General features: G+C 67.5%; 115 protein-coding genes and 2 tRNA genes (1 of these 117 only partly in view). 54 read left to right on the forward strand and 63 right to left on the reverse strand.

Annotated elements, in window-relative coordinates; genetic code table 11:
- Positions 1–99: 99 nt before the first annotated feature.
- Both AC1RAD_RS26810 and AC1RAD_RS26815 read right to left on the reverse strand, forming a co-directional pair.
- On the reverse strand, positions 100–849 hold the full coding sequence (locus tag AC1RAD_RS26810; RefSeq protein ID WP_492738110.1) for a sulfite exporter TauE/SafE family protein: 750 nt from the start codon (positions 847–849) through the stop codon (positions 100–102).
- A 40-nt stretch (positions 850–889) separates the two neighbouring features.
- On the reverse strand, positions 890–2,140 hold the full coding sequence (locus AC1RAD_RS26815) for an MFS transporter (protein ID WP_492738112.1): 1,251 nt from the start codon (positions 2,138–2,140) through the stop codon (positions 890–892).
- 89 nt (positions 2,141–2,229) lie between these two features.
- On the opposite strand from AC1RAD_RS26815, the gene AC1RAD_RS26820 reads away from it, so the two are divergent.
- From AC1RAD_RS26820 to AC1RAD_RS26850, 7 genes are all read left to right on the forward strand, one after another.
- On the forward strand, positions 2,230–3,123 hold the full coding sequence (locus AC1RAD_RS26820; RefSeq protein WP_235926665.1) for an AraC family transcriptional regulator: 894 nt from the start codon (positions 2,230–2,232) through the stop codon (positions 3,121–3,123).
- Positions 3,124–3,188: 65 nt separating this feature from the next.
- A complete protein-coding gene (locus tag AC1RAD_RS26825; RefSeq protein WP_095950754.1) occupies positions 3,189–3,875 on the forward strand; it encodes a phosphatase PAP2 family protein in 687 nt (228 codons plus the stop codon).
- Positions 3,876–4,043: 168 nt separating this feature from the next.
- A complete protein-coding gene (locus AC1RAD_RS26830; protein WP_062472943.1) occupies positions 4,044–4,286 on the forward strand; it encodes an acyl carrier protein in 243 nt (80 codons plus the stop codon).
- On the forward strand, positions 4,283–5,500 hold the full coding sequence (locus AC1RAD_RS26835) for a beta-ketoacyl-[acyl-carrier-protein] synthase family protein (protein WP_492738114.1): 1,218 nt from the start codon (positions 4,283–4,285) through the stop codon (positions 5,498–5,500). Before AC1RAD_RS26830 ends, AC1RAD_RS26835 begins: the two co-directional genes overlap by 4 nt.
- 122 nt (positions 5,501–5,622) lie before the next feature.
- On the forward strand, positions 5,623–6,075 hold the full coding sequence (locus tag AC1RAD_RS26840) for a DUF2501 domain-containing protein (protein ID WP_159277523.1): 453 nt from the start codon (positions 5,623–5,625) through the stop codon (positions 6,073–6,075).
- Between the two features lie 59 nt (positions 6,076–6,134).
- A complete protein-coding gene (locus tag AC1RAD_RS26845) occupies positions 6,135–7,865 on the forward strand; it encodes a SulP family inorganic anion transporter (protein ID WP_492738116.1) in 1,731 nt (576 codons plus the stop codon).
- Between the two features lie 31 nt (positions 7,866–7,896).
- Positions 7,897–8,781 (forward strand): LysR substrate-binding domain-containing protein, encoded by an 885-nt coding sequence (locus AC1RAD_RS26850; RefSeq protein WP_390345074.1) that lies wholly within the window; start codon positions 7,897–7,899, stop codon positions 8,779–8,781.
- Between the two features lie 2 nt (positions 8,782–8,783).
- On the opposite strand, the gene AC1RAD_RS26855 is transcribed toward AC1RAD_RS26850, so the two are convergent.
- The gene (locus tag AC1RAD_RS26855; protein ID WP_307586142.1) at positions 8,784–9,197 is read right to left on the reverse strand and encodes a GFA family protein; all 414 of its coding nucleotides are present in this window, start codon (positions 9,195–9,197) and stop codon (positions 8,784–8,786) included.
- 134 nt (positions 9,198–9,331) lie between these two features.
- Between AC1RAD_RS26855 and AC1RAD_RS26860 the strand changes: the two genes are divergently transcribed.
- Complete coding sequence (locus AC1RAD_RS26860) at positions 9,332–9,838, forward strand: GNAT family N-acetyltransferase (RefSeq protein ID WP_492738118.1); 507 nt, start codon at positions 9,332–9,334, stop codon at positions 9,836–9,838.
- Here AC1RAD_RS26860 and AC1RAD_RS26865 read toward each other — a convergent pair.
- On the reverse strand, positions 9,822–10,403 hold the full coding sequence (locus AC1RAD_RS26865) for a DUF3299 domain-containing protein (RefSeq protein WP_492738120.1): 582 nt from the start codon (positions 10,401–10,403) through the stop codon (positions 9,822–9,824). The two genes, AC1RAD_RS26860 and AC1RAD_RS26865, sit on opposite strands and share 17 nt — an antisense overlap.
- 136 nt (positions 10,404–10,539) lie before the next feature.
- On the opposite strand from AC1RAD_RS26865, the gene AC1RAD_RS26870 reads away from it, so the two are divergent.
- Entirely contained in the window at positions 10,540–11,067 is a 528-nt protein-coding gene (locus tag AC1RAD_RS26870) for a DUF2306 domain-containing protein (RefSeq protein ID WP_492738121.1), read from the forward strand.
- Here AC1RAD_RS26870 and arfB read toward each other — a convergent pair.
- Genes arfB through AC1RAD_RS26890 form a run of 4 tightly spaced genes read right to left on the reverse strand, consistent with a single transcriptional unit; the run spans position 11,036 to position 14,144 of the window.
- Positions 11,036–11,443 carry an alternative ribosome rescue aminoacyl-tRNA hydrolase ArfB gene (arfB, locus tag AC1RAD_RS26875; protein ID WP_492738123.1) on the reverse strand — a complete coding sequence of 136 codons (408 nt, stop codon included), beginning with the start codon at positions 11,441–11,443 and terminating at the stop codon, positions 11,036–11,038. The two genes, AC1RAD_RS26870 and arfB, sit on opposite strands and share 32 nt — an antisense overlap.
- Before the next feature lie 16 nt (positions 11,444–11,459).
- Complete coding sequence (locus tag AC1RAD_RS26880) at positions 11,460–12,644, reverse strand: acetyl-CoA C-acyltransferase family protein (RefSeq protein WP_492738125.1); 1,185 nt, start codon at positions 12,642–12,644, stop codon at positions 11,460–11,462.
- Between the two features lie 43 nt (positions 12,645–12,687).
- Positions 12,688–13,485, reverse strand: a complete 798-nt coding sequence (locus tag AC1RAD_RS26885) for an enoyl-CoA hydratase/isomerase family protein (protein WP_492738126.1) — start codon at positions 13,483–13,485, stop codon at positions 12,688–12,690.
- On the reverse strand, positions 13,482–14,144 hold the full coding sequence (locus AC1RAD_RS26890) for a TetR/AcrR family transcriptional regulator (protein ID WP_489057392.1): 663 nt from the start codon (positions 14,142–14,144) through the stop codon (positions 13,482–13,484). The genes AC1RAD_RS26885 and AC1RAD_RS26890 overlap by 4 nt, the downstream gene beginning before the upstream one ends.
- A 168-nt stretch (positions 14,145–14,312) precedes the next feature.
- On the opposite strand from AC1RAD_RS26890, the gene AC1RAD_RS26895 reads away from it, so the two are divergent.
- From AC1RAD_RS26895 to AC1RAD_RS26920, 6 genes are read left to right on the forward strand one after another with little or no spacing between them, the layout of a single operon-like run.
- Positions 14,313–15,152, forward strand: a complete 840-nt coding sequence (locus AC1RAD_RS26895) for an ABC transporter ATP-binding protein (RefSeq protein ID WP_487849221.1) — start codon at positions 14,313–14,315, stop codon at positions 15,150–15,152.
- On the forward strand, positions 15,152–16,030 hold the full coding sequence (locus AC1RAD_RS26900) for a branched-chain amino acid ABC transporter permease (RefSeq protein WP_062472963.1): 879 nt from the start codon (positions 15,152–15,154) through the stop codon (positions 16,028–16,030). The genes AC1RAD_RS26895 and AC1RAD_RS26900 overlap by 1 nt, the downstream gene beginning before the upstream one ends.
- 2 nt (positions 16,031–16,032) lie before the next feature.
- Positions 16,033–17,070 (forward strand): branched-chain amino acid ABC transporter permease, encoded by a 1,038-nt coding sequence (locus AC1RAD_RS26905; protein ID WP_492738129.1) that lies wholly within the window; start codon positions 16,033–16,035, stop codon positions 17,068–17,070.
- A 23-nt stretch (positions 17,071–17,093) separates the two neighbouring features.
- The gene (locus AC1RAD_RS26910; RefSeq protein WP_492738131.1) at positions 17,094–18,281 is read left to right on the forward strand and encodes an ABC transporter substrate-binding protein; all 1,188 of its coding nucleotides are present in this window, start codon (positions 17,094–17,096) and stop codon (positions 18,279–18,281) included.
- Positions 18,282–18,289: 8 nt separating this feature from the next.
- Entirely contained in the window at positions 18,290–19,123 is an 834-nt protein-coding gene (locus AC1RAD_RS26915; RefSeq protein ID WP_095744716.1) for an ABC transporter ATP-binding protein, read from the forward strand.
- The gene (locus tag AC1RAD_RS26920) at positions 19,120–20,943 is read left to right on the forward strand and encodes an AMP-dependent synthetase/ligase (protein WP_492738132.1); all 1,824 of its coding nucleotides are present in this window, start codon (positions 19,120–19,122) and stop codon (positions 20,941–20,943) included. The genes AC1RAD_RS26915 and AC1RAD_RS26920 overlap by 4 nt, the downstream gene beginning before the upstream one ends.
- A gap of 16 nt (positions 20,944–20,959) precedes the next feature.
- Here the strand turns inward: AC1RAD_RS26920 and AC1RAD_RS26925 are convergent, their stop codons facing one another.
- Positions 20,960–21,289, reverse strand: a complete 330-nt coding sequence (locus AC1RAD_RS26925) for a hypothetical protein (protein WP_223301262.1) — start codon at positions 21,287–21,289, stop codon at positions 20,960–20,962.
- 9 nt (positions 21,290–21,298) lie between these two features.
- Positions 21,299–23,920, reverse strand: a complete 2,622-nt coding sequence (gene clpB / locus AC1RAD_RS26930) for an ATP-dependent chaperone ClpB (RefSeq protein ID WP_492738134.1) — start codon at positions 23,918–23,920, stop codon at positions 21,299–21,301.
- Positions 23,921–24,076: 156 nt separating this feature from the next.
- Between clpB and AC1RAD_RS26935 the strand changes: the two genes are divergently transcribed.
- Together AC1RAD_RS26935 and AC1RAD_RS26940 are read left to right on the forward strand one after the other, a co-directional pair.
- Positions 24,077–25,057, forward strand: a complete 981-nt coding sequence (locus AC1RAD_RS26935) for a Bug family tripartite tricarboxylate transporter substrate binding protein (protein ID WP_159272524.1) — start codon at positions 24,077–24,079, stop codon at positions 25,055–25,057.
- Between the two features lie 106 nt (positions 25,058–25,163).
- Positions 25,164–26,000: an acid phosphatase gene (locus AC1RAD_RS26940; protein WP_492738135.1), complete on the forward strand. Its 837-nt coding sequence runs from the start codon at positions 25,164–25,166 to the stop codon at positions 25,998–26,000.
- A 16-nt stretch (positions 26,001–26,016) separates the two neighbouring features.
- Here AC1RAD_RS26940 and AC1RAD_RS26945 read toward each other — a convergent pair whose 3' ends face one another.
- Positions 26,017–26,502: a molybdenum cofactor biosynthesis protein MoaE gene (locus AC1RAD_RS26945; RefSeq protein WP_447743081.1), complete on the reverse strand. Its 486-nt coding sequence runs from the start codon at positions 26,500–26,502 to the stop codon at positions 26,017–26,019.
- Between the two features lie 36 nt (positions 26,503–26,538).
- Here AC1RAD_RS26945 and AC1RAD_RS26950 point away from each other — a divergent pair, with 36 nt between their 5' ends.
- Together AC1RAD_RS26950 and dapA are read left to right on the forward strand one after the other, a co-directional pair.
- On the forward strand, positions 26,539–27,564 hold the full coding sequence (locus AC1RAD_RS26950; protein ID WP_492738137.1) for a hypothetical protein: 1,026 nt from the start codon (positions 26,539–26,541) through the stop codon (positions 27,562–27,564).
- A gap of 238 nt (positions 27,565–27,802) precedes the next feature.
- Positions 27,803–28,702: a 4-hydroxy-tetrahydrodipicolinate synthase gene (gene dapA, locus AC1RAD_RS26955; protein WP_492738138.1), complete on the forward strand. Its 900-nt coding sequence runs from the start codon at positions 27,803–27,805 to the stop codon at positions 28,700–28,702.
- Here the strand turns inward: dapA and AC1RAD_RS26960 are convergent.
- From AC1RAD_RS26960 to AC1RAD_RS26990, 7 genes are read right to left on the reverse strand one after another with little or no spacing between them, the layout of a single operon-like run.
- Positions 28,689–28,940 (reverse strand): MoaD/ThiS family protein, encoded by a 252-nt coding sequence (locus AC1RAD_RS26960; RefSeq protein WP_492738139.1) that lies wholly within the window; start codon positions 28,938–28,940, stop codon positions 28,689–28,691. The two genes, dapA and AC1RAD_RS26960, sit on opposite strands and share 14 nt — an antisense overlap.
- An 8-nt stretch (positions 28,941–28,948) precedes the next feature.
- Positions 28,949–30,238 carry a molybdopterin molybdotransferase MoeA gene (locus AC1RAD_RS26965; RefSeq protein WP_492738140.1) on the reverse strand — a complete coding sequence of 430 codons (1,290 nt, stop codon included), beginning with the start codon at positions 30,236–30,238 and terminating at the stop codon, positions 28,949–28,951.
- Positions 30,231–30,776, reverse strand: coding sequence for a molybdopterin-guanine dinucleotide biosynthesis protein B (gene mobB, locus AC1RAD_RS26970; RefSeq protein ID WP_095744706.1), 546 nt, complete (start codon positions 30,774–30,776; stop codon positions 30,231–30,233). Before mobB ends, AC1RAD_RS26965 begins: the two co-directional genes overlap by 8 nt.
- A gap of 16 nt (positions 30,777–30,792) precedes the next feature.
- Entirely contained in the window at positions 30,793–32,208 is a 1,416-nt protein-coding gene (thrC, locus tag AC1RAD_RS26975) for a threonine synthase (RefSeq protein ID WP_492695250.1), read from the reverse strand.
- On the reverse strand, positions 32,205–33,527 hold the full coding sequence (locus AC1RAD_RS26980) for a homoserine dehydrogenase (RefSeq protein WP_062472989.1): 1,323 nt from the start codon (positions 33,525–33,527) through the stop codon (positions 32,205–32,207). Before AC1RAD_RS26980 ends, thrC begins: the two co-directional genes overlap by 4 nt.
- A gap of 14 nt (positions 33,528–33,541) precedes the next feature.
- A complete protein-coding gene (locus AC1RAD_RS26985; protein WP_492738142.1) occupies positions 33,542–34,579 on the reverse strand; it encodes a DUF1176 domain-containing protein in 1,038 nt (345 codons plus the stop codon).
- Positions 34,576–35,808 carry a pyridoxal phosphate-dependent aminotransferase gene (locus AC1RAD_RS26990; RefSeq protein WP_095950778.1) on the reverse strand — a complete coding sequence of 411 codons (1,233 nt, stop codon included), beginning with the start codon at positions 35,806–35,808 and terminating at the stop codon, positions 34,576–34,578. The genes AC1RAD_RS26985 and AC1RAD_RS26990 overlap by 4 nt, the downstream gene beginning before the upstream one ends.
- 100 nt (positions 35,809–35,908) lie before the next feature.
- On the opposite strand from AC1RAD_RS26990, the gene AC1RAD_RS26995 reads away from it, so the two are divergent.
- The 8 genes from AC1RAD_RS26995 (at position 35,909) to AC1RAD_RS27030 (ending at position 41,653) form a co-directional block, all read left to right on the forward strand.
- Positions 35,909–36,292, forward strand: coding sequence for an Mth938-like domain-containing protein (locus AC1RAD_RS26995; protein ID WP_062472996.1), 384 nt, complete (start codon positions 35,909–35,911; stop codon positions 36,290–36,292).
- A 144-nt stretch (positions 36,293–36,436) separates the two neighbouring features.
- On the forward strand, positions 36,437–36,913 hold the full coding sequence (locus AC1RAD_RS27000; protein ID WP_062472998.1) for a peroxiredoxin: 477 nt from the start codon (positions 36,437–36,439) through the stop codon (positions 36,911–36,913).
- Between the two features lie 217 nt (positions 36,914–37,130).
- The gene (locus tag AC1RAD_RS27005) at positions 37,131–38,945 is read left to right on the forward strand and encodes a PhoH family protein (RefSeq protein WP_492695245.1); all 1,815 of its coding nucleotides are present in this window, start codon (positions 37,131–37,133) and stop codon (positions 38,943–38,945) included.
- Between the two features lie 159 nt (positions 38,946–39,104).
- Positions 39,105–39,479 carry a VOC family protein gene (locus tag AC1RAD_RS27010; protein WP_062473002.1) on the forward strand — a complete coding sequence of 125 codons (375 nt, stop codon included), beginning with the start codon at positions 39,105–39,107 and terminating at the stop codon, positions 39,477–39,479.
- Between the two features lie 6 nt (positions 39,480–39,485).
- The gene (locus tag AC1RAD_RS27015; protein ID WP_062473004.1) at positions 39,486–39,935 is read left to right on the forward strand and encodes an EVE domain-containing protein; all 450 of its coding nucleotides are present in this window, start codon (positions 39,486–39,488) and stop codon (positions 39,933–39,935) included.
- Positions 39,936–39,978: 43 nt separating this feature from the next.
- On the forward strand, positions 39,979–40,428 hold the full coding sequence (locus AC1RAD_RS27020; protein ID WP_492738144.1) for a GyrI-like domain-containing protein: 450 nt from the start codon (positions 39,979–39,981) through the stop codon (positions 40,426–40,428).
- The gene (locus tag AC1RAD_RS27025) at positions 40,425–40,904 is read left to right on the forward strand and encodes an MGMT family protein (RefSeq protein ID WP_492738146.1); all 480 of its coding nucleotides are present in this window, start codon (positions 40,425–40,427) and stop codon (positions 40,902–40,904) included. The genes AC1RAD_RS27020 and AC1RAD_RS27025 overlap by 4 nt, the downstream gene beginning before the upstream one ends.
- Positions 40,904–41,653 (forward strand): helix-turn-helix transcriptional regulator, encoded by a 750-nt coding sequence (locus tag AC1RAD_RS27030; protein ID WP_492738148.1) that lies wholly within the window; start codon positions 40,904–40,906, stop codon positions 41,651–41,653. Before AC1RAD_RS27025 ends, AC1RAD_RS27030 begins: the two co-directional genes overlap by 1 nt.
- A 15-nt stretch (positions 41,654–41,668) precedes the next feature.
- Here the strand turns inward: AC1RAD_RS27030 and dnaB are convergent, their stop codons facing one another.
- The 7 genes from dnaB to ppsA all read right to left on the reverse strand — a co-directional run bounded on the left by dnaB (position 41,669) and on the right by ppsA (position 47,897).
- Positions 41,669–43,075, reverse strand: a complete 1,407-nt coding sequence (gene dnaB / locus AC1RAD_RS27035; protein WP_062473012.1) for a replicative DNA helicase — start codon at positions 43,073–43,075, stop codon at positions 41,669–41,671.
- A gap of 172 nt (positions 43,076–43,247) precedes the next feature.
- Positions 43,248–43,700, reverse strand: a complete 453-nt coding sequence (gene rplI / locus AC1RAD_RS27040; protein WP_056583114.1) for a 50S ribosomal protein L9 — start codon at positions 43,698–43,700, stop codon at positions 43,248–43,250.
- A 15-nt stretch (positions 43,701–43,715) separates the two neighbouring features.
- Positions 43,716–43,997, reverse strand: a complete 282-nt coding sequence (rpsR, locus tag AC1RAD_RS27045; protein ID WP_007830781.1) for a 30S ribosomal protein S18 — start codon at positions 43,995–43,997, stop codon at positions 43,716–43,718.
- A 21-nt stretch (positions 43,998–44,018) separates the two neighbouring features.
- Entirely contained in the window at positions 44,019–44,333 is a 315-nt protein-coding gene (gene priB, locus AC1RAD_RS27050) for a primosomal replication protein N (RefSeq protein ID WP_062473014.1), read from the reverse strand.
- Positions 44,334–44,337: 4 nt separating this feature from the next.
- Positions 44,338–44,712, reverse strand: coding sequence for a 30S ribosomal protein S6 (gene rpsF, locus AC1RAD_RS27055; protein WP_062473016.1), 375 nt, complete (start codon positions 44,710–44,712; stop codon positions 44,338–44,340).
- 116 nt (positions 44,713–44,828) lie between these two features.
- Positions 44,829–45,287, reverse strand: coding sequence for a hypothetical protein (locus AC1RAD_RS27060; RefSeq protein ID WP_492738150.1), 459 nt, complete (start codon positions 45,285–45,287; stop codon positions 44,829–44,831).
- Positions 45,288–45,500: 213 nt separating this feature from the next.
- Entirely contained in the window at positions 45,501–47,897 is a 2,397-nt protein-coding gene (gene ppsA / locus AC1RAD_RS27065; RefSeq protein ID WP_062473021.1) for a phosphoenolpyruvate synthase, read from the reverse strand.
- Positions 47,898–48,090: 193 nt separating this feature from the next.
- Here ppsA and ppsR point away from each other — a divergent pair, with 193 nt between their 5' ends.
- A complete protein-coding gene (ppsR, locus tag AC1RAD_RS27070) occupies positions 48,091–48,912 on the forward strand; it encodes a posphoenolpyruvate synthetase regulatory kinase/phosphorylase PpsR (protein WP_062473023.1) in 822 nt (273 codons plus the stop codon).
- A gap of 41 nt (positions 48,913–48,953) precedes the next feature.
- Here the strand turns inward: ppsR and AC1RAD_RS27075 are convergent, their stop codons facing one another.
- The 8 genes from AC1RAD_RS27075 to ahpC form a co-directional block, all read right to left on the reverse strand.
- Positions 48,954–49,751, reverse strand: a complete 798-nt coding sequence (locus AC1RAD_RS27075; RefSeq protein ID WP_492738152.1) for a heme ABC transporter ATP-binding protein — start codon at positions 49,749–49,751, stop codon at positions 48,954–48,956.
- The gene (locus AC1RAD_RS27080) at positions 49,748–50,785 is read right to left on the reverse strand and encodes a FecCD family ABC transporter permease (protein ID WP_492738154.1); all 1,038 of its coding nucleotides are present in this window, start codon (positions 50,783–50,785) and stop codon (positions 49,748–49,750) included. Before AC1RAD_RS27080 ends, AC1RAD_RS27075 begins: the two co-directional genes overlap by 4 nt.
- A complete protein-coding gene (locus tag AC1RAD_RS27085) occupies positions 50,782–51,690 on the reverse strand; it encodes a heme/hemin ABC transporter substrate-binding protein (RefSeq protein WP_492738156.1) in 909 nt (302 codons plus the stop codon). The genes AC1RAD_RS27080 and AC1RAD_RS27085 overlap by 4 nt, the downstream gene beginning before the upstream one ends.
- Positions 51,691–51,723: 33 nt before the next feature.
- Entirely contained in the window at positions 51,724–52,110 is a 387-nt protein-coding gene (locus AC1RAD_RS27090; protein WP_492738158.1) for a VOC family protein, read from the reverse strand.
- Positions 52,107–53,192: a hemin-degrading factor gene (locus tag AC1RAD_RS27095; protein WP_492738160.1), complete on the reverse strand. Its 1,086-nt coding sequence runs from the start codon at positions 53,190–53,192 to the stop codon at positions 52,107–52,109. The genes AC1RAD_RS27090 and AC1RAD_RS27095 overlap by 4 nt, the downstream gene beginning before the upstream one ends.
- A 37-nt stretch (positions 53,193–53,229) precedes the next feature.
- Positions 53,230–55,446, reverse strand: coding sequence for a TonB-dependent hemoglobin/transferrin/lactoferrin family receptor (locus AC1RAD_RS27100; protein ID WP_492738162.1), 2,217 nt, complete (start codon positions 55,444–55,446; stop codon positions 53,230–53,232).
- Positions 55,447–55,622: 176 nt separating this feature from the next.
- Positions 55,623–57,179, reverse strand: coding sequence for an alkyl hydroperoxide reductase subunit F (gene ahpF, locus AC1RAD_RS27105; RefSeq protein WP_095950792.1), 1,557 nt, complete (start codon positions 57,177–57,179; stop codon positions 55,623–55,625).
- An 88-nt stretch (positions 57,180–57,267) separates the two neighbouring features.
- Entirely contained in the window at positions 57,268–57,831 is a 564-nt protein-coding gene (gene ahpC, locus AC1RAD_RS27110) for an alkyl hydroperoxide reductase subunit C (RefSeq protein WP_062473036.1), read from the reverse strand.
- Positions 57,832–58,090: 259 nt separating this feature from the next.
- On the opposite strand from ahpC, the gene bfr reads away from it, so the two are divergent.
- From bfr to AC1RAD_RS27140, 6 genes are all read left to right on the forward strand, one after another.
- Positions 58,091–58,567 (forward strand): bacterioferritin, encoded by a 477-nt coding sequence (bfr, locus tag AC1RAD_RS27115; RefSeq protein ID WP_062473038.1) that lies wholly within the window; start codon positions 58,091–58,093, stop codon positions 58,565–58,567.
- Positions 58,568–58,698: 131 nt separating this feature from the next.
- A complete protein-coding gene (locus tag AC1RAD_RS27120) occupies positions 58,699–59,346 on the forward strand; it encodes a PepSY-associated TM helix domain-containing protein (protein WP_487849245.1) in 648 nt (215 codons plus the stop codon).
- A 65-nt stretch (positions 59,347–59,411) separates the two neighbouring features.
- On the forward strand, positions 59,412–59,945 hold the full coding sequence (locus tag AC1RAD_RS27125; RefSeq protein WP_139706084.1) for a DUF2271 domain-containing protein: 534 nt from the start codon (positions 59,412–59,414) through the stop codon (positions 59,943–59,945).
- Positions 59,946–59,986: 41 nt separating this feature from the next.
- Positions 59,987–60,796, forward strand: a complete 810-nt coding sequence (locus AC1RAD_RS27130; protein ID WP_492738164.1) for a DUF4198 domain-containing protein — start codon at positions 59,987–59,989, stop codon at positions 60,794–60,796.
- 14 nt (positions 60,797–60,810) lie between these two features.
- A complete protein-coding gene (locus AC1RAD_RS27135; RefSeq protein ID WP_492738166.1) occupies positions 60,811–61,821 on the forward strand; it encodes an FAD:protein FMN transferase in 1,011 nt (336 codons plus the stop codon).
- Entirely contained in the window at positions 61,818–63,182 is a 1,365-nt protein-coding gene (locus tag AC1RAD_RS27140; RefSeq protein WP_492738168.1) for a sulfite reductase subunit alpha, read from the forward strand. Before AC1RAD_RS27135 ends, AC1RAD_RS27140 begins: the two co-directional genes overlap by 4 nt.
- Before the next feature lie 18 nt (positions 63,183–63,200).
- On the opposite strand, the gene AC1RAD_RS27145 is transcribed toward AC1RAD_RS27140, so the two are convergent.
- Positions 63,201–63,422: a hypothetical protein gene (locus AC1RAD_RS27145; protein ID WP_139140281.1), complete on the reverse strand. Its 222-nt coding sequence runs from the start codon at positions 63,420–63,422 to the stop codon at positions 63,201–63,203.
- On the opposite strand from AC1RAD_RS27145, the gene AC1RAD_RS27150 reads away from it, so the two are divergent.
- From AC1RAD_RS27150 to hemP, 7 genes are all read left to right on the forward strand, one after another.
- Positions 63,421–65,802: a catecholate siderophore receptor Fiu gene (locus AC1RAD_RS27150; protein ID WP_492738169.1), complete on the forward strand. Its 2,382-nt coding sequence runs from the start codon at positions 63,421–63,423 to the stop codon at positions 65,800–65,802. The genes AC1RAD_RS27145 and AC1RAD_RS27150 overlap by 2 nt on opposite strands.
- A gap of 103 nt (positions 65,803–65,905) precedes the next feature.
- The gene (locus AC1RAD_RS27155) at positions 65,906–66,586 is read left to right on the forward strand and encodes a Fe2+-dependent dioxygenase (RefSeq protein WP_492738171.1); all 681 of its coding nucleotides are present in this window, start codon (positions 65,906–65,908) and stop codon (positions 66,584–66,586) included.
- A gap of 111 nt (positions 66,587–66,697) precedes the next feature.
- Positions 66,698–66,970 (forward strand): (2Fe-2S)-binding protein, encoded by a 273-nt coding sequence (locus AC1RAD_RS27160; protein WP_062473051.1) that lies wholly within the window; start codon positions 66,698–66,700, stop codon positions 66,968–66,970.
- A 104-nt stretch (positions 66,971–67,074) separates the two neighbouring features.
- Entirely contained in the window at positions 67,075–67,764 is a 690-nt protein-coding gene (locus tag AC1RAD_RS27165) for an energy transducer TonB (RefSeq protein WP_070059744.1), read from the forward strand.
- Positions 67,765–67,786: 22 nt separating this feature from the next.
- Positions 67,787–68,503, forward strand: a complete 717-nt coding sequence (locus AC1RAD_RS27170) for a MotA/TolQ/ExbB proton channel family protein (RefSeq protein WP_062479023.1) — start codon at positions 67,787–67,789, stop codon at positions 68,501–68,503.
- Between the two features lie 8 nt (positions 68,504–68,511).
- Complete coding sequence (locus AC1RAD_RS27175) at positions 68,512–68,925, forward strand: ExbD/TolR family protein (protein WP_062479026.1); 414 nt, start codon at positions 68,512–68,514, stop codon at positions 68,923–68,925.
- A 104-nt stretch (positions 68,926–69,029) separates the two neighbouring features.
- Positions 69,030–69,242: a hemin uptake protein HemP gene (gene hemP, locus AC1RAD_RS27180; protein WP_062479029.1), complete on the forward strand. Its 213-nt coding sequence runs from the start codon at positions 69,030–69,032 to the stop codon at positions 69,240–69,242.
- Positions 69,243–69,425: 183 nt separating this feature from the next.
- Here the strand turns inward: hemP and AC1RAD_RS27185 are convergent, their stop codons facing one another.
- Positions 69,426–69,833, reverse strand: a complete 408-nt coding sequence (locus tag AC1RAD_RS27185) for a GlcG/HbpS family heme-binding protein (protein ID WP_056583078.1) — start codon at positions 69,831–69,833, stop codon at positions 69,426–69,428.
- Between the two features lie 171 nt (positions 69,834–70,004).
- Between AC1RAD_RS27185 and AC1RAD_RS27190 the strand changes: the two genes are divergently transcribed.
- Positions 70,005–70,706 (forward strand): Bax inhibitor-1/YccA family protein, encoded by a 702-nt coding sequence (locus AC1RAD_RS27190; protein ID WP_062479032.1) that lies wholly within the window; start codon positions 70,005–70,007, stop codon positions 70,704–70,706.
- A gap of 46 nt (positions 70,707–70,752) precedes the next feature.
- Here the strand turns inward: AC1RAD_RS27190 and rlmD are convergent, their stop codons facing one another.
- The 5 genes from rlmD to surE form a co-directional block, all read right to left on the reverse strand.
- Positions 70,753–72,189 (reverse strand): 23S rRNA (uracil(1939)-C(5))-methyltransferase RlmD, encoded by a 1,437-nt coding sequence (rlmD, locus tag AC1RAD_RS27195; protein WP_492738173.1) that lies wholly within the window; start codon positions 72,187–72,189, stop codon positions 70,753–70,755.
- A 67-nt stretch (positions 72,190–72,256) separates the two neighbouring features.
- Positions 72,257–73,330 carry a sigma-70 family RNA polymerase sigma factor gene (locus tag AC1RAD_RS27200; protein ID WP_070059618.1) on the reverse strand — a complete coding sequence of 358 codons (1,074 nt, stop codon included), beginning with the start codon at positions 73,328–73,330 and terminating at the stop codon, positions 72,257–72,259.
- 4 nt (positions 73,331–73,334) lie between these two features.
- Positions 73,335–74,246: a peptidoglycan DD-metalloendopeptidase family protein gene (locus AC1RAD_RS27205; protein WP_492738175.1), complete on the reverse strand. Its 912-nt coding sequence runs from the start codon at positions 74,244–74,246 to the stop codon at positions 73,335–73,337.
- 11 nt (positions 74,247–74,257) lie between these two features.
- Positions 74,258–75,034 carry a protein-L-isoaspartate(D-aspartate) O-methyltransferase gene (locus tag AC1RAD_RS27210; protein ID WP_062479039.1) on the reverse strand — a complete coding sequence of 259 codons (777 nt, stop codon included), beginning with the start codon at positions 75,032–75,034 and terminating at the stop codon, positions 74,258–74,260.
- Positions 75,035–75,038: 4 nt separating this feature from the next.
- Complete coding sequence (surE, locus tag AC1RAD_RS27215) at positions 75,039–75,797, reverse strand: 5'/3'-nucleotidase SurE (protein WP_492695210.1); 759 nt, start codon at positions 75,795–75,797, stop codon at positions 75,039–75,041.
- A 128-nt stretch (positions 75,798–75,925) separates the two neighbouring features.
- Between surE and AC1RAD_RS27220 the strand changes: the two genes are divergently transcribed.
- Complete coding sequence (locus AC1RAD_RS27220) at positions 75,926–76,912, forward strand: NADPH:quinone oxidoreductase family protein (protein ID WP_095744683.1); 987 nt, start codon at positions 75,926–75,928, stop codon at positions 76,910–76,912.
- 97 nt (positions 76,913–77,009) lie between these two features.
- Here AC1RAD_RS27220 and AC1RAD_RS27225 read toward each other — a convergent pair whose 3' ends face one another.
- Positions 77,010–77,357, reverse strand: a complete 348-nt coding sequence (locus AC1RAD_RS27225) for an H-NS histone family protein (RefSeq protein WP_492738177.1) — start codon at positions 77,355–77,357, stop codon at positions 77,010–77,012.
- Between the two features lie 286 nt (positions 77,358–77,643).
- A tRNA-His gene (locus AC1RAD_RS27230) sits at positions 77,644–77,719 on the reverse strand.
- Between the two features lie 277 nt (positions 77,720–77,996).
- Here AC1RAD_RS27230 and AC1RAD_RS27235 point away from each other — a divergent pair.
- Both AC1RAD_RS27235 and AC1RAD_RS27240 read left to right on the forward strand, forming a co-directional pair.
- The gene (locus AC1RAD_RS27235) at positions 77,997–78,245 is read left to right on the forward strand and encodes a GlsB/YeaQ/YmgE family stress response membrane protein (protein ID WP_062479046.1); all 249 of its coding nucleotides are present in this window, start codon (positions 77,997–77,999) and stop codon (positions 78,243–78,245) included.
- A 95-nt stretch (positions 78,246–78,340) separates the two neighbouring features.
- A complete protein-coding gene (locus AC1RAD_RS27240) occupies positions 78,341–78,673 on the forward strand; it encodes a hypothetical protein (RefSeq protein WP_095744681.1) in 333 nt (110 codons plus the stop codon).
- Between the two features lie 6 nt (positions 78,674–78,679).
- Here AC1RAD_RS27240 and AC1RAD_RS27245 read toward each other — a convergent pair whose 3' ends face one another.
- From AC1RAD_RS27245 to AC1RAD_RS27270, 6 genes are all read right to left on the reverse strand, one after another.
- Positions 78,680–79,354 (reverse strand): histidine phosphatase family protein, encoded by a 675-nt coding sequence (locus tag AC1RAD_RS27245; RefSeq protein ID WP_095744680.1) that lies wholly within the window; start codon positions 79,352–79,354, stop codon positions 78,680–78,682.
- A gap of 111 nt (positions 79,355–79,465) precedes the next feature.
- A complete protein-coding gene (locus AC1RAD_RS27250; protein WP_492738180.1) occupies positions 79,466–81,385 on the reverse strand; it encodes a SurA N-terminal domain-containing protein in 1,920 nt (639 codons plus the stop codon).
- Positions 81,386–81,461: 76 nt separating this feature from the next.
- Positions 81,462–81,537 (reverse strand) — tRNA-Val (locus AC1RAD_RS27255).
- 29 nt (positions 81,538–81,566) lie between these two features.
- On the reverse strand, positions 81,567–81,839 hold the full coding sequence (locus AC1RAD_RS27260) for an HU family DNA-binding protein (protein WP_007830705.1): 273 nt from the start codon (positions 81,837–81,839) through the stop codon (positions 81,567–81,569).
- A 209-nt stretch (positions 81,840–82,048) separates the two neighbouring features.
- Entirely contained in the window at positions 82,049–83,134 is a 1,086-nt protein-coding gene (locus tag AC1RAD_RS27265) for a tartrate dehydrogenase (protein ID WP_062479058.1), read from the reverse strand.
- A complete protein-coding gene (locus AC1RAD_RS27270) occupies positions 83,131–84,042 on the reverse strand; it encodes an alpha/beta fold hydrolase (RefSeq protein ID WP_492738182.1) in 912 nt (303 codons plus the stop codon). Before AC1RAD_RS27270 ends, AC1RAD_RS27265 begins: the two co-directional genes overlap by 4 nt.
- A gap of 70 nt (positions 84,043–84,112) precedes the next feature.
- Here AC1RAD_RS27270 and AC1RAD_RS27275 point away from each other — a divergent pair, with 70 nt between their 5' ends.
- Positions 84,113–85,075: a LysR family transcriptional regulator gene (locus AC1RAD_RS27275; RefSeq protein WP_492738184.1), complete on the forward strand. Its 963-nt coding sequence runs from the start codon at positions 84,113–84,115 to the stop codon at positions 85,073–85,075.
- Positions 85,076–85,087: 12 nt separating this feature from the next.
- Here the strand turns inward: AC1RAD_RS27275 and AC1RAD_RS27280 are convergent, their stop codons facing one another.
- The 3 genes from AC1RAD_RS27280 to uvrC are packed head-to-tail and all read right to left on the reverse strand — an operon-like array spanning position 85,088 to position 88,569.
- A complete protein-coding gene (locus tag AC1RAD_RS27280) occupies positions 85,088–85,975 on the reverse strand; it encodes a DMT family transporter (protein ID WP_062479066.1) in 888 nt (295 codons plus the stop codon).
- Positions 85,972–86,538 (reverse strand): CDP-diacylglycerol--glycerol-3-phosphate 3-phosphatidyltransferase, encoded by a 567-nt coding sequence (gene pgsA / locus AC1RAD_RS27285; protein ID WP_062479069.1) that lies wholly within the window; start codon positions 86,536–86,538, stop codon positions 85,972–85,974. Before pgsA ends, AC1RAD_RS27280 begins: the two co-directional genes overlap by 4 nt.
- A gap of 57 nt (positions 86,539–86,595) precedes the next feature.
- A complete protein-coding gene (gene uvrC / locus AC1RAD_RS27290; protein WP_487849257.1) occupies positions 86,596–88,569 on the reverse strand; it encodes an excinuclease ABC subunit UvrC in 1,974 nt (657 codons plus the stop codon).
- Positions 88,570–88,715: 146 nt separating this feature from the next.
- On the opposite strand from uvrC, the gene AC1RAD_RS27295 reads away from it, so the two are divergent.
- On the forward strand, positions 88,716–90,803 hold the full coding sequence (locus AC1RAD_RS27295; RefSeq protein WP_492738186.1) for a gamma-glutamyltransferase family protein: 2,088 nt from the start codon (positions 88,716–88,718) through the stop codon (positions 90,801–90,803).
- 61 nt (positions 90,804–90,864) lie between these two features.
- On the opposite strand, the gene AC1RAD_RS27300 is transcribed toward AC1RAD_RS27295, so the two are convergent.
- Positions 90,865–92,313, reverse strand: a complete 1,449-nt coding sequence (locus AC1RAD_RS27300) for a M20/M25/M40 family metallo-hydrolase (protein WP_095744620.1) — start codon at positions 92,311–92,313, stop codon at positions 90,865–90,867.
- Positions 92,314–92,417: 104 nt separating this feature from the next.
- On the opposite strand from AC1RAD_RS27300, the gene earP reads away from it, so the two are divergent.
- The 3 genes from earP to AC1RAD_RS27315 all read left to right on the forward strand — a co-directional run bounded on the left by earP (position 92,418) and on the right by AC1RAD_RS27315 (position 95,197).
- Positions 92,418–93,503: an elongation factor P maturation arginine rhamnosyltransferase EarP gene (earP, locus tag AC1RAD_RS27305; protein WP_492738188.1), complete on the forward strand. Its 1,086-nt coding sequence runs from the start codon at positions 92,418–92,420 to the stop codon at positions 93,501–93,503.
- 153 nt (positions 93,504–93,656) lie between these two features.
- Positions 93,657–94,211, forward strand: coding sequence for an elongation factor P (efp, locus tag AC1RAD_RS27310; protein WP_062479082.1), 555 nt, complete (start codon positions 93,657–93,659; stop codon positions 94,209–94,211).
- Positions 94,212–94,333: 122 nt separating this feature from the next.
- Positions 94,334–95,197: an LOG family protein gene (locus AC1RAD_RS27315; RefSeq protein WP_070059745.1), complete on the forward strand. Its 864-nt coding sequence runs from the start codon at positions 94,334–94,336 to the stop codon at positions 95,195–95,197.
- 9 nt (positions 95,198–95,206) lie between these two features.
- Here the strand turns inward: AC1RAD_RS27315 and AC1RAD_RS27320 are convergent, their stop codons facing one another.
- The 8 genes from AC1RAD_RS27320 to pncB all read right to left on the reverse strand — a co-directional run bounded on the left by AC1RAD_RS27320 (position 95,207) and on the right by pncB (position 104,303).
- Entirely contained in the window at positions 95,207–95,857 is a 651-nt protein-coding gene (locus tag AC1RAD_RS27320; protein ID WP_095744618.1) for a TetR/AcrR family transcriptional regulator, read from the reverse strand.
- A 2-nt stretch (positions 95,858–95,859) separates the two neighbouring features.
- Complete coding sequence (locus AC1RAD_RS27325; protein ID WP_492738191.1) at positions 95,860–96,306, reverse strand: hypothetical protein; 447 nt, start codon at positions 96,304–96,306, stop codon at positions 95,860–95,862.
- Positions 96,307–96,388: 82 nt separating this feature from the next.
- Complete coding sequence (locus AC1RAD_RS27330; protein WP_492738193.1) at positions 96,389–97,927, reverse strand: MFS transporter; 1,539 nt, start codon at positions 97,925–97,927, stop codon at positions 96,389–96,391.
- Positions 97,928–98,036: 109 nt separating this feature from the next.
- On the reverse strand, positions 98,037–99,200 hold the full coding sequence (locus AC1RAD_RS27335; RefSeq protein WP_492738195.1) for an MFS transporter: 1,164 nt from the start codon (positions 99,198–99,200) through the stop codon (positions 98,037–98,039).
- Positions 99,197–100,567, reverse strand: coding sequence for a DNA recombination protein RmuC (locus AC1RAD_RS27340; RefSeq protein ID WP_307586156.1), 1,371 nt, complete (start codon positions 100,565–100,567; stop codon positions 99,197–99,199). The genes AC1RAD_RS27335 and AC1RAD_RS27340 overlap by 4 nt, the downstream gene beginning before the upstream one ends.
- A gap of 42 nt (positions 100,568–100,609) precedes the next feature.
- On the reverse strand, positions 100,610–101,599 hold the full coding sequence (locus AC1RAD_RS27345) for a 2-hydroxyacid dehydrogenase (protein WP_492738197.1): 990 nt from the start codon (positions 101,597–101,599) through the stop codon (positions 100,610–100,612).
- Between the two features lie 34 nt (positions 101,600–101,633).
- Positions 101,634–103,046, reverse strand: a complete 1,413-nt coding sequence (locus AC1RAD_RS27350; RefSeq protein WP_492738198.1) for a sodium:proton antiporter — start codon at positions 103,044–103,046, stop codon at positions 101,634–101,636.
- Between the two features lie 36 nt (positions 103,047–103,082).
- The gene (pncB, locus tag AC1RAD_RS27355; protein ID WP_070059637.1) at positions 103,083–104,303 is read right to left on the reverse strand and encodes a nicotinate phosphoribosyltransferase; all 1,221 of its coding nucleotides are present in this window, start codon (positions 104,301–104,303) and stop codon (positions 103,083–103,085) included.
- A gap of 185 nt (positions 104,304–104,488) precedes the next feature.
- Between pncB and AC1RAD_RS27360 the strand changes: the two genes are divergently transcribed.
- Positions 104,489–104,722: a CsbD family protein gene (locus AC1RAD_RS27360; protein ID WP_095950977.1), complete on the forward strand. Its 234-nt coding sequence runs from the start codon at positions 104,489–104,491 to the stop codon at positions 104,720–104,722.
- 50 nt (positions 104,723–104,772) lie between these two features.
- Entirely contained in the window at positions 104,773–105,183 is a 411-nt protein-coding gene (locus tag AC1RAD_RS27365; protein WP_159277576.1) for a hypothetical protein, read from the forward strand.
- Positions 105,184–105,242: 59 nt separating this feature from the next.
- Here AC1RAD_RS27365 and AC1RAD_RS27370 read toward each other — a convergent pair whose 3' ends face one another.
- Together AC1RAD_RS27370 and AC1RAD_RS27375 are read right to left on the reverse strand one after the other, a co-directional pair.
- On the reverse strand, positions 105,243–105,704 hold the full coding sequence (locus tag AC1RAD_RS27370) for an acyl-CoA thioesterase (RefSeq protein WP_492738200.1): 462 nt from the start codon (positions 105,702–105,704) through the stop codon (positions 105,243–105,245).
- The gene (locus AC1RAD_RS27375; RefSeq protein ID WP_492738202.1) at positions 105,701–106,627 is read right to left on the reverse strand and encodes a histone deacetylase family protein; all 927 of its coding nucleotides are present in this window, start codon (positions 106,625–106,627) and stop codon (positions 105,701–105,703) included. Before AC1RAD_RS27375 ends, AC1RAD_RS27370 begins: the two co-directional genes overlap by 4 nt.
- Before the next feature lie 184 nt (positions 106,628–106,811).
- On the opposite strand from AC1RAD_RS27375, the gene AC1RAD_RS27380 reads away from it, so the two are divergent.
- Positions 106,812–107,363 (forward strand): phasin family protein, encoded by a 552-nt coding sequence (locus tag AC1RAD_RS27380; protein ID WP_062470565.1) that lies wholly within the window; start codon positions 106,812–106,814, stop codon positions 107,361–107,363.
- 130 nt (positions 107,364–107,493) lie between these two features.
- Complete coding sequence (locus AC1RAD_RS27385) at positions 107,494–108,252, forward strand: 3-hydroxyacyl-CoA dehydrogenase (protein WP_095950672.1); 759 nt, start codon at positions 107,494–107,496, stop codon at positions 108,250–108,252.
- On the opposite strand, the gene AC1RAD_RS27390 is transcribed toward AC1RAD_RS27385, so the two are convergent.
- Positions 108,200–109,101: the 3' portion of a YihY/virulence factor BrkB family protein gene (locus AC1RAD_RS27390; RefSeq protein WP_095744610.1), read on the reverse strand. 46 nt of this gene lie beyond the right edge of the window; 902 of the gene's 948 nt are visible here — the last part of the coding sequence; the start codon falls outside the window, past its right edge — the gene reads right to left on this strand; its stop codon occupies positions 108,200–108,202. The genes AC1RAD_RS27385 and AC1RAD_RS27390 overlap by 53 nt on opposite strands.

A 109,101-nucleotide genomic window follows, 5' to 3' on the forward strand; every position in this document is an offset into this window, starting at 1 on the left:
CGCCTTTTCTTTGCTTACTTTCTTTTGGCGAAGCAAAAGAAAGTGAGTCCGCCGCCGGGCGGAACTCCCGGCCCCGGAAAGCAAACCCACGCGCCAAGTTCAACGAGCCAGCAAGGCAGGCAAAGCCGAAGCCAACATAGCAACCCCAGACAACGTCAACAAGCTCAACACGATCTTGCGAAACGCCGCTTCACTGATCCCGATATACAACCGAGCCCCCAACAACACCGGCACCGCAACAGCCGCAGCAACGAGCACCAGCAACGGCACAACTGAACGCCCAATGCTCCCGCTAGCCACATGCACCGCAAATGCCACAGCCAACATCGAGAGATTGAAGTTCTGGATCACAGCACGTTGCGTGTCGCGCTGAAAGCCGCGCAGCGTGCACCACAACGTGGGCACGACACCCGAGAAGCCCCCGATGCCCGCCATCACACCGCCGATGGCACCCGCCACGCCGTCCGCTGCGCGACCGCCAAAAGTGATCTTCGGCAAGTGCTGCGACATCAGCATGGCCGGGCACCACAGCACCAGCAGCGTGCCCAGGCACACCTTGAACAGCACGATGTCCAGGTGCGGCAACAGCCACACACCGAAGGGCACGCCGACCAGGCCGCCGAGCACGAAGGGCCAGAGGATGCGTTTTTCGAAAGACCGCCGCACCGTGAGCGCCGCAATCACCTGCCCCGTGAGGGCGCCGAACAGCGCGAGCACGGCGGCCAGTTGCGGCTCCAGCGTCCAGGCCCACACGGACATCGCGACCATGCCGAAGGCAAAGCCCGACAGGCCCTGCACGAACCCCGCCAGCACAGCGCCGACGATCACATAGACATACAAGGCTTGCATGCGGCCGATGATAGGGGGCCGCCCCCCGCGCCCAAGTGGCTTACGCCGACGCAGGCACCAGCGCCGTGCGCCGCACGCGCCGCACATTGAAGGCGCTGGCGATCAGCACGCCCTGCACCAGCGCCAGCCCGACGATCACGCTCGTGTACTGGCCGTGGTCCATCAGCCGGCCGAACACCAGCGGCGCCACGGCCTGGCCGATGTCCAGGCCCGCGTACACCACGCCGTAGACGCGCCCCGTGGCATTGGGCGGCGTCGACTTCTTCACCAGCAGGTCGCGCGACGGTCCGGCGATGCCCGAGACGAAGCCCATCGCGCCGAACAGCACGGGCACCATCACGGGCGGGAACTGCGCAAAGGCCAGCACCAGCGCCAGCGCCGCCGCCACGCCGAAGCCCGCGCCCACGATGCGCTCGCAGCGCGAGGGGTCGGAGGCCAGGAAGCCGCCCACCACCATGCCGGCCGCGCTCGCCACCATGTAGACCGTGAGGCACACCGCCACCAGCGCCACCGGCACGGCGTGCAGGTGGCCAGCTGCCACGGGCGCGAAGGTCTGCACCACGCTGATCACGGCGGCGTAGAAAAAGAAGAAGCCGAAGCACATCCACACGGCCGGGATACGCAGGAAGTCGAACTCGCCGCCCACCGGCGCGGGCTCGCCGTGCCCCGTGGCCTTGTGCACGGCCGCAGCATCGAGCGCCAGCACGCCGCGGTAGATCCACAGGATCAGCAACACCACGATGGCCACCACGCCGGCCGAGGCCAGCGCCACGCGCCACGAGAAGGCGATGGCGATCGGCACCACGAAGGCCGGCGCCAGCGCCCAGCCCAGGCTGCCGGTGATGCCGTGCACGCTGTAGGCATGGCCCAGGCGCGTGGGCGCGACCTTGCGGTTGAACAGCGTGTAGTCCACCGGGTGGAACACGCCGTTGCCGATGCCGCCGACCACGGCGCACGCCAGCAGCATCCAGTAGCTCTGCGCCATGGCATAGCCGAAGGCCGCGAGCCCCAGCGCGCCCAGCCCGACGAACAGCACCGGGCGCGGGCCCAGCTTGTCGACGATGAAGCCCGAGGCCGCCTGCACGATGCACGAGACCACGAAGAACACCGTGAGCACCGCGCCCAGCTCGGTGTAGCTCACGTTGAACGCGTCCTTCAGCCAGGGAAACAGCGGCGCCAGGATGAGCTGGCTGAAATGGCTCACCGCATGCGCCAGGCCGACCAGCCCGATCAGTTGGGCGTCGGTGCGCAAAGTGGTGGCGGGAACGGCTGTCGAGGAAGTGGATGACATGGATTGCTACAAAAAACCGGTGCGGGCACCGATGCTATGCGGCACCGACGCGGCAGAATGGCGATACAGCGACAACATTTGTCGAAACCATGCCAAGCGCCGTTCCCCCTCACGCTCCGCCCGCTCCCGAGCCAGCCACTCCCGCCAAGGCGCGCGGCACGCCCACCGCGCCGACCAACAGCGTGGGCCCGCTCACGCCGCACCTGTACGCCCCCGACGCGGTGCGCCCGCTGCGCGCCAAGGAACACTTCCTGAGCGCCGACACGCTGGTCGAGCTGCACGAGCACCCGTGGCCGCAGCTCACGTTCTCGACGCGCGGCGTGATCCGCCTGAGCACGCAGGACGGCAGCTACATCGTGCCGCCCTCGCGCGCGCTATGGGTGCCGGCCAACATGCCGCACAGCATCACGCTGATCGAAGACGCCGAACTGCGCACCGTCTACCTGCACGCCTGGATCGCGCCCACCTGGGAGAAGTGCGAGGTGCTCGAGATCAGCCCGCTGCTGCGCGCGCTGATGCTCGCGCTCGACACCACGCCCGACGGCCTGCCGCCGGCCGACCCGCACGCGCCGCAGCGCGAACGCATGATCGCGCCGCTCCTGGTCGACGAGGTCGAGCGCGCCACGCAGATCCGCATCGACGTGCCGCTGCCCTCCGACAAGCGCCTGCGCCAGCTGTGCGAGACGCTGCTGCGCAACCCGGCCGACCGCGCCACGCTGGCCGAACGCGCCGCCGCCATCGGCGCCAGCGAGCGCACGGTGGCGCGGCTGTTTCGCGACCAGCTCGGCATGAGCTGGCAGCAATGGCGCCAGCAGGCCGTGATGGCGCACGCGCTGCCGCTGCTGGCGCGCGGCATGGCCGTGAGCCAGGTGGCGTCGGCCAGCGGCTACGCCACCGACAGCGCCTTCTGCGCCATGTTCAAGGCGGCCACCGGGCGCTCGCCCACTTCGTTCCAGCACCGCAAGCGACCGGCCACCCTTTGATGCCGCAGGGCATGGACGGGGCACGCCATGGTGCTCTGGCAAGATCGGCGACCGACACCGACACCATGCACTCACCGATCCCCCTGCACATCGCGGCCGAGGCCAGGCCTGCAACGTGGACCGCCGACATCTGGCTGCGCATCCGCCGCCATTTCCTGCTGAAGGCGGTCGGCACCACGGCCTTCACCTGGCTGTTCTTCATCGGCTACTTCCACCTGCTGCGCAACCCGGCCTTTCCGGTCACGGTGATGCCGCTGACGCCGCTGGACCACCTGATTCCGTTCCAGCCCTACACGCTCGGCGCCTACCTGTCGCTGTGGGTGTACGTGGGCTTTGCGCCGGGGCTGCAGCTCACCTTTCGCGAGCTGGTGGTCTACGGGCTGTGGATCGGCGCGCTGTGCCTGAGCGGCCTGGGCCTCTTCTACTTCTGGCCGACGCAGATCCCGCCGCTGGACATCGACGTCTCGGGCTACCCCGGCTTCGCGATGCTGCAGGGCGTGGACGCGGCGGGCAACGCCTGCCCCTCGATGCACGTGGCGGTCGCCATCTTCACCGCCGTGCGCCTGGCCGACGTGCTGCGCGCGGCGCGCACGCCGTGGCTGTTGCAGGCGATCAACTGGGCCTGGTTTGCCGCCATTGCCTATTCCACGCTGGCGGTCAAGCAGCATGTGGTGCTCGACGCGGTGGCCGGCGCGCTGCTCGGGCTGGCCTTTGCGCTGCCCTCGTTGCGCTGGCGCCCCGGCCCCCGTTGATCCGGGGCCGCCCCGAGGATTTCCCTAAGGTCGAAGCGGATATCATCAATCACCATTGATCACATTCAACACAGGCCGAACGAGGAAGGGATCGACCCCGTGGCCCGCCACCCGCAAGGGACAGGCAGCCCATCGATCAACGGCGGCACAAGACGACAGGCATCGCAGATGAGTTCGCTGAAGGAATTGCAGGACCTGATCCACGAGAAGTACGGCATCGAACCGTCCAAGCTCGACCCCCACGCCTCGATGCGTGAAACCGGCGGACTCGATTCGCTGGCCCTGGCCGAATTCCTGTTCGCCATCGAAGACCATTTCGGCATCACCATGCCCGACGACGACGCGAGCATCGACACCCTGGCCGAGCTCGCGCAGCTGGTCGACAAGGTCCGGGCCGCCAAGACAGCGTGAGCACGCACGAAGTCGCCGTCACCGGACTGGGCGTCATGGCGCCGCATGGCGACGCGCCCGACGCGCTGTTCGATGCGCTCTTGCAGGGCCGCTCGGCCATCGCCCCGGTCTTTCCTGAACTCCCCAAACCCGCCGCCGCCGCCACGGTCGCCTTCGACGAGACGCGCTGGTTCACCAAGCTGCAGCTCGCCGGCGTCGACCGCGTGAGCCAGCTGGCCGTGGCTGCCGCCGACCTCGCCCTGCGCGACGCCGGCCTGGCGCTGGGCGATGCCGGCGTCGATGCCGAACGCGTCGGTGTCTATGCCGGTTGCGGCATGGGCGGCGCCGCCGCGCTCGAAGCCGCCTACCGCGGCAACGGGCGCGTCTCGCCGCTCACCATTCCCGCCTTCATGCCCAACGCGCCGGCCGCCCACGTGGCGATGCGCAACGGCGTGCTGGGCCCGGTGCTCACGTACTCGGTCGCCTGCGCCTCGTCGTCGGTGGCCATCGCCGAGGCCGCCAAGGCGGTGCAGCGCGGCGAGGTCGACATCGCCATCGCGGGCGGCAGCGAAGCGCTGATCGTCCCGGGCGTGGTGCTGGCCTGGCAGGCCATGCAGACGCTGGCCGGGTTCCAGCCCGGCGAAGCGGCCGGCGCGGTGCGCCCCTTTGCCACCGACCGCAGCGGCTTTGCACTGGGCGAAGGCTCGGCCTTCCTCATTCTCGAATCGGCCGAGCGCGCCCGCGCGCGCGGCGCCCGCCGCTATGCCATGCTGGCCGGCTGGGGCCTGAGCAGCGACGCCACCCATCTCACCAAGCCCGATGCACCGGGCCAGGCCCGCGCCCTGCGCGCCGCGCTGCGCCAGGCCGGCCTGCAGCCGCGCGACGTGGGCTACTGCAACGCCCACGGTACGGCCACGCGCATCGGCGACGTGGTCGAGCGCAACGCGCTGGCCGAGGTCTGGGGCAGCGACTTCGACGCCCTGCGCGTCAGCTCGACCAAGGCGCTGCACGGCCACATGCTGGGCGCGGCCGGGGCCATCGAGGCGCTGATCACGGTGCTGGCGCTGCACCGGCGCGAGCTGCCGCCCAATGCGAACTGCGCCGAGGTCGACCCCGACTGCCGGATGAACCTCGTCGCCCCCGGCGACAGCGCCGCCCCCGGGCTCGAGGCCGCCATCAGCAACTCTTTCGCCTTCGGCGGCACGAACTCCGTGCTGCTGTTCCGCCGAGGCTGAACTGCGTGCTTTTGCGGGCCGTGCGCACCCCGTGGCGCTGTGCCCCGCGCGATAGAGACATTCCGGGCTCTCCGGTATGCTGGTGGGCGCTTCTCCCCCCATGTCCGTCCAAGGAGGCCACCATGCACGTTCGCTCCACATTCGTCGCCCTTGCCCTGCTCGCCGCAGGCGCCTCGGTGCAGGCCAACAACCTGCTCGACCAGCTGAAAGAACAGGCCGGCGCAGCGGTCAACTCGCAGGGCAGCAACAGCAGCGGTGGCGGCTCGGCGCTCAGCAACCTCAGCCTCGGCGGCTTCAAGATGCCCGCCATCGGCTCCAGCACCATCGGCAGCGCGGCCGGCGTGCTCGAGTACTGCGTCAAGAACAACTACCTCGGCGGCGATGCCGCCTCCGTCAAGGACAAGCTGCTGGCCAAGATCACCGGCCAGAAGAAACAGGAAAACGACTTCGCGAGCGGCGCCAAGGGCCTGCTCAAGGGCGGCGACGGCAAGTCGCTCAACCTCAAGGGGCTGTCGTCGAAGGTCAAGGAAAAGGCCTGCGACTACGTCCTGAAAAACGCGACCTCACTGATCTAGGCTCTTTCTCTCTCCCGCTCTCCGCGCGCGGCGTGCCCGCCGTGCGCGCGCTCCGCTTCATGAATCCGGCTTCCCCCTCCTCTTCCCCCGCACCGTCTCTTCGCCAGCGCCTCGCGCGCTGGGTTCCCTGCCTTGGCTGGCCCCGACCGTCCGCCGCGCTGCTGCGCAACGAGGCCATGGCCGGCATCACCGTCGCGCTGATGGTGCTGCCGCAGGGCGTGGCCTATGCGGCGCTGGCCGGCATGCCGCTGGTCACGGGCGTGTATGCGGCGCTGTTCCCGGCGCTCATCGCCGTGATGTTCAGCTCATCGCAGCGGCTGTCGGTGGGGCCGACCGCGCTCACCAGCCTGCTGGTGGGCGCGTCGCTCGCGCCGCTGGCGGTGGCGGGCAGCGACGAATGGGTGGCGATGGCGGTGTGGCTCACGCTGATGTCGGGCGCGATCCAGATCGTGCTCGGCGCGGGGCGCTTCGGCTGGCTGCTGCGGCTGGTCAACTCGCCGGTGCTGATCGGCTTCACGCAGGGTGCGGCGGTGCTGATCGCGATCTCGCAACTGCCCGCGCTGCTGGGCTTCACGGGCCGCACCATTCCGCAGGTGCTGCAGGGCGGTCCGCTGCCCGACCTCACGGCCATCGCCTTCGGCCTGGGCAGCATCGCCGTGCTGTGGCTGGGCAAGCGCTGGGTGCCGCGCTTCCCGACCACGATGGCGCTGGTGGCCGGTGCGGCCGCCATCAGCTGGAGCATCAACTACGCGCTGCGCGGCGGCGCCGTGGTGGGCGCCCTGCCCTCGGGCCTGCCTTCGTTCTACTGGCCCGGCCTGCTGCCGGCGCACACCTTCAGCGCGCTGGTGCTGCCCGCGCTGATGATCACGCTGGTGAGTTTTCTCGAAACCGCCTCGAGCGCCAAGGTCGACAACGGCCGCGCCGGCACGCTGTGGAACGAAAACCAGGACCTGATCGGCCAGGGCCTGGCCAAGCTGGCCTCGGGCTTCACGGGGTCGTTCCCCACCAGCTCGTCGTTCTCGCGTTCGGCCATCACGCTCTACGCGGGCGCACAGACCGGCTGGGCGACGCTGTTCAGCGTGGCGGTGGTGGCCGGCGCGCTGCTGTGGCTCATGCCGCTGCTGTACCACGTGCCCCAGGCCGTGCTGGCGGCGGTGGTGGTCACGGCCATCCTCGGGCTGGTGAAGCCGTCGAGCTTCACGGCGCTGTGGCGCATCTCGAAGCTGGAGGCCGGCATCGCCTTCGGCACCTTCGTGCTCACCATCGCCACCGCGCCGAGCATCTACTGGGGCGTGCTGGGCGGCCTGCTCGCCAGCCTGGCGCACTACATGTATCGCCACCTGCACCCGCGCATCATCGAAGTGGGCCTGCACCCCGACGGCAGCCTGCGCGACCGCCACCTCTGGAAGCTGCCGCCGCTCGCGCCGCAGCTGTATGCGGTGCGCATGGACGCCGAACTCGACTTCGCCTCCGCCTCCACGCTGGAGCGCGCGCTCACGGTCGCGCTGGCCGAGCGCCCCGACCTGACCGACGTGTGCCTGTTCGCGCAGCCGATCAACCGCATCGACATCACCGGTGCCGAGGTGTTCGGCTCGATCCGCCGGATGATGGAATCCAAGGGCGTGCGCCTGCACCTGAGCGGCATGAAGCTGCCGGCCATGCAGGTGCTGGAACGCGCCGGCCTGCTCGCGCCGGGGCCGATGCTCTTCAGCTACCGCACCGACGCCGAAGCGCTGGCCGCGCTGATGCCGCGCATCAACATGCCCGAAGAGGCCGAAGCCGCGGCCTGACCGCGCGCGCCTCTTCCCCCACACGGGCGCCATGAAAACCACCATCGAAGAACTGGTCGCCTTCCGCGCCGTGGTGGACACCGGCTCGATCACCGCCGCGGCCGACCAGCTGGGCCAGACCGTGTCGGGCATCAGCCGCGCGCTGAGCCGGCTCGAACAGAAGCTCGGCACCACGCTGATGCGCCGCACCACGCGGCGGCTCGAACTCACCGAGGAAGGCGCCGCCTTTTTGCAGCGCACGCGCGCCATCCTCGATGCGATCGACGATGCCGAGGAGCACATGGCCGCGCGCCGCCAGCAGCCCGCCGGCCGGCTGCGCGTGAACGCGGCCTCGCCTTTCATGCTGCACGCCATCGTGCCGCTGGTGCCGGAGTTCCGCCGGCTCTATCCGCAGATCAGCCTGGAGCTCGACACCGACGACCTGCCCATCGACCTGCTGGAGCGGCGCACCGACGTGGCGATCCGCATCGGCCCGCTGCGCGATTCCACGCTGCACGCGCGCCCGCTCGGCACGCACCGGCTGCGCGTGCTCGCGAGCCCCGCGTACCTCGACGCCCACGGCAAGCCGCGTAAGGTGGACGAGCTGGCCGGGCACGCGCTGCTGGGCTTCACCCAGCCCGAGTCGCTCAACCGCTGGCCGCTGCGCGGCGTGCACGGCGACGAATGGACCATCGCGCCCACCGTGGTCGCGTCCAGCGGCGAGACGCTGCGCCAGCTCGCGCTGGCCGGCGTGGGCATCGTCTGCCTGTCGGACTTCATGACCGCCACCGACCGCGCCAGCGGCGCGCTGGTGCAGGTGCTGCCCAAGGACACGGTCGACGTGCGCCAGCCGGTCAACGCGGTGTACTACCGCAACACGCAACTGTCGGCACGGATCACCTCGTTCCTCGACTTCCTGTCGCAGCGCATGGGCTGAGTTCAGCCCGGCGGCATCCGCTCGAACTTCGGCAGCGCCGGGTCGAGGAAGTCCCAGGCGTGCCCACGCACCGCGTACGTGACCGCCTGCGGCCGGTAGCGCCCCGGGTCGTCCAGGCTGGCGGCATGCACGGTGAAGACGCCGGGCATCGCCGCGAAGGTCATGTACACGGGCGAGCCGCAGGTCGGGCAGAACGCGCGCGTCTTCATGTTGCCGCTGTCGCCCTTGAGGCTCCACAGCGTGGCCTCGCCGGTCTGCTTCACCTCTGCGCCCGCGAAGCTGAGGTACGAGCCGTGGCCCGTGCCGCTCTTGTGCTGGCAGTCGAGGCATTGGCAGTCGTTCTGGAACACGGGTTCCCCTGAAATCTCGTAGCGGATGGCGCCGCATGCGCAACCGCCGGTGTAGGCCGGGTTCATGGCTCTTGTCCTTTTCGAAGTGGTGAGGGGCAATCTAGCCGCGCGAGGACTGGAGCGGGGAGTAACAAGATCGTCGTGAATCCGGGGCGGGCCAGAATCCAGCAGTCACGAAGACGCATCCCCAAGGAAATGCCATGCACGTCGATCTGGTGTCCGAAGCCCAACACGATTCGCTCATCGAGCTGCTGGCCGAACTGCACGCCTTCTACAACGAAGGCGCGCGCGTGCCGCGCGAGCTGGTGCGCGAACACCTGCTGGGCAATCTCCTGGCGCCCGGCTCGCCGCACCAGCTCGTGGTGGCGTCGGCAGACGCGCGCACCGTGGTCGGGCTGGCCGCGATCACCTGGGTCTTCTCGCTGGTCGACTTCGCACCGGAACAACGCAGGCACTGCCAGCTCAAGGAGCTCTATGTGAAGTCGGGCCACCGCAGCGCCGGGGCGGGCCGCGCCCTCATGGCGTGGGTCGCGGCGCGCGCCGTCGCCCAGGGGTGCCACCGCATCGATTGGCCCGTGAAGGCGACGAATGCGCGGGGCATCGCGTTCTATGAAGAGCTCGGCGCGTTCCAGGTGGCCGAGCGGCTGAGCTACCGGCTGCTGCAGCCGGCCCTGGGCGAACTGGCGGCCTTCACGGCCCCTGCGTGACCGCCACCCGCTCCACCGCCGCCGACGCGATCTCGTAGCCGCTCACGCCCATGTCGGCCGACGCGTAGCGCGCCGCCTTCAGCGTGCCGCTCACGCGCACCGTGTCCATCGCGTGCAGCCCCTTCACGGGCGCGGGCGCGATCACGTGGACGATCTGGTTGGCGGGCGGCGGCGGGGTGTGGATGCAGGCGCCGAAGTACGGCACCAGCAAAAACTCGCGGATGCCGTCTTGCGTGGCATCGAGCGGCACGACGAAGCCCGACAGCTTCGCAGGCTTGCCGTCGAGCGCGACGTTGACCGGCGCGTTGTCCCAGACGGCGCGCATCTCATCGAGCATCTGGATCGCGCGCGGGTCGTTGTCGCGCAGCGCTTCGAGGCTGATGTTGCGGTAGCGCTGGGTCGGGTCCCACTCCTTGGGCACCAGCGCGTCCCAGGCCATCTCCTGCGCGGCCGGCGCGCCGGCCGTGCCCTGCCCCTGGGCCGCGTCCGGGCTGCAGGCGGACAGCAGGCTGCCCGCGACCGCCATCAGCAGCACCATTCCCGTGCGACGAACAAGAACACTCATGGCCCCGATTGTGCTTGCCGAAGGTGACACAGCGCTCGGGGCGGGCCGGAAGACCCGTCCTGAAACGAATGGGCACACATGGCAAAAAGGCGGGCGCCGCGCCAGAATGCCGCACCACGACCACGAGGAGATCCGCATGGCACCCACAGGATGGCTTGGATTGACGTCACTCGGCACGGTTCACACCGCGATCAGCCTGATCGCCGTGTTCGCAGGCATCTGGGCCCTGCTCCGCTACAAGGAAATCACGCTGCGCACCGGCCTGGGCCAGGTCTTCGTCTGGACCACGGTGCTGACCTGCCTCACGGGCTTCGGCATCTTCCAGCACGGCGGTTTCGGCAAGCCCCATGCGCTGGGCATCATCACTTTGGTGGCGCTGGCCGTCGGCGCGCTGGCGGGGTATGGGCGGCTCGGGCCGAAATCGCGCTACATCGAGGCGGTCGCTTATTCGGCGAGCTTTCTCTTCCACTGGATTCCGGCCTTCACCGAGACGCTGACGCGGCTGCCGCTGGGCGCGCCGCTGCTGCCGAACGCCGAGGCGCCCGAGCTGAAGGCGATCACCGCGGTGCTCGGCGCGCTGTACGTGGTCGGCGTGACGCTGCAGATCAAGCGGCTGCGCGGCGACAAGCCGGTCAGTCCTGCACCCGCCCGCGCAGGCTCTTGATCTGCGAGCGCTGGCTCTTGCCTTCGAGCCGGCGCTGCTTCGAACCGTAGGTGGGCTTGGTGGCGCGCCGCACGCGCGGCGGCGTGGCCACTCTGTCGATCACCGCCTGCAGCCGCGCGAGCGCGTCGGCGCGGTTCATCTCCTGCGTGCGGTGCTGCTGCGCCTTGAGCACGAACACGCCTTCCTGCGTGATGCGGCTGTCGCGCAGGGCGAGCAGCCGTTCCTTCACATCGGCGGGCAGCGAGCTGGCGTGGATGTCGTAGCGCAGGTGCACCGCGCTCGACACCTTGTTGACGTTCTGCCCGCCCGCCCCCTGCGCGCGGATGGCGCTGATCTCGACCTCGTCGGGGTCGATCAGGAGTGGGGGGCGGAGCATGCCCGCGAGTGTGCCCTCAAACGCGTTCAAAGACGGCGGCAATGCCTTGCCCGCCGCCGATGCACATCGTGACGAGTGCATAGCGGCCGCCGGTGCGGTGCAGCTCGGCGATGGCCTTCGTCGTGATGATCGCGCCGGTCGCGCCCACCGGGTGGCCCAGCGAAATGCCCGAGCCGTTCGGGTTCACCTTGGCCGGATCGAAGCCCAGCTCCTTGATGACGGCGCAGGCCTGCGCGGCGAAGGCTTCGTTCGACTCGATCACGTCGAAGTCGCTGACCTTCAGGCCCGTGCGCTCCAGCACCTTGCGCGTGGCCGGCACCGGGCCGATGCCCATGTACGCCGGCTCGACGCCCGCGTGCGCGTAGCCCACGAGGCGCGCCAGCGGCTTCAGGCCCAGTGCCTTCACGCGCCCGCCCTCGGCCAGCACCACGGCGGCGGCGCCGTCGTTGATGCCCGAGGCATTGCCGGCGGTGACGAGGCCGTCCTTCTTGAACGCGGGCTTCATCTTCGCGAGCGTGTCGACGGTGGTCTCGGCGCGCACGTGCTCGTCGGTGTCGAACAGCACGACGCCCTTGCGCGTCTTCACCTCGACCGGAACGATCTGCTCCTTGAAGCGGCCCGCGGCAATGGCGGCGGCGGCGCGCTGCTGGCTGGTCACGGCCAGTTCGTCCATCTGCTCGCGCGTGATGCCGTAGCGCGCAGCCACGTTCTCGGCGGTGATGCCCATGTGGATCTTCTCCCACGGGTCGTGCAGGATGCCCAGCATGTAATCGACCAGCACCGCGTCGCCCATGCGTGCGCCGTAGCGGGCCGAGGTGTCGAAGTACGGGCCGCGGCTCATCGATTCGGAGCCGCCGCCGATGGCGATGTCGCAGTCGCCCAGCGCAATGGCCTGCGCCGCCGACACGATGGCCTGCAGGCCCGAGCCGCACAGGCGGTTCACGTTGAAGGCCGGCGTCTCGATCGGGCAGCCCGCGTCGATGGCGGCCACGCGGCTCAGGTAGGCGTCCTTCACGTCGGTGGGGATCACGTTGCCCATGACCACATGGCCGATGGCGTCGGCGGCCACGCCGCTGCGCTCGATGGCGGCCTTGACGGCGGTGGTGGCCAGTTGCGTGTTGGGCACGTCCTTGAGCGCACCGCCGAAGGTGCCGATGGCGGTGCGGGCGGTGCCGACCACGAAGATGTCGCGTTGGGTCATGGGATGGGTCTCCTGGATTGAAAAAACGAAAACAGCGAATTCTTCAGCGGCCCGTGAAGGCCGCGGGCTTCTTGCCGAAAAAGGCATCGAGGCCGATGCGGAAATCGGCAGTGGCGGCGCACGACTGGAACGCGGCCGACTCGGCATCGAGCTGGCTCGCGAGGTCGCGGTCGAGCGAGCCGCGCATCAGCCGGCGCAGGTGGCCCAGCGCCACGGTCGGGCCCTTGGCCAGCCACTGCGCGAGTGCCATGGCCTCGGCTTCGAGCTCGGCAGCGGGCACCACGCGGTTGATGAGGCCCATGCGCTCGGCGGCGGCGGTGTCGTAGGTGTCGCCGAGCATCGCGATCTCCAGCGCGCGGCGCATGCCGACCAGGCGCGGCAGCGCCCACGAGGCGCCGACGTCGCAGCTGGTGCCGACGTTCACGTAGGCCAGGTTGAAGCGCGTGCCTTCGGCCGCGAGCACGAAGTCGGCCTGCAGCATCAGGCTCAGCCCCGCACCGGCCGCCACGCCGTGCACCTGCGCGACCAGCGGCGCGTCCATGGCGTCGAGCACGGTCAGCGCCTCGTGCAGCGGACCGATGAGGTCGGCCGCGCCCTGCTTCGGATCGGCGCTGAGCACGCCGAGGTCGCCGCCGGCCATGAAGCCCTTGCCCGCGCCGCTCAGCAGCACGGCGCGCACGCTCCTGTCGGCAGCCAGGGTGCGCGCGGCGGCGAGGAAGGCGGTGGCCATCGGCACGTCGATGGCGTTGAGCGCGGCCGGCCGGTTGAAGCGCAGCGTGGCCACCGCGCCTTCGCGGCCCACCAGCAGGGGTGCGGAAGAAGAAGTCTCTGGGGTCGTCATGGGTTCACTTGGGTAGGGGCGCGCTGCAGCACGCCGTTGAGCAGCAGCTCGATGCCCTGGTCGGCGATCTGGTCGGGCGTGAGGTCGCCGTCGGGGCGGTACCAGCGGCCGATCCAGCTCAGCGCGCCGGCCAGCATGAAGGCCGCCATCTTCGGGTCGCAGGGCGCCAGCGCGCCTTCGGCCACGCCCTCTTCGATGAGGCGGCGGAAATGCCCGTCGATGCCGGCCTTGAGGCGGCGCAGCTCTTTCTTGAGCGGATCGGGCAGCGGGTCTTCGCCGATGCGGATCACGCACATGCCGAAGTCCTGCGTGACCACGCCCGAGTAGATGCGCATGCAGGCCTTGAGCTGGTCGATGGCGCTGCCGCCCGCGGCGCGCACCTCGCCGATGCCGGTCTGCATGAGGTCCAGCGCCATCTTCACGCACTCCAGCAGGATCTGGTCCTTGTTCTCGATGTAGTAGTACAGCGTGGGCTTGCTCACGTTGAGCCGCTCGGCAATGTCGTCGAGCGAGGTCGCGTGGAAGCCGCGCTCGTTGAAGAGCTGGGCGGCCGTGCGCAACACGGCCATGCGCTTGACCTCGCGCTGCTGCGCACGGCGGTCGGCAGGCGCCCACGGAGAGGTTGGCGCTGAAGCAGGAACGGCGGTGGAACGGGGCATGGGGTTTGTGCGGGCGGGGAAAGTCCCGATGCCGCGAACTGCGGCGAACACGGACATTACCGGCCAGTAGGAATTTTACGGGCCAGTAGCATTTCGCTGCTGGACACAAACCCTGACCTTGCGGCGCGCCCCTTAGCCATGCCTGACGAGACTCGACGGGAACCCTCCATGTCCGCACCTTCCGCCACGGCCCCGGTGCTGCAGGCCGAGGCGTTGACGCTGGCATTCGGCGGCGTGAAGGCGCTCACCAACGTCGGCTTCAGCGTCGCGCCCGGCTCCATCACCGCGGTGATCGGGCCCAACGGCGCGGGCAAGACATCGCTGTTCAACACCATCTCGGGCTTCTACAAGCCTTCGCAGGGCCGCGTGCTGTTCGAGGGCGCGGACATCACCCGCCTGCCCGCCCCGAAGCGCGCGGCGCTCGGCCTGGCGCGCAGCTTCCAGAACATCGCGCTGTTCCGCGGCATGACCGTGCTCGACAACATCAAGCTCGGCCGCCATACCCACCTGAAGACCAACGTGTTCGACGCCCTCTTCTACCTGGGCCGCGCACGCCGCGAAGAGGCCGAGCTGCGCCGCGACGTCGAAGAACGCATCATCGATTTCCTCGAGATCGACCACATCCGCCACGCCTCGGTGGCCGCCCTGCCCTACGGCCTGCAAAAGCGCGTCGAAATGGCGCGCGCGCTCGCAATGCAGCCCAAGGTGCTGATGCTCGACGAGCCCGTGGCCGGCATGAACCGCGAAGAGACCGAGGACATGGCGCGCTTCATCCTCGACGTGCGGCGCGAGTGGGGCATCACGGTGCTGATGGTCGAGCACGACATGGGCATGGTGATGGACCTGTCGGACCACGTGGTGGTGCTCAACTTCGGCCAGGTCATCGCGCAAGGCACGCCCGCGCAGGTGCAGGCCGACCCGGAAGTGATCCGCGCCTACCTCGGCGCGGGCGACGTGGGCGAGTTGCGTCGCCGGCTGCGTGGCGAAGCTGCCGTGGGAGCCGTCTGATGGATTGGGCCTACCTCTTCGAGATCGCACTCACCGGCATCGCCGGCGGCGGCCTGTACGCGCTGGCGGCGCTGGCCTTCGTGCTGGTCTACAAGGCGACGCGCGTGGTCAACATCGCCATCGGCGAGATGCTGATGGTCGGCGCCTACCTGTTCTTCACCTTCGCCGCGAGCTTCTCGCTGCCGATCTGGATGGCGGTGCTGGGCTCGGTGATCGGCACCGGCCTGCTGGGCGCGGTGATCGAGCGCACCATGATCCGCCCGCTGCTGGGCGAGCCGCCGATCTCGGTGTTCATGGTGACGGTGGGGCTGGCGTCGATCCTCGTCGGGTTGGTCGAGATCATCTGGACCGCCGACCAGCGCCGCCTGCCCGAGTTCCTGCCCAACACGCCCGTGATGATCGGCGAGGCCTTCCTGGCGCCCAAGATCGCCTACGGCGCGCTGATCGCCGTGGTGCTGATCGGGCTGGTGCTGCTGCTGTTCCGCTTCTGGCGCGGCGGCGTGGCGCTGCGGGCCACGGCCTCCGACCAGGCGGCTGCGTACTCGATGGGCATCCACGTGCCGCGCGTGTTCTCGTTGGCCTGGGTGGCCTCGGCCATGATCGCGGCGGTGGCCGGCATCATCGTCGGCGCCATCGGCGGCATCTCGTCGTCGATGGGCGTGTTCGGGTTGTCGGTGCTGGTGGTGGTGATCGTCGGCGGGCTCGACAGCGTGCTCGGCGCGCTGGTGGGCGGCGTGCTCATCGGGCTGATCGAAGCACTGGCCGGCTCTTACCTGGGCGGCGAGTACAAGCTGCTCGCCACCTTCATCGTGCTGGTGTTCGTGCTGATGGTGCGGCCTTACGGGCTGTTCGGCACGCACGAGATCGAGAGACTCTAGCCATGCGCATCGGCACCCTCAAGCAAAGCTACACCGCCGACGCGGCGCTGTTCGATTCGCGCGCGCAGAAGGTGTGGCTCGCGATCGGCGCGGCGCTGCTCGTGCTGTTCCCCTTCATGGCCAGCGACTACTGGCTGTACCTCGCATGCCTTGTCGCCATCAACGTGGCGAGCGCCACGGGGCTGAACATCCTCACGGGCTACACGGGCCTCGTGAGCCTGGGGCAGGCCGCGTTCATGGGGCTGGGTGCGTACACCGTCGCGATCATGCAGACGCGGCTGGGCACGCCCTTCCTGCTGAACATCCTCGCGGGCGGCGTGGTCGCGATGCTCGGCGGGCTGGTCGTCGGCATCCCGTCGCTGCGCGTGAAGGGCCTGTACCTGGCCATCGCGACCATCGCCGCGTCGTTCATCACGCACTTCCTGTTCGCCAACCTCAAGCTCACGGGCGGCACCACCGGCATCTCGCTGCCGCCCGCGCAGCTCTTCGGCCTGCCGCTGGACACCTCGTTTCGCCTGTACTGGGTGATCGTGCCGGTGATGGTGCTCATGGTGCTCGGCGCGGCCAACCTGTTCCGCACGCGCGTGGGGCGTGCCTTCATCGCCATCCGCGACCGCGACATCTCGGCCGAGGTGCTGGGCATTCCGCTGCTGCGCTACAAGCTGCTGTCGTTCGGGCTCTCGTCGTTCTACGCGGGCGTGGCGGGCGGGCTGTGGGCCTACTTCTTCCGCGTGGTCACGCCCGAGAGCTTTCCGCTCTTGATGTCGATCTTCTTCCTGGCCGCCATCATCGTCGGCGGCATGGGCACCATCCTGGGCGGCATCTTCGGCGCCGTGTTCATGACCATGGTGCCCGAGCTGCTCAAGCTGGTGGTCGACCTGCTGCCGGGCGGCGTCGAGATGACCGTGTTCCTCTCGCCGGTGCGCACCGTCGTCTTCGGCCTGCTGATCGTCGGATTTCTGGTGTTCGAGCCGCACGGGCTCGCAGAAGTGTGGCGGCGCATACGCCGCTTTTTCCATCTATGGCCGTTCCGCAACTGAGCCCATTCCAACAGGAGACAAGCATGCCCAACACACCGAAGAAGCTTTCCCAACACCGTCGTGCCTTGCTGATCGCCGCGGGCCTGGCCGCCGCCGTGCCGTTCGCGGCGAACGCGCAAGGCAACGAGGACATCGTCATCGGCGGCTCGATCCCGATGACCGGCGTGTTCGCCTTCGCGGGCGTGGGCATCAACGCCGGCATTGCCGACTACGTGAAGATGGTCAACGACGCGGGCGGCATCAAGGGCCGCAAGCTGCGCTACGTGCCGGAAGACACGGGCTACAAGGTCGACGTGTCGGTGGCGGCCTTCAAGAAGATCACGAGCCAGAACAAGGTCAACCTCTACTACGGCGACTCCACCGGCTTCTCCAAGACCATCAACCCCGAGCTGGACCGCGGCGGCCAGATCCTGATGGCGGGCGCCTCGTTCGCCACCGAGCTCAACGACCCGGCCAAGTACCCGAACCAGTTCCTCGTGGGCCCCGACTACACCGAGCAGATCGGCATCCTGCTGCGCCACATCGCCAAGGAAAAGCCGGGCGCCAAGGTGGCCTTCGTGTACTCCGACTCCGAGTTCGGCCGCGACCCCATCGAGGCCAGCGAAGCTGCTGCCAAGAAGCTGGGCCTGAGCGTGCCGGTGAAGCTTATGACGCCCGCGGGCAGCGTCGACGTGTCGACCGAGGTCATCAAGCTGCGCCGCGCCGCGCCCGACTACACGATCTTCCACGGCTACATCCTGGCGCCCATTCCCGAGTTCGTGCAGCAGGGCAAGCAGATGGGCATGACCAGCAAGTGGATGGGCACCTTCTGGACCATGGACAGCTCCACCGTCATGAAGATGGGCGAAGGCGGCGACGGCTTCATGGGCGTCATGCCCTACCGCTACTACTACGACACCTCGGCCAAGGCGCCGATGCTCGACAAGATCCGCGCGCTGCGCCCCGAATACCAGAGCACGGCCTACACGCAGGGCTTCCTCACGGCGATGCTGTTCACCGAGGCCGCCAAGCGCACGCTCGACGCCGGCAAGCCGCTGGACGGCAAGAACCTGAAGGCCGCGCTCAACACCATCAAGGACTTCGACACCGGCGGGATCATCGGCACGCCGATCACCATCAAGGGCAATTCGATTCCCGTGGGCCGCGTCTACAAGGCCGACATGAAGGCACAGAAGATGGTGCCGGCGTCGGACTGGATCGCACTGAACTGATCGACACGATGGACGCGCGCGCGGCACCGCCCGACCTCGTGCTCGAGGTCAACAACATCGAGGTGGTCTACAACAAGGTCGTGCAGGTGCTGCGCGGCCTGTCGCTGGCCGTGCCGCGCGGGCAGATCGTGGCGCTGCTGGGCAGCAACGGCGCGGGCAAGTCGACCACGCTGAAGGCGGTGTCGGGCCTGCTCGCGCTGGAAGACGGCGAGGTCGAGGCCGGACGCATCGTGTTCGATGGCGCACCGACCGAGCGGCTCGCGCCGCAGCAGCTGGTGCGGCGCGGCCTGAGCCATGTGATGGAAGGCCGGCGCGTGTTCGAAGACCTCACGGTCGAAGAGAACCTGGTCGCCGCGACCTACGCGCTGACCGGGCGTACGGGCGTCGCGCCCGCGTCGCGCAACTTCGACGACGTCTACGCCTACTTCCCTCGCCTGCACGAGCGCCGCAAGGGCCTCGCGGGCTATCTCTCGGGCGGCGAGCAGCAGATGCTCGCCATCGGGCGTGCGCTGGTGGCGCAGCCTCAATTGATCTTGCTCGACGAGCCCTCGCTGGGCCTCTCGCCCAAGCTGGTCGAGGACATCTTCACGATCATCGCGCGCATCAACGCCGAGCGCGGCACCTCGATGCTGCTGGTGGAACAGAACGCCAGCGTGGCACTGGCCATCGCCCACACGGGCTACATCATGGAAAGCGGCAAGGTCGTGATCGACGGCAGCGCCGAACGGCTCGCGGCCGACCCCGACGTGCGCGAGTTCTATCTCGGCGTGGGCGGCAGCGGCGAATCGCGCAGCTTCCGCGAGCTGAAGCACTACAAGCGCCGCAAGCGCTGGCTGTCATGACGACGAACCTGCTCCCTTCGCTCACCCTGCCGCAGATGCTGCGCGAGCAGGCACGCCTGCAGCCGCAGCGCATCGCGATCCGGCAGAAAGACTTCGGCATCTGGCATCCGCTGGACTGGGCCGGCTACCTGCAGCGCGCCAGCCGCTTCGGCCTGGGCCTGCACGCGATGGGCCTCGCGCCCGGCGGGCACCTGGGCGTGATCTCCGAGAACCGCGTCGAGTGGCTGCTCGCGCAGATGGGCGCGGGGCTCATCGGCGCCGTGACCGTGGGCGTGTACCCCACGAGCCCGAGCAACGAGGTGGCCTACGTGGTCGGCCATGCGGACATCGAAGTGATCGTCTGCGAGGACCAGGAGCAGACCGACAAGGTGCTCGACGCCCTCGACCAGCTGCCGCGCCTGCGCAAGATCGTCGTGATCGAGACCAAGGGCCTCGCGAGCTACCCGCCCGAGGTGCGCGAGCGCATCGCGACCTTTGCGGAGGTCGAGCAGGCCGGCACCGAGGTGCTGGCACGCGATGGCACCGCGCTCATCGACGCCGCGCTGCAGCGCCAGACGCTCGCCGACATCGGTTTGATGATCTACACCTCGGGCTCCACGGGCAAGCCCAAGGGCGCGATGATTTCGTACCGCAACATCCGCGGCGTCGTGCCCGGCATCGTCGATCGGCTCGGGCTCGACGGCAGCACCACGCACCTGTCGTACCTGCCGCTGTGCCACGTGGCCGAGCAGATGCTCACGGCCTTCGTGCCGCTGTACCTGGGCTCGCAGGTCAACTTCGGCGAATCGATCCGCACCGTGCAGGAAGACCTGCGCGAGGTGGCGCCCACCATGTTCCTCGGCGTGCCGCGCATCTGGGAAAAGCTGCACGCGGGCATCAGCATCAAGATGCAGGAAACCGGCAGATTGCAGCGCACGCTGTTCCGCAAGGCCATCGAGGCCTGCGCGCCGCTGGCCGAAAAACCGCGCAGCGCCTGGACGCTGGCCGAGCGCGGCCGCTTCGCCCTCGCCTACTGGACCGTGCTGCGCGCGCTGCAGAACTTCATCGGCCTGCGCCGCGCGCGCATCGCGCTCACGGGCGCGGCGCCGATTCCGGCCGACGTGGTGCGCTTCTTTCGCACGCTGGGCGTGCCGCTGGTCGAGGTGTACGGCCTCACCGAATCGACCGGCATGGTCTCGGGCCACCGCGCCGACGCCGTGACCATCGGCACCGTCGGCCCGCCGACGCAAGGCACCGAGCACCGCGTGGGCGAAGCCGGCGAGCTGCTGGTGCGCGGCGACATGGTGTTCGAGGGCTACTACAAGAACCCCGAGGCCACAGCCTCATCGATCCGCGACGGCTGGCTGCACACGGGCGACGTGGTGCGCGAGGAAGCCGGCGGCCAGCTGCGCATCGTCGACCGGCTGAAGGACATCATGATCACCGCCGGCGGCAAGAACCTCACGCCCTCGGAGATCGAGAACACCATGAAGGGCAGCCCCTTCATCAAGGAATGCATCGTGGTGGCGGACGGCCGCAAGTTCGTCGGCGCGCTGCTGCAGATCGACTACGAGACCGTCGGCAAATGGGCCGAGGCGCAGCGCCTGCCCTTCACGCACTTTCGCTCGCTGGTGGAAGAGCCCAAGGTGCGCGCGCTGATCGAGGCCGAAGTGGCGCGCGGCAATGGGAAGCTGGCGCAGGTGTCGCAGATCAGACGTTTTCATCTGCTCACCAAAGAGTTGGACCATGACGACGGTGAAGTCACCGCCACCATGAAGGTGCGGCGCTCCAGCATCTACAAGGCCTACGCCAACGAGATCGAGGCGCTGTACAGCGCCTGATCGGGAAGAAAGAGGCTCAGTCGCCGCGCACGGGCCGGGCCCGCACGTCGGTCACATCGTCGGCGGGGCCCAGCACGACCGGGCTGCGCACCGATTCGCCGCGCGCACGGGCGCTGACCACGTCGGCGGCCGTGGGCTCGGCCGGCTGCTGTGCCGCATGGCGAAATCGGTCGAAGCCCGAGCGCGGGTTGAAACGCATGACCCAGGGCGTCACGGGCTTGCCCGTGAGGCGCCCCCAGGCGTAGCGCACACCCCACACCGCCGCCAGCAGCAGGGCCGCCACGGCCAGGCTGGCCGCGAAGACCAGCCCCAGGAGCAGAAGAATGACGCGAAGAATGAAGTTCATCATCCGACTTTAGGCCGATGCAGCCGCCGTTGGTTCCCCGCCCTTGCGGAACGAGAACTGGCCCGGCGACTGGATCGGGTCGGTTTCGACCTCGATCGTGTCCTTCGGCCCGAAGCTGCCGTCGAGCAACAGCCGCGAGAGCGGGTTCTCGATGCGCTGCTGGATGGCGCGCTTGAGCGGACGGGCACCGAACACCGGGTCGAAGCCGACCTTGGCGATCTCGGCCAGCGCCGCAGGCGACACCTGCAGGCCCAGGTCCATCTTCGCCAGGCGCGCCTGCAGCACCTTGAGCTGGATCGCAGCGATCGATTCGATGTTCTTCGCGTCGAGCGCGTGGAACACGACCGTTTCGTCGATGCGGTTCAGGAACTCGGGGCGGAAGTAGTTCTTCAACTCGTCCCACACCGCCTCCTTGATCTCCTCGCTCGGCTGGCCCACCATCGACTGGATGATCGGCGAGCCGATGTTGCTGGTCATCACGATCACGGTGTTCTTGAAGTCCACGGTGCGGCCCTGGCCGTCCGTGAGGCGACCGTCGTCGAGCACCTGCAGCAGCACGTTGAACACATCGGGGTGGGCCTTCTCGACCTCGTCGAGCAGCACCACGCTGTAGGGCTTGCGGCGCACGGCTTCCGTGAGGTAGCCGCCCTCTTCATAGCCCACGTAGCCCGGCGGCGCGCCAATGAGGCGGGCGACCGAATGCTTCTCCATGAACTCGCTCATGTCGATGCGGATCAGGTGGTCTTCGCTGTCGAACAGGAAGCCCGCGAGCGCCTTGCACAGCTCGGTCTTGCCCACGCCCGTGGGGCCGAGGAACAGGAACGAACCCGTGGGGCGGTTCGGATCGCTCAGGCCCGAGCGCGAACGGCGGATCGCATTGGCGACCGCACCGATGGCCTCGTCCTGGCCGACCACGCGCTCGTGCAGCTTGTCTTCCATGACGAGCAGCTTGTCGCGCTCGCCTTGCATGAGCTTGGCGACCGGGATGCCGGTGGCGCGCGCCACGACCTCGGCGATTTCTTCCGAACCGACCTGCGTGCGCAGCAGCGTGGGCGCACTCGACTTGCCCTTGCTCGCCTCGCTCTCTTCGGCTTCCTTCAGGCGCTTTTCGAGCGCCGGCAGCTGGCCGTATTGCAGCTCGGCGACCTTGTTGAAGTCGCCCTTGCGCTTCCACTCCTCGATCTGGAACTTGATCTTGTCGATGTCTTCGCGCACGTGCGCGCTGCCCTGGGCCTGGGCCTTCTCGGCCTGCCAGATCTCGTCGTAGTCGGCGATCTCTTTTTGCAGCTTGGTGATCTCGTCCTCGATGAGGCCGAAGCGCTTCTGCGAGGCCTCGTCCTTTTCGCGGCGCACGGCTTCGCGTTCGATCTGCAGCTGGATGAGGCGGCGGTCCAGGCGGTCCATGACCTCGGGCTTGGAGTCCATCTCGATCTTGATCTTGGCCGCGGCCTCGTCGATGAGGTCGATGGCCTTGTCGGGCAGGAAGCGGTCGGTGATGTAGCGATCACTCAATTCGGCCGCGGCCACGATGGCCGGGTCGGTGATCTGCACGCCGTGGTGCACTTCGTACTTCTCCTGCAGGCCGCGCAGGATGGCGATGGTGGCCTCCACGGTGGGCTCGCCCACGATGATCTTCTGGAAGCGGCGCTCCAGCGCGGCGTCCTTCTCGATGTACTTGCGGTATTCGTCGAGCGTGGTGGCGCCCACGCAGTGCAGCTCGCCGCGCGCGAGCGCGGGCTTGAGCATGTTGCCCGCGTCCATCGCACCCTCGGCCTTGCCGGCGCCGACCATGGTGTGCAGCTCGTCGATGAAGACGATGGTCTGGCCTTCGTCCTTCGCGAGTTCGTTGAGCACGGTCTTCAGGCGCTCCTCGAACTCGCCGCGGAACTTGGCACCGGCCAGCAGCGCGGCCATGTCGAGCGACAGCACGCGTTTGCCCTTGAGCGACTCGGGCACTTCGCCCGCGACGATGCGCTGGGCCAGGCCTTCGACGATGGCGGTCTTGCCCACGCCGGGTTCGCCGATGAGCACGGGGTTGTTCTTGGTGCGGCGTTGCAGCACCTGGATGGCGCGACGGATTTCCTCGTCGCGGCCGATGACCGGGTCGAGCTTGCCCAGGCGGGCGCGCTCGGTGAGGTCCAGGCAGTATTTCTTGAGGGCTTCGCGCTGGCCTTCGGCGTCGGCGCTGTTCACGCCCTGCCCGCCGCGCACGGCCTCGATGGCGGCCTCGAGCGACTTGCGGCTCAGGCCGTTGTCCTTGGCGATCTTGCCGATGTCGGCCTTGCTGTCGGCCACGGCGAGCAGAAAGAGTTCGCCCGCAATGAACTGGTCATTGCGCTTGATGGCTTCCTTCTCGGTCGCCTGCAGCAGCTTGCCCAGCTCGGGGCCGACCTGCACGATGTCGTGGCCCTGCACCTGGGGCAGTTTCTTGATGGCGCCTTCGGCGGCCTGCAGCAGCCCGGGCACGTTGACGCCGGCACGCTCCAGCAGGGCGCGCGGGCCGTCGTCCTGGCGCAGCATCGCGACCAGCAGGTGCGCCGGTTCGATGTAGGCGTTGTCGCTGCCAAGGGCGAGCGACTGGGCGTCGCTCAGTGCTTCCTGAAATTTGGTGGTGAGTTTGTCTTGTCGCATGGTGGTATTCCTGCATCCAAAATAGGGCTGTTCGGGCACGATTCAAGGTTGCGAATCGGATTTGCACCCTGGGCACGGGTATTGCACCGGGCCCCGCACCGTCGCGCCGTAGGCATTTCTCTCTTTCTTCGAATGGAGTCGATCATGGTTTTTTCAATGCAGCGCGTCCAACCGATGCGCCGCGCGTTCAGCGTGGGTCTCTTGGCAGCGGCCCTGGGCATGGCCGGCCTGGCACAGGCCCAGAGCGGCACGCCGGTGCGCCTGCTGGTGGGCTTTCCCGCCGGCGCGGGCACCGACGCCATTGCCCGCACCCTGGGCGAAAAGCTCAAGGACGTGCTGGGCGTGCCCGTGGTGGTCGAGAACCGCGCGGGCGCAGGCGGCCAGATCGCGGCGCAGGCGCTGAAGGCCGCGCCGGCCGACGGCCACACGCTGTTCCTGTCGCATGACCACTCCATCTCGATCCTGCCGCAGGTGGTGAAGAACCCGGGCTTCAACCCCGCGACCGACTTCGTGCCCGTGGCTGGCTTTGCCACCTTCGCCAACGTGCTGGCGGTGTCGGGCGGCACGCCGGCCAAGAGCATCGACGAGTACGTGAAATGGATCCGCACGCAAAAGGGCGGCAAGGAGACCATCGGCGTGCCCGCACCGGCGTCGATCCCCGAGTTCCTGGTGAAGATGATCTCGGACAAGTACAAGATCGACGTGCAGCCCGCACCCTACCGCGGCAGCGCGCCCATGACGGCCGACATGCTGGGCAACCAGATCACGGCGGGCATCGCCTCGGTGCCCGACTTCATCGAGAACCACCGCGCGGGCAAGGTGCGCATCGTGGCCTCCATCGGCGCCAAGCGCCAGGCGCTGCTGCCGAACGTGCCGACCTTCACCGAGCTGGGCTTTGCGAACCTGGAAGACCTGCCCTACTACGGCATCTTCGCGCCGGTGGGCACGCCCCAAGCCGTCATCGACAAGTACGGCGACGCGCTGCAGAAGGTGCTGGCCATGCCCGACGTGAAGCAGAAGCTCACCACCATGGGCCTGACGGTCGGCTACGAGCCCCAGGGCCAGTTCGCGGGCCGCGTGCGCACCTACACGCAGACCTGGGAAAAGATCATCCAGGCGAGCGGCTTCAAGCCCTGAGCTGCACGGCCTGGCACGGTCGTCACATGAGTGATCTTCCGGCCCGGCGAGGCCCCTCTACGATGGGCCCTCGCCTTCCAACAACAAAGCCGGAGACACATCCCTCATGCGATTCACGACCCTCGCCGCCTCACTGGCGGCCACGCTGCTGCTCGGCGCCTGCGGCAGCACTGCGCCGATCTCCCCCGCCGAAGTCGGCGAATTGCGCCCGGGCTCGGGCTACCTGAAGGGCTACCTGCCCGCTGCCGAGTTGCCCGACAGCCTCGCCCTGCTGCCGGCGCCCCCGGCCGAGGGCTCGGCCGCGCTGGCGGCCGACGGCGCCACCTTCCGTGCGCTCACGGCCCTGCAGGGCACGCCGCGCGGCGCACTGGCGGTGCAGGACGCCAACCTCAAGTTTCCGAAGGCCGCCGAGGTGTTCTCGTGCGCGCTGGGCATGCCGATCTCCGAGCAGGCCACCCCGAACCTGAACATGCTGCTGCGCCGCACGCTGGCCGACGCCGGCTCGGCCACCTACAAGGCCAAGAACACCTACAACCGCACACGCCCCTTCGTGGCGTTCAAGACCGGCAGCTGCACGCCCGCCGAAGAAGCCTCGCTGGCCAAGGACGGCTCGTACCCTTCGGGCCATTCGGCCGTGGGCTGGGCCTGGGCGCTGGTGCTGACGGAACTCGCCCCCGAGCGCGCCGACGCGCTGCTGCAGCGCGGCCGGGCCTTCTCGCAGAGCCGCGCGATCTGCGGCGTGCACTGGCAGAGCGACATCGAGAACGGCCGGCTGGTCGGCGCGGCGACGGTGGCGAAGCTGCACACGAATCCGGTGTTCCAGGCGCAGATGGCGGGTGCCCGGTCGGAGATTGCGAAGGCACGCGCGGCAGGCGCGGTGCCCGCTCAGGACTGCGGTGCGGAAGCCAAGGCACTGGCGGCCTCGGCGCTGATCGCGCCCTGAGTCTCGACCGCGCCGCTCAGGTGGCGCTGTTCGAGGCCGCGATGCCCCAGCGCGCCAGCGCCTCGTCGTCGGTCACGCGGGCATCGACCCAGCGCGCGCCCTCGGGCGTCTGCTCCTTCTTCCAGAACGGGGCCTGGGTCTTCAGGTAGTCCATCAGGAACTCGCAGGCCTGGAAGCTCTGGCCGCGGTGGGCGGACACCACCGCCACCATCATGATCTGGTCCAGCGGCTGCAGCAGCCCCACGCGGTGGATCACGCGCGCACCCAGGATGTCGAAGCGCTTGTGGGCCTCGTCGATCATGGCCTCGATGGCCTTCTCGGTCATGCCGGGGTAGTGCTCCAGCTCCATCGAGGCGATGGTGCTGCCGTCGTTGCGGTCTCTGACCGTGCCGATGAAGCTGCAGACGGCGCCGACGCGCGCGTCGGCCGCGCGCAGGGCGGCGATCTCGGCACCGGCGTCGAAGTCGGCCGTCTGGATGGAAACGCGAGGGAGCGAGGACATGCCCAAATTGTGGCACTGCCGCCCTACACTGCGCCGATGCCGGCTCCCACGTCGCAGCCCCTGACACCCGACGATGTCGAGATGCTGCGGCGCGTCGACCTTGCCGCGCGCACCCCGGCCGCCGGCCTGGCGGTGCTGGCCGTGCTGCTGGCGGGCTGCGCCCTCGTCTTCGTGGTGATCGGGCGGCTGCCCGGCGCCCCGGCGGGCCTGGCCCTGGCGATGAACGCGGCGGCGCTGGTCACCTTGCTGCTGGGCGTGTGGCTGTTCACCCATCGGACGCGGATCGACCGGCGCCTGGCCCAGGCCACCCGCGAGGCCCTGGCGAAGAACAGCAAGTTCACCGTGGCCGGCACCGTGGACCACGTGGCCGCCCTGCCCGGCGGCGCGCTGCGCTACACGGTCGACGGCCAGTTCCACGTCGACGTCGTGCCGGTGCTGGGCCTGGACGCACCTCGCAGCCACGCCACGGGCCGGCCGCTGACGGCGGTGCGGCACCTGGCGCAGGCGCCCGTCGAGATCGAATGCGTGGCGCGCGACAACGCCGTGCATCTGCTGCTGCGCACGCGTTATCCGATGGCGCGCCAGGCCACGCGCACCGAGCGGCCGGCCACCTCGCGCGACCGTCGGCGCGCCGGGCGCTCGGACCGCCGCTTCATGGGCGTCGTGCTGGCGGGCGGCGCGGTCCTGGCGATCGGGACGGCGTGGGCCGACGGTTTTCGCCCGGGCTTCGGCCTGTTCATGGCGGGGTACGCAGCTGCCATCTGTGCGCTGGTGTTCGCGGTCGGCGTGCTGCCGCAGCTGCTGCGCGCACGCCGGTTCACGCACCTGCACACGGTGAGCGGGCCGGTCACCGAAATCCTCACGGCCCAGGTGCCGCAGGGCAAGCACACGGCCGAGGTGCGCTGGTTCCGGGTCGACGGCCAGCTGTTCGGCGCGCTCGACCTCAAGACCGACGCGCAGCTGGGCAACCAGGTCACCGTCGAGTTCCTGGGCAATGCCCGCGCCGCCGAGGGCGGCCGTGTCGTGAGCCTGCAACGCAGCGCCACCGCACCGCCGGCCTAGGCGCGACAATGCAGCCCATGCCTTCGCGCCGCACGCCCATCCGCCTCTCGCCTTCGTTCGAAGGCAAGGCATGCGCGCGCCAGGGCAACAAAGCCAAAAAACCAAAGCTCGTCTGACCGGAGCCGAGGTTCCGTCGTCGGATGAGCGACGGAACCTGCCAAGGCTTTGGCCCCTCTTGGGTTGCGCGCGCATCGGACGGTGGTTCTTTCCATCGGTCGATTCCTGAAAGGAAGCCTGCGTGCCACATCAACAACCAACCGCCGACACCGCGACCGATTTCTCGGGCCTGTGGGTCGCCCTCGTCACCCCGTTCCGCGACGGCGCGGTCGACCACACCGCCCTGGCGGCGCTCGTCCGAAGGCTTGTCGACGACGGCGTGACCGGCTTCGTGCCCTGCGGCTCGACCGGCGAAGCCGCCGCGCTCGACGAGGCCGAGCAGCTGGCCGTGCTCGACACCGTGCTCACCGCTGCCGGTGGCCTGCCAGTCGTGATGGGTGTGTCGGGCTACCACCTGGGCAAGGCCACGGCGTGGGCGCGCAAGCTCTCGGAACGCCCGCTGGCGGGCCTGCTGGTGTCCGCCCCGCACTACATCCGCCCGTCGCAGGCCGGCGTGATCGAGTGGTTCCACGCCATCGCCGATGCCAGCACGGTGCCCGTGCTGGTCTACGACATTCCCTACCGCACCGGCGTGACCATCGCGCGCGAGACGATGCTGGCGCTGGCCGAGCACCCGCGCATCCGCGGCATCAAGGACTGCGGCGGCGACATGGCCAAGACGCGCGCGGTGATCGCCGACGGCCGGCTGCAGGTGCTCACGGGTGAAGACCACCAGATCTTCGCCACCATGGCCGAAGGCGGCGTGGGCGCCATCGCGGCCAGCGGCCATGTGCAGACGAAGCGCCTCGTACGGCTGGTGCGCCTGCTGGCCGAGAACCGGCTGGCCGAGGCGCGCGCCGAATGGCAGCCGCTGCAGCCGTTGCTGGAGATGCTGTTTGCCGAACCCAACCCGGGCCCGCTGAAGGCGCTGCTGGCGCATGCGGGCGAACTGCGCGACGAACTGCGCTCGCCGATGACGCGCGCGTCGGACGGCCTGCGCGAGCGCCTCGTGGCGCTGGACGCGAAGCTCAGCCGCCCGTGACGGGCGGGAAGAACGCGACTTCGCAGTCGTCGTTCAGCGCGGCGGCCTCGTCGCTCATGGTCTGGTCGAGCGCCATGCGCACGGCCTTGCCGCGTGCGAGCGCAATGGCGTAGGCCCCGCCGCGGGCGATGAGCTCGTCGCGCAGGGACGCGAGCGTGCCGGCCTGCGTGTCGACGGTTTCGCCGCTGTTGGACAGTGCCTCGCGCACTGAGGCGAAATAACGGATGCGGACCTTCATGGGGAGATTCAGCCGAGCAGCGATGCGAGAGGAATGAAGTTCACGGTGTCGCCGGACTGGATGGTCCGGCCCGCCGGGTTGTCGACCAGGCCGTCGCCCCAGACCATCGAGGTGAGCACGCCCGAACTCTGGTTGGCGAACAGGTCGAGCCCGCCCGACGCGTTGCGTCGCACGCGCAGGAACTCACGGCGCTTGTCGGCACGCGGCCAGTCGAAATCGGCGCGCAGCGGCACGGCCGCGGGCGCCACGCGCGTGGCCCCCTGCAGCGCGAGCAGGAAGGGCCGCACCAGCATCAGGAAGGTCAGGAAGCTCGACACCGGATTGCCGGGCAGCCCCGTAACGTGGCAGGCGCCCTGCCCGTTGCTGCGCGCGATCGAACCGTAGGCGAAGGGCTTGCCGGGCTTCATCGACAGCGACCACAGCTGCAGCTCGCCCAGCGATTGCAGCGCGGCGCGGATGTGGTCTTCTTCGCCGACCGAGACGCCGCCGGTGGTGATGATCAGGTCGCTCGCCTCGGCCGCCTCGCGCAGCGCGGCGATGGTGGCTTCACGGTTGTCGGGCACGATGCCCAGGTCGTTCACCTCGCAGCCCAGGCGGTGCAGCAGCGCGCGCATGAAGAAGCGGTTCGAGTTGTAGATCGCGCCGGGCTTCATCGCGTCGGGCGCGACCTCGCCGGGCATCACCAGCTCGTCGCCGGTGGAGAGCATGGCCACGCGCGGCTTGCGCGCGACCTGCAGGCGGTCGAAGCCGACGCTGGCGGCCAGGCCGAGCGCGGCGGGCGTGAGGCGTTCACCGCGCTGGAGGACCACGTCGCCCGAGGCCACGTCTTCGCCTGCGCGGCGCACCCACTGGCCGGCCACGGGCGCGATGGCGATGCGCACCGACCCCAGTCCGCCCTCTTGGGGCGTGGCGGCCGTATCTTCCTGCATGACGACCGCGTCGGCGCCTTCAGGAATCTGCGCGCCCGTGAAGATGCGCGCCGCCGTGCCGGCCGCGAGCGGCGTGCCGACGGTGCCGGCGGGAATGCGCTGCGTCACGGCCAGCTCGGTGCCGGGCGTGGCGCAATCGGCCGCGCGCACGGCGTAGCCGTCCATCGCGCTGTTGTCGCGCGGCGGCACGGTGAGGCCCGAGACGAGGTCCTGCGCCAGCACGCGCCCGTCGGCGTCGAAGGTGTCGACGCTTTCGGCCGGCAGCAGCGGCCGGGCCTTGGCGAGCAGCACCGCGATCGCTTCATCGAGCGGCATCAACGGCGGGCGCGAGGACGAGGCGGCGAAGGGAACAGGAGAGGAATCAGCCATGGTGTCCGGGGTTGTAGTCGAAGCGCTCGCCGCTGTCGATCAACCACGTGGCAATGGCCTCGGCGTCGTTGAGGTCGAGCACCGGGCGCGCCGTGGCCTCGGGCAGGCCGTCCGGCGCATCGGTGGCGATGGCGGTGACAAAGGGGTCGTCGATGTACAGCGCGGGGCGCGGTGCCTCGCCGTCGCCGCTCGGTCGCCAGACCTCGATCTTGAGCACGTCGCTGTGCCGGAAGCCCTCGACCAGTGCCCAGTCGACCGCCGGATGCAGCTCGGCGAGCAGCTGGTGCACCGTGAGCTCGACCGGCACCTCGAACTCGCGCATCAGCGCGAGCCGCTGGTCGGACGCGACGACCACCTCGAAGGCCCCGGCCTGCCGATGGCGCCAGGTGTCCTTGCCGACGTGGTCGATGTCGAAGCGGTGGTGCGCATGCTTGACCACCGACACGCGCAGCCCGCGCTGCTTGAGCACGGGAATCAGGCGTTCCACCAGCGTGGTCTTGCCTGCGCCGGAATACCCGGCGAAGCCGACGACCTTCATGCCGCGGACGCCCCGGTCAGTCGCAGTGCTGGGCGATGTAGGCCTTGACGGCCTCGGCATCGGCCGGCAGCTGGACCACGCGCTTGGGCAAGGCTTCGATGCCTTCGAACTTCTTCGGGCGCGCGGGCTCCTCGCCCAGCGCCTCGACCACCGTGGCCGCGAACTTGATCGGCAGCGCGGTCTCGAGCACCACCATCGGCACGCCGGGCGTGAGCTGCTCTCGCGCGGCCTTGAGGCCGTCGGCGGTGTGCGGATCGATCAGCGTGGCGAAGCGCTTCTCGGTGTCGCGGATCATCGCGAGCCGGTCGGCGTGCGTGCTGCGGCCGCTGCGAAAGCCGAAGCGCTCGGCGGCCTGCTTGAACGCCGGATCGGCGCTCAGGTCGAAACTGCCCGTCAGGCCCAGGTCGTCCACGAACAGCTTGCGCAAGCGGTCTGCATCGCGGCCGACCAGGTCGAACACGAAGCGCTCGAAGTTGCTGGCCTTGCTGATGTCCATCGACGGGCTGGAGGTTTCGTGCGTGTCGACCGCTGCGCGCACGCGATACACGCCGGTGCGGAAGAACTCGTCGAGCACGTCGTTCTCGTTGGTGGCGACCACCAGCGTCTGGATCGGCAGGCCCATCATGCGCGCCACGTGGCCCGCGCAGACGTTGCCGAAGTTGCCCGAGGGCACCGTGAAGCTCACCGGCTTGTCGTTGCTGGCCGTGGCCTGGAAGTAGCCCGCGAAGTAGTAGACGACCTGCGCCAGCAGGCGCGCCCAGTTGATCGAGTTGACCGTGCCGATGCGGTACTTGCGCTTGAAGCCCAGGTCGTTCGATACGGCCTTGACGATGTCCTGGCAGTCGTCGAACACGCCGGTGATGGCGATGTTGTGGATGTTGGCGTCCTGCAGGCTGAACATCTGCGCCTGCTGGAACGGGCTCATGCGCCCGTCGGGCGAGGTCATGAAGACGCGCACGCCCTTCTTGCCGCGCATGGCGTACTCGGCCGCGCTGCCGGTGTCGCCACTGGTGGCGCCCAGGATGTTGAGCTCGGCGCCGCGGCGGGCCAGTTCGTACTCGAACAGGTTGCCCAAGAGCTGCATCGCCATGTCCTTGAAGGCCAGCGTGGGGCCATTGGACAGGGCTTCGAGGTACACGCCATCTTCGAGCTCGCGCAGCGGCACGATCTCGTCGGTGCCGAACACCTCGGCCGTGTAGGTCTTCGCGCAGATCGCCTTCAGGTCGGCCGCGGGAATGTCGTCGATGTACAGCGAGAGGATTTCGAAGGCCAGCTCGGCGTAGGGCAGCGTGCGCCATTTGGCGAGCGTGGCGGTGTCGACCTGCGGGTACGTTTCAGGCAGGTACAGGCCGCCATCGGGCGCCAGGCCTTCGAGGAGGATTTCGCAGAAGCGCTTGCGGTCGGCGTGGCCGCGGGTGCTCAGGTAGTTCACTTCAACTCTTCCTTGCGGATGCGCACGATGGGTTCGAGCACGGTCGGCAGCGCCTGCAGTTCGGCCATGACGTCGTTGACGGTGCCTTCGCGCGCGTCGTGCGTGAGGATGATGAGGTCGGTCTGCGTCGAACCCTCGCCGCCCACTTCGTCGGCTTCGCGCTGCAGCACGGCGTCGATGCTGATGCCGGCGGTGGCCAGCAGGCCCGTCACCTTGGCGAGCACGCCGGCCTGGTCGGCCACGCGCAGGCGCAGGTAGTAGCTGGTGACGACCTCGGCCATCGGCAGCACCTTCAGATCGCTCATGGCGTCGGGATGGAACGCCAGGTGCGGCACGCGGTGTGCGGCGTCGGCGGTGTGCAGGCGGGTGATGTCGACGAGGTCGGCGATCACGGCGCTGGCGGTCGGCTCGCTGCCGGCGCCCTTGCCGTAGTACAGCGTGGTGCCCACGGCGTCGCCGTGCACGACCACGGCGTTCATGGCGCCTTCGACGTTCGCCAGCAGGCGCTTGGACGGCACGAGCGACGGGTGCACGCGCAGCTCGATGCCCTGGGCGGTGCGCTTGGTCACGCCCAGCAGCTTGATGCGGTAGCCGAGCTGCTCGGCGTACTTGATGTCCTGCGCGGCGAGCTTGGTGATGCCTTCGACGTGGGCCTTGTCGAACTGCACGGGAATACCGAAGGCGATGGCGCTCATCAGCGTGACCTTGTGCGCGGCGTCGACGCCTTCGATGTCGAAGGTGGGGTCGGCTTCGGCGTAGCCCAGGCGCTGGGCTTCCTTCAGCACGGTGGCGAAGTCCAGGCCCTTGTCGCGCATCTCGGACAGGATGAAGTTGGTCGTGCCGTTGATGATGCCGGCCAGCCACTGGATGCTGTTGGCCGTGAGGCCTTCGCGCAGCGCCTTGATGATCGGGATGCCGCCAGCCACCGCGGCCTCGAAGGCCACCATCACGCCCTTGGCATGCGCGGCCGCGAAAATTTCGGTGCCGTGCACGGCGAGAAGTGCCTTGTTGGCCGTGACCACGTGCTTGCCGGCCGCGATGGCTTCGAGCACGAGCTGCTTGGCAATGCCGTAGCCGCCGATGAGTTCGATGACGATGTCGATGTCGGGGTTGGCGATGACTTCGCGCGCATCGGCGACCACCTTCACGCCTTCGCCGGCCACTTCGCGGGCGCGGGCGGTGTCGAGGTCGGCCACCATGGTGATCTCGATGCCGCGGCCAGCGCGGCGCTTGATTTCTTCCTGGTTGCGCTGGAGCACCTTGAAGGTGCCGCTGCCGACCGTGCCTGCGCCGAGCAGGCCTACTTGGATGGATTTCATGGGAGGGGTCGCGTTCATGGTTTGGATGAGGTGAGAGACGGTGCTGCGGCGTCCACGAGGCGGCTGACATAGCGCGGCAGGCTCCAGGCGCCGCCCGCGAAACCGCGGCACATGCCGTCGCCGGCCGCGCCGGTGCGCACGAAGGTCGTGCCGTTGAAGTGCCAGGTTTCGCTCGACCAGCAATCGCCGATGCCGCGGCCCTTCATGGAAGAGGTGACGCTGGCGTCTTTCTCGTCGAACTCGCCGCTCGCTTCGAGCGACACGGGCGCATAGGGCGGCTTGTCGTTGGCGGTCCAGAGCAGCGTGGTGTAGTTGTACGCGCCCACGCCGCAGCCCAGCGCCAGGAGCACCTTGCGGTCGCTCAGGCGGTGAACCTCCACCGACTTGGCGTTGACCTGGTCCTGGTTGTTGCACCGCTCGCGCGCGTCTTTCAGGTCGAGCGACGGAAAGATGCGCGCGGCCAGCGCGTCGTCGCCTGGCCGCGCCTTCGGCGGCTTGACCACATGGACGACGGGCATGGGCACCGGTGGCAGCACGGAAGACTCGGGCTTGGCGCCCTTGCGCACCAGCGCACCCGGGGTGCCGACGCGGCCCTGCGCTTCGTCCATTTTCAGCAGCACGGCGTTGAGGCCGGCGAGCGACAGCGTCCACTTCTTGCCGCCGTTGGCAGTGACGGTGGCGTCGTCGCTCTTGAGCAGCTCGGGCAGCACGGCGCGGATCTGGCCCTGGTCGAAGCTGGCGGTTCCCGCGTCGAGGCCGGACAGGGCGGCCTTGCCGACCTTGAAGCGCAGCGGCCCCTTGGCACTGCCGTCATCGCCGATCTGCAGCTGGATATCGAGGGCCGTGTTCGGCCCAGCCGCGCGGGTGATCAGCATCGACACCTGCTGGTGCTCCCCGCCGTCCGCCTGGTAGCCGGCGGCGCGGCAGGTCAGCGTGTTGTCGCAGACCAGTTCCCAGTCGTTGTGCGAGAACGAGACCGGCTCTTTCTTCCCGGCCGCGCCGACAGACAGTGCGCCCAGCAACAGCGCGGCAGCGACGCAGGCGGATTTCATGGTCCCGTCTTGCGACGCAACCGGTACTGCTCCAGGAACTTGGCGATGCGGTTGATGGCCTCGCGCAAGTCGTCTTCATGGGGCAGGAACACGATGCGGAAGTGGTCCGGCGTGGCCCAGTTGAAGCCGGTGCCCTGCACCAGCATCACGCGGGTTTCCTTCAGCAGCTCGAGGAAGAACTGGCGGTCGTCCGCGATCGGATAGACCTCGGGGTCGAGCTTGGGGAACATGTAGAGCGCAGCGCTGGGCTTGACGCAGCTCACGCCGGGGATGGCGGTGATCAGCTCGTAGGCCAGGTCGCGCTGGCGGCGCAGGCGCCCGCCCTCGCACACGAGGTCGTTGATGCTCTGGTAGCCACCGAGCGCCGTCTGGATGGCCCACTGGCCCGGCACGTTGGCGCACAGGCGCATGTTCGAGAGCATGTTCAGGCCCTCGATGTAGTCGCGTGCGCTGCGCTTGTCACCCGACACCACGAGCCAGCCGGCGCGGTAGCCACACGAGCGGTAGCTCTTGGACAGCGAATTGAAGGTCAGCGTGAGCACGTCGGTCGACAGGCTGGCGATGGCCGTGTGCTTGACGCCGTCGTACAGCACCTTGTCGTAGACCTCGTCGGCGAAGATCACGAGGCCGTGCTCGCGGGCGATCTCGACGAGGCTCTTGAGCAGCTCGTCGGAATACAGCGCACCGGTCGGGTTGTTCGGGTTGATGACCACGATGCCCTTGGTGCGGGGCGTGATCTTGGCGCGGATGTCGGCCAGGTTCGGCATCCAGCCGTTGTCCTCGTCGCACAGGTAGTGCACCGGCGTGCCGCCCGACAGGCTCGTGGAAGCGGTCCACAACGGGTAGTCGGGGGCCGGCAGGAGCAGCTCGTCGCCGTCGTTGAGCAGCGCGTTGGTGGACATGGCGATCAGCTCGCTGGCGCCGTTGCCCAGGTAGATGTCGTCGAGCGTGACGCCCGCGATGCCCTGCTTCTGGGTCTCGTGCATCACGGCCTTGCGCGCCGCGAAAACGCCCTTGCTGTCCGAGTAGCCCGCCGACGTCGGCAGGTTGCGGATCATGTCCTGCTGGATCTCCTCAGGCGCATCGAAGCCGAACACGGCCAGGTTGCCGATGTTGAGCTTGATGATCTTCTGGCCTTCTTCCTCCATCTGCTTGGCGGCGTCCATGATGGGACCGCGGATGTCATAGAGGACGTTGGCCAGCTTGGCCGATTTCTTGAGCTGCTTCAAAGGGGCCCTCCCGGGCGGGTTTACTCGAAGGTCAAAGGCCCCTGCGGGCCTCGTGTCACTAGGGAAAACCTATAATTTGACCACAGTTCCCAGTGCCCCGATGAAGCTCCAGCCCGACAAATCCGACGTCCAGACCCTCACCGCACACGGCCCCGGCTGGGTCGCGATCAACAACGAAAAGGTGGAGGGCAGCGTGGTCGTGGGTTCGCGTGGCGAACGCTTTGCCTGGGATTGCACGCGCTTCGACCAGCTGGGGCCCGAACAATTCGCGCAATTGGCCTCGTTGGGCGCCGAATTGGTCATTTTCGGCAGCGGCAACCGCATCCGATTTCCCCAGCCGGCCTGGCTGCAGCCCCTGATGGCGCAACGCACCGGCGTGGAGACCATGGACACCCCGGCGGCCTGCCGCACCTACAACATCCTGGCCGGCGAAGGCCGGCACGTCATCGCCGCCCTGCTCGTCGAGAGCCCGGCGGGTGGCTGAGAGAGGGGTTTTCGAGGTAAAATACCGGGTTGCGAACCGGCCAGCTACCCCAAGTTAGCAACGACCAATCCTCCGTTCATCGAGCAAGCCCGAAAAAGGCTGAGAGGGCTCGGAGAACGGAATCTAACGGAGAAAACAAGTTTCATGGCGATCGTTGTCAACAAACCCATTCCTGAATTCGACGCCAACGCCACGGGCGGCATCAAGGTTTCGAACACCTCGCACCTCGGCCACGTCATGGTCATGTATTTTTACCCGAAAGATAACACTCCGGGTTGCACGACCGAAGCGATGCAGTTCCGCGACCACTACAAAGACTTCGAAAAAGCCGGTGCCACGGTCTTCGGCGTGTCGCGCGACAACATGAAGTCGCACGACGAATTCAAGGCCAAGCTCGAACTCCCCTTCGAACTGATTGCCGACACCGAAGAAAAAATGTGCCACATGTTCGGCGTGGTCAAGAACAAGATCATGTATGGCAAGAAGGTCAAGGGCATCGAGCGCAGCACTTTCCTGATCGGCGCCGACGGCATCCTGAAGGCCGAATGGCGTGGGCTCAAGGTTCCGGGCCATGTCGAAGACGTCCTCAAGGCCGTCAAAGCACTCAAGAAGGCCGCCTGATCGCGCCGCAAGGCACTGGGCGTGCGCTTTTGCATCAAGTCGTGGGAATTGCCCCACGCAGTGTGCAAAGAGCCTCTGGTGCGTCTTTTGCGGTGTGCATAATGGCCTCATGCCGTTGAGCTCCACGACCGCATCCTCCGAACGAAGCCGCCTGGGTCTACAGGCGGCTTTTTCGTTTTCCGGCCCTCCTCTTTCTTCCTTGCGAGCGACCTGACCCATGCCATTGCCTCCCGCCCCCACGAAACGCGCCGCATTGCTCTCGCCGGATGCCATCGACGCACCCGCCCGTCCCTCGCACAGAAACTCGCGCCGTTCCGGCGATTCGCGCGACGACGCCCCCGCCAAGAGCGGACCGCAGCCGCTGGAGCTGTTCGACAACCTCGGCACGGAAGGCGGCGGCGATGCGCCCACTGCACGCCCAGCGCGTCCGGCACGCCGCTCGAAAACCAAGGCGGCACCCGCCCCGGCGCCCACGTCGGCACCGGTGAGCGCACCGCAGCAGCAACAACAACCCGCGATGGTGCAGGTCGAGACGCGCGTGCCCACGCCCGCCCCAGCCGCCGCCACGCCCGTCGCGGCGCCCCAGCAGGCCCCGGCACGCCCCAAGCGCAAGTCCACCGGTCCCGCCAAGCTGTTCGTGCTCGACACGAACGTGCTGCTGCACGACCCGATGTGCCTGTTCCGCTTCGAGGAACACGACATCTTCCTGCCGATGATCGTGCTGGAAGAGCTCGACGGCCACAAGAAGGGCACGACCGAAGTCGCGCGCAACGGCCGCCAGACCAGCCGCACGCTCGACGCGCTGGCCGCCGCGCAGGACGCCGACATCGACAAGGGCCTGAAGCTGGACACCACCGGCCACCGCGAAGCCGGCGGGCGCCTCTTCTTCCAGACCGCCCCGCTCGACTACTCGCTGCCGATCAGCCTGCCCCAGGGCAAGGCCGACAACCAGATCCTGGGCGTGGTGCACGCGCTGCGCGACGAGTACGCCAAGGACCGTCCGGGCAAGCCGAAGCAGGAAGTGGTGCTGGTGTCCAAGGACATCAACATGCGCGTCAAGGCGCGCGCGCTGGGCCTGGCCGCCGACGACTACCAGAACGACAAGACGCTGGAAGACGGCGACCTGCTCTACGCCGGCTCGCTCGCGCTCCCGCCCGACTTCTGGACCCGCCAGAGCAAGACGGTCGAAAGCTGGCAAAGCGGCAGCAACACCTTCTACCGGATCAGCGGTCCGCTGGTGCCCAACCTCTACATCAACCAGTTCGTCTTCTTCGAGGCGCCCGGCGAGCCGAGCATGTATGCACGCGTCACCGAAATCCGCGACAAGACCGCGGTGCTCAAGACGCTCAAGGACTACAGCTCGGGCAAGAACGCGGTGTGGGGCGTGAACACGCGCAACCGCGAGCAGAACTTCGCGATGAACCTGCTGATGGACCCCGAGATCGACTTCGTCACGCTGACCGGCACGGCCGGCACCGGCAAAACGCTCATGGCACTGGCCTCCGGCCTCACGCAGGTGCTCGACGACCGGCGCTACACCGAGATCATCATGACGCGCGCCACCGTGAGCGTCGGTGAAGACATCGGCTTCCTGCCCGGCACCGAGGAAGAAAAGATGGGCCCCTGGATGGGCGCACTCGACGACAACCTCGAATTCCTGGCCAAGGGCGACGGCGGCGGTGCCGGCGAGTGGGGCCGCGCGGCCACCAACGAGCTGATCCGCAGCCGCATCAAGGTCAAGAGCATGAACTTCATGCGCGGCCGGACCTTCCTGAACAAGTACGTGATCATCGACGAGGCGCAGAACCTCACGCCCAAGCAGATGAAGACACTGATCACCCGCGCCGGCCCCGGCACGAAGATCATCTGCATGGGCAACCTCGCGCAGATCGACACGCCCTACCTCACCGAAGGCTCGTCGGGCTTGACCTTCGCGGTCGACAAGTTCAAGGGCTGGCCGCACGGCGGGCACATCACACTGGCGCGCGGCGAACGCTCGCGCCTGGCCGACTTCGCAAGCGACGTGCTCTAAATTCATCGGCTCCGGCCGACACAAGCCCGCGCATGCTCCCAGAGCATCGCGGGCTTTTTTTCGCCCGCCATGACAGGCTACTGACAAGACGTTGTCAGGAGGCGGCTCGCACCATCCAGGCTCCTTCCAACGCAACGAACGAAAGAGAGAGAGCACTTCATGACCACCCATGCCATCACCTGGTTCGAGATTCCGGTCGCCAACCTGGACCGCGCCCAGGCCTTCTACGAAACCGTGCTCGCGCGCAAGCTGCGCCGCGAAGACTTCGGCGGCAACCCCCTGGCCGTGTTTCCCTACGATGACCCCGCCACCGGCGGCGCGCTGAAGCCCGGCGCCAACACCAGTGCGCAGGCGGGCAGCGGCATCCGCGTCTACCTCGACTGCATGCCCAGCATCGATGCCGTGCTCTCGCGCGTCGAAGCGGCCGGCGGGCAGATCGTGGCCCCCAAGTCGGCGTTGCCGCCGGGCATGGGCTTCATCGCCCACCTGCGCGACACCGAAGGCAACGAAGTCGGCCTGCACGCCCCCGCCTGAGACACCATGGCACAACGCAACTGGATTGCGGTCGCCAGTGCCGAGCACGCCCGGCGCGGCCGGGACCACCGGCCGCTCGGGTTCATGCAGGTGGGCCACGGCAAGCTCGCGCCGCTCAAGCGCGTGGCGGCAGGCGACCGCGTGGCCTACTACGCACCGGCCACGGTGTTCGGCGGCACGGACAAGCTGCAGAGCTTCGTGGCGCTGGGCATCGTGCAGTCGGGCGATCCCTACGAGTTCGACATGGGCAACGGCTTCGTCCCGTGGCGTCGCGACGTGGCCTACGTCGCCGCGCACGAGGCGCCCATCGCCCCACTGATCGAACGCCTCGCCTTCATCGAAACCCCGAAGCAATGGGGCTACAAGTTCCGCTTCGGCCTGTTCGACATCACCGACATCGACATGAAACTGATCGCGCAGACGATGAAGGCCGAACCGAAGGCGCTCCTGTTTTGAGCGCTTTCGCCCTCCTCATCCGCCACTTCCGGAGAAACAACGCATGGACCCCATCCGCCAACACCACGACGCCTTCCGCGTCTGCGGCCTCACGGTACGCACCACCAACCGCGAAGAGATCGACCCCGCCACCGCACGCATCGGCGCGCTGTGGAACCGCTTCTTCGGCGAACAGACCTACGAGTCGACGCCGCACCGCACCAGCGACACGCGCATCTTCAGCGTCTACTCCGCCTACGAATCGGACGCGCACGGCGCCTTCGACATGACGGCCGGCGTCGCCGTCTCGGATGGCGCGGACAGCGTCGCCATCGAAGCCGGCGACTACCTCGTGTTCACCGGTCGCGGCGAGATGCCGCAGATGGTGATCGCCACCTGGCAGCGCATCTGGCAGTATTTCGAGGCGCACCCGGAAATCGTGCGCCGCTACCGCAGCGATTTCGAAGCCTACGAGGGGCCGGACGCAGTGGCGATCCACATCGGAGTCTCATGAGCACACGCAAGGGCTGGCGCGACAGGCTGGCCGGCTACCCGAACCTGCCGAACGTGAAGGCCATTCCCCCGGCCATGCGCGCGCGGCATGGCGAGGGCACCATCGCCACGCCCTCGCCGGCCGAAGTCGAGGAGGCCATGCGCGGCGTGCCCGAAGGCCGGCTCGCGACCGTGCTCGGCATCGGCGAAGACATCGCGGCGCGCCACCAGGCCACCATCGGCTGCACCGTGACCACAGCCATCTTCGCCCACATGGTGGCCCACGCCACCGAGGAAGCCATGACGACCGGCGCCGGTCGCACGCCAGGCACACCGTACTGGCGCACGCTCAAGATCGGCGGCGAGCTCAACCCGAAGTACCCGGGCGGCATCGAGGCCCAGATGTCGCGCCTCGAGGCCGAAGGCCACACGGTGGTCCAGCGCGGCAAGCGCTACTTTGTCGAGAACTTCGCCAGGAAGCTCGTCGGAACGCGTTGATGCGCCGCGCCGACCGCCTCTTCCAGCTCGTGCAGCTCATCCGCGGCCGCCGACTCACCACGGCCGCCTTCCTGGCGCAGCGCCTGGAGGTGTCGGAGCGCACGGTGTACCGCGACGTGGCCGACCTGCAGCACCAGGGCGTGCCGATCGAGGGCGAGGCCGGCGTCGGCTACCGGCTCGGCGCGGGCTTCGAGCTGCCGCCGCTGATGTTCACGCAGGACGAAGCGTCGGCGCTCGTGGCCGCCGCACGCATGACCCAGAGCTGGGTCGATCCCGCGATGGCGCGCAACATCGAAACCGGCCTGGGCAAGATCCTGTCGGTGCTGCCACCGGCGGCGCGCGTGTCGGCCGAGGCGCTGGCGTTGTATGCGCCCGCGCTCGGTCTCGACGACGCCCTGCGCACCCGGCTGCAGACGCTGCGCGAGGCCGTACAGGCGCACCAGAAGCTGCGGCTGCGCTACCGCGACGTCTCGGGCGATGCCAGCGAGCGCACGGTGCGTCCGCTGGGCTGCTTCTACTGGGGCAAGGTCTGGACGCTCTCGACGTGGTGCGAGCTGCGCAACGATTTCCGCGGTTTCCGGGTCGACCGCATGGAGGCGGTGGAGGTGCTCACCACGCGCTTCCAGGACGAGCCGGGCAAGACGCTGGCCGACCTGCTGCGGCAAGTGAAGGCCGAGGCGCAGCGCCACAAGGTGTGGGAGCAGAAGCCGCCGGCCTCGACATCCGAACCCGGCAGCGATGCCGGCTGACGAGCTGCCCTGCGGTCAGTACTCGTCGTTGTTGCTGTAGCCGACGAGGTTCTCGAACTTGGTGATCGGCTTCAGGAAGGCCAGCTTCACCGTGCCGGTCGGTCCGTTCCGGTGCTTGCTGATGATCACCTCGGCCACGCCCGGCTCCTTCGACTCCTTGTTGTAGTAGTCGTCGCGGTAGATGAACATGATGATGTCCGCGTCCTGCTCGATGGCGCCGGATTCGCGCAAGTCGCTCATCATGGGGCGCTTGTCGGTCCGCGCTTCCACGCCGCGGCTGAGCTGCGACAGCGCGATCACCGGGCACTTCAGCTCCTTGGCCAGCATCTTCAGGCCACGCGAGATTTCGCCCACGGCCGTGGCGCGGTTCTCGTCGCCCGAGCTGCTGGTGGACATGAGCTGGAGGTAGTCGACCACGATCAGGCCCAGGCGCCCGTACTGGCGCGCCAGCCGGCGCGCATTGGCGCGCAGTTCGCTGGACGAGAGGCCCGGCGTCTCGTCGATGTGCAGCGACACCGTGCGCAGCTTCTCGATGGCCTCGGTCAGGCGCGGCCACTCCTCGTCGCTGAGCTTGCCGGTGCGCAGGTGGCCCTGGTCGATGCGGCCGATGGAACCCACGATACGCACCGCCAGCTGGGCGGCGCCCATTTCCATCGAGAACACCGCCACCGGCAGCCCCTCTTCGAGCGCCACGTGCTCGGCGATGTTGATCGCCAGCGAGGTCTTGCCCATCGACGGACGCGCGGCCAGCACGATCATGTCGCCCGGCTGCAGGCCCGAGGTCATCTTGTCGAAGTCGTTGAAGCCGGTGCGCACGCCCGTGATGTCGTTCGGGTTCTCGGCCATCTCGGTCACGCGGTCGAGCAGTTCGACCACCAGGGAATCCATGCTCTGGAAGCCCTGCTTCATCCGCGTGCCTTCTTCGCCGATGTTGAAGATCTTCTGTTCGGCTTCGTCCAGGATCTTGTCGACCGGCTTGCCCTGCGGATTGAAGGCGTTGGTGGCGATCTCGTCGGCGGCGGTCACGAGCTTGCGCAGGATGGAACGCTCGCGCACGATCTCGGCGTAGCGCCGGATGTTGCTCGCGCTCGGCACGTACTGCGCGAGCGAGTTCAGGTAGACCAGCCCGCCGATGTCGTCGGCCTTGCCGAGGTTCTGCAGCTGCTCGAAGACCGTGATCACGTCGGCCGGCTTGCTGGCATTGATCAGCCCGCCGATGGCCGCGTAGATCAGCTTGTGCTCATGGCGGTAGAAGTCGCCGTCGACCAGCAGGTCGCCCATGCGGTCCCAGGCGCCGTTGTCCAGCAGCAAGCCCCCCAGCACGCTGGATTCGGCCTCGATGGAATGAGGCGGAATGCGCAATTGCGCGATCTGGCGGTCGGCCGACGAATCATTGTCGGCATAGGAGAAAACAGCGGACATGGACTTCCCTTGCAACCCTGCATGCTAAGCCGCGCAGGACGCGCCGCGTGTGGACAAGGTTGTTAATAAACGGTGAACTTCCGGTGCAGCGAGCTGGACAACCCACGCGCAGAAAAGAAAAAGCCGCCCGAAGGCGGCTTTCTTGCGTCAGCGCACGGGGCGCTGCGAACGATCAGGCGGTTTCGCCGTAGACCGTGACGGTGATCTCGACGACCACGTCGGTGTGCAGCGAGACGCTCACGGTGTTGTCGCCAACAACCTTGATCGGGCCGTTGGGCAGACGCACTTGCGACTTGGCAACCTTGTAGCCTTGCTTGTTCAGCTCTTCGGCGATGTCGCCGTTGGTGACCGAACCGAACAGACGGCCGTCCACGCCAGCCTTTTGGGTCAGCTTGACGGTCGAGCCGGCGAGCTTCTCGCCCTGGGCTTGCGATTCGGCCAGCTTGGCGGCCGCAGCCTTTTCGAGTTCGACGCGCTTGGCTTCGAATTCGGCCTTGTTGGCAGCGGTGGCGCGACGGGCGCGGCCCGAGGGGATCAGGAAGTTGCGTGCGTAGCCGTCCTTGACCTTGACGATGTCGCCCAGGCCACCGACGTTCAGAACCTTGTCCAGAAGAATGATTTGCATGGTGTGTGCTCCTTCTTAGACGCGGTGCTGGTCGCTGTACGGCACCATGGCCAGGAAGCGCGCGCGCTTGATGGCGGTGTTCAGCTGACGCTGGTAGATCGCGCGCGTGCCGGTCAGGCGTGCGGGGATGATCTTGCCGTTTTCGCTGATGAAGTCACGCAGCGTGTCGATGTCCTTGTAGTCGATTTCTTCGACGCCAGCGACGGTGAAACGGCAGAAGCGCTTGCGCTTGAACAGCAGCGACTGGGTGTTGCGCTTCGGGCGCTTGTCTTTGTTGAATTTCTTGAACGTGGCCATTGGGGGACCTCTTGTCGAAAATTAATCTTGCTGAAAATCCTGGATGTGCAGGACCGGATGCTTGCCGTTGCCCGGTGTCGCGAGAAACCCCTGGAATCGCCAGAGACTTCCCATCGACTGCGCTGCGAGCCGCTCGGCGATGGCGCCGAACGCAACGGCCTTGAGGGCCGTCTTCACCTGCCGGGGCTTTCCCGCCTCCTGGAGCGTCGACTCATGGTCGAGCTTCAGATCGAGGGCGGGCAGGCCGGCTGGCGTGTATCGCAGGGTTCCGAGTTCGGCGACAGAGGCGGTCAGCAGAAGCTGGTTGACCCCGGTCGCCGCAGCGGCAGCCGTCACGCCATCAGTTGTTGTTGGCGGCGTATTCGGCCTGCTGGGCCTTGCGGGCCTCTTCGCGCTCGACCGTCTTCATCATCGACGAAGGACCGGTGTCGGCCTTCTTCTTCTGAACGGTCAGGTGACGCAGCACGGCATCGTTGAACTTGAACGCGTGTTCCAGTTCACCCATCACGGCTTGTTCAGCTTCGATGTTGACGCACAGGTAGTGGGCCTTGTTGAGCTTGTTGATCTGGTAGGCCAGCTGACGGCGGCCCCAGTCTTCAACGCGGTGGACCTTGCCGCCGCCGGCCGTGATCAGGCCCTTGTAACGCTCCAGCATGGCCGGAACTTGTTCGCTCTGATCCGGGTGGATGAGCAAGATGATTTCGTAGTGACGCATGGCACTCCTTGTGGATTCTTCCGTGGAAGAGGAAAAGCCACCCGCAGCGTCGGGCGCGGTATGGCAAGGCAAAGCCGGCGATTATAGCCCTGTGTTGCGCGACCCGGCAAGGCACCTCAGTCGTTGAGGGCCTTGTCGAGGGCGGCGGCCTTCTCCGCGCCAACGGCGGCGCGGATCTTGGGTGCCAGTGCCAGGAGGTCTTCGTAGCTGGTCGTGCCTTCGACCTGGAGGTTGAGCCGGAAGCCCATGAGGCCCAGGCCGCCGGTCAGCTGGGTGGCAATCGGATACGCGTCCTTGTAGCGCTGCTGCCGGCTGCGGCCGGAAGATGCAACAGGCGCCGGGGCCGCCGAAACTGCGGACGCCACGGCTGGCGGCTGGCCGGCCAGAGGCGCCAGCAGGCCCAGGGCGACCATCTGCTCGACCTCTTCGCGCCCGATGCCCAGCCCTGAGGCCAGCACGTCGTCGATCGAGCGCTTGCCGTCGAACTGGATGAAGGCCGAGCGCTGGCGCGGCGTCAACGGCACCGAGCGGTCCTTGAGGACCTGCTGTCCGGCTTCCGTCTTGACAAGAATCATGGGGGTCTCCGGCGAAGTGCTGACACAGGCCCTGACGGGCCCACATCACCTCAGGCAGGCAGCCGGATTGCGCCGCCTGCGAATGTCACGAGTCTGACACCGGAAACGCACTTTGTTTCATTTGCACGGGCGGGCACGGGGGAATCCCCCATGGGGATTTCCGCCATTCGCCGCGTGGCATCACGTGGCGGGGTATGCCCGCCGCGCGCTGGCTCAGCCTCGCTGGGCCAGCTGCTGCCAGGTGTCGATCACGCTGTCCGGGTTCAGCGAGATCGATTCGATGCCCTGCTCCGCCAGCCACAGCGCGAAGTCGGGGTGGTCGCTGGGGCCCTGGCCGCAGATGCCGACGTACTTGCCTTCGGCCTTGCAAGCCTTGATGACACGGCTCAGCAGTGCCTTGATGGCCGGGTCGCGCTCGTCGAAGTCGGCCGCCAGCAGCTCGAGGCCGGAGTCGCGGTCCAGGCCCAGCGTGAGCTGGGTCAGGTCGTTCGAACCGATCGAGAAGCCGTCGAAGAACTTCAGGAACTCTTCCGGCAGCACGGCATTGCTCGGCACCTCGCACATCATGATCAGCTTGAGCGCGTTCTCGCCGCGCTTGAGGCCATGCTCGCCCAGCAGCGTGGTCACGCGCTCGGCCTGGCCCAGGGTGCGCACGAAGGGCACCATGATCTGCACGTTGGTCAGGCCCATGTCGTTGCGCACGCGCTTGAGCGCCTCGCACTCCATGGCAAAGGCCTCGCCGAAGTCGGCGCTCAGGTAGCGCGCGGCGCCGCGGAAGCCCAGCATCGGGTTTTCTTCTTCGGGCTCGTAGCGGCTGCCGCCGATCAGCTTGCGGTACTCGTTCGACTTGAAGTCCGACAGGCGCACGATGACGGGCTTGGGCCAGAACGCGGCGGCGATGGTCGCGACGCCCTCGGTCACCTTGTCGACATAGAACGCGCGCGGCGAGGCATGACCACGGGCCACCGACTCGACGGCCTTCTTCAGGTCGTTGTCGACGTTCGGGTAGTCGAGGATCGCCTTCGGGTGCACGCCGATGTTGTTGTTGATGATGAACTCGAGGCGGGCCAGACCCACGCCGTGGTTCGGCAGTTGCGCGAAGTCGAAGGCGAGCTGGGGGTTGCCCACGTTCATCATGATCTTCAGGTCGATCTCGGGCATCACGCCGCGCTGCACCTCGGTCACTTCGGTCTCGAGCAGGCCGTCGTAGATGAAGCCGGTGTCGCCCTCGGCGCAGCTCACGGTGACGAGCGTGCCGTCCTTGAGCAGGTCGGTGGCGTCGCCGCAGCCGACCACGGCCGGAATGCCGAGTTCGCGCGCGATGATGGCCGCGTGGCAGGTGCGACCGCCGCGGTTGGTAACGATGGCAGCAGCGCGCTTCATCACCGGTTCCCAGTTGGGGTCGGTCATGTCAGTGACGAGCACGTCGCCGGCCTGCACCTGGTCCATTTCGCTGATGTTGTGCACGATGCGCACGGCACCGGTGCCGATCTTCTGGCCGATGGCACGGCCTTCGGCCAGCACGGCGCCCTTGCCCAGCAGCTTGTAGCGCTGCTCGGCCTTGCCCTGCTGCTGGCTCTTCACGGTCTCGGGACGCGCCTGCAGGATGTAGAGGTGGCCGTCGGTGCCGTCCTTGCCCCATTCGATGTCCATCGGGCGGCCGTAGTGCTCTTCGATCACCAGCGCGTAGCGGGCCAGCTGCTCCACGTCGGCGTCGCTCAGCGAGTAGCGGTTGCGCTGCTCGGCCTTGACGTCGGTGGTCTTGACCAGCTTGCCGCTCGCCTTCTTCTCTTCGGGCGTAGCGAACTCCATCTGGATCAGCTTGGAGCCGAGGTTGCGGCGGATGACGGCCTTCTTGCCGGCCTTGAGGGTCGGCTTGTGCACGTAGAACTCGTCGGGATTCACGGAGCCCTGCACCACCGTCTCGCCCAGGCCGTAGCTCGAGGTGATGAACACCACCTGGTCGAAGCCCGACTCGGTGTCGATGGTGAACATCACGCCGGCGGCGCCGAGGTCGGAGCGCACCATGCGCTGCACGCCGGCCGACAGCGCGACCACGTCGTGCTCGAAGCCCTTGTGCACGCGGTAGCTGATGGCACGGTCGTTGTACAGGGAGGCGAACACCTCCTTCATCTTGTGCAGCACGTCGTCGATGCCGACCACGTTCAGGAAGGTTTCCTGCTGACCGGCGAACGAGGCGTCGGGCAGGTCTTCGGCGGTGGCCGAGGAACGCACGGCGAACGAGGCGGCGGGGTTGCCGGCGCTCAGCGTGGCAAAGGCCTCGCCGATGGCTTTTTGCAGGTCGGCCGGGAATGGCTGGGCCTCGACCATGGCGCGGATCTCGGCACCGGCCGCGGCCAGGGCGCGCACGTCTTCGGTGTCCAGCGCAGCCAGGCGCTTGCTAATCTTGTCGGCCAGGCCGTCGTGCGCCAGGAACTGGCGGAACGCATGAGCCGTGGTCGCAAAACCGGTCGGCACGCGCACGCCCTGTGGCAGCTGCGAGATCATTTCGCCGAGGCTGGCGTTCTTGCCGCCAACCGACTCGACGTCGGTCATCCTCAGGTTTTCAAATGGCACGACCAGTGCGGTCGCCTCGAAAAGTGCAGACATGGGGAAGCTCCAGAAGTTGAAACCGGCGCTGCATGCAGACGGCGCAGCACGATCGTTGTCGTTGCTTTGGGTGCGGTCGCGGTGTGCATGGAAAGAATTCGAGGGGGTGGGGAAAGCGGATTCCCGATAATGGCCCGGATTGTAGGCGTGGCAGGTCGCGCGCGCCGCAGGACTCCGCCGCAAAAGCAACACCATGCATACACGCACCGTTTTCTTCGTCTCCGACGGCACCGGCATCACCGCCGAAACCTTCGGCAACGCCGTTCTGGCCCAGTTCGAGATGAAGCCGCGCCACGTGCGGCTGCCGTTCACCGACACGGTCGACAAGGCGCACCAGGCGGTGCGGCAGATCAACCACACGGCCGAGGTCGAGGGCGTTCGGCCCATCGTGTTCACCACGCTGGCCAACATGGATGTGCTGGGCGTGATCGAAACCGGCTGCAAGGGCATGCTCCTGGACATGTTCGGCACCTTCGTGCGGCCGCTCGAGATCGAGCTGGCCATGAAGTCGAACCATCGCATCGGCCGCTTCAGCGACGTCAGCAAGAGCAAGGCCTACAACGACCGCATCGCGGCCATCGACTTCAGCCTGCAGCACGACGACGGCCAAAGCCACCGCGACCTGGAAGGCGCCGACGTGATCCTGGTCGGCGTGAGCCGCAGCGGCAAGACGCCCACCTCGCTCTACCTGGCGATGCAGCACGGCCTGAAGGCGGCCAATTACCCGCTGATTCCCGAAGATTTCGACCGCCGCCAGCTCCCGCCGGCGCTGAGCCCGCACCGCAAGAAGATCTTCGGCCTGACGATCCAGCCCGAGCGGCTGAGCGAGATCCGCAACGAACGCCGGCCCAACTCGCGCTACGCCAGCCTCGAGAACTGCCGCCACGAAATCAGCGAGGCCGAGGCCATGATGCGGCGCGCCGGCATCCGCTGGCTTTCGACGACCACCAAGTCGATCGAGGAAATCGCGACGACGATCCTGCAGGAGCTGCGACCGGAGCGATTGGTCTACTGATTTGCTATTTTTTCAGTAGCAAACATCAACCGCCCGCCGGGCTATCCGAACAGATACTGCGTGACGCCGTCCGCACCGGTCACCGGCTGGCAGGGCATGCGCCAGACGGCCTCGATCAGCGCGGGCTGCAGCACCTCGGCGGTCGCGCCCTGGCGCAGACCGTCGGGCGCGCCCAGCACCACGACCTCATCGGCATAGCGCCGCGCCAGGTTCAGGTCGTGCAGCACGGCCACCACACCCACGCCCCGCGCCGCCCAGGCGCGCAGCAGACGCATCGCCGAATGCTGGTGCGCAAGGTCGAGCGCGGCGGTGGGCTCGTCGAGCAGCAGCCACCGGCTCGCGCCGTCGGGGCGCGGATGCCAGAGCTGGGCCAGCGCCCGCGCCAGGTGGACCCGCGCCTTCTCGCCGCCCGACAGCGTGTTGAGGATGCGCGGCGCCAGCGCCGTGACGTCGGTCAGGGCCATCGCCTCGGCCATGATCGCGTCCTCGTCGCGGGTCGGCGCGCGACGGTGCGGGTAGCGGCCGAGCGCGACGATGTCCTGCGCCGTGAAGTCGAAGGCGACCGCGCTTTCCTGCGGCATCAGGGCCCGGCGCAATGCCAGCACGGGCATGCCGTGGCCTGACAGCGGCCGGCCGTCGAGCGTCGCCCTGCCCTGGGTCGGCTCGCGCTGGCCGGCCAGCACCGACAGCAGCGTCGACTTGCCCGCGCCGTTCGGGCCGAGGATCGCAGTCACGCGGCCCGGCGCCAGTTCGACCGATGCATTCGCCAGCAACGTCTTGGCGCCGATGCGCACCTCGACACTGGCACACGCCAGCGCCCCGTGTCCCGCTGCCGTCATACGCGCCCCCTGAAATGCCGCAGCATCAGAAGGAACATCGGCACGCCGATGAAAGCCGTGAGCACGCCCAGCGGCAGTTCGGCCGGCGCCATCACCGTGCGCGCCACCGTGTCGGCCGCGAGCACCAGCGCCGCGCCCAGCAGCGCCGAGGCCGGCAGCACGACGCGGTGGTCGGGCCCGGCCACCATGCGCACCCAATGCGGCGCGATCAGGCCGATGAAACCGATGATCCCGGTCGTGGCCGTCACCGCGCCCACCGCCACCGCGGTGATGACCACGGCACGTCGCTTGGTGCGTTCCACGTCCACGCCGAGCAGCGCCGCCTGCGCCTCGCCGAGCGCGATGGCGTTCAGGGGCGAAGCGAGCGACGCCGCAGCCCAGCACGAGAGCAACACCGCCACGCCCACCAGGATGACCGCGCTCCAGCGCGCGCCGCCCAGGCTGCCCAGCAGCCAGAACTGCAGGCTGCGCAGTTGCTCGTCGGTCGCCATCACGCTCAGCAGGCCGAGGCCGGCACCGGCCAGCGCATTGATCGCAATGCCCGCCAGCAGCATCAGCGCCATGCGCGTGCCGCCTTCGCTGCGCGACAGGCCGTAGATCAGCAAGGTCACGACGAAGCCACCGCCGAAGGCCATGAGCACCAGCGTCCAGCTGCCGAGCGTGCGCGGCAGCATCGGCCAGAACGAGGCGCCCAGCACGATGGTGATGCCGGCCGCCAGCGCCGCGCCGCTGCTGATGCCGATCAGCCCCGGGTCGGCCAGCGGATTGCGGAACAGCCCCTGCATCAGCGTGCCCGCCATGCCGAGCCCCGCACCCGCCGCCACGCCGAGAACCAGGCGCGGCAAGCGGATGTTGAGGAACACGAGATGCTCGGGCGACTGGCTGCCTGCGCCCTGCCCCAGCGAGGTCAACACATTCCAGAGCTGCGAAAGACTGATGGCATAGGCCCCCGACACCGCCCCCACCGCGAAGGCCGCAACGAGCAGCACCGCGCTGCCGCAGAGCACGGCACGCGCCCCCAAGCGCTGGCTCATGCGAGCGCGGCCCGGAACTTGTCGTGCAGTTCGCCGATGGCGGCCGGCAGGCGCGGGCCAAAGCCCAGCAGCAGCAAGGCGTCCTGCGTGATGAGCGCGCGCTTCTTGTAAGCCGGCGTCAGCGCCAGTTCGGGCCGCTCCCAGAACTTGTCGACGCCGCCGTGCGCCTCGATGCTCTGCGTGCTCGTGAGGATGATGTCGGGCGCCGCGCTGGCCATGGCCTCGGCCGTCATCGGTCGGTAGCCGTGGAAGCCGCCCAGCGCATTCACGCCGCCCGCGAAGCCGATCACCGCATGCGCCGCGGTCTTCTCGCCGGACACCTGCGGACTCGCACTGTGCGACAGCACGAACAGCACCTTCGGCTTGCGGCCCTTCGCGCCGCCGATGCGCTGCAGCACCTGTGCCCATTCGGCATCGAGACGGGCCTGCAGTTCGCGCGCCTGTGCTTCCTTGGCGGCGGCGCGGCCCACGGCCTGCACCTTGCGCTGCACTTCGCCCCAGCTGTGGTCGGCCTCGATGATCTCGACCTTGACGCCGGCCGTGCGGATCTGGTCGAGCACGACGGTCGGGCCCGACTCGTTGGTCGCGATGATCGCGTCGGGCTTCAGCGAGAGCAGCCCTTCGGCCGACAGCTGACGCATGTAGCCCACCTTGGGCGTGGCACGCGCCGCAGCGGGAAACAGGCTGGTCGTGTCGGTGCCGACCAGCTGGCCTTCGGCGCCGAGCGCATAGACCACCTCGGTGATCGCGCCACTGACCGTGACCAGCCGCGGCAGGCGCTTGCTGTCCTGCGCGAACGCGGGCCACGCGCCCGCGCCGAGCGCTGCAGCAGACAGCAGGCGCAGCGCATCACGGCGACGCGGCACGGAAGAAGAAAGAAAAGAGGAATCTCGTTGTTCAGTCATGGGGTCACGGACAGCGAAAGAGAAAGATGCGCGTCAGCCGCGCCGGGGAATGTTGTGCGCGATGCGCCAGAGCACACCGGTCGGGTCGGTCAGCGCGAAATCGACCATGCCCCACGGACGCTCGGCGGGCGGCGTGGCCTGCACGGCGTAGCGTTCGGTCAGCCGCTGCGCCTGCACGCGGTCCCACCAGGCCAGCGCGTCATCGACGAGCAGATGCATCATGAAATTCTCTGCATGGGTCTGGACGTAGAAGTCCTGCAGCAGGAAGCTGCTCTCGCCACAGAAGAAGTACGCAATGCCGTCCTCGTTCGAGGCCAGCGTGAAGCCCAGGTCCTGGTAGAAGGCAATGGAGAGCGCGAAGTCCTTCGCCGGCACGAAGGCCTTGATCTCGACCACGCCCGGAAAGGTGTCAGCACTCATCGCGCTGGCGCTTCCGAGGTGGCCAGGCGCGAGAGCTTGGCCACGATCTGACGCCACTCCGCGCGCTCGGGCACGCCCGGCTTGCGCGCACCGAAGAACATCGCCATCAGCTCGCCCTCGCCGTCGAAGGCCTCGACGGAAGTCACGATGCCGTCGCTGGTCGGCTTCTGCACGATCCACACGCTCGCGATGCGGTCTTCGCGCAGGTGCAGGTTGAAGCCGGGGTCGAGCACGTTGAGCCACTGCATGCCATGCATCTCCATCGGCTCGATGCGAACGACCGGCCCCGAGTGGATCTGGATGCAGCCGGGGCTGCCGACGAACACCATGATCGGCGTGCCGTCGAACGCGGCCTCGAGCAGCAGCTCGCGCACCGCGCCGGTCTCGGCCCGCTGCGTGAACTCGCCCTCGGTGAGGCGAAAGCTCTGCTGGCGCTCGACGTCGAACTTGCTCAGCAGGCCGAAGAACTCGTGCGTGTCCTGCATGCCGCGCCAGGCATCGGCCAGCGCGACCGCATCGATGGCGCTGTCGTCGCGCGGCGTCGCCTTCTTCTCGGCGGGCACGAACTGCACCGGCGCGTCGGGCGCGGCGGCGTAGGTGTCAATGACCGACTGGAACGCGTCGCGGTCGGTCGCGTCGCGCACGAAGATCTTGTGCACCGCCACGCCCTGCGGGTTGAAGAACTGCAGGCTCAGCGTCGGCGGCACGCCGGCATTGGCCGCGGCCTCGCTGACCGCAAAGCCCGCATGCCAGCGGCTGAAGAACAGGCGCAGATCGATGACCTCGCCCAACGCGAGCCCCATCGCGTCGCTGCCGGACACCTTCTCGTAGACGCCGGTCTTCTCGTGCACCGTGGTCTCGTTGCGGGTGAGCGCCAGCACGGGGCCACACAGCTCCAAGGCTTGCAGCAGCTCGACCCACGGCCCCTTCAGCCGCGTGGCGCGCAGCGCCTTGTCGTGCGCGCCGGTGTGCGCCGCGATGGCAGCGCCTTCACTCAGGCCCATGGCCGCGGCCGCGTCCTTGTGGCGCATGCCCTTGGCGCGCAGTTCGGCGAAACGGGTGCGGATGTCTTCGGCATTCATCGGGTGTCCTTTGTTGTGAGAGAAGTGGCGGTGCGGCTCAGAAGTCCGCCACGAGCGAGACGTTGAAGCTGCGGCCCGGCTGGGTGTAGGCGTCGCGGATGGCCGAGGTGGTCGTCACGCCGCGCACATCGCTCCACATCCAGTAGCGCTTGTTGGTGAGGTTGGTCACCGACGCGTTCAGGCGCAGGTCCTTGCGGATGCGCCACTGCGCGCTGATGTCCAGCGTGGTGGCCGCCGGCGTGCGGAACTGCAGGCCCGTGGTCACTTCGCTGCGATCGACGTCTTCCCACTCCTTGGCGCCATGATGAACCGCATCGAGGCGCACGCTCCAGGCCGGCGCCTGGTACTTGAGTCCGGCGCTGAACTTCTGCGGATCGATCGAGTTGAGCGGCCGGTTGTTGGTGCGGTCGCGGCCCTGCGTGCGGCCGTAGGCGAAGGGCACGGAGAAACCGTTGCCGTTCTCGGTGAAGTCGAGCTCGCCCTTGATCTCGAAGCCGCTGATACGCGCGCGTCCGACGTTGACGGTCTGGTAGATCAGCGGGTCGATGCGCGGAATGCCGCGCCCGCCCACGAGCTTGTCGTTCTCGATGAGGTCCTTGTAGTCGCCGGTGAAGGCGGCCACGTCGAAGCTCAGGAGGCCGGTGCGACCGCGCACGCCCAGCTCGATGTTCTGGCTCTTCTCGGGCTTGAGGTTCGGGTTAGGGATCGTCTTGTAGCCCGAGATCACGTTCTCGAAGAAGTTGTTCACCTGGAACGCGTTGGGCGCCTTGAAACCCGAGGCGTAGTTGCCATACACGCTGAACTGCGGCGTGGCGCGGAACAGCACGCCCAGCTTGGGCGACACGGCCGAGCCCGACAGCGACACGGCCTGCGCGTTGAAGCCCGCCTGCTTCGCATCGAGCGAGAAGCGGTCGAAGCGGATGCCGGGCGTGATGCTCCAGCGGTCGTGGATGAACTCGTCCTGTACGTAGAAAGCCGTCGAGGTTTCGCGCGTGTCGGGGAAGCGCTTGAGCGGGTAGCTCTCACCGGCCGGCGGCACGAGGCCGGTCTGCAGGTTCTCGACGTTGGTGCGCGTGTAGTCCAGGCCGTAGGTGATCTTCTGCGCCCAGCTGCCCATGCGGATCGTCTTGTCCGCCTGCAGACCGAACTGCCAGGTGTTCTCGTCGTAGGTGACATCGCGCGTGCGGTCGGCCGCGGTGAAGCGGTCTTCGTAGATGTACTCGCGCGAGCCGGCCTTCTGGTAGCTCACGACAGCGAGCAGGTTGTCGGCCACCACGCTGTTCAGGCGCAACCGGCCTTCGTAGGTCAGGCGATCGCGGTCGAGGTCGGTCTTGGCATTGAGGCCGATCACCGAGGTGGACGCATACGGCGGCTTGGCGACGCCCGACAGCAGGTTGTAGCGGCTGCTCTTCTCGACGTGTTCGAAGGTGAAGGCGTGGCGCTGGTCGGCGTTGGGCGTGAGGATGGCCTTGGCCAGCAGCGAAAGGGTCTGGTCGCGCTGCGGATTGGGCGTGGTGCGGTCGAGGTTGGGCACGTTGAGCGAGCCCCGGTTCTCGAGTTCGCTGGCGTGCCCCAGGTTGGCAGACACCAGCCATTCGAGCACGTCGTTCGCCTTGCCCGCGAGCGTGACGCCGCCGCGCACGCCGTTGTCTTCGCCGCTGTAGCCGATGTTCGCGCTGCCGCCGAAGGTCTTGCCCTCGCGCAGGAAGGACGAGGGCTCGCGGGTGATGAAGTTGACCAGCCCGGCCAGGCCATCCGAACCGTAGAGCGCCGACGCCGGGCCCTTGATGATCTCGATGCGCTCGACGAGGCTGATGTCGAAGTAGTCGCGCCCAAACGCATTGGCGCTGAACACGTAGCTGCGCGGCGTGCGGATGCCGTCGGTCAGCAGCAGCACGCGGTTGCCGTCCAGGCCGCGGATGTTGAAGCCCGCATTGCCGTCACGGCCGGTGTTGCCCTGCGCCAACCCGAAGCGCGCCGGCGAACGCTTGACCGACACGTTGGGCAGGTCGCGCACGGCATCGCGGATGTCGTGGATCTGCTTGCTCTCGATGTCCTGGCGGTTGATGACCTCGATGCTCAGCGGCAGGTCGTGCCTGGCCTGCTCCGAGCGCGATCCGCTCACCACCACTTCGCCGAGTGCCGCGAGTTGCTGGGACCACGCGGGCGCGGCGGCCATGCCGAAGGCAGAGGCGATCAGCCAGGGCAGCAGCGCGGGTCGATGGGAAGACGGTCGAGGGAAATGAGCGGCCACGAAAAAGGTCCAGGAAACAGTTGATGAACTGCTTGCTGGACCTTGAGGCGCAGAGAGAACACTGCGCGTGTGCGACCTGGCTGGCAATGAGGGGCAATCGGCAGTGATTGCCCGCTCATTTATTGTATGAGAATAATTCTCAATTGAAAGATATCAATGTTTGCCAAAGGCCTACTTTACGCAGGGGCCGTCGTGCGGATCAGGTGGTCGAACGCGCCGAGCGCCGCCTTCGCGCCGTCGCCGGCCGCGATGATGATCTGCTTGAACGGCACCGTGGTGACGTCACCCGCCGCGAACACGCCGGGCACCGAGGTCTGGCCGCGCGCATCGACGACGATTTCGCCGTGTTTCGTGAGTTCGACCGTGCCCTTGAGCCAGTCGGTGTTGGGCACCAGGCCGATCTGGATGAACACGCCTTCGAGCTCGACCTTCTTCAGTTCGCCCGATGCGCGGTCCTTGTAGACCAGCCCGTTGACCTTCTGGTCGCCGGTGATCTCGGTGGTCTGCGCGTTGGTGAAGATGTCGACGTTCTTCAGGCTCTTGAGCTTGCGCTGCAGCACGGCGTCGGCGCGCAGTTGCGTGTCGAACTCGATCAGCGTGACGTGGCCGACGATGCCGGCCAGGTCGATGGCCGCCTCGACACCCGAGTTGCCGCCGCCGATGACGGCGACGCGCTTGCCCTTGAACAGCGGGCCGTCGCAGTGCGGGCAGTAGGCCACGCCCTTGTTCTTGAACTCGTGCTCACCCGGCACGTTGATGTTGCGCCAGCGGGCACCGGTCGAGATGATGACCGTCTTGCTCTTGAGCGACGCGCCGCTTTCGAGCTGCACCTCGATGAGGTCCTTGCCCGGCACCAGCGCCTTGGCGCGCTGCAGATTCATGATGTCGACGTCGTAGTCGCGCACATGCTCTTCGAGGGCGTGGGCGAACTTCGGTCCTTCGGTTTCCTTGATCGAGATGAAGTTCTCGATGCCCAGCGTGTCGAGCACCTGGCCGCCGAAGCGCTCCGAGGCGACGCCCGTGCGGATGCCCTTGCGCGCGGCATACACCGCGGCTGCGGCACCGGCGGGGCCACCGCCGACGATCAGCACGTCGAAGGCGTCCTTGGCGGCGATCTTGGCGGCTTCGCGCTCGACGCCGCTGGTGTCGATCTTGGCCAGGATTTCTTCCAGGCTCATGCGGCCCTGGCCGAACTCGGTGCCGTTCAGGAACACGGTCGGCACGGCCATGATCTGGCGTTCCTTGACTTCGTCCTGGAAAGTGCCGCCCTCGATCATCGTGGTGCGGATGCGCGGGTTCTGGATGGCCATCAGGTTCAGCGCCTGGACCACGTCGGGGCAGTTGTGGCAGGTGAGCGAGACGTAGATCTCGAACTCGAAGTCGCCGTCGAGCGCCTTGATCTGGTCGAGCACGGCCTGCTCGACCTTCGGGGGGTAGCCGCCGATCTGCAGCAGCGCAAGGATCAGCGACGTGAATTCATGGCCCATCGGCAGGCCGGCAAAGCGCGGGCCGTGGTTTTCGCTCGGGCGGTTGACCGAGAACGAGGGCTTACGGTGGCTGTCGTCGCGGCTTTCGGTCAGCGTGACCAGCGGCGAGACTTCGGCCACGTCCTTCAGCAGCGACAGCATTTCGCCCGAAGCCTTGCTGTCGTCGAGCGAGGCAACGATCTCGATCGGCTGCGTGGCGCGTTCGAGGTAACTCTTCAATTGGGCTTTGGTGCTGGCGTCAAGCATGGCGGACTCTCTTTCGATAACTGGAAACTATCAACTGGGGACAAAAAAGCCCGGGGCCTCGTGAGCGCCCGGGCTTTGCGCGGGGCGCTTAGATCTTGCCGACGAGGTCGAACGACGGAGCGATGGTCTTGTCGCCGTCATTCCACTTGGCCGGGCAGACTTCGTTCGGATGCTCGGCGGTGTAGACCGCTGCCTTGAGCTTGCGCAGGGTTTCCTTCACGTCGCGGGCGATTTCGTTGGAATGCACTTCGGCGGTCTTGATGATGCCGTCGGGGTTGATCACGAAGGTGCCGCGCAGTGCCAGGCCTTCTTCCGGGATGTGCACGCCGAACGCGTTGGTCAGCGTGTGGGTCGGGTCGCCCACCAGGGGGAACTTGGCCTTGCCGACAGCCGGCGACGTGTCGTGCCAGACCTTGTGCGAGAAGTGCGTGTCGGTGGTCACGATGTAGACCTCGGCACCCAGCTTCTGGAACTCGGGGTAGTGGTCGGCCGCGTCTTCGACTTCGGTCGGGCAGTTGAAGGTGAAGGCCGCCGGCATGAAGATCAGCACAGACCACTTGCCCTTGAGCGTCTCGTCGGACACATCGATGAACTTGCCGTTGAGGTAAGCCTGGGTCTTGAAGGGTTGGACTGCGGTGTTGATCAGGGACATGTGATTCCTTGGATGCTGCGGTTGGAAAAATAAGCGTGAGCCATGAGTATAACTACCAATATATCATTTTTGATAGATATCAACTATTGAAAGTATTGGAACCCGCTATGTTTGCCATCGCCTCGCGCATCGCCTTGCGCCAGGTCAATACGAACGTGTATCACCATCACACGCATGCAGACCGGCGCAGCATGGGTTTGCTTGCAAGCGTGTGTTCGCCCCTCCGACAATCACCGCTTTCAGAACAAGGAAAATAATCATGAAGGGCGACCCCAAAGTCATCGAACACCTGCAGGCGCAGCTCAAGAACGAGCTGACTGCCATCAACCAGTACTTCCTCCACTACCGCATGCTCAAGCACTGGGGCCTGGACAAGCTGGCAAAGAAGGAATACGAGGAATCCATCGGCGAGATGAAGCACGCCGACAAGCTCATGGACCGCATCTTCATGCTCGACGGCCTGCCCAACCTGCAGGACCTGGGCAAGCTGAACATCGGCGAAGACGTGCCCGAACTGCTGCGCTGCGACCTCGGCGCCGAAACCGGCGCGCAGGCCACCATCAAGGACGGCATCGCGCATTGCGAATCAGTGCGCGACTATGTCTCGCGCGACCTGCTGCAAGAAATCCTGGACGACACCGAGGAGCACATCGACTTTCTCGAGACGCAGATCGACCTGATCGACCGCGTCGGCCTGCAGAACTACCTGCAGTTGCAGGTGGGCGAGCTTGAGTAAGCACAACGCAACGCCGCCACGGCATTGCAAACAAACGGGGCCTCGGCCCCGTTTTTTATTGCTCTTTACTTAACTTCATAGCCACTGAATAGCAGTCATTCTCATTCGCGCGACTACAATTCGCGCTTTCGATGACTGCCCCCGCCCGTTCCGACAACCGCCGCCGCGCCTATTGGCTCAAGACCCTCCACGAGTGGCATTGGGTCAGTTCCGCCATCTGTCTCGTCGGGATGATCCTGTTCAGCGTCACGGGCTTCACGCTCAACCACGCGGGCCAGATCGAGGCCAAGCCGGTGGTCACCACGCACAACGGCACGGTCGACGACGCCTTGCGCGCCCGCCTCGAACAGCAGCTGCCGGCCGCCAAGGCCCAGCAGGGCAAGGCGCCGCTTCCCGCCGAACTGCAAGCCTGGCTGCGCAAGCAATGGGACATCGACACCGCCGGCCGCCAGGCCGAGTGGTCCGACGACGAAATCTATCTCTCGCTCCCCCGCCCCGGCGGCGACGCCTGGCTGCGCCTGAGCCTGCCCGAGGGCGAGGTCGAATACGAGCGCACCGACCGAGGCTGGCTCTCCTACTTCAACGACCTGCACAAGGGCCGCAACACCGGCACGGCCTGGAGCTGGTTCATCGACATCTTCGCGGCCGCCACGCTGGTCTTCTCGGTCACCGGGCTGTTCATTCTCAAGATGCACGCAGGCAACCGCCCCTTCACCTGGCCCATGGTGGGCATGGGGCTGGTGGTGCCGGTGCTGCTCGCGTTGCTGTTCATTCACTGACCGGTCCGATCGACGGATCGTCCGGTGCGTTGTCTTTGCTGATTCAGGAAGAAAGAGGTTTTCCCATGCACCTTCGCTACTCGCTCGCGCCGATCGCCATGTCGGCGCTGTTCGCGGCCCCGGCCATCGCTGCCGGCCTGTCGGTCAACATCGAGATTCCCCGGCTCAACGTGTCGGAGTACCACCGCCCCTACGTGGCGACATGGATCGAACGCGCCGACAGCACGATGGCCGGCACGCTGGCCGTCTGGTACGACGTGCGCACCAAGACCAACAACCCCGAGGGCGAAGGCACCAAGTGGCTCAAGGACATGCGCCAGTGGTGGCGCCGCGGCGGCCGTGAACTGGCGGTGCCGGTCGATGGCGTGACCGGCGCCTCCAAGCCCGCCGGCAAGCACCAGCTGAGCTTCACCGAAGGCACGGGCGCCATGCCCAAGCTCGCGCCCGGCGCCTACAAGCTGGTGGTGGAAGCCGCCCGTGAAGTCGGCGGCCGCGAGGTCGTGACCATCCCGTTCCAGTGGCCCCCCACCGCCGCTGCGCAACCGGTTGCTGCCGGCAAGGAAGAGCTCGGCGAAATCAAGCTCGAACTCAAGCCCTGACTTCCGACCGATCCGCCCCCTCTCTCATTCCAAGGACCACCATGACCCGCTTCACCCTGCGCGCCGCCGGCCTCGCCCTCGCCCTGTCCGCCGTTGCTTCCGTGACCCAGGCGCACAACGCCTGGCTGCTGCCCTCGACCACCGTGCTGTCGAAGGCCGACACCGTGAGCGTCGACGCTGCCGTGTCGAACGACCTGTTCGTTGCCAACCACGCGCCGCTGCGCCTGGACGGCCTGCAGATCACCGCCCCCGACGGCAGCACGGTCAAGCCGGAATCCGAAGCCAAGCTCAAACTGCGCAACGTGTTCGACGTGAACGTCGCGCAGCCGGGCACCTACCGCATCGCGGTGGTCAACAACGGCGCGTTCGCGGCCTGGAAGGACAAGGCCACGGGCCAGAACAAGCGCGCCCGCGGCACGGCCGAAACCATCGCCAAGGAAATCCCGGCCGATGCGCAGGAAGTGACCATCACCCAATCGGCCGGCCGCATCGAGACCTTCGTGACCGTCGGCAAGCCCTCGGCGCTCAAGCCCATCGGCCAGGGCCTGGAACTGATCGCCGCCGGCAGCCCGACCGACCTGGCCAAGGGCGAGAAGGCCACCTTCACGCTGCACCTGGACGGCAAGCCCGCCAAGGACCTTGAAGTGACCGTGACCGCCGGCAACACCCAGTACCGCGACAAGCTCGACGAGCTCAAGCTCAAGACCGACGACAAGGGCCAGTTCAGCGTGACCTGGCCAGCCGCCGGCATGTACTGGCTCGACGCCAGCACCAAGGACAGCAAGACCACCGTGCCGCAAGCCAAGGAACGCCGCCTGAGCTACGCGGCCACTCTGGAAGTGATGCCCTGACCCTGCGTTCTTCCTTGGGCCTTTCCTTCAGCACCTGGCGCGCGGGCGGCTACGCCAACGCGGCCGTTCCACGTCCCGCCGATCCCGCCAGCCTCCAGCAACTCGGCGGGCAGACGATGGGCACGACCTGGTCGCTGCGCTTCGACAACCCGCGGATGCTGCCGCTCGCACAGGTGCGCGAGGCGGTCGAGGCCGCGCTCGCGCGCGTGATCGCGCAGATGAGCCACTGGGAGCCCGACTCCCTCATCAGCCGCTTCAACACCGCGCCCGCCGGCTCGCGCCATGCGCTGCCGGCCGAATTCGCGCAGGTGATGCAGTGCGCCCTCGCGTGGGCGCAGGCCAGCGGCGGCGCGATCGATCCGACGGTCGGTGCGCTGGTGGCGCGCTGGGGCTTCGGACCCGCGGCGTCGCAGGACAACGCCCTGCCCTCGCCCGACGCGCTGGCCGCGATCAATTCGAACGTCGGCTGGCAACGGCTGACCTTCGATGAGGCCAACCGCACGCTGCTGCAACCCGGCGGCGTGCAGCTCGACCTGTCGGGCATCGCCAAGGGCTTCGCGGTCGACCACGGCGTCGACGCGCTGCGCGCGCTCGGCCTCACCGACCTGCTGTTCGAGGTCGGCGGTGAGCTGCGCGGCATCGGCCGGCGATCCGGCGGCGCGCCGTGGCAGGTGCAGGTCGACACCGAGATGCCGACCCCGCAACGCATCGCGCTGGCCGACATGGCCGTGGCCACCTCGGGCGACCGCTGGCACCGGCGCGCGGTCGAAGGCCGCAGCTGGTCGCACACCATCGATCCGCGTGACGGCGAGCCGGTGGCGCATGCGCTGGCCAGCGTCACCGTGCTGCACCCACAGTGCATGCAGGCGGACGCGCTCGCCACCGTGCTGACCGTGCTCGGCCCCGACGAGGGCCTGGCCTTCGCACAGCAGCGCCACATCGCGGCCCTGTTCATCTCTCGCGCCGACGACGGATCGATCTCCGAGCGCGCCACGCGCGCCTGGCTGGCGCAGGCGGGCGGATGACCGAGACCCTGTGGCGTGCGCTGGCCGCCAGCGCGACGGTCGTGGCCTATGCCGCGCTGTGCCTGGGCATCTACGCACGCCAGCGGCGGCTGCACGCCACGGCCTCCCGCGAAGCCGCGGCGCTGTCGGCCGGTGACGGCGCGCAGGCCTCGCCCACCCTCGTGCTGTTCGCCAGCCAGACCGGCCAGGCGGAAACCATCGCGTGGCAGACCGCGCGGCAGCTGCGCGCGGCGGGTACGGCAGTGCGCGTGATGGCCCTCAACGCCCTCGACAGCGCCACGCTGGCTTCGGCCCGCCGCGCCCTCTTCGTGGCCAGCACCTACGGCGAAGGCGATGCGCCCGACGGCGCCAGCGTGTTCGCCGAGCGCGTGATGGGCGCGCCGCTGGCGCTGCCATCGCTGCGCTACGCCGTGCTTGCGCTCGGCGACCGCCAGTACGCCCACTTCTGCGGCTTCGGCCGCGCGCTCGATGCGTGGCTTCACACGTCCGGCGCCGTGCGCGACTTCGACCCCATCGAGGTCGACAACAGCGACCCCGCCGCGCTCGCCGATTGGCACGCCCGCTGGGGCGATGCACCGGAGGGCGGCGACGACGCCCCGGCAAACTTCGCGCCCTGGCGGCTCACGCGGCGCGAACTGCTCAACGCCGGCAGCACGGGCGGCCCGGTCTTCCACCTCGGCCTCACGCCGCAAGCCGGCGCCCTGCCGCACTGGGCATCGGGCGATCTGGCACAGGTCGCCGTCGCAAGCGATCCGGCGCGGCCGCGCGACTACTCGATCGCCTCCCTGCCCGCCGACGGCGAGCTGCAACTGCTCGTGCGGCAGGAGCAGCACCCCGACGGCTCGATGGGCGCCGCGTCGGGCCTGCTCACCTCGACGCTCTCGGTCGGCGACTCCGTCGCGCTGCGCCTGCGGCCGCACCGCGGCTTCCGGCTCGAAGGCAACGAGAACCGTCCGCTGATCCTGATCGGCAACGGCACGGGACTGGCCGGCCTGCGCGCTCATCTGCGCGCACGCGCCGCCGCTGGCCGCAAGGACAACTGGCTGGTGTTCGGCGAACGCCAGTCCTCCCGCGACTTCCTCTGCCGCCAGGAAATCGAAGCCTGGCAGGCCTATGGCACGCTCGCCCGGCTCGACATGGTGTTCTCGCGCGACCAGGCCGAGCGCTTCTACGTGCAGCACCGCCTGCTGCAGGTGGCCGACACGCTGCAGGCCTGGCTGCGCGATGGCGCCGCCGTCTATGTCTGCGGCAGCCTGCAGGGCATGGCATCGGGCGTCGACGCGGCGCTGCGGCAGATCGCCGGCGACGACCTCTGGGCCGAACTATCGGCCAGCGGGCGCTACCGCCGCGACGTCTACTGAACGGCCCGCGCGGCCTCGTCAGTTGCGCGCCGGCAACGGAGCAGGCGAAACTTTCTGGTTAAAAGCGGCCAGTTGAGCACCTTGGTATTGAGAAGCAATATCATTTGCATCGATTTGCAAAAACCCTTCGCAAATCAGCTCACCCAGCCAGTCTTGCCGCCCTTTTTCTCCCCGAGAGTGCGCCGCCCGGACCCAGCCAGTCGAGCTCTGCCCGCCCGCCCTTTCTGGAGAAAACAACATGGCCTATATCAAGAGCCGCAAACACGCCGTCGCACGCGCCGTTCCTCACCTTTCGGGTGCCGCCGCAGCCACGCTGCTGGCCATCGCAGCCCCCGCCGCCTTTGCCCAGACCGGGCGGGCCCTGCCTGAAGTCCGCGTGCAGGATTCGAGCGCCGCCGACTACAAGACTGACACCTCGGCCAACCCGAAGTTCACGGCCCCGCTGGTGAACACGCCGCAGACCATCCAGGTGATCAAGGAACAGATCATTCGCGAACAAGGTGCGACCACGCTCACCGAAGCGCTGCGCAACACCGCCGGCGTCGGCACCTTCTTCCTGGGCGAGAACGGCAACACGAACACCGGCGACGCCGTGTTCATGCGCGGCTTCGACAGCTCCAGCAGCATCTTCGTGGACGGCATCCGCGACCTGGGCTCGGTCTCGCGCGACATGTTCAACATCGAGCAGGTCGAAGTCGTGAAGGGCCCGTCGGGCACCGACGTGGGCCGCACCTCGCCCACCGGCTACATCAACCTCGTCACCAAGAAGCCGAAGCTCGAAGACAGCTTCCTGGGCTCGCTCGGTTTCGGCAGCGCCGACTACAAGCGCGGCAGCATCGACTGGAACAAGTCGCTCAGCAGCGCCAATGGCATCGGCGCCGCCTTCCGCCTGAATGCGGCAATGGAAGACTCGGGCGTGCCCGGCCGCGACTTCGTCAAGAACAAGCGCACCGCCATTGCACCGTCGATCGCGCTCGGCCTGAATTCGCCCACGCGCTTCTACTTCGACTACCTGCACGTCGACCAGGACAACGTGCCCGACGGCGGCGTGCCGACCATCGGCCTGCCCAGCTATTCGAATCCCGACCCGGTCGCCCTTGGTGCACGTCGCCGCAGCTTCCTGAACTACGCGGCGCCGGTCGATCCGAAGAATTTCTACGGTACCGCCTACGACTTCAACAAGGTGACGGCCGACATGTTCACCGCGCGCGTGGAGCACGACTTCACGCCCGACATCACGCTGCGCAACACGACCCGCTACGGCAAGACGAAGCAGGACTACATGCTGACGGCGTTCATGCTCGGCGGCCTGGGCACCAACGGCAACCCGCCGCCTTCGGGCAACACCGCGTTCCTCAGCACGCCGATCCCGGGCCTGCCGTCGACCTGGACGACCACGCGCAACCTGCCGACCAACAAGAACCAGGAAAACACGATCTTCGTCAACCAGACGAACGTGACCGCCAAGTTCAACACCGGCAGCCTGAGCCACTCGCTCAGCGCCGGCGTCGAGCTGATCCGTGAAGAGCAGTCGAGCCTGGGCTACTTCAGCCCCGGCGCCACGTTCAACGGCAAGGTCGTGCAGAACGGCGCATGGCCCGTGGCCAACCTGTACGCGCCGAACCCGTACGTGAACGGCTACAACCGCATGCTCAGCGGCGCCGACAGCAAGGGCGTGACCAACACGGTCGGCCTGTACGCCTTCGACACCATCAAGCTCAACGAGCAATGGCAGATCACCGGCGGCCTGCGCTTCGATCACTACAGCACCTCGTTCCAGAGCGCGACGCTGTCGACCGCAACGACCAACCCCGGCCTGCCGGTCGGCACGCTGGTGCCCTCGTCGCTGAAGCTCTCCGACAACCTGTTCACCGGCAAGATCGGCGTGGTCTACAAGCCCGCGAAGAACGGCAGCATCTACGCGGCCTACGGCACCTCGGCCCAGCCCCCGGGCGGCGCGAACTTCTCGCTGTCGGCCGCCGGCACGGGCAACAGCGCAGCGCGCACCGACTTCCTGCCGCAGAAGGCCAAGACCTTCGAAGTCGGCACGAAGTGGGACGTGCTGGACGACAAGCTGTCGCTGACCGGCGCGGTCTACCGCACCGACGTGAGCAACGAAGTCGTGCAGGACCCGACCAACACCGCGCTGTACTACCAGAGCGGCAAGAAGCGCGTGCAGGGCATCGAACTGGGCGTGGCGGGCACCATCACCGAACGCTGGGGCATGAGCGCCGGCTTCACCACGATGGACACCAAGGTGCAAAGCGGCCCCAACGTCACGGCCGACGGCACCAACGTGCTGACCTACACACCGAAGAACTCCTTCACGGCCTGGACCACCTACCAGTTCCCGTTCGGCCTGACGGTCGGCGGCGGCGCGCGCTACAACGGCAAGCTGCACCGCGGCACCGACGGCGCGGTGGGCACGCCGGCGTACATCGACTCCTACTGGGTGTTCGATGCCATGGCGTCGTACCGCATCAACAAGAACGTCGACATCCAGCTGAACATCGCCAATGTGTTCGACAAGCAGTACGCGGCCGCCATCAACAAGAGCGGCTACCGCTACACGCCGGGCATCCCTCGCTCGGCCAAGATCACCGCGAACTTCGCGTTCTGATCCCGACGACCGCGTCGCCTCCGTGCCGGCCCCTGCGGCAGGCGCGGTGCGACACTCGAGCCCCGGCCTGCGCCGGGGCTTTTTTCTTGTGGAGTTCGCCGAAATGATGCTGCATGTGCCCGACGTGCTGAGCCCGGACCAGGTGCGCGAGATGCGCGCCGCACTCGACGCCACCCAATGGGTCGACGGCCGCGAAACCGTGGGAGACCAAGGCGCCCAGGTGAAGCGCAACCGCCAATTGCCGGAGTCTTCGCCGGTCTCGCGCGAACTCGGCGCGACCATCCTGGCGGCGCTCTCGCGCCATGCGCTGTTCTTCTCGGCGGCGCTGCCCGCGCGTTTCGTGCCGCCGCTGTTCAACCGCTACGAGGGTGGCGAGCACTACGGCGTGCATGTCGACGGCTCGGTGCGTGCGGTGCCGGGCAGCAGCCAGCAGCTGCGCACCGACCTGTCGTGCACCCTTTTCCTGAGCGATCCGGAGGATTACGACGGCGGCGAGCTGGAAGTGATCGACACCTACGGCTCGCACGAGGTCAAGCTGCCGGCCGGCGACCTCATTCTTTATCCGGCGAGCAGCCTGCATCGCGTGCACCCGGTCACGCGCGGGGCGCGGGTGTGCTCCTTCTTCTGGCTGCAGAGCATGGTGCGCAGCGACGCCCAGCGCGGCATGCTGTTCGAACTCGACCAGACGGTCCAGAAACTGCGCGCCCGCCTGGGCGAATGCGAGGAAACCGTGGCGCTCACCGGCCACTATCACAACCTGCTGCGCCTCTGGGCCGAGGTGTAACACCGGCTTGCAAAGTCCGGCCGCATGTCAGTCATAGTGATTGCAAATGCGATGGATTCTTATTTATAATGAGTCACATCCAACAGCCAGCCAACTGCCGCTTTCACTGCCATGATCGTTTGCGTCTGCCGCCGAGTCTCTGACCGTGAAATCGCACGTCATGTGCGCGCGGGCATGACTTTCGACGAAGTCCAGTTCGAACTCGGCGTGGCCACCCAGTGTGGCCAGTGTGAAGGTTGTGCCCGCGACATCGTGGCGCAGTGCAGTGTCTCTCACCCGGTCGCCGCCTTGAACTGCGAATCGGCGCCGAGAGCGATCCAGCTTGCCAACTCCATCAAGGAAAGCAAAGCATGGAACTCGTCTCGGCTCTCGGCGGCAGCCTGATCCTCGTCGCCGGCTCTGTCTGGTGGATTTTTCGCAAGTAGCGTCTCTGTAGCGGTTTTGCTGCAATCGGGGCACGATTTGTAGTGCCCGCATTCGAATGGTTGATCGTGTCTGACCGCTTTGCCCCCCCTCCCTCCTTTCTTGGCCTGTCGCGCACTGTCGTCATTGCCGGCGGCGTGATCCTGTTTCACGGCGCCGCGCTGTGGGCGCTGCAAAGCGGCCTGCTGCGCCGGGCCGCCGAAGTGGTGATTCCCGTCGAGATCCTGAGCCAGTTCGTCGAACCGCCGAAACCCAAGGCCGATCCGCCGCCCCCGCCTCCTCCGCCGCCGCAACCCAAGGTGAGCAAGGCGCCACCGCCGCCGCGCCCGCAGGCCATCCGCGAACCCAAGCCGACGCCCGCGCCGAACGCGACCTCGGGCACCACCGAGCCGCCGCCTCCACCCGCCCCCCCGGCACCGCCCGCACCGCCGGCCCCTCCCGCACCGCCGCCGTCGCCCCCGGCGCCGCCCGCCGTGCAGCTGCCGTCGAGCAATGCCGACTACCTGCAGAACCCGAAGGCGGTCTATCCCGCCATGAGCAAGCGGCTCGGCGAGCAGGGCAAGGTGATCGTGCGCGTGCTCGTGGGCGCCGACGGCCTGCCCAAGAGTGCGGAGGTCAAGAAGTCCAGCGGCTTCGACCGCCTCGACGAAGCCGCCGTCGAATACATCATGAAATGCCGGTTCGTGCCCGGCAAGGTCAACGGCGTGGTGCAGGCCATGTCTTACGACGCCCCCGTCAACTACGTCCTGAACTAATTTTTCTCTGGAGCAACTTCGTATGGATTCCCAATTTGGCTTGATGAACGTCTGGAATCAGGGCGACTTCGTCACCAAGGCAGTCGCGGTTCTGTTGATCGGCATGTCCCTCGCATCGTGGATCGTGATCATCGTGAAGGCGCTCGACGTCATCAAATACAAGCGCCTGGCCAAGCACTCGCAGGACTTCTGGCACAGCGAAGACTTCGCCACCGCCCTGAACAAGCTGGGCACCGACGACAGCAACCCCTTCCGCGCCCTGGCACTCGAAGGCCGCGAAGCCGCCGCCCACCACCGCAACACCAAGGCGCACCTGCATGACGCGCTCGACGTGAGCGACTGGATCACGCGCGCCCTGCGCAACGGCATCGACGCCTTCACCGCTCGCCTGCAGACCGGCCTCGCCATCCTCGCTTCGGTGGGTTCGACGGCGCCGTTCATCGGCCTGTTCGGCACGGTCTGGGGCATCTACCACGCGCTGATGAGCATCGGCTCGGCCGGCCAGGCGACCATCGACAAGGTGGCCGGCCCGATCGGCGAAGCACTGATCATGACGGCCCTGGGCCTGGCGGTCGCCATCCCCGCCGTGCTGGGCTACAACGCCCTGGTGCGCGGCAACAAGTTCGTGCTGACCAAGCTCAACAGCTTCGCCCACGACCTGCACGCCTACTTCGTGACCGGCGCCCGCGTGCAAAGCGGCAGCGGTGAAGCCGTCGTGGTTCCGCTCAAGAAGGGCTGAGCAGCATCATGGCTTTCGGAACGCAAGACGAACCCGATGAGGTGATGAACGAGATCAACATGACGCCGCTGGTCGACGTCATGCTGGTGCTCCTGATCATCTTCATCATCACCGTGCCGGTCATGAAGCACGCGGTCAACATCGACCTGCCCCGCGCCAGCAGCGAGCCCGAGCAGCCCAAGCCGCAGAACATCCTGTTCAGCGTCACGGCCGACGGCGCCTACTACTGGAACGAACAGAAGATCGACGACAGCGAGCTGCCGAACCGCCTGGCCGCCGAAGCCGCCAAGGAGCCGCAGCCCGAGCTGCACATCCGCGGCGACAAGGCCGTGCGTTACGAGCGCGTGGCCAAGGCCATGGCCGAGGCACGCGAAGCCGGCGTGCGCAAGATCGGCTTCATCACCGAGCCCGACACGAAGTGATCTGAACGGGTGAATGACGGATCGAAAAAAAGTTGATCGCGACGATTGACTTTATATTGAGAATCATTATCATTCACTCATCGCGTCCATAAAGGGAACTCCAGATGCCAGCCACCCCGAATGCCTTTTCTGTCCTGAACCACCCTTCGCTCGACCAATCGGGTGGCGGTCATGCATCGATCCAGGCAGCGCGTCCGGCGCCGATGGTCGAAAGCACGGAGCTTCTGAAGGGAAGCAAGACCGTGGGCATCATGCACAACGGCTCGCTCTACCGGCTTCAGGCCACCAAACTCGGCAAGCTGATCCTGACCAAGTAGGTCGTTCAGCCCGCCCCTCGCGCAAGTTTCATCGTGGGGCGACTCGAGGAGATTCATCTCCGAAGGGTCGTTTTTTGCTAGCCAACGGTTCGCCGACTAGCCAAGCTTTTTTTCACGCTGAAGCCCCGAAAAAGAAAACGCCGACCATCTGGTCGGCGTTTTGCTTTGGGCGAATGAAAAGGCTTACAGGCCGAGCGCGGCGATGCCGGCCTTGGCGATCTGCGCATCTTCGTTCGACTTCACGCCGCTCACGCCCACGGCGCCGATGACGTGGCCGTCCTTCACGATCGGCACGCCGCCTTCGAGCAGGCCTTCCACCAGGGGCGCCGTCAGGAATGCGGTGCGGCCGCCGTTGATGATGTCTTCATAGACCTTGCTCTCGCGACGGCCCATGGCGGCGGTGTGTGCCTTGGCGGGAGCGATGTGCGAGGACAGCGCGGCGGCGCCGTCCAGGCGCTGCAGCCAGAGCAGGTTGCCGGCGTCGTCGGAGATGGCGATGGTCACGGCCCAGTTGTTCTTCAGGGCCTCGGCTTCTGCTGCGGCGGCGATGGCCTTGACGTCGGCGAGTTCGAGGAATGATTTGGTCTTCATGGATAAGCTCAGGTTGCGTCGAAACCCGACAGCATAACGGCGGGGCGCCACAGCGTCCCGCGGGGGCTTAAGAACAACGGGCATACGGTCTTTGCAAGGCCCCCTCTTGCAGCCCCCTAGAATGCGCCCAACTGCGTGTCATTGCATGCAGCAACCTCAGGAGCTTCGGCCATGAACGACCGTGTGACCACCCTCGACACTTCCACCGGCTACGGCCAGACACTGCCGCAGGCCGAACGCCAGCGCGTGCTGCGCAATACCTACTGGCTGCTGGCGCTGAGCCTGCTGCCCACCGTGCTGGGCGCCTGGATCGGCGTGAGCACCGGCATCACCCGCTCGCTCACCGGCGGGCTCGGCCTGATCGTCTTCCTCGGCGGCGCCTTCGGCTTCATGTTCGCGATCGAGAAGACCAAGAACTCCGCCGCCGGCGTGCCGGTGCTGCTGGGCTTCACCTTCTTCATGGGCCTGATGCTGTCGCGCCTGCTCGCGATGGTGCTGGGCTTCAAGAACGGCCCCGAGCTGATCATGACGGCCTTCGGCGGCACCGCCGGCGTGTTCTTCGTGATGGCCTCGCTGGCCACGGTCATCAAGCGCGACCTGTCGGGCATGGGCAAGTTCCTGTTCGTCGGCGCCCTGGTGCTGATGCTCGGCGCGGTCATCAACGTCTTCGTGGGCTCGAGCACCGGCATGCTGGTGATCTCGGTGGCGGCCATCGGCATCTTCTCGGCCTACATGCTCTATGACCTGAAGCAGATCATGGACGGCGGCGAAACCAACTACATCAGCGCCACGCTGGCCCTGTACCTGGACATGTTCAACGTGTTCCAGAGCCTGCTGGCCCTGCTGGGCATCTTCGGCGGCGAGCGCGACTGAGCGACTTGCTCCGACCCCAAGAAAAAAGGCCCCGCGGGGCCTTTTTTCATTCCAGCTCGAAGACCGCGATCGACTCGACGTGCGCTGTGTGCGGGAACATGTTCACCACGCCCGCGAAGGTGCAGCGGTAGCCCGCCTGGTGCACCAGCAGGCCGGCGTCGCGCGCCAGCGTCGACGGGTTGCAGCTCACGTACACGATGCGCTTGGGCGGCGTCCAGCCACCAGTGCGCAATTCAGGCTGCTGGTGCAGGTCGGCCATGGCCTTGGCCAGCGCGAAGGCACCTTCGCGTGGCGGATCGACCAGCCACTTGTCGGCGCTGCCGTCGGCCACCAGCATCTCGGGCGTCATGTCGAACAGGTTGCGCGCCACGAACCGGGTGGCCGACAACGCACGCCGCTCGGGCGTTGCAGGCTGATTTCTCTGGAAATTGTCGGTGGCGCGTGCCACCAGCGTGTCGCTGCCCTCGATGCCGAGCACCTCGCGCGCCTGGCTCGCCAGCGGCAGCGTGAAGTTGCCCAGGCCGCAGAACCAGTCGATCACGCGTTCCTCGGGCTGCACGTCGAGCAGGCGCAGCGCCTTGCCGACCAGCGCGCGGTTGATGTGCGGGTTGACCTGGGTGAAATCGGTGGGCTTGAACGGCATCGTCACGCCGAACGCGGGCAGGCGGTAGGCCAGCGGCGTGCCGCCCTCTTCCAGCAGCTTCACGGTGTCCGGGCCCTTGGCCTGCAGCCACCATTGAACGCCTTCGTTCTCGGCCGCAAAGGCCTTGAGCCGCCCGATGTCGGCGCCCGACAGCGGCTCCAGGTGACGCAGCACCAGGGCGATGGTGCCCAGCGCGGTGGAGTCCGGCGCGTCGCCGCAGGCCAGCTCGATCTGCGGGCAGGTGTCACGCGCGTCCATGGAACCGATCAGCGCGCGCAGCGGCATCAGCATGGCGCTGACCTGCTTGGGCAGCACGGGGCAGACCTGCATGTCGGCCAGGTAGCGGCTCTTGCGCTCGTGAAAGCCGATCAGCACCGTGCCCTTCTTGACCACATGGCGCACCGACAGGCGCGCGCGGTAGCGGTAGTGCCAGGCCGGGCCTTCGAGCGGGCGCAGCACGTTCTCGGGCCTGACCTTGCCCAGGTGCCAGAGGTTGTCTTCCAGCGCACGCTGCTTCACCGCCACCTGGGCGGCGGCGTCCAGGTGCTGCATCTTGCAGCCGCCGCACGCGCCCGTGTGCAGGCCGAAATGCGGGCAACCGGGGCGCACGCGCTGCGAGGACTCGCGGCGGATCTGCGTGACCGTGCCCTGCTCCCAGTTGTTCTTGCGGCGATGCACGTTGAACTGCACCTCCTCGAAGGGCAATGCGCCTTCGATGAACACGACCATGCCGTCGGACTTGTGGGAGACGCCTTGCGCGTCCAGGTCGAGCGACTCGACCTGGAGCCATTCATCGGCGGGGTTCGCGGGGACTTTCTTTTCTTCGATGGATTCCGTCATCCCCCGATTGTCTCAGCGTGGCCGGGGCGGTCCGGCCGCGACGGGTTACCTTCTTTTCTTCACACCACTAGAACAGCGCGTCGCGGCCGACGCCGGAGCGCGCCAGCTGCTTGCGCATCTTGGCCAGCGCCTCGTTCTGGATCTGCCGCACGCGTTCGCGCGTCAGGCCCAGCCGCACGCTCAGCACCTCGAGCGTCTCGGGCTCCCGGTCGTGCAGGCCGTAGCGGCCTTCGAGCACCTCGCGCTCCCGCGCGTTGAGGGCCTGCACCCACTGGTCGAGCAGGCGCTCCACCTCGTGCGTGTGCGTCACGCCGGCAGGGTTGCCCTGCTCGTCGTCGGAGGCCACGGTGTCGGCCAGCGTGAAGCCCTCTTCGCCGCGCGCGTCGCCCGCATCGAGCGAACGCGGCGCCTCGGCCAGCGCCAGCAGGTCGGCCACCGCCTGCACCTCGCGACCGAGCAGCGCGGCCACGTCCTCGACGCGCACGCCGTCCGGCCGGCTCGCGAGGAACTCCGCGTCGCCCTCGAGCGTACGACGCGCCCGCAGGACCTGCTGCAGTTCGCGCACGACATGCACCGGCAGGCGTATCGCCCGCGACTGCGTGATGACGGCGCGCTCGACCGACTGGCGGATCCACCAGGTTGCATACGTGGAGAAGCGAAACCCGCGTTCGGGCTCGAATTTCGTGATGGCATGCATCAGCCCGAGGTTGCCTTCCTCGATGAGGTCGGACAGCGGCATGCCGCGCCCCAGGTAGTTCTTGGCGATGTTGACCACGAGCCGCAGGTTGTGCTCGATCATCGACTGCCGCGCCGCGAAATCGCCGGCGCGTGCGGCGCAGGCGGTGGTGTATTCCTCGGCGGGAGTGAAGAGCCCGGTGCGCCGGACCTGGCGCAGGTAGATGGTCAGAGCATCGGCGCCCTCGCCGCCCATGACCTCGGCGGCGGTGCCGTGAGGCGGGGCCGATGCTGCGGAGGGAATCGACGGATCCGCTGCGGGGTCGTCGGGAAGAGAGTCCGTGCTCAGCGGCTCGTCGCCGCTGTCCTGATGACCATTGCGGCCACCGTTGCTTCGAGGTGAAGGGCTGCCCTGCCCCGCCAGCCCACGCACGGGCAGTGTGCGAAGAGGGCGGGAGGCAGCCATGGCATCACCGGTTGGGCAGGTAGCGCGACGGGTCGACGGGCTTGCCCTGGCGGCGGATCTCGAAATGCAGCTTCACGCGATCGGCGTCGCTGTTGCCCATTTCGGCGATCTTCTGGCCCTTCTGAACCGACTGGTCTTCCTTCACGAGCAGCGTCTGGTTGTGCGCATACGCCGTGAGGTAGGTGTTGTTGTGCTTCAGGATGATCAGGTTGCCGTAGCCGCGCAGGCCGGCACCGGCGTAGACCACACGGCCATCGGCCGCGGCCAGCACGGGGTCGCCGGCCTTGCCGCTGATGTCGTAGCCCTTGTTCTTGGCTTCGTCGAAACCGGCGATCAGCGAACCGCTGGCAGGCCAGATCCAGCCCAGGTCGTCGTCACCCGAGCTGCTCGGGCCCGAAGGCGAAGCCGTGACGGGCGGCTTGGTAGTGGCGCTCGCGCCGCTGGCCGGCACCGCCGGCGTGACAGACGCCTGCGGGGCCACAGGTTTGGTCGTCGCCTCGGTGGGCGCAGCAGGCGCAGAGGTGGACGGTGCGGTGGCGACCGCGGTGCTGCCACCGGTCGGCGGAATCACGCGCAACACCTGGCCGACTTCGATCAGGTCGGGGTTGTCGAGGTTGTTCCAGCGCACGATGTCCTGCCAGCGCTGGCCCGTTTCGCTGCCGATGCGGCGGATGGAGTCACCGGGGCGCACGGCGTAGTAGCCGGGCTTGCCGTAGTTCTCGATACCAGGGAGCGGTTTGCCGGACGCGTCGGTCGTGATGGGAGGACCGCCGGGCGTCGTTGCCCCGGGTGCGCGCGTCATGGTGCCCCGGTCTTCGACCGGTGCGGGACCGCGCGGTGCGGAGCAGCCCGCGATCACGAGCACAACAGCCAACGTGATGCCTGCGAACAAACTCCGATTGCCAAAACCCTGCATTTGTTATTCCTTCAAGCGATGCCCGATTTTAGGGGGACAAAGTGAACCGCCTCAAGAATGCGCCGCTCGAGCCCACGGGGGGTCTTGTCGATCACGACGAGGGCTTGTCCACCGGTGGCGGAATGGGTCGGTGCGACGATGCGCCCGCCCACCGCGAGCTGCGCGATCCAGGCCTCGGGCACGGCCTCGCCGCCGGCCGCGGCGATGATGCCCGCGTACGGCGCACCCTTCGCGTAACCGATCATGCCGTCGCCCAACATCAGGTGGACGGTGGCCAGGCGGAAGTGCCGCAGATTGGTGCGCGCGCGCTCGTGCAGTCCGCGCAGGCGTTCGATGCTGTAGACCTCGGTGGCCACTTCATTCAGCACCGCGGCCTGGTAGCCGCAGCCGGTGCCGATCTCGAGCACGCGGCCCAGCCGTTCCTGCGGCTTGCCGACCAGCGCCGGTGCGCCCAGCAGCAGCTCGATCATGCGGGCCACCACATTGGGCTTGGAAATGGTCTGCCCCAGCCCGATCGGCAGGCTGGTGTCTTCATAGGCCTGGTTGACCAGCGCGCTGTCGACGAAGCGATGCCGCTCGACGGTGCCCATGGCGCGCAGCACGCGCGCATCGGTGATGCCCTGCGCCGCGAGCTTTTGCACCATGCGCGCCCGCACGGCGTCGGATGCCATCGAGGGCGTGGACGGGACCATCGGCTTGACCGGCACGGCGGGCATGCGCCCGCGCGTGGCGGCCGAGGCGGTGGGGGTCAGTCGAACCGGGAAACTGGGCCGTGGAGGGGTCGCCATGTCGTCAATTGCCGAGACGGGCGACCGTCTCGCGCCATTGGCCCAGGTTGGCGTGGTCGGTCAGGTCGATCTGCAAGGGCGTCAGCGCGATGTGGCCGCCCGCGGTCGCGTGGAAGTCGGTGCCCTCCCCGCTGTCCTTGGCGCTGCCTGCACCGGCGATCCAGTACATGGTTTCGCCGCGCGGACTGTCCTGCGTGATCACCTTTTCGGCGGCGTGGCGGCGCCCGAGCCGGCACACCTTGACTGGCTTCAGTTCGTCGAACGGCCGGTTCGGCACGTTCACGTTGAGCAGGAAGGCGGGGCCGCCGAGCATCTTTTCGCGCTCGATCTGCTGTACCAGCCGGCGCGCCACCTGGGCCGCCGCATCCACGTGCGCCCAACCCTTTTCGATCTGCGAGAAGGCGATGGCCGGGATGCCGAACAGGTAGGCCTCCATCGCCGCGCCCACGGTGCCTGAATAGATGGTGTCGTCGCCCATGTTGGCGCCGTTGTTGATGCCCGAGACCACCAGGTCGGGGCGGTAGTCGAGCAGGCCCTTGAGGGCGATGTGCACGCAATCGGCCGGCGTGCCCGTCACGTAGCGGAAACCGTTGTGCGCCTTGTGCACGTACAGCGGCGCGGCCAGCGTGAGTGCGTTCGACTTGGCGCTGTTGTTGTGCTCGGGTGCCACCACCTCGACGTCGGCGATGTCCTTGAGTGCGTCGTGCAACGCGACGATGCCCGGCGCCTGAAAGCCATCGTCATTGGAAATAAGTATCTTCATGGTGCTTCTGGGTGCAGCGGATTGTAGGTGCGGGGTGCGTCGCAGCAGGGACAACGCCGCACCACAGCGCCGCCTATCATCGCCCCGAATTCATTGCCCACACGACTCATTCGAAGGAGACCCCGAGCATGCACGCATGGCTTTGCGAAAACCCCACCGGCGTCGACGCGCTGACCTGGAAAGAACTGCCCACCCCCACGCCGGGCCCGGGCCAGGTGCTGATCGAGATCAAGGCCGCCAGCCTGAATTTCCCCGACCTGCTGATCGTGCAGAACAAGTACCAGATGAAGCCGCCGCTGCCCTTCGTTCCCGGATCGGAATATGCGGGCGTGATCCAGGCGGTGGGCGAAGGCGTGACGCACCTCAAGGTCGGCCAGAACGTGGCGTGCCTGTCGGGCACCGGCGGCTTCGGCACCCACACGCTGGCACCCGCCGCGCTGTGCATGCCGCTGCCCGAAGGTTTCGGCCATGTCGACGCAGCCGCTTTCATCATGATCTACGCCACCTCGTGGCACGCACTGATGGACCGCGCGCAACTCAAGGCCGGCGAAACCGTGCTGGTGCTCGGCGCGGCCGGCGGCGTGGGCACCGCAGCCATCCAGATCGCCAAGGCGGCGGGCGCCAAGGTGATTGCCGCGGCATCGACCGACGAAAAGTGCGAACTCTGCCGTTCGATCGGCGCCGACGCGACGATCAATTACACGACGCATGCGCTGCCCAATGGCTTCCGCGATGCCATCAAAGCCGCGACCGACGGCAAAGGCCCGGATGTGATTTACGACCCCGTGGGTGGCGATTTCGCAGAACCCGCATTCCGCTCGATTGGCTGGCGCGGTCGCTATTTGGTGGTCGGTTTTGCATCGGGCCCGATCCCGTCGCTGCCATTGAATCTGACGCTGCTCAAAGGCGCGTCGCTGGTGGGCGTGTTCTGGGGCGATTTCGCCAAGCGCGAACCCAAGGCCAATGCGCAGATGATGGCCGAATTGGCCCAGTGGTACGGCCAGGGAAAAATCAAGCCGGTGATCGATAGCACGATGCCGATGGCCGAATTGAAGGCCGCCTATGCGCACATGGGATCGCGCGGCGTCAAGGGAAAACTGGTGATGGTCAACTGATCGAACGCGCGCGCATCGCCGTGCGCGCCATCCAATAAAAAAGCCCGCCGAAGCGGGCTTTTTTATTGGGCGAATGTCCAACTGATTCTGCAGGCAATCACTTGATCTCGTAATCGGAGAGCGACTTGCCGGCTGCCAGTGCTTCCGTGACCCAGCGCGGCTTGCGGCCACGGCCACCGGACCAGGTTTCGCCCGTCGGGCCGCGGTATTTGGCGGCGGCCTTGGCGGCTGCAGGACCTGTGCTGCGCTTGGTTGCGGCGGCGCGACCACCACCCAGCTTCAGATCGGAAGCGGTCAAACCGTATTCTGCAATCTTCCTGCGCACTTCTTCGATCACGCCGGCCCGTTCCTGGTTGCGCAGGTCTTCGGCCTGCTTGCGCAATTGCGCAATCTGCTCGTCGTGCTTCTGGATCTGGGAATTGATATCGGCGAGTGACGAAGCCATTGTTGGACTCCTGTTGTGAATTGAAAACGGCTGAATTCTAATTCAAACCACTTTTGCCACAAGCGCCTTTTCAGCAGAAAAATGCAGGCGCATTGGCGGAATGCAACAACCCGCAACACACGCGCACCATTTTGGGTACTTTCAAAATCGGGGGCGGTGGGGGAAAGAATGCGGCGTGCAACCTGGCGCTTGAAGCGACGGCGAAGCCAGAAATGACAACGCCGGGCAAGCCCGGCGTTGGAATCCCTTGGGTGCTATTGAGAAATAGCGCTGGGACTGAATTTTTTGGGGTGGCTGATGGGACTCGAACCCACGACGACCAGAATCACAATCTGGGACTCTACCAACTGAGCTACAGCCACCGTAGAGCCTCTGATTGTAGCGTTAAAAATCGCGGCTTTCGCTTCCGCGATCACCAAAGACGCTGAAATGCCACATCGACATGCGGCCCAGCGCGTCCAGAGACCCTCCGCGATGGCCTGCCGCCACACATGCGCCCTGCCCCATGGGCATAACTTCGCAGTCGCCCGTTCGATGTACCAAGCCGACGCCGACGCGCGAATGGCTCCGCTATCATGAATGCGAGCGGCCCGACCGGGCCCGGCTTTCGCCACTTCACTTCATCAAAGGAACTTCTTCATGAGCATCGTCTGGACTATCCTGATCGGGTTCGTCGTGGGTCTCGTGGCGCGGGCCGTCAAGCCGGGCAACGATTCCGCCGGCTTCATCGTGACCACGCTGATCGGCATTGCAGGTTCGCTGGGCGTGACCTACCTCGGCCAGGCGATGGGCTGGTACACCGCCGGCCAGGGCGCCGGCTTCATCGCCTCCGTGCTGGGCGCGATCGTGCTGCTGATTCTCTACGGCCTCATCAAGCGCAAGAGCTGATGCCCCTGACGCCGTGCCGCGCAATGCGGCCGGCGGTTCTTCCGGCTGCCTGGGCCCCACACTTCTTCAGCCAGCCTCGCGAGGCCTTCCCGCCGATGCCCCGCAAACCACGCGCCCGTCACCACGTCTACGTGGTCGAACTCGACGACCGCGTCTGGAACAACGGCCGCTTCCGGCGCGCCAACCCCGACTACCAACTCGGCAAGCCCTTCGTCTATGTCGGCATGACCGGCCTGGACCCCGACATCCGTTTCGACAAGCACAAGGCCGGCATCCAGGCCAACCGCTTCGTGCAGGAATTCGGCCTGCGGCTGCTGCCCGCGCTCTATGAACGCTACAACCCGATGCCGTACGACGACGCGCGGCTGATGGAGGTCGACCTGGGCATCGCCCTGCGCCGCGCTGGCTACGGCGTCTGGCAGGCCTGACGCGGTTCAGGAGTAGGTGACCCAGTCCTCGTACGCCGGGCCGTCGAGGTGCGGCAAGGTGTTGTAGGTCACGAGCATGTGCCGCTTCGGCGTGAAGGCGAACTCGGTCACCGAGCTGTTGCGGATGCGCAGGTTGAGTTCGATGGTCGTCTCGGCGCTGGTGCCCAGCACATGGCCGACTGCGGTGCTGATCGGCCCGCCGCTCGACACCACCAGCACCTTCGCGCCATGGTGCCGCTCGCGCACGTGGTCGAGCGCCGTGGTCACGCCGGCCAGGAAGTCGACATAGCTCGGCATGCCGACCGGCGCCGTGCGTCCCTGCATCCACGCACCCAACCCATCGCGCAGCAGGCGGAAGTGATGGCGGTACATCTCGGGTGAATCAGGCTTCTCGAGCTTGCCCTGGTGCACCGTGGCAATGACGGCTTCGCTGTCGTACTCGTTGAGCCCCGGCCAGGGCAGCACGTCGTCGCGCGACAGCCCGAGCCCCTGCGCGATGCCTTCCCAGGTCTGTTTGTGGCGCTTCAGGGTGCCGGTGATGACGGCATCGAAACGCATGCCGCGTTCGCGCCAGTATTCGCCCAGGCGCACGGACTGCCGGTGTCCGAGCTCGCTCAGGTTGTCGTAGTCGGCAGCACCGAAGCTGGCCTGCCCGTGGCGCACGAGGTAAAGGGTTCCCATGCGCCGGATTCTGGCAAGAAGCGCGAACCGCGCTTGTCCCTCGTGCGACCAAAAAAAAGCCCGGGTCGTCGAACCCGGGCTTGTGGCGAGCAGCAGTTGCCCGTCTGTGTCTCAGCGCGCCGCTGCAGCAGTCGGCAGCGTGTCCGCCGGCTTCGGCACAAGGATCTCCACCTTGAAGCGTTGCTTCAGCAGCTCGTAGTAGGCAGCGGCTTCGGCGGCAGTCACCGACTGGGCGATCTGCATGCTTTCCTGCTGTGCCTGTTCGGCCGTCGGCGGCGTGCGCGGCACGACCTTGGTCACGCGGACCACAGCGTAGCCTTGCGTGCCGAGGTCCACGCCGAGCAGCGCGGGCAGCTTGGCGCCGTCGGCACGCAGTGCGGCGTCGATCACCGGTGCGGGCTGCGACTGCGCATCGATGCGCGACACCGTGACCGGTGCGCCGAAGGTGGCGCCATCGGCCTTCGCCTTCCAGGCGGCGAGCTTGGCTTCGCCCTCGGTCTTGGCCAGTGCTGCGGCGCGCTCGGTGATGAGCTGTGCGCGGATCTTGTCCTTCACCTCGGCCAGCGGAATCGGATGCGCGGCCGTGTACTGCGTCACGCGGCCTGATGCGAGCTGGTTCGGACCGACTTCGATGGCTTCCGTGTTCTGCTTGCGGTCCAGCGAGTCGGAGGCATACAGCGCCTGCAGGAAGTTGCGGCTGGCGAGCGGGCCAGTGGCGCCCGGCGCGGGCGTGCGCGGCACGTTGGTGGCGGTCTGGATCGTGAGCTTCAGCTTCTCGGCGGCCGGCTTCAGGCTCTCGGGTTGCTGATAGACGGTGTCCGTGAAAATTTCCGCAGCCTTCGCGAATTCCTGCGTGGCCTGTTGGGCGCGCACATCGTTCTCGATGGTCGCGCGCACCTTCTCGAACGGCGGCACCACGGCCGGCTTGATGTCGGTCAGCTGGATGATGTGATAGCCGAACTCGGTCTCGACGAGGTCGCTGATGTCGCCCTTCTTGAGCGCGAACATCGCGTCTTCGAAAGGCTTGACCATCGCACCGCGCGTGACGAAGTCGAGGTCGCCGCCCTTCTCGGCCGAGCCGGGGTCCTGCGAGTTCTTGCGTGCCACGTCGGCGAAGGTGGCCGGCGCCTTCTTCACGTCGGCCAGCAGCTGCTCGGCCTTGGCCTTCGCCTTGGCGCGGTCGCCGCTGGACATGCTGGCCGGCGCGGTGATCAAGATGTGGCTTGCACGGCGTTCTTCCTTGGTGCCGAAGCGCGCGGTGTTCTGCTCGTAGTAGGTCTTGAGGTCGGCTTCGTTCGCGACGATGTTCTTCTTCGCGGCTTCGAGGTCGAGCACGAGGTACTCGATGCTGGCCTGCTCCGGCGCCTGGAACTGCGACGTGTGGTCCTTGTAGTAGGCCTCGATGTCGGCGTCGCTGACCGTGACCTTCGACGCGAAGCTCTCGGGCGCGAAGCGCGCGACCTGGATTTCACGACGGTCGTAGAAGGCATTCACCGTGGCCGCGGTCAGTGCCGCCGGTGCGAAACTCGTGCCCGTCACGCCCAGCAGCACCTGCTGCGAGGCCATGTCGGCGCGCACCGATGCTTCGTACTGCTCGGGCGTGCGGCCGGTGGCGCGCAGGAAGGCTTCGCGGTCGAACTTGCCGTCGGCCGTGCGGAACGCAGCCAGGCCGGCGTCCTGCGCGAACATGCGCGTAAGGCGGTCTTCGGACACCGACATGTTGGTCTTGACCGCCGCGGCCGCCAGCACGCGATCGCGCACCATGCGTTCCAGCGTGGCGTAGCGCAGCGCGTCGGAATCGAGCAGCGTCGGATCGACGTTGGGCGACTGCTGGCGGATGCGGTCGGTCTCGACGCGGTGCTGCTGGTCCCACTCGGGCTTGGTGATGTCGTGACCCTGGATGCGGGCCACCTTCTCGTCGCCGCCCATGCCCTGGTAGCGCTCGACACCAAAGAAGACGAACGAGGGAATGATCAGCAAGAACAAGAAAATCATCACGACTTTGTTGTACTTGCGGAAGGTATCAAACATGCTTGAACACTCTTTTTCGACGGGCGCCGGACGGCAATAAAAAAGGCGAACCGGTGTTCGCCTTTGCATCGGGTGGTGGTGGGTGCTGAGGGGCTCGAACCCCCGACCTACGCCTTGTAAGGGCGCCGCTCTACCAACTGAGCTAAGCACCCCACCTGGAATACTCTCCGAGTCTACAGCCTCAGTTCAGCGCGTCTTTGAGCGCCTTGCCGGGACGGAACTTCGGGATCTTGGCTGCCTTGATTTTAATCGCGTCGCCGGTGCGGGGATTCCGGCCGGTGCGGGCTGCGCGTTTGCCGACTGCGAAAGTGCCGAAACCGACGAGCGACACGGAACCGCCCTTCTTGAGCGTGGTACGAATGGCGCCAATGGTGGATTCGAGCGCACGGGTCGCTGCGGCTTTGGAAATATCGGCGTTCTTTGCGATGTGCTCAATCAGTTCGGTCTTGTTCACAAGGGCCCCTTGTCGAAAAAAAGTTGGTCGGCTTTCGTCAGCTGCGACCTGGCCGCGACGGGAGCGACTCAAGAACATGGCAGGCCTGACGCCTCGGCAGCGCACTGCCAGCGAGGATTACAACCACTGGTCTGCGGGGTGTCAATAAGACACAACGCACTGCAGCCCAGCGGAGCGCGCGATTTTAGGGGCGTTTCGCGACGTACTTTTCAAAGGGCCTCGGCAATTGCCTTTCCGAGGTCGGCCGTGCCCGCCCGACCGCCGATGTCCGGCGTGCGCGGTGCGCCGCTTTGGGGCGCGAGCACCTTCTCGATGGTCGCCAGGATCGCGTCGTGCGCGTCCTTGTGGCCGAGAAACTCCAGCATCATCGCGCCGCACCAGATCTGGCCGATCGGGTTGGCGATGCCCTGGCCGGCGATGTCCGGCGCCGAGCCGTGCACCGGCTCGAACAGCGAGGGCGTGGTGCGCTCGGGGTTGAGGTTGGCGCTGGGCGCGATGCCGATGGTGCCGGTGCAGGCCGGGCCCAGGTCGGACAGGATGTCGCCGAACAGGTTGCTCGCCACTACCACGTCGAAGAAGTCGGGCCGCTGCACGAAGTGCGCCGTGAGGATGTCGATGTGGAACTTGTCCAGCGTGATGCCCGGGTAGCCCTTGGCCATTTCCACCACGCGCTCGTCCCAGTACGGCATGGTGATCGAGATGCCGTTCGACTTGGTGGCGCTGGTCAGGTGCTTCTTCGGCCGCGACTGCGCGAGCTCGAACGCGAACTTCAGCACGCGGTCGACGCCCACGCGCGACATCACGGTTTCCTGCACCACGATCTCGCGCGGCGTGCCCTGGTACATGCGCCCGCCGATGCTCGAGTACTCGCCCTCGGTGTTCTCGCGCACGATGTACATGTCGATCTCGCCAGGCGCGCGCGGCGTGCCGTCGCGCCGCACCACCGGCGCAACGATGCCGGGCATCAGGCGCGCGGGGCGCAGGTTGATGTATTGGTCGAACTCGCGGCGGAACATGAGCAGCGAGCCCCACAGCGACACGTGGTCGGGAATCTTCTCGGGCCAGCCGACCGCACCGAAGAAGATGGCGTCGTGGCCGCCGATCTGGTCCTTCCAGTTGTCGGGCAGCATCTGGCCGTGCTTCTCGTAATAGTCCCAGCTCGAGAAGTCGAAGTGGTCGAACTTCAGGTCGATGCCGAATTTGCGCGCCGCCGCATCGAGCACACGCAGCCCCTCGGGCATGACTTCCTTGCCGATGCCGTCGCCGGCGATGACTGCGATTCTGTGGGTGCTCATGGATGGGCTCCTGGGTGTTCGGGGGAAACGAAAAAATTCAGCGCCTCGGCCAGCAAGGCCTCGGGCGCTTCTTCGGGGATGTAGTGGCCGCAGGGCAGCGCGCGGCCCGACACGTCGTCGGCCCGCTCGCGCCACAGCGAAAGCACATCGAACGCGCGCCCCACCGCCCCGTGCTCGCCCCACAGCACGCGCAGCGGCTGCGCGAGGCGGCGTCCGGCGGCGATGTCGGCGCGGTCGTGCATGAGGTCGATGGTGGCGGAGGCGCGGTAGTCCTCGCAGATGGATTCGGCGGTGCCCGGGATGGCAATGCAGCGTTCGTACTCCGCCAGCACTTCGGGCGCGAACGGCGCGAGCCCCGCGTGCCGCCCGCCCATCACGCTGCGCACGTAACGCACCGGGTCGGAGGCGATCAGTGCCTCGGGCAGCGGCGGCGGCTGGATCAGGAAGAACCAGTGCCAATAAGCCTTGGCAAACGCTTCGGAGGTGTGTTCATACATGGCCAGCGTCGGCGCGATGTCGAGCAGCAGCATGCGCTCGACCACGCCGGGATGGTCGGCCGCGAGCCGGTGCGCCACGCGCGCGCCGCGGTCGTGCGCCAGCACGGCGAAGCGCTCGAAGCCATGGTGATGCATGGCGGCCAGCGCGTCGAACGCCATCTCCCTCTTGCTGTAGACCGCGTGTTCGTCGTCGCCCGCCGGTCGACCCGAGTCGCCGTAGCCGCGCAGGTCCACCGCCACCACCGTGAAGCGCTCGGCCAGCGCGGGCGCCACGCGGTGCCAGATCGCATGCGTCTGCGGATGGCCGTGCAACAGCAGCAAGGGTGCGCCCTGCCCGCCGATGCGACCGTGGATGCGCACGCCATCGCGGGCGATGTCGAAGCGGGGAAAGTCGAGGAAGGAAGCCGTCACGCCGCGATTGTGCGTTGCACCCTGGCGGCCATCAAGCAACAATCAGCCAATTCATACTTTCCGATCTGGCATGAATCCCCACACGATGGAACGCGGCGATCTCGAACTGGTGCTGGCCATCCGCGACCAGGGCAGCCTGGCCGGCGCGGCCGCCACGCTCGACGTGGTGCCCTCGGTCATCACCAAGCGGCTCGGCGCGCTGGAGGCCCGGCTCGGGCAGCGGCTGTTCGACCGCACGACGCGGCGGCTCAGCGTCACGGCCGAGGGCGAGGCCGTGTGCCTGCATGCACGCACGCTGCTCGAAGGCTTCGCGGCGCTCGAAAGCGAACTCGGCGAACGGCAGAACGCGCTGATCGGCACGGTCCGCCTCGCGGCCACCTTCGGCTTCGGCCGGCACTGGCTCGGCCCGGCACTCGCGGACTTCCAGGCGCAGCACCCCGGCCTGCAGGTCGAGCTGCTGCTGACCGAGCAACTGCCCGACCTCGGCGCCGAAGGCTACGACGGCGCGGTCTGGCTGTGGGCGGTGCAGCAGCACCGCGCCGCCGACTGGACCACGCGCCGCATCGCGCGCAACCAGCGTGTGCTGGCCGCCTCGCCCGACTACCTGGCCCGCCGCGGCACGCCGGCCACGGTGGAAGCACTGGCCACGCACGACTGCCTGATCGCGCGCGAGAACGGCGACGCCGCGCAGTCGCGCCAGTTCGCGCTCTGGACGCTGTGCCACGCGCGCGACAGCAGCACGGCGCGCGTGCGGGTGCAGGGTCCGCTCACGAGCAATTCAGGAGAAATGGTGCGCGACTGGTGTCTCGCGGGCCATGGCGTCATGCTGCGCAGCCTCTGGGACATCGCGCCGCAGCTCGCAAGCGGCGAGCTGGTGCGCGTGCTGCCGCAGTACGGCATGCCCGATGCCGACATCCACTGGGTCGCGCCCTGGCGGCCGAAGACGCCGCGGCGCGTGCGCCTGCTGGTCGATCACCTCGTCGAGCAGTTCCGTTCGGAGCCCTGGAAGCCGACCAAGCCGGTCGGGCGCTGAAGGCAGAGTCGGTCAGCGCTCCGCGCGCACCACGAGGCTCACGCCGACGGCCGTCAGGCCGATGCCCAGCACCGTGGTCCAGGTGATCGGTTCGGCGAACAGCAGCCAGGCCATCAGCGCCGTGCACGGCGGCACGAGGTACAGCAGGCTGGTGACGGCGGTGGCCGTGCCGCGCTGGATCAACATATAGAGCAGCGAGCTGCCGCCCAGCGACAGCGCCAGCACCGACCACGCCATGGCGCCGATCGAATGCGTGTTCCATTCGATGGCCTGCGCCTCGAGCGCGGCGAAAGGCAGGGTCACGAGCAGCGCGGCAGCCATCTGCACCGCGCTGGCGCTGCGCACGTCGCAAGGCGCCACGAAGCGCTTCTGGTACAGCGTGCCCGCCGTGATCGACAGCAGCGCCATCACGGCCAGCCCCATCGTCAGCGCGTTGACCTCGGTGCCCTGCCCCAGCTTGCGCGACACCACCAAGACCAGCCCCGCGAAACCCAAGGCCAGCCCGGTCCACTGCCGTCCCGAAATGCGCCCGCCGTTGAAAGACAGCCACACCGCCGTGAGCACCGGCTGGATGCCGACCAGCAGCGCCACCAGCCCCGCGCCCATGCCCGCATGCACGGCCGCCCAGACGCCGCCCAGGTAGCCGGCCTGCATCAGCACGCCCGTGACCGCCAGGTGCCCCCATTGCGCGCGCTTCGCCGGCCACGCCACGCGCGCGAGCATGACCCACACGCCGAAGCAGGCGAGCGACAGCGCATAGCGCACGGCGAGGAACTTGAGGGGCGGCGCATAGGGCATGCCATAGCGCGCAACGATGAAACCCGTGCTCCAGATCAGCACGAAGACCGCCGGCATCGCCCGCAGCCAGCCTGCGTTGCGGACCGAGACGGCCGCGGTCATTTGGAGTGGGCCCGGATCTCGGGAATGGCCTTTTGCAGGTAATAGACCATCGACCAGACGGTGAGCACCGCCGAGATCCAGATCAGCCACTGGCCCCACAGGCCGGTGTCGATCACCTTGAAGAGGTGCCCGTCATAGAGCAGGAAGGGAATCGCGACCATCTGCACGGTCGTCTTGACCTTGCCGATCATGTGGACCGCCACGCTCTTGCCGGCGCCGATGCGCGCCATCCATTCACGCAGCGCCGAGATGGCGATCTCGCGGCCGATGATGATGAGCGCCACGAACACGTCGGCGCGCTGCAGATGCACCAGCACCAGCAGCGCGGCGCAGACGAGAAACTTGTCGGCCACCGGATCGAGAAAGGCGCCGAAGGAAGAGGTCTGGTTGAGCTTGCGCGCCAGGTAGCCGTCGAGCCAGTCGGTGGCGGCGAACACGATGAACATGACCGTGGCGATCAGGTTGCGCGTCGGTTCGCTGATCGGCAGGTAGAAAACGCCGACGATCAACGGAATCGCGACGATGCGCGTCCAGGTCATGATGGTCGGTAGGGTCCAGAACATGCGGGCGATTGTGTCATGCACGCGTGAAGCGCCGGAAGGACGGGGGCAATCCCGGCTTCAACGCAGCGCGCGATAGATTTCCTCGGCCAGTTCGGTGGCGATGCCCTCGACCGAGGCGAGGTCTTCCACGCTCGCCGCCGCCACGCCGCGGATGCCGCCGAAACGCTGCAGCAGGCGCGCCCGGCGCTTCGGGCCGATGCCCGGAATGTCTTCGAGCTGGCTGCCGCCCACACGCACCTTGGCGCGCTTGGCCCGCATGCCGGTGATGGCGAAGCGGTGCGCCTCGTCGCGGATCTGGGCCACCAGCATCAGGGCGGCCGAATCCTTGCCGAGGTAGACCTTCTCGCGGCCGTCGGCAAACACCAGTTCCTCGAGCCCGACCTTGCGGCCCTCGCCCTTCTCGACGCCGACGATCAGCGACAGCGGCAGGCCCAGTTCGCTGAACACCTCGCGCGCCATCGACACCTGGCCCTTGCCGCCGTCGACCAGCACCAGGTCGGGCATGCGCGCGGCCGGCGTCCGGGGCGGCGGCGCCTCGACGCCTTCGGCCCCTTCGCTCTCGGCATCGCCCGGGGCCAGCGCCTGCGTCTCGGCCGCGAGCGCCTCGGCCAGCTTGCCGTAGCGGCGGTGCAGCACCTGGCGCATGGCGGCGTAGTCGTCGCCGGGCGTGATGCCCTCGATGTTGTAGCGGCGGTACTCGCGGTTCTGCATCGTGTGGTGCGCGAACACCACGCACGAGGCCTGCGTGGCCTCGCCCGCCGTGTGCGAGATGTCGAAACACTCGACGCGGAAGTTCTCCAGGTCGTCCGACGCCAGCTCGAGCGCATCGGCCAGCGCGCGGGTGCGCGCCTGCTGCGAACCCTCTTCGGCCAGCAGCCGCGCCAGCTGCAGGCCGGCGTTCGTCTCGGCCATCTCGAGCCAGTGGCGGCGCTGTTCGTGCGGCTGGAACACGGCCGTGACGCGCGCGCCGGCCTGCTGCGAAATCGCCTCGATGAGCGCGCGGCTCACCTGCCGGCCCAGCACCAGCGTGGCGGGCACCGGCACGTCGATGTAGTGCTGGGCGATGAAGGCTTCGAGCACCTGCACCTCGATCGGGTCGGCGACCACCGGGTCGGCGCCCTCTTCGGCGTCGAGCTCGCCGTGATGGATCTGCGCCGCGTCGTCCACGTGCACCGGAAAGTACGCGCGGTCGCCCAGGTGGCGCCCGCCGCGCACCATCGCGAGGTTGACGCAGGCCTTGCCGCCCTGCACCTTGACCGCGAGGATGTCGACGTCCTTGTCGGACACCACCTCGATCGACTGCTGATGCAGCACGCGCGAGATCGCCGACATCTGGTTGCGCAATTCGGCCGCCTGCTCGAACTCGAGCTTCTCGGCGTGCGCCGTCATGCGCTGTTCGAGCGTGGAGAGCACGCCCTGCGTGTCGCCGAGCAGGAAGGCCTCCGCGCTGGCCACGTCCTGCGCGTAGGCCTCGGGCGAAATGAGGCCCACGCAGGGGCCGCTGCAGCGCTTGATCTGGTACAGCAGGCAGGGCCGCGTGCGGTTGGCGTACACCGTGTCCTCGCAGGTGCGCAGGCGGAACACCTTCTGCAGCAGCTGGATCGATTCCTTCACCGCCCAGGCGCTCGGATACGGACCGAAGTAGCGGTGCTTCTTGTCGACCGCGCCGCGGTAGTAGGCCAGCCGCGGAAACCCGTGCGAGGCGATCTTCAGGTAGGGGTAGCTCTTGTCGTCGCGAAACAGGATGTTGTAGCGCGGCTTGAGCGTCTTGATCAGGTTGTTCTCGAGCAGCAGCGCCTCGGCCTCGGAGCGCACCACCGTGGTCTCCATGCGCACGATCTTCGAGATCATGTGGCCGATGCGGGTGCCCCCGTGGCTCTTCTGGAAGTAGTTGGCAACCCGCTTCTTCAGGTTGCGCGCCTTGCCCACATACAGCACGGCGCCGGCCGCGTCGAAATAGCGGTAGACGCCCGGCAACTGCGGCAGGGCCGCGACTTCACTGAGCAATTGATCGGAATGCACGTCGGACATGGCGGCTATTGTGGCGCGCGGCGCGGGGCCCTGCGGCGCCCCCGGCACGAACGCGACACGCACGGGAATGAAATGTGCTCATCATGGACGCGGGCGCGAGGAGCGCCCGTTGTCCTTCGAATAACACCACTCGGGAAGCACTCTCCATGAACAAGAATTCCACGCGCGCGTGGTGGGCCCTGACGCCCCTCGCGCTCTCCCTGGCCCTGGCCGGCTGCGGCGGCAACAGCAACAACAACGCGCAGAACAACGCCGCACTGGTCGCGGCCATCGCCGCGATCAACGCGGCCAACCAACCTACCCCCACGACACCGCCCGCCGCCGACAACGGCTGCCAGATCCCGAGCAGCGGCACCTCGGTGGTCGTCGGCTCGGGCGACCCGGGCGATCCGGCCGCGCCCGAGCCGGCGTCGGGCTACGTGCCCGGCCACAAGCTGGTGTACGCCAAGAACTACATGGTGGTCGCGAACCACCCGCTGGCCACGCGCGCCGGCTGCGACGTGCTGAAAGCCGGCGGCAGCGCGGTCGATGCGGCGGTGGCGGTGCAGGCCGTGCTCGGCCTGGTCGAGCCGCAATCGAGCGGCCTGGGCGGCGGTGCCTTCATGCTTCACTACGACGCGGCGACGAAGAAGGTGCAGGCCTATGACGGTCGCGAGACGGCGCCTGCCGCGGCCACCGAGAACTACCTGCGCTGGATCGACGACACGAACGACCAGACCGCACCCAAGCCCGGCGGCGCCCGAGCGAGCGGCCGCTCCATCGGCACGCCCGGCGCCGTGCGCATGCTCGACATCGCTTATCAAGACCACGGCAAGCTGCCCTGGAAAGACCTGTTCGGCTATGGCATCACGCTGGCGTCCGACGGTTTCCTGATCGGCGGACGCATGGCGAGCGCCATCGCGGGTTCCGCGTCGAGCCTGAAGCGCGACGCCGACGCCACGGCCTACTTCTTCAACGCCGACGGCACGCCCAAGGCGCTGGGCACCCGGCTCACGAACCCGGCCTACGCCAGGACGCTGAACGCCATCGCCACACAGGGCGCCAACGCCTTCTACACGGGCGACATCGCCAAGAGCATCGTCGACAAGATCGGGGTCACCACGGCGGCCAGCGACGGCTCGACCATCACCCCTGGCAAGACCACGCTGGCCGACCTGGCCAACTACAAGGCCAAGCGCCGCGACCCGGTCTGCAGCACCTACCGCGAGTACTACATCTGCAGCATGTCGCCGCCGTCCTCGGGCGGCATCGCGGTGGTGGCGACCCTCGGCATCCTCGAGACCTTCAACCTGGGCCTGTACAAGCCGACCGCCATCGACCTCGAAGGCGGCAAGCCGAGCGTGATGGGCGTGCACCTGGTGAGCGAAGCCGAGCGGCTGGCGTATGCCGACCGCGACAAGTACGTGGCGGACACCGACTTCGTGCCGCTGCCCGGCGGCAGCCCCGCCATGCTGATCGACAAGTCCTACCTGCAGGGCCGCGCCAGCCTCATCAGCCTGACGAAGAGCATGAATCTCGCCAAGGCTGGCGACCGGGGCGATGTGCCGCTGGGCATCGACAAGACCGAAGAGCATGGCACCACGCACTTCACCGTCGTCGACAAGCAAGGCAACGTGGTCGTGATGACCACGACGGTGGAAGGCAGCATGGGCTCGTTCCACATGACGCAGGGCTTCCTGCTGAACAACCAGCTGACCGACTTCGCACTCAACCCGATCGACACCTCGGTGACCCCGAACGTGAAGTTCGCCAACCGCGTCGCGCCCGGCAAGCGCCCGCGCAGCACGATGGCGCCAACGCTGGTGTTCAAGAAGAACGCCGACGGCAGCATGGGCGAGTTCGTGATGGGCACCGGCTCGCCGGGCGGCGGCACGATCATCCAGTACGTGGTGAAGACACTGGTTGGCGCGCTCGACTGGGGCCTCGATGCGCAACAAGCCACGTCACTGGTCGACTTCGGTGCCACCAACACCCCACCACCGACGCCCCCCGGCGCCACCTACAGCCTCACCAACGTGGGCGGCGAGCACCCGGCCATCGACACCTCGAACTCAGGCAACAACGATCCGCTGATCGCCGGCCTGCGCGCGCTCGGCCACACGGTGAACCTCGGAGCGCAGTCCAGCGGCGTGAGCACCATCCTGCGCACGAACGTCGGCGGCAAGCCCGTGCTGACCGGCGGCGCAGACCCGCGCCGCGAAGGCATCGTGCTGGGCGACACCTTCACGCCCTGAACGACAAGGGGGCTGGCGCCGCCTTCGCTGCGCCAGCCCCCTTGCCTGATCACCTGTTGATTTACTTAGCGACTTCCGACACCAGCCGGTACAGGAACTCGCGCCCGTCGTACAGGCGCTGGATCTCGATGCGCTCGTCCAGCCCGTGCGCACGCGCATCGGCCGGCTCCAGGAACATGCCGGTCACGCCGTACATCGGGATGCCGGCGTTGCGCAGGAAGCGGCTGTCGGTGGCGCCGGTGCTCATGGCGGGCACCACGGGCACGCCGGGCCACATCTGCTGCGTGAGCGTCTCGACCGTCTTCACGAGGTCGCCGTTCAGCGGCGAGGCCGGGCTGCGCAGCGGCTTGCCCATGTTGCGCACCACGATCTTGTCGTTGCCCACGGCCTGGGTCAGCAGGCGTTCGACCTCCTCGGGATCGTCGTGCGGCAGGATGCGGCAGTTGACCGTGGCCTTGGCCGATTGCGGCAGCGCGTTCTCGGCATGGCCAGCCTGCACCATCGTCGCCACGCAGGTGGTGCGCAGCTGCGCGTTGTAGGCCGGGTTGGCCGTCATGCGCTCGAGCACGCCGGCGTCGGGGTTGCCGCTGCCGATGGCGCGCATGTCGTCGGCCAGCTGGCCGGTGGCAAAGGGGGCGCTGCGCGCGAAGTAGGTCTTGGTGACGTCCGCGAGCTTGATCGGGAAGGCGTAGTTGCCCAGGCGCTCCAGGCCGGCCGAGAGCGCGTAGATCGGGTTGGTCTTGGTGGGCACCGAGCTGTGGCCGCCCACGTCGCGCGCCTCGAGCATGTAGGTGGTGTACATCTTCTCGGCCACCTGCATGCGGTGCAGGTTCGGCTTGCCGCCGCGCAGCTCGCCACCGCCGCCTTCGTTGATGCCGAACTCGGCCTGCAGCAGCTCGGGCTTGTTGTTGATGAGCCAGAAGGCGCCGTTGCTGAGCGCGTCGCCGCGCTCCTCGTCGGCAGTGAGCGCCAGGATGATGTCGCGCTTGGGCTTGAAGCCTTCCTGCTTGAGCTGCCCCAGCACGGAGACCAGCGCCGCGGCCATGGCCTTGTCGTCGATGGCGCCGCGCGCCGTGAAGTAGCCGCCGGTTTCCTGCAGCTTGAAGGGGTCGGTCTTCCAGTCTTCGCGGCGCGCCTCGACCACGTCGATGTGGGCCAGCAGCAGCAGCGGCTTCTTGCTGCCGTCGCCCTTGAAGCGCAGCACCAGGTTCCCCTTCTTCGGGAAGGGCTCGAAGATCTGGATGTCGCCGGGCGCGAAGCCCGCGTCGACCAGCCGCTTTTCCATGGCCCGCGCCGCGACCGTGTTGTCGCCCACCGAGTGTGTGGTGTTGATCTCGATCAGTTCCTTGTAGATCTCGCGAAAGCGCTGCTGCTGCGCGGTGAGCGGCGCGGTCTGGGCCTGGGCGCCCGCAATGCCGGCCAGGGCCAGCGAGAGCGCGAGCACGCCGCGTTTGGCGCTGCTCAAGGGCGAAGAAGAAAACGACGAACGGCGGCGGGTCTGCATCCTCATGGTCTGGCTCTCTCCGATGGTTGTTGTGGCGAGGGGCAGCATAGCAAGCGGGCCGCGTTTTCGCCCGCGCCTGAGCGACCGCGAAGACAGGCACACTCGCGGCCATGGGCACGCGCATGCAATGGGACATCTTCTGCAAGGTCATCGACAACCACGGCGACCTGGGTGTCTGCTGGCGCCTGGCCAGCCAGCTGGCGGCGGCGGGTGAACGCGCGCGGTTGTGGGTCGACGACCCGACGGCACTGCACTGGATGGCACCGGCCGGTTGCGACGGCGTGCAGGTGATCGACTGGTCCGACGCCGAAGCCGTGCGACGCGCCGTCGCCGATTCGGTGCCTGACGTGTTGGTCGAGGCCTTCGGCTGCGACCCGGAGCCGGAACTCATCGCGCGTTTCGCGCAGGCCCCGGGCCCTGCGCAGGCCTGGATCAACCTCGAGTACCTGTCGGCCGAGCCCTATGTCGAGAAACTCCACCGGCTGCCCTCGCCCGTGTTCAAGGGCCCGGGCGCCGGGCTGACGAAACGTTTCTTCTACCCCGGCTTCACGCCCGCGACCGGCGGCCTGCTGCGCGAGCCCGACCTGATGGCGCGCCAGGCGCGCTTCGACCGGGCGCGCTGGCTGGAGGCGCAGCAGATTCCCTGGCAGGAAGGCGAGCGCCTGGTGTCGCTCTTCTGTTATGAGCCGCCCGCGCTGGCCGCACTGCTCGCCCAGCTGGCCGCCGACCCGGTGCCCACGCGGCTGCTCGTCACCGCGGGCCGGGCCGCGCATGCGGTGCGGGCGTGCATGTCAGATCGCCCGTTGGACGTTCAAAGTTCGCTATCAATTTCATACCTCCCCTACCTCAGCCAGGCGGATTTCGACCACCTGCTGTGGGCCTGCGACCTCAACTTCGTGCGCGGCGAGGACTCGCTGGTGCGCGCCCTCTGGGCCGGCGCGCCGCTGGTCTGGCAGATCTACCCGCAGGACGACGACGCGCACCACGTCAAGCTCAACGCCTGGCTCGACTGGCTCGGCGCCCCGCCGGAGCTGCGGCTTTTTCACCACGCCTGGAACGGCTTCGGCGACGCGCCCCTGTCCGCGCCCGGCCCGCTGGAGGCCTGGCGCGAAACCGCCCGTGCGGCGCGCGACAGGCTGCTCGCGCAGGACGATCTGCTCACCCAACTGCGGCAGCTGGTCGCCGGAAAAAGCTAAAATAGTGGGCTTTGCGGAATTCAGCCCTGACCGCCACGGTCGGGGACGCCTTTCGCCAAACCTGCCGCGGGACATGTACGGCGGGGCCAGATACGACGGCATGCAGCGCCGAGGGCCCCGCGCACCGAGCGGCCAACATCCAGAGAACCTGATATGAAAATCGCTCAAGAAATCCGCGCCGGCAACGTCATCATGCACGGCAAGGACCCGATGGTCGTCCTCAAGACCGAATACAGCCGCGGCGGCCGCAACAGCGCCACCGTGCGCATGAAGATGAAGAGCCTGATCGCCAACTTCAACACCGAAGTGGTCTTCAAGGCCGACGACAAGATCGACCAGATCGTGCTGGACAAGAAGGAGTGCACCTACTCCTACTTCGCCGATCCGATGTACGTCTGCATGGACGCCGAGTACAACCAGTACGAAGTCGAAGCCGAGAACATGGGTGACGCCCTGAACTACCTCGAAGACGGCATGGCCGTCGAAGTGGTGTTCTACGACGGCAAGGCCATCTCGGTCGAACTGCCCACCAGCGTCGAGCGCGAAATCACCTGGACCGAGCCGGCCGTCAAGGGCGACACCTCGGGCAAGGTCATGAAGCCCGCCAAGATCGCCACCGGCTTCGAAGTCGGCGTGCCGCTGTTCGTGTCGCAAGGCGACAAGATCGAAATCGACACCCGCACCGGCGAATACCGCAAGCGCGTCTGAGCGCGTCTGCACCCGGCTGACCACCACCACGACGAAGGCTCCGCAAGGAGCCTTTTTCGTTGGCGGGCACGCGGGTTGCATCGGCGCACAATGCCAAGCCAATTCCGTTCGACGACCGTTTCATGAACAACACGCACAACATTCACGACAAGCGCCTGGCCGATGCCTGGGCCACGCTGCAGTCCCATTCCGACCGGGGCCTGCCCCTCGATCCCGATCCCTCGCGCCTGGCCTTCGCCGACCCCGAGTTCCTGCTGCGCCGCGAAACGCGCGGCATCCGCATGCAGCTCGAGCTGATGAAGCCCGACCTCGAGCAGCGCGCCCACGGCATCGAAAACACGGTGGTGGTCTTCGGCAGCGCGCGTTTCCGCAGCGAGGACGAAGCCGCCGCGCTGGTCGCGCAGGCCGAGGCGGCCGGCGACACGGCCCTGGCCGAGCGCTGGCGCCGGCTCTCGCGCAACTCGCACTACTACGAGAAGGCGCGCACCTTCGGCAAGCTGGTCGCGCAGTACAGCGAGAAGAAGGAACCGCAGGACAAGCTCTTCGTATGCACCGGCGGCGGCCCCGGCATCATGCAGGCGGCCAACCGCGGCGCGCATGAAGCCGGCGGCCTCTCGGTCGGCCTGGCGATCGCGCTGCCGATGGAAGAAGAAGCCAACCCCTACGTCACGCCGGCGCTGAGCTTCAAGTTCCACTACTTCGCGATCCGCAAGATGCATTTCATGATGCGTGCGAAGGCGCTGGTGGCGTTCCCGGGCGGCTTCGGCACGCTCGACGAGCTGTTCGAGGTGATCACGCTGGTGCAGACCAAGAAGTCGAAGCCGGTGCCGATCGTGCTCTTCGGCTCGGACTACTGGAAGAAGCTGATCGACTTCGACTTCCTGGTCGACGAAGGCGTGATCTCGCCCGGCGACGTGAAGCTCTTCGAATACGTCGACGCGCCCGAAGACGCGTGGGACGCCATCAAGCGTTTCTACAAGCTCTGACCGCCCCGGTCAGGCGTCGTCGCTGTCGTCGGGCCGCAGGGCCTGCTCGAAGAAGCGCGTGAGCGCGCGGGCGCGGCGGCGGCGGTCGGCCACGGGGTTCGCGTGCGGCCCCATGGCCACGGCATCGTCGGCCACGCCGTGCAGCGCATTGAAGAGGATGACGGCCGTCAGCGTCGCGTCCTCGACCTCCCACACGCCCGCGGCGTCGCCCTGCTTCAGCAGGGTGACCAGCTGCGTGATGACGACGTTGTCGTTGCGCATGCGCCGGTCCTCGGGCCGGTACTCGTGGAACACCACGTCGTGCAGCGCGACGTTGTCCAGGTAGGTCTCCAGCCCCGCTTCCACCCAGGCCTTGAGCCGCGCGCGGTACTTGCCCGGCGCGTGGCGGTCCATCGCCTCCTGCAGGCGGGCGCAGAAGGTGTCGACGAAGCGCTGCTGCAGCGCGCCGAGCAGCGCCTCCTTCGACGGAAAGTACAGGTAGAAGGTGCCCTTGGCCACCTGCGCGCCGGCGGCGATGTCGTCGATGCTGGTGGCGGGGATGCCCTTGGCGATGAACAGCTGCTCGGCGGCGTCCATCAGCGCGACGGCGCGGGTCTGCGGCGCCTTGGTGCGGCGACGTGCGGCGGTGGCGGGAACGTCGTCGGGGCTGCTGCTTGTCATGCTCAGGTACCGGCGCGTGCCGTGTCGATGGCGGCGTGCACGGCCGCGGCATCGAGACGCAGGCCGCGCAGGGCCAGCACGCGCTCGCGCAGCCAGGCCAGGGCCTCGTCGGTGCGGGCGAAGGTGCTGGCGGGAATGCCGAAGAGTTTTTCGACGTTCATCTTGCTGATCTTCTCGAACTGGTCGGCGGGCACCACGCTCGCCATGCCCATCATATGGCGGCGGATGTCGGCGCCGCGCGCCTGCAGCCACTGCCTGGCACTCTGGGCACTGCCCTCGGGATGCACCAGCGCATCGGCGTCCGCGAACACGCGCAGCGAGACAAAGGGCTCGCCGCGGTCGAGCCAGCGGTTCCAGTCCTCGGTGAAGGCCTGCAGGCTTTCCAGCGTCTGCAGGCCTGCGGACACGCTGATGACCAGCGGCCATTGACTGAGTTCGTGACGGATCATGAAAGTCTCCTTGTAGACAACCGGAAGGCGCCGGGCATTGCGGCGCAGGAAGGGAATGCGGACGGCGGGCATGGCGAACGGCTCACGCGCGCGTGGCGGCTGCGAGCGCGGCAGCCCGCGGCCTGACGCGCAGCAGCAGCCCCGCCGCCACCAGGCCGGCCACGCCGGCACAGGCCATCGCGGCGTGGAAGCCGCCCGCGAGCGCATCGCTCAGGAGCCGCTGTGCCATGCCCGGATCGAGCGCGGCCAGCGCGCCGAGGTCGTGGCGAGACACCGCCGCCACGGCCGCCTGCGGTGCATCGGGCACGCCGGCACGCGCGAGCGACTCGGCCATCAGCGCGGTGGCGCGCGTGCGCATCAGCGTGCCAAGCAGCGCGATGCCGATCAGCATGCCGCCCTGGCGCAGCGCGTTCATGGTCGCCGACGCCATGCCCGAGCGCTGCGCAGGCACCGAGGCCATCACCGCCGTGCTCGTGGCCGGCACGGCCAGGCCCGCGCCCGCCCCCAACGCCACGAAGAGCAGCGCCAGCGGCAGGTACGGCGTGTCGGCCGAGAACAGCGTCAGCAACAGCATTGCCACGCCGATCAGCCCGTAGCCCGCGACCATCAGCGTGTGCACCTCGAAGCGGCGCGCCAGCCGGCCGAACTGCGAGGCCACGAGGCCGGTCGCCACGAACTGCGGCACCAGCCGCCAGCCGGTCTCGCTGGCCGACCAGCCCTGCACCTGCTGCAGGAACAGCGAGAAGAAGAACAGGCTGGCGTAGGTCGAGAAGCCCAGCACGAACGAGGCGAAGTTGGTGACCGAAAAGCGCGCATCGCGGAACAGCGCGAGCGGCAGCAGCGGCCGTTCCACGCGCGCTTCCACCGCCAGGAACAGCGCCAATCCGACACCCGCCGCGACGAGCGCGACCACCGCGTGGCGCGAGCCCCAGCCGTGTTCGCCCGCGGCAATGAGCCCGTAGGTGAGCGCGCCCAGCCAGAGCACGCTGAGCACCTGGCCCGCCGGGTCGAGCGCCGCATGCTCGGGGTGCGAGGACTCGCGCAGGCCCCACATGCCCAGCGCCACGGTCAGCACGCCGATCGGCAGGTTGATGAGGAAGATGCTCTGCCAGCCCGCGTGGTCCACCAGCAGCCCGCCGAGCATCGGCCCGAGGATCAGCGACAGCGCCGTGAAGGACGACCAGCCGCCGATCACCCGCGCGCGGCTGGCCGGCTCGGGAAAGGCATGCGCCAGCAGCGACAGCGCGCCCGGGATCATCAGCGCACCGGCCACGCCCTGCACCGCGCGGCCCGCCAGCAGCATCGGCAGCCCCGACGCCATCGCGCACATCGCCGAGCCCACGGTGAAGACCACCACGCCGGCCAGCCAGGCGCGCTTGCGGCCGTAGCGGTCGCCGATCGGGCCGGCCGACAGCATGAAGGCCGACAGGCACAGCGCATAGACGTCGATCACCCACTGCAGCCCGGCCAGGTCGGTGGCGAGCGCGCGCTGCAGCGTGGGCAGCGCCACGTTGACGATGCTCACGTCGAGCGTGGCGATGAAGCTGCCGAGGTAGACCGCCGCCACCAGGGCCAGGCGGCGGCGCGGGTCGGCAGCCGCCGACGGGGAATGGGAGTCCATGGACGCCTTCGGGTCAGGAAGAAAGAAGGCGCCGATACTGACTTCGAGTCAGTATTCTGTCAATCAAATGAGAATTACTGTTATTTGCAACGTGGGATTCAAACCGCCGTCACAGCTTCAATCCCCAGGTCGCCTTGGCGCCCAATGCCAGTACACCGCCCACCACCCAGAACACGCCGGCAATGCCGATCAGCGCGCCGAGCGAGCCGAACAGCATCGGCATCGCGACGCTCGATGCGTTGATGGTCATCAGCCGCAGCCCCAGCGCCTCGCCGTGCCGGGCATGCGGCGTGATCTGGTGCAGCATGCTCATCACCATCGGTTGCACCGCGCCGAGCGCGAAGCCCAGCACCACGGAGCAGATGCCCATGGTCCACGGTGAATTCAGCAGCGGGTAGATGGCGAACACGGCCGCAGTGACGACGGTCGAGCTCAGGATCACGCTGCGCTCCGACGCACGCGACGCGATCAGCGGCAACACGATGCGGATGACTGCCGCGGCGATCGCGAAGGCGCCGAGGATGGAGCCGATCACCGAGGCGCTGATGCCCCGGTCGTGGCCCAGCACCGGCAGCACGAAGGCGTGCACGTCCCAGCTCGACGACTGCAGCCAGTTCACGAACAGCAGGCGGCGGAACATCGGCTCGCGCAGCAGGTCCCAGGCCCGCGTGGGCGCGGCGCCCGGCACCGGCGCCACCCGCAGCGGCTCGTGCGCGCCGCGCGCCAGCAGCCAGCACAGCAGCGGCAGGAAGGCCATCACGGCGAAGCAGATGCGAAAGGCCAGCAGGTCGGCCGGCGCGCGACCGGCGTGGTCGATCAGCATCCCGGCCAGGAAGGGCCCGACGAAATTCGCCGCCGCCGGCGCGATGGCCAGCCAGCTGAACACGCGCTTGAGCTGCGTCGGGTCGGTGGCCGAGCGCCCCACGTGCCGCTGCAGCGCGATGACGGTCGCGCCGGTGGCGCCACCGGTCAGCAGCGCGGCGATGCACATGACGGGGAACACCGGGAAAACCAGCGCCAGCCCTGCCCCGCCCGAGGCCGCGATCACCGACAACCACAGCGGTCGCTTGAGCCCGTGCCGGTCGGCGAAGCGCCCGGCCGGCAGCGCCAGAAACACCTGGGTCAGCGCGAACAGCGCGATCAGCAGGCCGACGGCCGCCGCGCTGTAGCCTTGCTGCAGCGCGAGCAGCGGTGTGGCGAGCCGCATGCCCGCCATCGTGGCGTGCAAACAGACCTGCGCCACGATGACGCGCAGCAGTTCAGAACCTTTCACGGGGTGTCGTCGCCCTCGCTGTCAGTGTCGGCTGTGGGCGGCAGCAGCGCCTGCGACTGCGCCTCGGGCAAGGCCTCGACCTTGCGCAGCGCCAGGCGCATCTGCTTGGCACGCGTGTCGGCCTTGTCGATGGTGTCGGAAGCCTTCGCCACCTGTTCCTTGATGCGCGCCACCCATTCGCCGTAGCGCTCGAACTCGGTCTTGACCGCGCCCAGCACCTTCCAGACTTCGGAGGCCTGGCGCTCCAGCGCGAGCGTGCGAAAGCCCATGTGCAGGCTGTTGAGCATGGCGAGCAAGGTGGTCGGGCCGGCCAGCGTCACGCGGTGCTGGCGCTGGATCGCGTCCATCAGTCCGGGGCGGCGCAGCACCTCGGCGTAGAGGCTTTCGACCGGCAGGAACAGGATCGCGAAATCGGTGGTGTGCGGTGCCGCGAGGTAGTTCTCGGCGATCGACTTGGCCTCGACGCGGATGCGCGTCTCGAGCGCCTTGGCCGCGGCCTCGGCGCCGGCCGCATCGGCGCGCTCGTGGGCGTCGATGAGGCGTTCGTAGTCGTCGCGCGGAAACTTGGCGTCGATCGGCAGCCACACCGGCGCGCCGTCGTCGCCGCGCCCCGGAAAGCGGATCGCGAAGTCGACGCGCTGGCCGCTGCGCGGCTTGGTCTCGACCTGGCGCGCGTACTGCTCGGGCGTGAGCACCTGCTCGAGCAACGCCTCGAGCTGCACCTCGCCGAACACACCGCGCGTCTTCACGTTGGTCAGCACGCGCTGCAGGCTGCCGACGCCGACGGCCAGCGTCTGCATCTCGCCCAGGCCCTTGTGCACCTGCTCGAGCCGGTCGGCCACCTGCTTGAAGCTTTCGCCCAGGCGCGCCTCGAGCGTGCTCTGCAGTTTTTCGTCGACGGTCTTGCGCATCTCGTCGAGCTTGGCGGTGTTGCTCTGCTGCAGCTGGGCGAGCTGGGTTTCCATGGTCGTGCGCACCTCGGAAAGGCGCCGCGCATTCGATTCGCTCAGGCCCTGCAGCTGGGTGTTCAGCGTGTCGGCCAGGGTCTTCTGCAGCGAGGCGAGCTGCAGCGCGAAGGCGTCGAGCTGCGCGTTCTGCGTGCGCGTGGCCTCGGCGCCCTGCTGCACCAGCGACTGCTGGAAGGTGGCGAAGGCCTGCGCGGTTTCCTGGCGTGCGCCGCGCGAGCCCTCGCCGATCTCGTGGCGCAGCTCGCGCTCGGTGCGTTCGTTGGCGCGGCCCATGGCGGCGAGCACGCCCAGCATTTCGCTGTGATCAGGTGGGGGTGGCCGGCGGGCCAGCAGCCAGATGACCAGCACCAGCTGCACCACGGCGAGTGCGGCCAGTGCGAGAAGAATCAGATCCGTCAGTTCCAAGGTGGGGGCGTGTCGCGCTCGCGGTCAGGTTTCGGGTTACTTCGTGGCCGCTGGCACCGGCGTGACCGGCGTCAGAGGCCCCTTGCCGGTGCCCCAGGCGATGAGGTTGTCGGCCGCCAGATCGGCCATGGCGCGTCGCGTGGGCACGGTGGCGCTGGCGATGTGCGGCGTGAGCACCACGTTGGGCACGGTGAGCAGGTCGGGGTGGACCTTGGGCTCGCCCTCGAACACGTCGAGGCCGGCGGCGGCGATGCGCTTCTCGCGCAGCGCCACGGCCAGCGCCGCGTCGTCGACGATGCCACCGCGTGCGATGTTGACCAGCGTGGCGGTCGGCTTCATGAGCGCGATCTCAGCCGCGCCGATGGTGTGGTGCGAGGCCGGCGAGTACGGCACGACCAGCACGACGTGGTCGGCGGTCTTGAGCAGCTCGTCCTTGCCGACATAGCGGGCCTTGCACTCGGCCTCGAGCGCGGCATCGAGGCGCGAGCGGTTGTGATAGATCACGTTCATGCCGAAGCCGTGCGCACCGCGCCTGGCGATGCCCTGCCCGATGCGGCCCATGCCGATGATGCCGAGCGTCGAGCCGTGGATGTCGGAGCCGGCGAACATGTCGTAGCTCCACTTCTCCCACTTGCCCGCGCGCAGGAAGTGTTCGCTCTCGGTGATGCGGCGCGCGGTGGCCATGAGCAGCGCGAAGCCGAAGTCGGCCGTGGTCTCGGTCAGCACGTCGGGCGCGTTGGTGCCCAGCACGCCGCGTGCGGCCATGGCGTCGACGTCGAAGTTGTTGTAGCCCACGGCCATGTTGGCGCAGATCTTCAGCTCGGGGCAGGCGTCGAGCACCGCGGCGTCGATGCGCTCGCTGCCGGTGGTGAAGGCGCCCTGCTTGCCCTGCAGCTTCGCGATCAGCTGGTCCTTGCTCCAGGTCTCGTCGGCCTGGTTCGACTCGACCTCGAAATGCTGCGCCAGGCGCGCGAGGGTTTCAGGGAACACCGCGCGCGCGACCAGGATCTTGGGCTTGCTGCTCATGGAACGTGTCTCTTTCTTTGAAGGGCTGGAAGGATCAACGGAAGAAGATGAAGGTGCACAGGACGAACAGCGGGACCAGGATCGCCCCCGACCACGCCATGTAGCCGAAGAAGCTGGGCATGCGCACGCCGCGGCTTTCGGCGATGGCCTTGACCATCAGGTTCGGCGCATTGCCGATGTAGGTGTTGGCGCCCATGAACACGGCGCCGGCCGAGATGGCGGCCAGCGTGCTGGCATAGGTGGTCATGAGCGCCGCCGGGTCGCCGCCCGCCGTGTTGAAGAACACGAGGTAGGTCGGCGCGTTGTCCAGGAACGAGCTCAGGATGCCGGTGGCCCAGAAGTACATGGCCGGGTCGGGCTGGCCGTCGGCGCGCGTCACGGCCGCCACGATGGCGCCGAACGGGCCCTGCGTGCCGGCCTTGAGCATGGCGATCACCGGGATGATGGTCAGGAAGATGCCGGCGAAGAGCTTGGCCACCTCGGCCATCGGGCCCCACTCGAACTGGTTGTCGGCGTGCACCTTGGGCGCCGTGAGCTTGTACGAGACGATGGCGATCAGCGCCAGCCCCACGTCGCGCACCAGGCCCGGCAGGCCGACCTCGGTGCCGAACACGTCGAACACCACGGGCGATTTCCAGAAGCCGCTCAGCAGCACCAGCGCGACGATGCCGCCCAAGAGCCAGAAATTGGCCGCGCCGTCGAAGCCCAGGCGCGGGGTGTCGGGCGTCGGGTCGACGGGCAGCACGCCGTCCTTGCGGTAGAAGTGGCGGTCGATGGCATAGAACAGCGCCAGCAGCACGGCCAGGATGAAGATCGTCTCGGGCAGGATGTGCTGCGCGGTCCAGAAGAAGCCCACGCCCTTGAGGAAGCCGAGGAACAGCGGCGGATCGCCCAGCGGCGTGAGCGAGCCGCCCGCGTTCGACACGATGAAGATGAAGAACACGATCACGTGCACCTTGCGCTGCCGGTTGTCGTTGGCCCGGATCAGCGGCCGGATCAGCAGCATCGAGGCGCCCGTGGTCCCCATGAAGCTCGCGAGCACCGCGCCGATGGCCAGGATCGCCGTGTTGAGCCCGGGCGTGCCGTGCAGGTTGCCGCGGATGTGGATGCCCCCCGCCACGGTGAAGAGCGCCGTGAGCAGGATGATGAACGGGATGTACTCGGCCACCAGCGCATGCACGAGCTGCACGCCCGCCAGCCCCGCGCCGTAGGTCGCGGCAAAGGGCAGCAGGAAGGCCAGCGCCCAGGCGGCGGAAATCTTGCCGTAGTGGTGGTGCCAGAACGCGGGCGTGGCCAGCGGCAGCAGCGCGATGGACAGCAGGATGCCGGCGAACGGCACGCCCCACAGCGGCGAGAGCGCGGCACCGTCGAAATCGGCGGCGAAGGCCAGGGCGGGAAAGAGCATCGGCAGCGCCGCGGCTGCCGTCAGTCGGATCGTTTTCTTCATGGGGGCTGTACCGTACCAGACAGGTCAGTACAGCCTTCAAACGGGGGGTTGTTCGATCTCGAACACCTGGCGCAGGTAGGCCAGGTATTTCTCGTCCTCGCACATGTTCTTGGACGGCGTGTCCGACAGCTTGGCCACCGGCTGGTCGTTGCACTGGATCATCTTGATGACGATCTGCAGCGGCTCGTAGCCCAGGTCGTTGGTGAGGTTGGTGCCGATGCCGAAGGCCAGCAGGCAGCGCCCGCGGAACTGCTGGTACAGCTCGATGGTGCGCGGCACCGTGAGGCCGTCGCTGAAGATCAGCGTCTTGGTGAGCGGATCGACCCGGTTCGCGTGGTAGTGCGCCAGCATGCGCTCGCCCCACTGGAACGGGTCGCCGCTGTCGTGGCGGGCGCCGTCGAAGAGCTTGCAGAAGTACAGGTCGAAGTCGCGCAGGAAGGCGCTCATGCCGTACACGTCGGACAGCGCGATGCCCAGGTCGCCGCGGTACTCGCGGGCCCAGCTCTCGAAGCCGAAGATCTGGCTGTCGCGCAGCCGCGGGCCCAGCGCCTGGCAGGCCTGCAGGTACTCGTGCGCCATGGTGCCCAGCGGAATGAGCCCGAGCTTCATGGCGTACAGCACGTTGCTGGTGCCCGCCAGTTGCGGCAGTCGCTCGCCCGCGGGCGACTTGGCCGGCGGCGAGGCCACGGCGCCGAGCCGCTGGGTCAGCGTGCGCAGCACTTCCTCGTGCCAATCTTTCGAGAAGCGGCGGCGCGTGCCGTAGTCGGCGATCTTGAGGTCGCCCAGGCCGGCTTCCTGCAGCTGGCTGATCTTGAGGTCGAGGCGGCGCCGGCCTTCCTCGAAGTCGGGGTTCTTCTGCGTGTTGCGAAAGTAGACCTCGTTCACGATGGCCAGCACCGGGATCTCGAACAGGATCGTGTGCAGCCACGGCCCCTTGATGCGGATCTCGAGCTCGCCCGAGGGCTGGGGAATGACGTTGATGTACTTCTCGTTGAGCCTGAACAGGCCCAGGAAGTCGACGAAGTCGCTCTTGATGAAGCGCATCGAGCGCAGGTAGGCGAGTTCGGCGTCGCGGAACTGCAGCGAGCACAGGCTGCGGATCTCGTCGCGGATCTGTCCCGCGAACTGCGCGAGGTTGACGCCCGGGTTGCGGCACTTGAAGCGGTACTCGACCCGCGCCCCCGGAAAGTGGTGCAGGACCACCTGCATCATCGTGAACTTGTAGAGGTCGGTGTCGAGCAGGCTGTGAATGATCATGGTGCGGTGCGCGGTGTCTCGGGTCTCTGTCGTCGGCGTCCGTTCCATTATCACGGCCTGCGTCGGCCTGTGCCTACGAGGGCCGGCCTGCACGTCCTACCGGCAGGGGGAATCACCCACGCGACATTGATTTCACGGCGGCGGCATGTTCCGCCGGGTCATCACTCTTTCTCAAGGAGATTCGCATGAACAAGGACACCATCGAAGGCAACTGGAAGCAGCTCAAGGGCAAGATCAAGGAGCAGTGGGGCAAGCTGACCGACGACGACTTCGACGTCATCGCCGGCAAGCGCGACCAGCTGCTGGGCCGCATCCAGGAACGCCACGGCATCAGCCGCGACGAGGCCGAGAAGCAGGTTAAGGACTGGGAATCTCGCGACGGCCGCTCGCCGGACGCACTCTGGTTCGAGAAGAACTGAGAAAGACGCCGGCCATCCGGCCCTGCCACCCATCGCAAAGGACACACACCATGAAAAAACAACACCTCGTCATGCTCGCCCTCGCCTCCACCTTCTTCGTCGCCGGCCAGGCCGGTGCGATGACCAAGGACGAGTACAAGGTCGCCAAGGAAAAGGTCGAGGCCGATTACAAGGTCGCCAAGGCCCAGTGCGACACGATGAAGGACAACGCCAAGGACGTCTGCCAGAAGGAAGCCAAGGGCAAGGAAGAAGTGGCCAAGGCCGAGCTGGAACAGCAGTACCAGCCGAGCGACAGCCATGCCCGCAAGGTGGCCGAAGAGAAGGTGAAGGCCACCTATGAAGTCGCGAAGGAAAAGTGCGACGACCAGAATGGCGCGGCCAAGGACGCTTGCGTGAAGCAGGCCAAGGCTGATGAAGCCCAGGGCAAGGCCGACATCAAGGCCATGAAGAAGACGATGTAAGCGGGGTCACGCCCCTCCAAAAACGGCGCCTGCGGGCGCCGTTTTTCATGGGCGGGCGCTCAGGCGCGCAGCGAATCGACCACCTGCTGCAGCGCCTCGGGCAGCGGCACCGGCCGCTGCGTCGCGCGGTCGACGTACACATGCACGAAGTGCCCCTGTGCGGCCGCGGTGCCGGCACCCTCGGCGAACAGCGCGATCTCGTAGCGCACGCTCGAGCGGCCCGCCTGCGCCACGCGGATGCCCGCCTCCACCGTCTGCGGGAAGGCCACCGGCGCGAAGTAGTTGCACTGCGTCTCGACCACGAAGCCGATGGTCTGGCCGCCGTGGATGTCGAGCGCGCCGCGCTCGATGAGCAGCGCGTTCACCGCGGTGTCGAACCAGCTGTAGTAGACGACGTTGTTGACGTGGCCGTACATGTCGTTGTCGGCCCACCGCGTCGGGATGCTGCGAAACGCCCGGTAGGCGCTGCGGGTGTGGGGCGTGGGCTTGGGGGTTGAGGTGGGTGGTGTGAGGGCGCTCATCGCGCGGCATTTTGCCAGCGGCGCCAGTAATCGAGCGCCACCCGGAAGGTGCCCAGTTGCACCTGCACCGTCTCGGCGATGTCGCTGGCGTAGCCGCCGGCCATCGCGAAGGCCGTGGGGATGCGGCGCTGCCAGGTCCAGTCGAACACGCGGCGGTCGCGCGCCTCCAGCCCGTCGAAGCTCAGCTTGAGGCGGCCGAGCCGGTCGCGCTCGAAGGGGTCGGCGCCGGCCAGGTAGATCACGAGGCCGGGCGAGAAGCGGCGGTCGAGCTCGTCGAGCGCGTGCTCCAGCGCCGCCAGGTAATCGGTGTCGCCGCAGCCGTCGGGCAGCTCCACGTCGAGGTCGCTCGCCTCCTTGCGGAACGGAAAGTTCTTCTGGCCGTGCACCGACAGCGTGAACACGCTCGGGTCGCCCTGGAAGATGCGGGCGGTGCCGTTGCCCTGGTGCACGTCGAGATCGATCATGGCCACCCTGAGCAGCCGCCCGGCGCGGGCCTGCTCGACCTGCATCAGCCGGGCCGCCACCGCCACGTCGTTGAAGACGCAGAAACCGCTGCCCCTGTCCGCGTAGGCGTGGTGCGTGCCGCCCGCCATGTTGGCCGCCACGCCGCCCGCGAAGGCGGCGCGGCAGGCGGCGATGGTGGCGCCGGTGGAGCGGCGCGAGCGCTCGACCATCGCCTCGCTCCACGGAAAGCCGATCTCGCGCATGGCCTGCGGGCTCACGCGGCCTTCGCTGACGGCGGCGATCCATTCGGGGGTGTGGGCCAGCGCCAGCTCGTCGTCGGTGGCGCGCGGGGCCGGGTCCATCTCGACGGCCGGCAGCTGCTCCTGCAGGCGGTCGCGCAGCATCGCGTAGCGCGACATGGGAAAGCGGTGGCCCGGCGGCAGGGGCAGGACGAACTGCCCGGAATAGAAAGCACGCATGGCCGCATTCTGGCCGCGCAGGCCGGATTTAGAAGGCCGCTTCTAAATTGCTGCAGAGCAGCAAAAACCACTTGATCGCCTCGTTCAGCTGCCTATACTTGAGGCCATGCTGCACCGCAACATAGACGACGAGGCGCAGCGCAACGTGAATCGACCACCCCATCATCCTTTCTGGAGATCTCAAATGGCCCTGACCGCTGACCAAATCCTCGCCGCCCAAAAAGCAAACCTCGAAACCCTGTTCGGCCTGACCACCAAGGCCTTCGAAGGCGTTGAAAAGCTGGTCGAACTGAACGTGACCGCTTCCAAGGCCGCCCTGACCGAAGCCCAGAGCACCGCTCAAGCTGCCCTGAGCGTCAAGGACGCCCAAGAGCTGCTGACGCTGCAAGCCAGCCTGTTCCAGCCCCTGGCCGAAAAGACCGCTGCCTACAGCCGTCACCTGTACGACATCGCCCAAGGCACCAGCGCCGAATTCTCGAAGGCTTTCGAAGCCAAGGCCGCTGAAGCCCAGCAAGCCTTCGTCGGCCTCGTCGACAGCGCCTCGAAGAACGCCCCCGCCGGTTCGGAAACCGCCGTCGCCGTGCTCAAGAGCGCCGTGGCCGCCGCCAACAACGCTTTCGAATCGGTCCAGAAGGCCGTCAAGCAAGCGTCGGACGTCGCCGAAGCCAACTTCAACGCCGTGTCGACCCAAGCCGTCGCCGCTGCCAAGACGGCCACCGCTTCGCGCAAGCGCTAAGCACCGACCACCACCAGTTGTCTCCTTGGGTCCTCACGGATCCAATTCAGGGCCTCGTCTCACGACGAGGCCTTTTTTTTCGTCCGGCGGCCGTCTTCGATAATGCGGGTCTCATTTCAGGAGACTCTCAATGCAGATCGACGGCAAAGTTTTTATCGTGACCGGTGGCGCTTCGGGCCTCGGCGAAGGCACGGCGCGCATGCTGGCCGCCAACGGCGCCAAGGTGGTGATCGCCGACATGCAGGCTGACAAGGGCGAAGCCGTCGCCCGCGAGATCGGTGGCGTGTTCGTCAAGTGCGACGTGAGCCAGGAAGCCGACGGCCAGGCCGTGGTAGCTGCCGCCGTCAAGCTCGGCAAGCTGATGGGCCTGGTCAACTGCGCCGGCATCGCACCGGCCGAGAAGACCGTGGGCAAGAACGGCCCGCACGCGCTGGCCGTGTTCAGCAAGACCGTCACGGTCAACCTGATCGGCAGCTTCAACATGATCCGCCTGGCGGCCGACGCCATGGGCAAGAACGAGCCCGAAGCCACCGGCGAGCGCGGCGTGCTGATCTCGACCGCCTCGGTCGCGGCCTACGACGGCCAGATCGGCCAGGCCGCCTACAGCGCCTCGAAGGGCGGCGTTGTCGGCATGACCCTGCCCATCGCCCGCGACCTCGCGCGCAGCGGCATCCGCAACATGACCATCGCCCCCGGCATCTTCGGCACGCCCATGCTGTTCGGCATGCCGCAGGAAGTGCAGGACGCACTGGCCGCCAGCGTGCCCTTCCCCTCGCGCCTGGGCACGCCCGAGGACTACGCCAAGCTGGCCAAGCACATCATCGAGAACGACATGCTCAACGGCGAGGTGATTCGTCTGGACGGAGCGATTCGATTGGCCCCTCGCTGATCTCGGACGCCGGTGGCTTCGTGCTGCCGGTGCGGTCCAGGCGTTCGTAGTTCGCGATCACCTGGGCCCCGATCAGCACCAGCATGGCGGCGATTTCCAGGCTCAGCAGCACCACGATGGCCGTGGTGAGCGAGCCGTAGACGATGTTCACCTGCGACAGCGTCGAGAAATACCAGATCAGCACGCGCCGCGTGGCCTCCCACAAGAGCGCAGCGGTCACGCCGCCCAGCAGCGCGTGCCGCAGCGACATGCGCCCGGCCGGCATCACGAGGTAGAGCGAGGTCAGCATGAAGATCTCGCCGCCCAGCCCCAGCAGGTACAGCAGCAGGCCCGAAATGCCCGACAGCGACCAGCTGCGCCCCAGCAGGTCGACGCTTTCCTGCCCCACCAGCTGCAGCGCCCCCGACACCAGCGTGACCAGCAGCAGCCCTGCGCACAGGCTCAGGATGTAGAGGTACGGCATCGCCACCGACACCAGGAAATGGCGCTTGTGATCGTCCTTGCGGTGGTGAAAGATCACCGCCATCGCGCTTTCGAGCACGCTGAACGCCAGCGAGCTGAAGAAGATCATCGTCACCAGCAGCACCGGTCCGAGCACCGAGCGGTGGTCCAGGAAACTCGACAGCTCGGCCACGATCGCTTTCGACTGCCCCGGCAGCAGCCATTCGAGGTAGCGCCCGATGGTGCGCAGCAGCTCGGCCTGGTCGATCACGTGCGACAGCGCCATCACGCTCACGATCAGGAGCGGCACGATGGACAGCAGCGCGTAGTACGCCACCGCCCCCGCCAGCAGCAGGCCCTGGTTGGCGCGAAAGTCCTTGAGCGCGCCCCAGACGAAGCGCAGCGGAT

The sequence above is a fragment of the Variovorax sp. GW823-FHT04B03 genome, from assembly GCF_058796495.1.

Bases quoted from the DNA above. Each gene is read 5' to 3' on its own strand.
- AC1RAD_RS26810 (WP_492738110.1), bottom strand. From the start codon at position 849: ATGCAAGCCTTGTATGTCTATGTGATCGTCGGCGCTGTGCTGGCGGGG.
- AC1RAD_RS26815 (WP_492738112.1), bottom strand. From the start codon at position 2,140: ATGTCATCCACTTCCTCGACAGCCGTTCCCGCCACCACTTTGCGCACC.
- AC1RAD_RS26820 (WP_235926665.1), top strand. From the start codon at position 2,230: ATGCCAAGCGCCGTTCCCCCTCACGCTCCGCCCGCTCCCGAGCCAGCC.
- AC1RAD_RS26825 (WP_095950754.1), top strand. From the start codon at position 3,189: ATGCACTCACCGATCCCCCTGCACATCGCGGCCGAGGCCAGGCCTGCA.
- AC1RAD_RS26830 (WP_062472943.1), top strand. From the start codon at position 4,044: ATGAGTTCGCTGAAGGAATTGCAGGACCTGATCCACGAGAAGTACGGC.
- AC1RAD_RS26840 (WP_159277523.1), top strand. From the start codon at position 5,623: ATGCACGTTCGCTCCACATTCGTCGCCCTTGCCCTGCTCGCCGCAGGC.
- AC1RAD_RS26845 (WP_492738116.1), top strand. From the start codon at position 6,135: ATGAATCCGGCTTCCCCCTCCTCTTCCCCCGCACCGTCTCTTCGCCAG.
- AC1RAD_RS26850 (WP_390345074.1), top strand. From the start codon at position 7,897: ATGAAAACCACCATCGAAGAACTGGTCGCCTTCCGCGCCGTGGTGGAC.
- AC1RAD_RS26855 (WP_307586142.1), bottom strand. From the start codon at position 9,197: ATGAACCCGGCCTACACCGGCGGTTGCGCATGCGGCGCCATCCGCTAC.
- AC1RAD_RS26860 (WP_492738118.1), top strand. From the start codon at position 9,332: ATGCACGTCGATCTGGTGTCCGAAGCCCAACACGATTCGCTCATCGAG.
- AC1RAD_RS26865 (WP_492738120.1), bottom strand. From the start codon at position 10,403: ATGAGTGTTCTTGTTCGTCGCACGGGAATGGTGCTGCTGATGGCGGTC.
- AC1RAD_RS26870 (WP_492738121.1), top strand. From the start codon at position 10,540: ATGGCACCCACAGGATGGCTTGGATTGACGTCACTCGGCACGGTTCAC.
- arfB (WP_492738123.1), bottom strand. From the start codon at position 11,443: ATGCTCCGCCCCCCACTCCTGATCGACCCCGACGAGGTCGAGATCAGC.
- AC1RAD_RS26880 (WP_492738125.1), bottom strand. From the start codon at position 12,644: ATGACCCAACGCGACATCTTCGTGGTCGGCACCGCCCGCACCGCCATC.
- AC1RAD_RS26885 (WP_492738126.1), bottom strand. From the start codon at position 13,485: ATGACGACCCCAGAGACTTCTTCTTCCGCACCCCTGCTGGTGGGCCGC.
- AC1RAD_RS26890 (WP_489057392.1), bottom strand. From the start codon at position 14,144: ATGCCCCGTTCCACCGCCGTTCCTGCTTCAGCGCCAACCTCTCCGTGG.
- AC1RAD_RS26895 (WP_487849221.1), top strand. From the start codon at position 14,313: ATGTCCGCACCTTCCGCCACGGCCCCGGTGCTGCAGGCCGAGGCGTTG.
- AC1RAD_RS26900 (WP_062472963.1), top strand. From the start codon at position 15,152: ATGGATTGGGCCTACCTCTTCGAGATCGCACTCACCGGCATCGCCGGC.
- AC1RAD_RS26905 (WP_492738129.1), top strand. From the start codon at position 16,033: ATGCGCATCGGCACCCTCAAGCAAAGCTACACCGCCGACGCGGCGCTG.
- AC1RAD_RS26910 (WP_492738131.1), top strand. From the start codon at position 17,094: ATGCCCAACACACCGAAGAAGCTTTCCCAACACCGTCGTGCCTTGCTG.
- AC1RAD_RS26915 (WP_095744716.1), top strand. From the start codon at position 18,290: ATGGACGCGCGCGCGGCACCGCCCGACCTCGTGCTCGAGGTCAACAAC.
- AC1RAD_RS26920 (WP_492738132.1), top strand. From the start codon at position 19,120: ATGACGACGAACCTGCTCCCTTCGCTCACCCTGCCGCAGATGCTGCGC.
- AC1RAD_RS26925 (WP_223301262.1), bottom strand. From the start codon at position 21,289: ATGAACTTCATTCTTCGCGTCATTCTTCTGCTCCTGGGGCTGGTCTTC.
- clpB (WP_492738134.1), bottom strand. From the start codon at position 23,920: ATGCGACAAGACAAACTCACCACCAAATTTCAGGAAGCACTGAGCGAC.
- AC1RAD_RS26935 (WP_159272524.1), top strand. From the start codon at position 24,077: ATGCAGCGCGTCCAACCGATGCGCCGCGCGTTCAGCGTGGGTCTCTTG.
- AC1RAD_RS26940 (WP_492738135.1), top strand. From the start codon at position 25,164: ATGCGATTCACGACCCTCGCCGCCTCACTGGCGGCCACGCTGCTGCTC.
- AC1RAD_RS26945 (WP_447743081.1), bottom strand. From the start codon at position 26,502: ATGTCCTCGCTCCCTCGCGTTTCCATCCAGACGGCCGACTTCGACGCC.
- AC1RAD_RS26950 (WP_492738137.1), top strand. From the start codon at position 26,539: ATGCCGGCTCCCACGTCGCAGCCCCTGACACCCGACGATGTCGAGATG.
- AC1RAD_RS26960 (WP_492738139.1), bottom strand. From the start codon at position 28,940: ATGAAGGTCCGCATCCGTTATTTCGCCTCAGTGCGCGAGGCACTGTCC.
- AC1RAD_RS26965 (WP_492738140.1), bottom strand. From the start codon at position 30,238: ATGGCTGATTCCTCTCCTGTTCCCTTCGCCGCCTCGTCCTCGCGCCCG.
- mobB (WP_095744706.1), bottom strand. From the start codon at position 30,776: ATGAAGGTCGTCGGCTTCGCCGGGTATTCCGGCGCAGGCAAGACCACG.
- AC1RAD_RS26980 (WP_062472989.1), bottom strand. From the start codon at position 33,527: ATGAAATCCATCCAAGTAGGCCTGCTCGGCGCAGGCACGGTCGGCAGC.
- AC1RAD_RS26985 (WP_492738142.1), bottom strand. From the start codon at position 34,579: ATGAAATCCGCCTGCGTCGCTGCCGCGCTGTTGCTGGGCGCACTGTCT.
- AC1RAD_RS26995 (WP_062472996.1), top strand. From the start codon at position 35,909: ATGAAGCTCCAGCCCGACAAATCCGACGTCCAGACCCTCACCGCACAC.
- AC1RAD_RS27000 (WP_062472998.1), top strand. From the start codon at position 36,437: ATGGCGATCGTTGTCAACAAACCCATTCCTGAATTCGACGCCAACGCC.
- AC1RAD_RS27005 (WP_492695245.1), top strand. From the start codon at position 37,131: ATGCCATTGCCTCCCGCCCCCACGAAACGCGCCGCATTGCTCTCGCCG.
- AC1RAD_RS27010 (WP_062473002.1), top strand. From the start codon at position 39,105: ATGACCACCCATGCCATCACCTGGTTCGAGATTCCGGTCGCCAACCTG.
- AC1RAD_RS27015 (WP_062473004.1), top strand. From the start codon at position 39,486: ATGGCACAACGCAACTGGATTGCGGTCGCCAGTGCCGAGCACGCCCGG.
- AC1RAD_RS27020 (WP_492738144.1), top strand. From the start codon at position 39,979: ATGGACCCCATCCGCCAACACCACGACGCCTTCCGCGTCTGCGGCCTC.
- AC1RAD_RS27025 (WP_492738146.1), top strand. From the start codon at position 40,425: ATGAGCACACGCAAGGGCTGGCGCGACAGGCTGGCCGGCTACCCGAAC.
- AC1RAD_RS27030 (WP_492738148.1), top strand. From the start codon at position 40,904: ATGCGCCGCGCCGACCGCCTCTTCCAGCTCGTGCAGCTCATCCGCGGC.
- dnaB (WP_062473012.1), bottom strand. From the start codon at position 43,075: ATGTCCGCTGTTTTCTCCTATGCCGACAATGATTCGTCGGCCGACCGC.
- rplI (WP_056583114.1), bottom strand. From the start codon at position 43,700: ATGCAAATCATTCTTCTGGACAAGGTTCTGAACGTCGGTGGCCTGGGC.
- rpsR (WP_007830781.1), bottom strand. From the start codon at position 43,997: ATGGCCACGTTCAAGAAATTCAACAAAGACAAGCGCCCGAAGCGCAAC.
- rpsF (WP_062473016.1), bottom strand. From the start codon at position 44,712: ATGCGTCACTACGAAATCATCTTGCTCATCCACCCGGATCAGAGCGAA.
- AC1RAD_RS27060 (WP_492738150.1), bottom strand. From the start codon at position 45,287: ATGATTCTTGTCAAGACGGAAGCCGGACAGCAGGTCCTCAAGGACCGC.
- ppsA (WP_062473021.1), bottom strand. From the start codon at position 47,897: ATGTCTGCACTTTTCGAGGCGACCGCACTGGTCGTGCCATTTGAAAAC.
- ppsR (WP_062473023.1), top strand. From the start codon at position 48,091: ATGCATACACGCACCGTTTTCTTCGTCTCCGACGGCACCGGCATCACC.
- AC1RAD_RS27075 (WP_492738152.1), bottom strand. From the start codon at position 49,751: ATGACGGCAGCGGGACACGGGGCGCTGGCGTGTGCCAGTGTCGAGGTG.
- AC1RAD_RS27080 (WP_492738154.1), bottom strand. From the start codon at position 50,785: ATGAGCCAGCGCTTGGGGGCGCGTGCCGTGCTCTGCGGCAGCGCGGTG.
- AC1RAD_RS27085 (WP_492738156.1), bottom strand. From the start codon at position 51,690: ATGACTGAACAACGAGATTCCTCTTTTCTTTCTTCTTCCGTGCCGCGT.
- AC1RAD_RS27090 (WP_492738158.1), bottom strand. From the start codon at position 52,110: ATGAGTGCTGACACCTTTCCGGGCGTGGTCGAGATCAAGGCCTTCGTG.
- AC1RAD_RS27095 (WP_492738160.1), bottom strand. From the start codon at position 53,192: ATGAATGCCGAAGACATCCGCACCCGTTTCGCCGAACTGCGCGCCAAG.
- ahpF (WP_095950792.1), bottom strand. From the start codon at position 57,179: ATGCTTGACGCCAGCACCAAAGCCCAATTGAAGAGTTACCTCGAACGC.
- ahpC (WP_062473036.1), bottom strand. From the start codon at position 57,831: ATGTCCCTGATCAACACCGCAGTCCAACCCTTCAAGACCCAGGCTTAC.
- bfr (WP_062473038.1), top strand. From the start codon at position 58,091: ATGAAGGGCGACCCCAAAGTCATCGAACACCTGCAGGCGCAGCTCAAG.
- AC1RAD_RS27120 (WP_487849245.1), top strand. From the start codon at position 58,699: ATGACTGCCCCCGCCCGTTCCGACAACCGCCGCCGCGCCTATTGGCTC.
- AC1RAD_RS27125 (WP_139706084.1), top strand. From the start codon at position 59,412: ATGCACCTTCGCTACTCGCTCGCGCCGATCGCCATGTCGGCGCTGTTC.
- AC1RAD_RS27130 (WP_492738164.1), top strand. From the start codon at position 59,987: ATGACCCGCTTCACCCTGCGCGCCGCCGGCCTCGCCCTCGCCCTGTCC.
- AC1RAD_RS27140 (WP_492738168.1), top strand. From the start codon at position 61,818: ATGACCGAGACCCTGTGGCGTGCGCTGGCCGCCAGCGCGACGGTCGTG.
- AC1RAD_RS27150 (WP_492738169.1), top strand. From the start codon at position 63,421: ATGGCCTATATCAAGAGCCGCAAACACGCCGTCGCACGCGCCGTTCCT.
- AC1RAD_RS27145 (WP_139140281.1), bottom strand. From the start codon at position 63,422: ATGTTGTTTTCTCCAGAAAGGGCGGGCGGGCAGAGCTCGACTGGCTGG.
- AC1RAD_RS27155 (WP_492738171.1), top strand. From the start codon at position 65,906: ATGATGCTGCATGTGCCCGACGTGCTGAGCCCGGACCAGGTGCGCGAG.
- AC1RAD_RS27160 (WP_062473051.1), top strand. From the start codon at position 66,698: ATGATCGTTTGCGTCTGCCGCCGAGTCTCTGACCGTGAAATCGCACGT.
- AC1RAD_RS27170 (WP_062479023.1), top strand. From the start codon at position 67,787: ATGGATTCCCAATTTGGCTTGATGAACGTCTGGAATCAGGGCGACTTC.
- AC1RAD_RS27175 (WP_062479026.1), top strand. From the start codon at position 68,512: ATGGCTTTCGGAACGCAAGACGAACCCGATGAGGTGATGAACGAGATC.
- hemP (WP_062479029.1), top strand. From the start codon at position 69,030: ATGCCAGCCACCCCGAATGCCTTTTCTGTCCTGAACCACCCTTCGCTC.
- AC1RAD_RS27185 (WP_056583078.1), bottom strand. From the start codon at position 69,833: ATGAAGACCAAATCATTCCTCGAACTCGCCGACGTCAAGGCCATCGCC.
- AC1RAD_RS27190 (WP_062479032.1), top strand. From the start codon at position 70,005: ATGAACGACCGTGTGACCACCCTCGACACTTCCACCGGCTACGGCCAG.
- rlmD (WP_492738173.1), bottom strand. From the start codon at position 72,189: ATGACGGAATCCATCGAAGAAAAGAAAGTCCCCGCGAACCCCGCCGAT.
- AC1RAD_RS27200 (WP_070059618.1), bottom strand. From the start codon at position 73,330: ATGGCTGCCTCCCGCCCTCTTCGCACACTGCCCGTGCGTGGGCTGGCG.
- AC1RAD_RS27205 (WP_492738175.1), bottom strand. From the start codon at position 74,246: ATGCAGGGTTTTGGCAATCGGAGTTTGTTCGCAGGCATCACGTTGGCT.
- AC1RAD_RS27210 (WP_062479039.1), bottom strand. From the start codon at position 75,034: ATGGCGACCCCTCCACGGCCCAGTTTCCCGGTTCGACTGACCCCCACC.
- surE (WP_492695210.1), bottom strand. From the start codon at position 75,797: ATGAAGATACTTATTTCCAATGACGATGGCTTTCAGGCGCCGGGCATC.
- AC1RAD_RS27220 (WP_095744683.1), top strand. From the start codon at position 75,926: ATGCACGCATGGCTTTGCGAAAACCCCACCGGCGTCGACGCGCTGACC.
- AC1RAD_RS27225 (WP_492738177.1), bottom strand. From the start codon at position 77,357: ATGGCTTCGTCACTCGCCGATATCAATTCCCAGATCCAGAAGCACGAC.
- AC1RAD_RS27235 (WP_062479046.1), top strand. From the start codon at position 77,997: ATGAGCATCGTCTGGACTATCCTGATCGGGTTCGTCGTGGGTCTCGTG.
- AC1RAD_RS27240 (WP_095744681.1), top strand. From the start codon at position 78,341: ATGCCCCGCAAACCACGCGCCCGTCACCACGTCTACGTGGTCGAACTC.
- AC1RAD_RS27245 (WP_095744680.1), bottom strand. From the start codon at position 79,354: ATGGGAACCCTTTACCTCGTGCGCCACGGGCAGGCCAGCTTCGGTGCT.
- AC1RAD_RS27250 (WP_492738180.1), bottom strand. From the start codon at position 81,385: ATGTTTGATACCTTCCGCAAGTACAACAAAGTCGTGATGATTTTCTTG.
- AC1RAD_RS27265 (WP_062479058.1), bottom strand. From the start codon at position 83,134: ATGAGCACCCACAGAATCGCAGTCATCGCCGGCGACGGCATCGGCAAG.
- AC1RAD_RS27275 (WP_492738184.1), top strand. From the start codon at position 84,113: ATGAATCCCCACACGATGGAACGCGGCGATCTCGAACTGGTGCTGGCC.
- AC1RAD_RS27280 (WP_062479066.1), bottom strand. From the start codon at position 85,975: ATGACCGCGGCCGTCTCGGTCCGCAACGCAGGCTGGCTGCGGGCGATG.
- pgsA (WP_062479069.1), bottom strand. From the start codon at position 86,538: ATGTTCTGGACCCTACCGACCATCATGACCTGGACGCGCATCGTCGCG.
- uvrC (WP_487849257.1), bottom strand. From the start codon at position 88,569: ATGTCCGACGTGCATTCCGATCAATTGCTCAGTGAAGTCGCGGCCCTG.
- AC1RAD_RS27295 (WP_492738186.1), top strand. From the start codon at position 88,716: ATGAACAAGAATTCCACGCGCGCGTGGTGGGCCCTGACGCCCCTCGCG.
- AC1RAD_RS27300 (WP_095744620.1), bottom strand. From the start codon at position 92,313: ATGAGGATGCAGACCCGCCGCCGTTCGTCGTTTTCTTCTTCGCCCTTG.
- earP (WP_492738188.1), top strand. From the start codon at position 92,418: ATGGGCACGCGCATGCAATGGGACATCTTCTGCAAGGTCATCGACAAC.
- efp (WP_062479082.1), top strand. From the start codon at position 93,657: ATGAAAATCGCTCAAGAAATCCGCGCCGGCAACGTCATCATGCACGGC.
- AC1RAD_RS27315 (WP_070059745.1), top strand. From the start codon at position 94,334: ATGAACAACACGCACAACATTCACGACAAGCGCCTGGCCGATGCCTGG.
- AC1RAD_RS27320 (WP_095744618.1), bottom strand. From the start codon at position 95,857: ATGACAAGCAGCAGCCCCGACGACGTTCCCGCCACCGCCGCACGTCGC.
- AC1RAD_RS27325 (WP_492738191.1), bottom strand. From the start codon at position 96,306: ATGATCCGTCACGAACTCAGTCAATGGCCGCTGGTCATCAGCGTGTCC.
- AC1RAD_RS27330 (WP_492738193.1), bottom strand. From the start codon at position 97,927: ATGGACTCCCATTCCCCGTCGGCGGCTGCCGACCCGCGCCGCCGCCTG.
- AC1RAD_RS27345 (WP_492738197.1), bottom strand. From the start codon at position 101,599: ATGAGCAGCAAGCCCAAGATCCTGGTCGCGCGCGCGGTGTTCCCTGAA.
- AC1RAD_RS27350 (WP_492738198.1), bottom strand. From the start codon at position 103,046: ATGAAGAAAACGATCCGACTGACGGCAGCCGCGGCGCTGCCGATGCTC.
- pncB (WP_070059637.1), bottom strand. From the start codon at position 104,303: ATGATCATTCACAGCCTGCTCGACACCGACCTCTACAAGTTCACGATG.
- AC1RAD_RS27360 (WP_095950977.1), top strand. From the start codon at position 104,489: ATGAACAAGGACACCATCGAAGGCAACTGGAAGCAGCTCAAGGGCAAG.
- AC1RAD_RS27365 (WP_159277576.1), top strand. From the start codon at position 104,773: ATGAAAAAACAACACCTCGTCATGCTCGCCCTCGCCTCCACCTTCTTC.
- AC1RAD_RS27370 (WP_492738200.1), bottom strand. From the start codon at position 105,704: ATGAGCGCCCTCACACCACCCACCTCAACCCCCAAGCCCACGCCCCAC.
- AC1RAD_RS27375 (WP_492738202.1), bottom strand. From the start codon at position 106,627: ATGCGTGCTTTCTATTCCGGGCAGTTCGTCCTGCCCCTGCCGCCGGGC.
- AC1RAD_RS27380 (WP_062470565.1), top strand. From the start codon at position 106,812: ATGGCCCTGACCGCTGACCAAATCCTCGCCGCCCAAAAAGCAAACCTC.
- AC1RAD_RS27385 (WP_095950672.1), top strand. From the start codon at position 107,494: ATGCAGATCGACGGCAAAGTTTTTATCGTGACCGGTGGCGCTTCGGGC.